Source organism: Kitasatospora sp. NPDC042419 (assembly GCF_056437345.1).
The window spans coordinates 398,034-513,376 of record NZ_JBWKAW010000005.1 but is presented as its reverse complement, the minus strand read 5'-3'; the positions used below and the strand labels follow the sequence as shown (position 1 = coordinate 513,376).

Genomic DNA, 115,343 nt, shown 5'->3' with positions numbered 1-115,343 from the left:
GGCCTTGCCCTGGCCCGCGATGTCCGGCGCCGAGCCGTGCACCGGCTCGAACATCGACGGGAAGTCGCCGCTCGGGTTGATGTTGCCGCTGGCGGCCAGGCCGATCCCGCCGGTGACGGCGGCGGCCAGGTCGGTCAGGATGTCGCCGAACAGGTTGTCGGTCACGATGACGTCGAACCGCTCGGGCTGGGTGACGAAGAAGATGGTCGCCGCGTCGACGTGCAGGTACTCGGTGGTGACCCCGGGGTACTCCCGGCCGACCTGCTCGAAGATCCGGGTCCACAGGTGGCCGGCGTGCACCAGCACGTTGTTCTTGTGGACGAGGGTCAGCTTCTTGCGCGGCCGGGCGTCGGCGCGCCGGTAGGCGTCCCGGACGACCCGCTCGATGCCGAACGCGGTGTTCAGGCTGACCTCGGTGGCCACCTCGTGCTCGGTCCCGGTGCGCAGCGAGCCGCCGTTGCCGACGTACGGGCCCTCGGTGCCCTCGCGGACGACCACGAAGTCGATGTCCGGCTCGCCGGCCAGCGGGGACTTCACGCCGGGGAAGAGCCGGCCCGGGCGGAGGTTGATGTGGTGGTCGAAGGCGAACCGCAGCTTCAGCAGCAGCCCGCGCTCCAGCACGCCCGAGGGGACGCTCGGGTCGCCGATGGCGCCGAGCAGGATGGCGTCGTGCGCCTTGAGCTCCGCCAGGACGCTGTCCGGCAGCGTCTCGCCGGTGCGGTGGTAGCGCCGGGCGCCGAGGTCGAACTCGGTGGTCTCCAGCTTCACGTCGGCGGGGAGTACCGCGCCAAGGACCTTGAGGCCTTCGGCCACCACTTCCTGGCCGATGCCGTCACCGGGGACAACTGCGAGACGAATCGTGCGAGACATGCTCGGAGGCTACTCCGGTGTCCCAGAGCCTGACATCTGGCGTCCACTATCCGGACGCGCAGAGGAGCCCGGCAGCGCGATGTCGACCGGGAACGGGTACTGCACGGTCAGCCGGTCGTGGAAGATCCCGGTCGGCACGTAGGCGCGGGTAGCCGGGTCGCGCTCGTATGTGTAGACGACCGGCCGCCCCTCGTCGTTCTCCACCCGCCAGAAGTACCGGATGCCTGCGGCGGCGTACTTCCGGGGCTTGACCTCCCGGTCGCGCTCCCTGGATTCCTCCGACACCACCTCGACGGCCAACAGCACGTCCTCCCCCGAGCAGAAGGTCTGGGTCAGCCCAGTGTCCGAGTCCGCGTCGACCACCAGCAGGTCGGGCTCCGGCCGGTTGCGCTTGTTCAACCTGATGGTCATCTCGCGCCACAGCTCCCAGCCGTCGGGCAGGGCGTCGTCCAACGCCCGTTCCAGCGCCTTGAGCATCCGCATGTGGAACTTCGTCTGCGGACTCACGAAGATCAGGCTCCCGTCGAGCAGCTCGGTGTGCGGCGGGAGATCCTGCAGCCGGTCGAGGTCCTCGGCGGTGTAACCACCGACGGGGGGCCGAATCCAGTCGGGGTAGGGCGCGACGCTCATGGTTCCTCCCATGGGGGCATCCTCGTGGCTGGTCTCAGGCTACTCGGGTCGCCCTCCGGAGACTTCGCCCTCGCGAGGGAGCGCCCGCCGTTCGGTGGGCGCTCCCTCGGGGCGGTCACGGCAGGGTCAGCACCTGCCCGCGGGCGCCGTCCGGGTTGAAGTGGTGGAGCAGGAGCAGGCGGGACCGGTCGCCCTCGGTGCGGCGGATGTCGAGGACGGTGCCGGGCCCGGCCGGGGCGGCGACGGCGGCGGGCCCGCCCTGGCCGGCCCGGACGTCGACGGCCGGCTGCAGGACGTCGACCGCCAGGGTGGGCCGGGTGCCGCGCAGCCCGATCGCCGAGAAGGCCCCGGCCGGGTCCGGCTTGCCCGAGGTGGCCACGCCGGTCCAGAGCGCGTAGCGGACGGTGCTCTGCCCCGCCCGGACGCCAGGCAGGGCGCTCAGCCGGACCGGGAGGACCACCGCGTCGCTGTCCAGCAGCGCGGTGTCGGTGTCGCCCCAGCGGGCGTTGAGCGGCTGGACGTCCAGCTCGGCGCCGGTGCGGGCGTCCAGGGCGCGGGCCACCAGGACGTCGCTGCCGCGCTGCCGGTCGGCCTTGACGATGACGTCCGTGACACCGTCCCCGTCGGTGTCCAGCGAGGCCCGGACGGCGAAGAGGCCCACCGGGGTGGCGGCGGGCGCCCAGACCTGGGCGCCGAGGTAGAGCGTGCCCTCGGCCAGCGGGTCGCCGCCGACCGCGGGGGCGTCGGTCGCGGCTCCGGCCGCCCGCAGGTTGGCGGCCCGGTCGCCGGGGCGCTCGACGCAGACGTCCTGGATCGCGGCGGCCTCGTCGGTGCTGTCCTCGGGCACGATGCCCGCGCCGGGGCCGACCGCCGCGCCGCTGTCCGGCGGGCAGTCGGGCCAGCGGGCGGCCTCTCCGCCGAGGGCGAAGGCGCTGAGCAGGCCCGGGCGCTCGCCGGGTGCGGCGGTGCCGGTGAGGGCGGCCAGGGCGTCGGCCCGGGTGGTGCGGACGGGGGTGGTGGCGGTGAGGTCGGAGACCGCGCGCGGCGCGGCGAGGACGGGCACCCGCAGTTCGGGGACGGCCGGGTCGTCCGGGGTGAGCAGCAGCCGGCCGGAGAGCTCGCCCCGGTAGGTGCGGGCCTTTCCGCCCTGGAGGGTGGCGATGGTGGGGTCCGGGACGCGGCCGAGCTCCCCGGGTACGGCCAGGGTGACCCGGACCCGGGCGCTGCCGCCGGCCGGGACGTCGATCCGGTCGGGTGCGATGTCGAAGCGGGCCCCGGGCAGTTCGGTGGCGGCCGCGTACCCGGTGCGGTAGGTGAGCGGGGAGCCGGAGAGGTTGCGCACCTCGACCTCGCGGTCGAGGGTGAGCGGCCCGCCGACCGCCACCGGGCCGAAGGAGACGCCGACGGCGCCCTCCACGGCGCCCGCGCCGGCCGCGTGGGCGACGGCGGGGGTGCGGACGGCGCGGTCCACCGCAGCGCGTCCGGCGCCGGTGCGCCCGGGACCGTAGGCCGGGCCGGTGGAGCCGTCGCCGAGCCAGGTGTCGCCGGCGGTGTTCATCAGCGCGGCCTTGACCTGTTCGGCGGTCCAGTCGGGGTGGGCGGAGCGGACCAGGGCGGCCAGGCCCGCGGTGTGCGGGGTGGCCATCGAGGTGCCGTCCTCGCGCTGGCCCCCGGTGCCGCTGCCGACCTTGGCGGACCAGATGGTCTCGCCGGGGGCGGCCAGGTCGGGCTTGACCACGCCGGGCACCCCGATGCCGCGGGAGGTGAAGTCGGTGAGGGTGTCGAGGCGCTGCGGCTGGTCCTGGGGTACGACGCCGTGCAGCGGGTTGCCGGGGGCGGCGAGCCGGACCTGGACGGGGCCCGCGGCGGCGCCCTCGCGGAGGCGTTCGCCGTCGGCGCGGGCGAGCAGGGCGAGCGGGACGCGGTCGTTGCCGGCGATCTCGGCCAGGTGGTCGTCGTCGGCGGCGAGCAGGGCGCCGATCGCGCCGGCTTCGGCGACGTGGTCGGCGCGCGGGCCGGAGCCGCAGGCGCGCTCGGACTCGCGGGTGCGCCAGGCGAGGACGGCGATCCTCCCGGTGATCCGCTGCCGGTCGGCCTCGGTGAACGCCGTGCAGCCGTCGGACTGGTCGGCGGGGAGGGCGAGCGTGCCGCTCACGTCGGCGGTGGACCAGTCCTGGTAGCGGGCGCTCCAGTGGGCGGGGACGATGCCGGCGAGCGGCTCGGGGGCGAGCACGGTGAGGCCGTCGGCGTCGCTGTGCGGGTCGACGGAGGCGGCGACGGCGACGGCCCGGGCGGCGGTGCCGGGGCTGCCGCCGATGCCGTAGACGTCGCCCTCGTTGCCGGCGGCGGCGACCACGACGGTGCCGAGTTCGGCCAGCCGGTCGACGGCGAGGGAGTCGGCGTCGTCGGTGGAGCCGAACCGGCTGCCGAGCGAGAGGTTGAGGACGTCGAGCCGGTCGCCGAGGTCGCCGTCGCCGTCGGGGTCGGCGGCCAGGTCGAGGGCCTGGGTGAGCTGGTCGGTGGAGCCGTCGCAGCCGAACACCCGGATCGCGTACAGCTGGGCGCCGGGTGCGGCGCCGGGGCCGACCTCGAAGCCGGCCGGGTCGAGGCCGGGCCGGTACGGGCCGGGGTAGGGGCGGCCGTCCTTGGTGACGCCGAGGCCGGCGGCGGTGCCGGCGACGTGGGTGCCGTGGCCGTTGCGGGCGCAGTCGATCGGGTTGTCGTCGGGGCGGGGTTCGGGCTGGTAGTGCGGCGAGGCCGGGTCGGGGTTGTAGTCGTCGCCGACGAGGTCGCGGCCGCCGACCACCTTGGCGTTGGGGAAGAGTCCGGCGGGGGCGGGCTTCGCGCCGTCCACCGCCGTGAAGGCCTCCGCGGTGCCGGGGCCGCCGAAGTCGGCGTGGGTGTAGTCGATGCCGCTGTCGGCGATGCCGATCCGGACGCCCTGGCCGGTGTTCCCGCCGGTCCCCGGGGAGGTGTCGGCGGAGGTGCCGGACCAGACCTCGGGCGCGCCGGTGACCGGCACGGAGTGGCCGTTGGCGCGCTGCTTGCGGACGATCGGGTGGACGGCGGCGACCCCGGGGAGGGCGCGCAGCGCGGGCAGCCGGTCGGCGGGCACGGTGACGGCGAGGCCGGTGAGCAGGGTGCGGGTGCGGTAGAGCTCCCGGGCGGTGGGCGCGGCGCGGCGGACGGCACCGGCGAGCCGGTCGAGGGCCTCGGAGGCCCGGGCCCGCTGCCCGGCCCCGGCCCGGGCGGCCTCGCGCCGGGCGGCTTCCGGGGAGCGCTGGGCCCGCCGGGCCTCGGCACCGGCCCGGCGCCAGGCGGGGGCGGCGGGTTCGGTGCCGAGTTCCAGCAGGACGGAGGCCGGGGTGCCGGCCGCGGCCGGCCGGCCCGGCGGGGCGCCCGGCGGGCTGCCGGCCGCCGGGGCGGCGGTGAGCAGGATCGGCCCGGCCAGGAGGGCCAGGGTGAGGCCGATCCGGGCGAGCGGTCGGCGGACGGTCGGCTGTCGCATGGGGCCCTCTCCCCCGGCCGGGGGAGCTGATCCGCAAGCCGTGCCGCTGACGCCCGCCGGTGCGGCCGTCGATCGCCCTTCCGGGGGCCCCAAATTAGGAATATCGCGCCGGTCAGGGCGAGCAACATCCCCCGAACGGTGGCAACTTGCACTCTACGGGGTGACATCCCGTCAGCCCGGTCGGCCCATTCGGAGGATGAACGCCGGGCCGGTGGATCCGGCCTCCTGCGAGGTGGGCCCCGGGGCGGCGGGTGTCAGATGCGACCGGCGGTCCCGCCGTTGTCACGGCGGTCCAGCGCCCGCTGGAGCGCGGCGGCGGCGAAGGGGTTCCGCTCGGCCGCCCGGCGGCGGCGCGGGGCGCGGGTCTGGGTGGCGGCGGGGACGGAAGCGGCGTGGCGGTCTGCGGTCGGGGACATGCCGGGCTCCTTGGTTCGTTGCGCGCCGGGGAGGGTCGCGACAGGAGGGTGTGGAACGGGAGGATCCGTGCGATGCGCGGCCGCGCGGGGCGGCGGCGGATCACGGGGCGGCACGCCGGGCGGGGATCACCCGCCCATCGGGCATGCGGGTCCACACGGGCCGAACGCCCTGGCTACAGGGGCGGCACACCGTATGACTCTTCCACGGTACGACCGGGGCGCAGCTGTGTCTGCACGAATACTTGGATTTCCTACTATCTGAGACGGGCGTCACCCGGACGCAAGCAGCAGGGCCCGGACCACCGTGCGAACGGTGGTCCGGGCCCTGCCGGCGGGGTGTCCCGGGGCTCAGGCGCCCAGGTCGACCGAGCGGGCGAAGCGGGCGCCGATCTCGCCGGCGATGGCGGTCAGGACGTCCTGCGGGATCTGGCTGTCCACCGTGATGGAGGCCAGCGCGCCGGCACCGTCGCGGGCCACCTGCATGCCGGCGATGTTGACGCCGGCGTCGCCGAGGTGGCGGCCGAGGACGCCGACCACGCCCGGGCGGTCCTCGTACTTGAAGAAGGCCATGTGGTCGGTGAGCGCCACGTCCACGTCGAAGGCGTCGACGCCGACGATCTTCTGGGTCTGCTTCGGGCCGGACAGCGTGCCGGAGATGGCGATCTCCTCGCCGTTCGCCAGGGTGCCGCGCACGGTGATCACGTTGCGGTGCTCGGGGCTCTCGCTGGAGGTGGTCAGGCGCACCTCGACACCGCGCTCCTGCGCGAACAGCGGGGCGTTGACGTAGGACACCGTCTCCGCCACGACGTCCTCGAACACGCCCTTGAGCGCGGAGAGTTCGAGCACCTTGACGTCGTGCTGGGTGATCTCGCCGCGGACCTCGACGTCGAGCCGGACGGCCACCTCGCCGGCCAGCGCGGTGAAGATCCGGCCGAGCTTCTCGGCGAGCGGCAGGCCCGGGCGGACGTCCTCGGCGATCACGCCGCCCTGGACGTTGACCGCGTCCGGCACCAGCTCGCCGGCCAGCGCCAGCCGGACCGACCTGGCGACGGCGATGCCGGCCTTCTCCTGCGCCTCGTCGGTGGAGGCGCCCAGGTGCGGGGTGGCCACCACGTTGTCGAAGGCGAACAGCGGCGAGTCGGTGCACGGCTCCTTGGCGTACACGTCGAGGCCGGCGCCGGCCACCCGGCCGTCGCGCAGCGCGGAGGCGAGCGCCTCCTCGTCGACGATGCCGCCGCGGGCGGCGTTGACGATCCGGACGCTCGGCTTGACCTTGTGCAGGGCCTCGTCGCCGATCAGGCCGATGGTCTCCGGGGTCTTCGGGAGGTGGACGGTGATGAAGTCCGAGACCTCCAGCAGCTCCTCCAGGGAGACCAGCTTGACGCCCATCTGCGCGGCGCGGGCGGCCTGGATGTAGGGGTCGTACGCGACGATCTTCATCCCGAACGCGGACATCCGCTGGGCGACCAGGACGCCGATCCGGCCGAGGCCGACGACGCCGAGCACCTTCTCGCTCAGCTCGACGCCGGTGTACTTGTTGCGCTTCCACTCGCCCTGCTTGAGCGCGGCGTTGGCCGGCGCGATGTTGCGGGCGACCGAGATCAGCAGGCCGCAGGCGAGCTCGGCGGCGGTGACGATGTTGGAGGTCGGCGCGTTGACGACCATCACGCCGGCCTTGGTGGCGGCGGAGACGTCCACGTTGTCCAGGCCGACGCCGGCCCGGGCGACCACCTTGAGCTTGCGCGCGGCGGCCAGTGCCTCGGCGTCGATCTTGGTGGCGGAGCGGATCAGGACGGCGTCGACGTCGGCGATCGCGGTCAGCAGCTCGGTGCGGTCCGCGCCGTTGCAGTGGCGGATCTCGAAGTCGGGACCGAGGGCGTCGACGGTGGCGGGCGACAGCTCCTCGGCGATCAGTACGACGCCGGTTTTCACAGTGTTAGCAGTGCTCACGACAGTGTTGTCCTTAACTGTCCGGTTCTCCCCGGCACGAAGGTGGCGTGGAAGGCGGGGGGAAGGTGGCATGCCGCGTGGATAGACGCACGACGCTGTGGGCCTGACGCGCACTCGGAGTGTATCGACGGGCTGGGTGCCAGGCTGCTCCCGTCCGGCGAAATCACCCGGACGAGAGCAGCCTAGTTGTACAAGGGCGTTACAAAACCGGTGAGGCTCAGGCCTCTTCCTTCACCCAGCTCATCAGCTTCCGGAGCTTCTTGCCGGTGGTCTCCAGCAGGTGGTCCTCGTCGGCCTTCTTGTACTCGTTGTACTTGGGCAGGCCGGCCTTGTACTCGGCGATCCAGGTGTTGGCGAAGGTGCCGTCCTGGATCTCGGTGAGGACCTTCTTCATCTCGGCCTTGGTGGCGTCGGTGATGATGCGGGGGCCGGTGACGTAGTCGCCCCACTCGGCGGTCTCGGAGACCGACCAGCGCATCTTCTCCAGGCCGCCCTCGTACATCAGGTCGACGATGAGCTTCAGCTCGTGCAGGCACTCGAAGTAGGCGATCTCCGGCTGGTAGCCGGCCTCGACCAGGGTCTCGAACCCGGCCTTCACCAGGGCGGCGGTGCCACCGCAGAGGACGGCCTGCTCACCGAACAGGTCGGTCTCGGTCTCCTCGGTGAAGGTGGTCTTGATGACGCCGGCCTTGGTGGCGCCCAGGCCCTTGGCGTAGGACAGCGCCAGGGCGAACGCGTTGCCGGTGGCGTCCTGCTCGACGGCGACGATCGCGGGGACGCCGCGGCCCTCCTCGTACTGGCGGCGGACCAGGTGGCCCGGGCCCTTCGGGGCGACCATGCAGACGTCGACGTCGGTCGGCGGCTTGATGAAGCCGAAGCGGATGTTCAGACCGTGGCCGAAGAACAGGGCGTCGCCGGCCTTCAGGTGCGGCGCGATGTCCGCCTCGTACACGTCGGCCTGGATCGGGTCCGGGACGAGGATCATGATGACGTCGGCCTCGGCCGCCGCCTCGGCGGGGGTGACCACGCGCAGCCCGGCCTCCTCGGCCTTCTGGCGCGACTTGGACTCCGGCTTCAGGCCGACCCGGACGTCCGCGCCCGAGTCGCGCAGGGACAGCGCGTGGGCGTGGCCCTGGCTGCCGTAGCCGATGACCGCGACCTTGCGGCCCTGGATGATGGACAGGTCGGCGTCGTCTTCGTAGAACAGCTCGGCCACGGGGGCACATCTCCTTGCGTGGTGGTGTTGCCGGGTACTGCGGTTCCAACCGTACGTGGACCCGGCGATGCGGTGGTTCGGTGCTTCAGGGTGTGAGACGGGCGGCGGTGCCGCACGCCGGCGCGCCGCCGGAGGGGGTGGTGGCGGGCGCCCTGCGGGCGGTCACGCGCTGCGGTCGAGGGCGCGCAGCGAACGGTCGGTGATCGAACGGGCGCCGCGCCCGATGGCGACCAGGCCGGACTGGACGAGTTCCTTGACGCCGTAGGGCTCCAGCATCCGGAGCATGGCCTCCAGCTTGTCCGAGCTGCCGGTGGCCTCGATGGTCACCGCGTCCGGGGACACGTCGACCGTCTTGGCGCGGAAGAGCTGGACGATCTCGACGATCTGCGACCGGGTCTCGTTGTCGGCGCGGACCTTCACCAGGACCAGTTCCCGCTGGATCGCAGCGGCCTGGTCGAGTTCGACGATCTTTATCACGTTGACGAGCTTGTTGAGCTGCTTGGTGACCTGCTCCAGCGGGAGGTCCTCGACGTTGACCACGATGGTCATCCGGGAGACGTCCGGGTGCTCGGTGGGGCCGACGGCGAGGGAGTCGATGTTGAAGCCCCGACGGGAGAACAGCGAGGCGATGCGGGCGAGCACGCCGGGCTTGTTCTCGACCAGGACGGAGAGGGTGTGCTTGGACATGGGTCTCTGTATCCCTAGGTCGTTCTGGAAGTGGGGCTTCAGTCGAGGTCGTCGCCGAAGTCGGGGCGGACGCCCCGGGCGAACTGGATCTCGTCGTTGCTGGTCCCGGCCGCGACCATCGGCCAGACCATGGCGTCCTGGTGGACGATGAAGTCGATGACCACCGGGCGGTCGTTGATCTCCATCGCCTGCTTGATCACGGCGTCCAGGTCCTCGGGGCGCTCGCAGCGCAGACCGACGCAGCCCATCGCCTCGGAGAGCAGGACGAAGTCGGGGATCCGGGTGCCCTGGGCCGGCGGCTCGATGCCGTCGTGGTCCGGGCCGGAGTGCAGCACCGTGTTGGAGTAGCGCTGGTTGTAGAACAGGGTCTGCCACTGGCGGACCATGCCCAGCGAGCCGTTGTTGATGACCGCGACCTTGATCGGGATGTCGTTCAGGGCGCAGGTGACCAGCTCCTGGTTGGTCATCTGGAAGCAGCCGTCGCCGTCGATCGCCCAGACCGAGGTCTCCGGACGGCCCGCCTTGGCGCCCATCGCGGCCGGCACCGCGTAGCCCATGGTCCCGGCGCCGCCGGAGTTGAGCCAGGTGCCCGGCTTCTCGAACCGGATGAACTGCGAGCTCCACATCTGGTGCTGGCCGACGCCCGCCGCGTAGATCGCGTCCGGGCCGACCAGCCGGCCGATCCGCTCGATGACCTGCTGCGGGGAGAGCAGACCGCCCGGGGCGGGCTCGTGGCCCAGCGGGTAGGTCTTCTTCCACTCGTCGAGCTTCTCCCACCAGTCCGCGTAGTCGCCCTTGTGGCCGGCGTCGAACTCGGCCTGCACGGCGACGATCAGGTCGGCCAGCACCTCGCGGGCGTCGCCGACGATCGGCACGTCGGCGGGGCGGTTCTTGCCGATCTCGGCCGGGTCGATGTCCGCGTGGACGACCTTGGCGTACGGCGCGAAGCTGTCCAGCTTGCCGGTGACCCGGTCGTCGAAGCGGGCGCCGAGGGTGAAGAGCAGGTCGGACTTCTGCAGCGCGGTGACGGCCGGGACGGAGCCGTGCATGCCGGGCATGCCCAGGTGCTGCGGGTGGCTGTCCGGGAAGGCGCCGAGCGCCATCAGGGTGGTGACCACGGGGGCGCCGGTCAGCTCGGCCAGGATGCGCAGCTCGGCCGTGGCTCCGGCCTTGATGACGCCGCCGCCGACGTAGAGGACCGGGCGCTTGGCGGAGACCAGCAGCTTCGCGGCCTCGCGGATCTGCTTGGCGTGCGGCTTGGTCACCGGGCGGTAGCCGGGCAGCGAGGTCTCGACCGGCCAGCGGAAGGTGGTGGTGGCCTGCAGGGCGTCCTTGGCGATGTCGACCAGGACGGGGCCGGGGCGGCCGGTCGCGGCGATGTGGAACGCCTCGGCGATCACCCGGGGGATCTCGGCCGGATCGGTGACCAGGTAGTTGTGCTTGGTGATCGGCATGGTGATGCCGCAGATGTCCGCCTCCTGGAAGGCGTCCGTGCCGATCGCCTTGGAGGCGACCTGGCCGGTGATCGCGACGATCGGCACCGAGTCCATGTAGGCGTCGGCGATCGGGGTCACCAGGTTGGTCGCGCCCGGGCCGGAGGTGGCCATGCAGACCCCGACCCGGCCGGTGGCCTGGGCGTAGCCGGTCGCGGCGTGGCCGGCGCCCTGCTCGTGGCGGACCAGGATGTGGCGCACCTTGGCCGAGTCCATCAGCGGGTCGTACGCGGGAAGGATGGCCCCGCCCGGGATGCCGAAGACGGTGTCCGCGCCCACGGCCTCCAGCGAGCGGATGAGCGACTGGGCGCCGGTCATGGTCTCGACGACGTGCTGGGGAGCGGGAGCGTGGGCGGCCGGGGTGTCCCCGCGGCGGGGGGATGCGGCGTGCTCAGTCATCTGCCTGTCTCTTCTCGGTTCTTGCCGGCCCGGTGGTTCCGGGCCCCGGTGGGTAGAGGGTGGGGTCCCGCTTGCGGGCCGATCGCCGGCTCTGCCCCAATCGTCCCTATTCGAGGGGCTCGGGGCCAGGGGTACTGCGGTGGTGGAACAGCGTCAGTGCAACAAAAAACCCCTCGTGCCAAGGGCATGCGAGGGGTGGCGCGTCGGTCTGTCACGAACGGGTCGTGGCCCGCTCAGCCGACGCGCCCGCCAAGTACGAGAATTCGGGTGCGCATGGCAACGACCTTCCTCCCGTCAAGGGTCGACTGTCAAGCAGGTGGGACGACAGTCTCGCCATGCGGACCTGCTCCCGGACCTGCGACGGCCCGGTGTTCCGGCAGGTCGGAGGCACCGTGGTGAGGTACGACACGTCCCGGCCCGGCCTCGCCACGGCCACTCGTACGGGCGTCCGCGGCGAGGTACGCGCGCCGTGCCGACAGGGTGCCGAGCGGTCTCGGCAGCGGGTAGGCGCGGCGGGCCAGCGCGCGCCGCAGCCGGGTCTCGTCGAGCGGCGGGGCGAAGGCCGAGCCCTGGCCCTGCCGGCAGCCCAGCTCCTGCAGCACGGCCACCTGGCGGGGCAGGTCGACGCCCTCGGCCGCGGTGACCAGGCCGAGGTCGCGGCCGAGCCGCAGGGCGTGCCCGGCGAGGGTCCGGCTGAGCGGGGACTCCCCCAGGCCCTGGACGAGCGAGCGGTCCAGCTTGAGGCCGTCGAACGGCAGCCGGGCCAGCGCGCCGAGCGAGCCGTTGCCGGCCCCGAAACCGGCCAGTGCGGTGGAGACGCCCAGCATGCGCAGGGCGCCGAGTCTGCGGCCGAGCTCGTCCGCCAGCGCGTCCGGCCCCATCCGGGCCACCTCGATGACCAGTTGGCCGCCGGGCAGCCCGCTGTCGCGCAGCGCCGCGACCACCGCCTCGTACAGGCCGGGTGCGCAGAGCCGCTCGGCGGAGAGCCGGATCGAGACCGGGACGGGCGGCGGCGCGGGGCGGCCGCGGAGCGGTACGCCGCGGCGCAGCGCGGCGGCGGTGACCGCCTCGCGGATCAGCCAGCGGGAGAACCGGGTGGCGGCGTCGCCGTGCTCGGTGGAGCGCAGGAACTCGGCGGGGGTGAGCAGCAGGCCCTGGGCGGAGCGCCAGCGGGCCTGCGCCTCGACGGCGGTGACCACGCCGCTGGCGAGGTCCACCACCGGCTGGTGGAGCAGGGTGAAGCCGCCCTCCCGGACGGCCGCCCGGAGCCGCTCGTCCAGTTCGGTGCGGCGCTCCAGGTCGGCCCGCATGGCCGGGGTGTACAGCACCACCCGGCCCTTGCCCTCGGACTTCGCCCGGTACATCGCGAGGTCGGCGTTGCGCATCAGCTCGTCGGTGGCGGCGCGCGGGTCGGCGGCCGGGCCGCGTTCGGGGGTGCCGAAGGCGATGCCGATGCTGGCGGCGACGCTGAGTTCGGCGCCGCCGATCCAGTAGGGCTCGGAGAGCGCGGTCCGCAGCCGGTCGGCGAGCTCCTGCACCTGGAGGCGGCCGAGCGGGCCGCAGACCAGTGCCGCGAACTCGTCGCCGCCGAACCGGGCGACGGTGTCGCCGCAGCGGACGGCGGACTGCAGCCGGCGGGCGGCCTGGACGAGCAGCTCGTCGCCGACCTGGTGGCCGGCGGTGTCGTTGACGGCCTTGAAGCCGTCCAGGTCGAGGAAGAGCACGGCGACGCCGGCGCCCGCCCCGTCCTGCTGGCTGCGGGTGGCCAGGGCGGCGCGCAGCCGCTGGGTGAACAGCGCCCGGTTGGGCAGGTCGGTGAGCGGGTCGTGGAAGGCGTTGTGCTGCAACTGGGCCTGGAGTATCACGCGTTCGGTGACGTCCCGGCTGTTCAGGATGAGGCCGTCGCGGTACCGGTCGACGGTCGACTCGACGTGCAGCCACTCGCCGCCGCCGGAGCTGATCCGGCACTCCACCCGGGCGGCGGCCGGTTCGGCGCCGCCCGGGTCGCGGTGGGCGGCGAGCCGGCCGCGGGCCAGGAAGCGGCGGACCTCCAGCAGCACCCGGTCGACGTCCTCGGGGTGGATCAGGTCGAGCAGGTTGCCGCCGACCAGTTCCTCGGGGTCGCGGCCGTAGACGCCGAGCGCGGCCGGGGAGACGTAGGAGAGCACACCGTTGGCACCGGCGATCATGATGACGTCGCTGGAGCCCTGCACCAGGGACCGGAAGTGCGCCTCCTTGTGGGCGAGCTCCTGGGCCAGCGAGAGGTTGTCGAGCAGCATGATGCCCTGCCGCAGGATCAGCGCCAGGCCGACCGTGCAGGCGGCCGAGGCCACCACCCGGTCCAGCGACCGTCCACCGAGGGCGTTGTAGAGGATGCCGGCGGTGCAGACGGCGGCCGCCGCGTACGGCGTGAGCGCGCTGAAGGTGGTGGCGACCCGGCGTCTGGGCAGGCCGCCGAGGGCCGGGTGCTCGCGCAGCGGGCGGCGCCAGCGCGGGGACCACGGCGCCCAGGCGAGCAGCAGGCTGCCGGCGAACCAGCCGGCGTCCAGCAGTTCGCCGGAGTGGTAGCTGCTGCGCAGCTCGGGCGAGGTGAACAGGGCGTCGCAGAGCACCGTGACGGCGAGGCCGACCATGGCGGTGTGGACGGCCGCCCGGTTGCCGTCCCGGCCGCCGAAGCGCAGCCCGACCACCAGGGAGACCAGCAGGATGTCCAGGACGGGGTAGGCCAGGTTGAGGGCCAGCCGGAGCGGGGAGCCGGCCTCGCCCGCGGCGGTGCGGCCGAGCGCGAGGCTCCAGCTGAGGGTGAACAGCGAGCCGGCCACCAGCCAGCCGTCCAGCAGCAGGCAGAGCCAGCCGGCGGCGGTGCGGGGGCGCTGCGCGAGCACCAGGACGCCGGTGATGGCGAGCGGGGCGAACAGCAGGAAGGCGTACTCGGCGAGCGAGTTCTGCGGCAGCTGGGTCCGTTCGACGAGCTCGTACCAGCCCCAGGTGCCGTTGCCGAAGGCCACCATGAGCGAGGAGAGGCCGAACAGCAGCCAGGCCGGGCGGGCGTGGCCGCCGACCGTGCAGCCGTACGCGAGACAGGAGAGCGCGGCGGCGAGGGCCGCCGCAGCCAGGCCGAAGTCGCCCATGAAGACGGCGATCTGGTGCGAGCCCCAGCCGAGCGCCGCGCCCAGGGTGTAGGCGAGGCAGAGCACGCCGAGGGCGGCGCCGGGCAGGTTGCGGCTGTAGAGCACGCGGCGGACCGGCCGGAGGCGGTCGGGCCCGCCCGGGGCCGCGGGCCGGTCGGCCGCGGAGCGGTCGGCTGCCGACCGGTCGACTGCCGACCGGCCCGGGGCGGGTGGGGCGGCCGTGGGCGGGGCGGCCGCGGGCAGGGCGGTGTCCGGCGCCTCCGGGCGTCCGGCTCCGGGCAGCACCGCGTCGGTGGAGCTCACTCGGCCTCTCCCCCTCCGGCCCGGGGCCTGGCGCCCCGGCCACGGACCACCGGCCGCGCGCCTGGTGGCCGTACGCGGCGACCTGGCGCCCCGTCAGGGCGGTGGCCCAGGGGGCGGGCGGCCTGCCGGCCGTCCCACCGCACCGATGTTCCCGCTCGGGACCCTACACCACTTCGGTCACTCAATGACACGCACACTCAACTTAGAGTAATGGCGCAGGCTTGGGGAAATGCCCCCGATTCCGGCGAAACCGGCCGGTTGGCGGGGGCGTGCGGGCGGGGGCACACGCGGCGCGCACGGGAGCACATGACAGCGCCCGACAGATCACCGCCGGGTGGCGGCGGTGACCGGTCGGGCGTCGGGCGGGGCGGGGGGTCAGCGGCCGGCCGGGAGCAGCTCCTCCGGGAAGAGCCGCAACCGGTGGGCCAGCGCGGCCGCTTCACCCCGGCCGGTCACCGCGAGCTTGCCGAGGATGTTGGAGACGTGCACGCTCGCGGTCTTCGGCGAGATGTACAGCTCCTCGGCGATCTGCCGGTTGGTGCGGCCCCGGGCGAGCAACCGGAGCACGTCCCGCTCACGGGGGGTGAGGCCGAAGGAGTCGCCGACCGGGGCCACCGGGGCCGGACCGGGGCGGCGCACGGTGAGCGCCAGACCGGCCCGCTCGGCCAGCGCGTCGATCTCGGCGCCGAGCGCGATGTCGGACCGGGCGATCGCCAGTTCCCGTGCCTCGCGCAGCAGTTCGACGCCGGCGTCGCGGCGGCCGGCCAGCACCTCGGCCTCGCCGGCCCGCAGCAGCGCGAGCGCCAGCGGGTACGGCAGACCGGTCGGGCGCAGCGCCTCGATCGCGGCGGCCCAGTGCGCCGGGGTGTCCGCCCCCTCGGCGCGGGCCAGCTCGCCCTCCAGCAGCCGGGCCCAGCCGTGGTGCAGCGGCGCGGTCGGGACCAGTCCGGCGGCGATGGAGGCGATCCGGGCCAGCACCGCGGCCCGGCCCGGGTCGGCCTCCGGCAGGCCCCGGCTGTCCGCCTCGGCGGCGGCGCCGTCGGCCAGCAGCGGGTAGAGGTCGGCGACGTAGCCGCACCGGAGGTCCTCGTCCAGGGAGGCGAGCAGTTCGGCGCGGGCGTCCAGCGGGCGGCCGGCCCCGGCGGCGATCCGCAGCGCCAGCCGCGCGATCGGGACGGAGTGCTGGAGCTGGCCGACCCGGTTGGCCGCCCGGGCCTGCGTCAGCATGGCGGCGGCGCCGGACAGGTCGCCGCGGAGCAGGGCGAGTTCGCCGCGCATCCGGTCCAGGAACTCCGCGTGGGTGCCGGTCGAGCCGGTCGGGTCGCTCTCGGAGAGCACCCGCTCGGCCTCGTCGATCCGCCCGAGGTCCATCAGCGCCTCGACGAGGTTGCCGGCCAGGATGGTGCCGATGTTGCGCTGCAGCCCGTTGCCGCGCGCCGACTCCAGGCCCTCGCGGGCCAGCGCCGCCGCCTCCTCGGCCCGGCCGAGCCCGCGCTGCATGGAGGACAGGTTGTTGATGCCGCGCAGCAGGACGTCCGTCGCGCCGATCCGCCGGGTGGCCTCCACCGCCGCGGTGAGCTGGGCGACCGCGGTGTCCGGGTCGGAGTCGAGGTCGTTGCGCAGCCCGCCGAGCGTCATCAGGGCGTGCTGCTCGACGGCGTGCGCACCCACCTCGCGCGCGATCCGGACGGCCCGCTCGGCGAGCTCGACCAGCTCGGGCCGGGGGTTGGAGAGCATCCCGCTGCCGGCGCCGAGCGCGAACACCTCGGCCTGCACGGCGGACGGCGGCAGGTGCTCGACCAGCCGGTGCGCGTACGCGATCTCCGCCTCGTCACCGGAGCGGCGCAGGTGGCCGAGCATCCGGGCCCGGTTGATCCGGAACCAGGCGGCGCGGGCCGGGTGCTCGGCCTCGTCGACCAGCTTGATGGCCCGCTTGGCCAGGCTCAGGCCGCGCTCGCGGTCGCCGGTGCGGCGGGCCGCGACCACCGCCTCGGCGAGCACGTCGATCAGGTTCAGCCGGTCGCAGCTCTCGTCGTGGGCGTCGGCGTCGCAGGAGCAGGGCGGGTAGGTCTCGGCCCAGTCGTACGGGCGCAGGGTGCCGGCGAGCACCTCCTCGGAGACCTCGTCCCAGAGCTCCAGGGCCCGCTCCAGCATGCGCAGCTGCTCGGCGAAGGCGTTGCGGCGCCGGGCGGCCCGGGCGGCGTCCAGGGCGGTCGGCAGGGCCCGGGCCGGATCGTGCGCGTGGTACCAGTAGTTGGCCAGCCGGGCCGGCCGGGTGTCGCTGCCGACCAGCTGCGGATCGGCCTCCAGGGCCTCGGCGAAGCGGCGGTTGATCCGGTGCCGTTCACCGGGCAGCAGGTCGTCCGAGACGGCCTCGCGGACCAGCGCGTGCCGGAACCGGTAGCCGTCGCCGTCGGTGTCCGGGCGCAGGATGTTGGCGCCGACCGCCTCGCGGAGCGAGGCGATCAGCTCCTCCTCGTCGTCCAGGACGGCGGCGAGCAGGGCGTGTTCGACGTAGGAGCCGCCCTCGGCGGCGATCCGCAGCACCCGCTGGGTCTGCTCGTCCAGCGCCTCGACCCGGACCAGCAGGATGTCCCGCAGGGAGTCGGTGAGCCCGGCCGAGCAGCCCTCCCGGAGGGCGGTGGCCAGCTCCTCGACGAAGAACGGGTTGCCCTCGGAGCGGCGGTGGATCCGGTCGACCAGCTGCCGGTCGGGCGCGGCGGTGCCGAGGATGCCGGCCAGCTGCGCGGCCACCTCGCCCGGCCCGAACCGCTCCAGCTCCATCCGCTGCACGGTGCGCAGCCGCTCCAGCTCGGCCAGGAAGGGCCGCAGCGGGTGGCGGCGGTGCAGGTCGTCGCTGCGGTAGGTGGCGACGAGCAGGACGCGGGCCCGGTGCAGGGTGCGGACCAGGTAGGCGAACAGCTCCCGGGTGGACCGGTCGGACCAGTGCAGGTCCTCGATGGCGAGCACGAGGGTACGGTCCGTGCCGAGTCGTTCGAACAGTCTCGCGGTGTGCTCGAACAGCCGGGCCCGGCCGTACTCGTCGTTGGGTTCGCCGTCGGCCTCGCCGAAGTCGGGCAGCAGCCGGGCGAGGTGGCCCTCCATGCCGGAGGCGGCGTCCTCCAGTTCGGTGCCCAGGCCGCGGTGCAGCCGGCGCAGCGCGGTGGCCAGCGGTGCGTACGGCAGCCCCTCGGCGCCGACCTCCAGGCAGCCGCCGACGGTGGTCAGCACCCCCTCGTGGCAGGCCCGGCGGAGGAACTCCTCCAGCAGCCGGGTCTTGCCGACGCCGGCCTCGCCGCCGATCAGCACGGCCTGCGGCTGCCCGGAGCCGGCCCGCCGCAGCGCGTCCGTCAGGGCGGTGAGTTCCGGATCGCGGCCGACGAAGACGGGACTCACCGATATCTGCTGCATGGATGCGAGCATGCCATAGACGTCCTGCGCCGGCCGAGCGGTTATCCCGCCCTCCGGACGCCCGGAAGGGGAGGCGCTCCCCCGTGGCGCCTCCCCTTCCGGATTCCCTGCGGCACCGGGCTGGTGCCGGTCCGTCAGCATTCGCTCGGACGCACTGCGCGCCGCCCGGTGCGGAAGGCGACGTTCGGCCGCCAGCCGGTGCGCTTGGCGGTCTTGGCCTCGCGTACCAGGCGCTGGTGCTCGGCCAGGGCGTGCAGTTCCTGCTCGTGCTGCTTGATGAGCTCGTACTCGATCACGGTGTTTCCCCTTGTGGGTTTCGGTGTGTCCCTCGTTCTGGGGTAAACACTCCTCCCCCAGGGGGGTGGGCCGCATCGGCAGCCTGCCGGATCTTGCGGGCCGCCGGAGCCTTAGGCGTCCGGCCCCGGGTACGGCAAAGGCCCGGTCCCACCCCTTATGAGGGGTAAGACCGGGCCTAAGGCGCCTAAGTAGGCCTTAGAAGGCCTTATATGCCTTAGAAACTCAGGCGGAAGCGCCCAGCTTCTCAAGGATCAGGTCCTTCACCCGGGCCGCGTCGGCCTGGCCGCGGGTGGCCTTCATGACCGCACCGACCAGCGCGCCGACGGCCGCGACCTTGCCGTCGCGGATCTTGGCGGCGATCGCCTCGTTCTCGGCGATGGCCTGGTCGACGGCGGCGCCGAGCGCCGAGTCGTCCGAGACGACGGCCAGGCCGCGCTTCTCGACGACCTCGTCCGGCTCGCCCTCGCCGGCCAGCACGGCCTCGATGACCTGGCGGGCCAGCTTGTCGTTCAGCTTGCCCTCGGCGACCAGCGCGGTGACCCGGGCGACCTGCGCCGGGGTGATCGGCTGCTCGCTCAGCTCGGTGCCGGTCTCGTTGGCGCGGCGGGCCAGCTCGCCCATCCACCACTTGCGGGCCTGGTCGGCCGGGGCGCCCGCGGCGATGGTCTCCTGGATCGGCTCGACGGCGCCCGCGTTCAGCACCGACTGCATGTCCTTGTCGGTCAGGCCCCACTCGGCCTGGAGACGGGCCCGGCGCACCCGCGGCAGCTCGGGCAGCGCGGCGCGCAGCTCCTCGACCCACTCGCGCGAGGGCGCGATCGGGACCAGGTCCGGCTCCGGGAAGTAGCGGTAGTCCTCGGCGTTGTCCTTGATCCGGCCGGCCGTGGTGCTGCCGTCCTCCTCGTGGAAGTGCCGGGTCTCCTGGACGATCGTGCCGCCGTCGCCGAGCACGGTGGCGTGCCGCTGGATCTCGAACCGGGCGGCCCGCTCGACGCTGCGCAGCGAGTTGACGTTCTTGGTCTCGGAGCGGGTGCCGAAGGTCTCGGTGCCGTTCGGGCGCAGCGACAGGTTGACGTCGCAGCGCATCTGGCCCTTGTCCATCCGGGCCTCGGAGACGCCCAGCGCCTTGATCAGCTCGCGCAGCTCGGCGACGTACGCCTTGGCGACCTCGGGGGCGCGCTCGCCCGCTCCCTCGATCGGCTTGGTGACGATCTCGATCAGCGGGATGCCGGCCCGGTTGTAGTCGAGCAGCGAGTGCGTGGCGCCGTGGATGCGGCCGGTCGCGCCACCGACGTGGCTGGACTTGCCGGTGTCCTCCTCCATGTGGGCGCGCTCGATCTCCACGCGGAAGGTCGTGCCGTCCTCCAGCTGCACGTCGAGGTAGCCGTTGAAGGCGATCGGCTCGTCGTACTGCGAGGTCTGGAAGTTCTTCGGCATGTCCGGGTAGAAGTAGTTCTTCCGCGCGAACCGGCACCACTCGGCGATCTCGCAGTTCAGCGCCAGGCCGATCTTGACGGCCGACTCCACGCCGACCGCGTTGACCACCGGCAGCGAGCCCGGCAGGCCCAGACAGGTCGGGCAGACCTGGCTGTTCGGCTCGGCACCCAGCTCGGTCGAGCAACCGCAGAACATCTTGGTCTTGGTGCCCAGCTCGACGTGGACCTCAAGGCCCATGACCGGGTCGTACGACGCGAGAGCGTCCTCGTAGGAGACCAGGTTCTTGACGCTCACAGCGTCCCCTTCACTAAAAGTCTTGGAGGTGCCGGCCCGGCCTGTACGGCGGGTACAGGCCGGGCCTCGCGGGCTCGGTCAGCCCAGCAGGACGTCGTCGTCGCCCAGCCGGCGCAGCTCGCGCACCAGCAGGGCGGTGCCGGTGACCAGCGCGGCGGCACCGACCAGGGCGTTGACCAGCTTGAGGGTGTCGTTCTCGCCCCGGGCCTTGCGGACGTCCTTCACGACGGTGATCACGCTGAACGCGCTCGTACCGATGGACAGCCACAGGCCTGGCTTCGAGTGCTTGAAGCCCTTGGCCTTCTCGATCTTGCTCACAGTGCCGGTGCCTCCTCCAGCAGGGGGTGCCCCCACTTGTCGTTGAGTGCGGCCTCCACGGCGCCGCCCACGCGGTACAGGCGGTCGTCCGCCATCGCGGGTGCGATGATCTGCAGGCCGACCGGGAGATTGTCCTCCGGGGCCAGCCCGCACGGCAGCGACATGGCCGCATTGCCCGCCAGGTTGGACGGAATCGTGCACAGGTCGGCCAGATACATCGCCATCGGGTCGTCGGCGCGCTCGCCGATCGGGAAGGCGGTGGTCGGGGTGGTCGGCGAGACCAGGACGTCCACGCCGGCGAACGCGGCGTCGAAGTCGCGGGAGATCAGCGTGCGCACCTTCTGGGCCGAGCCGTAGTAGGCGTCGTAGTAGCCCGAGGAGAGCGCGTAGGTGCCGAGGATGATGCGGCGCTTGACCTCGGGGCCGAAACCGGCCTCGCGGGTGAGCGCGGTGACGTCCTCGGCGGAGCGGGTGCCGTCGTCGCCGACCCGCAGGCCGTAGCGCATCGCGTCGAAGCGGGCCAGGTTGGACGAGGCCTCGCTGGGCGCGATCAGGTAGTACGCGGGCAGCGCCAGGGTGAAGGACGGGCAGGAGACCTCGACGACCTCCGCGCCCAGCTCGCGCAGCAGCTCCACCGACTCGTTGAAGCGCTGCATGACGCCGGCCTGGTAGCCCTCGCCGGCGAACTCCTTCACGACGCCGATCCGCATGCCGCGGACGTCGCGCCGCCTGGCGGCCTCGACCACGGCCGGGACCGGCGCGTCGATCGAGGTGGAGTCCAGCGGGTCGTGGCCGGCGATGGCCTCGTGCAGCAGCGCCGCGTCCAGCACGGTGCGGGCGCACGGGCCGCCCTGGTCCAGCGAGGACGAGAACGCGACCAGGCCGTAGCGGGAGACCGAGCCGTAGGTGGGCTTCACGCCGACGGTGCCGGTGACGGCGCCGGGCTGGCGGATCGAGCCGCCGGTGTCGGTGCCGATCGCCAGCGGGGCCTGGAACGCGGCCAGCGCGGCGGCCGAACCGCCGCCGGAGCCGCCGGGGATCCGGGAGAGGTCCCACGGGTTGCCGGTCGCGCCGTAGGCGGAGTTCTCGGTGGAGGAGCCCATCGCGAACTCGTCCATGTTGGTCTTGCCGAGGATCACCACGCCGGCGTCCTTGAGACGCGTGGTCAGGGTGGCGTCGTACGGCGGGATCCAGCCTTCGAGGATCTTGGAGCCGCAGGTGGTCGGCACGCCCTTGGTGGTGAAGACGTCCTTCAGCGCCAGCGGGACGCCGGCCAGCGGGCCCAGCTCCTCGCCCTTGGCGCGCTTCTCGTCGACGGCCCGGGCGGCGCTCAGCGCGCCCTCGGTGTCGACGTGCAGGAAGGCGTTGACCTTCTTGTCGACGGCGTCGATGCGGTCCAGGTGCGCCTGGGCGACCTCGACGGCGGAGACCTCGCCGGTGGAGATCGCGGCGGCCGTCTCGGCGGCGGTGTAACGGATCAGGTCGGTCATCTCGGTCAGTCCTCCCCGAGGATCTGCGGCACACGGAAACGCTGCTCCTCGGCGGCGGGGGCGCCGGCCAGCGCCTGCTCCGGGGTGAGCGACGGCCGCACCTCGTCCGCGCGCATGACGTTGGTCAGCGGCAGCGGGTGGGAGGTCGGCGGGACGTCCTGTCCGGCGACCTCGGAAACGCGGGCGACCGCGCCGATGATCACGTCGAGCTGCTCGGCGAAGTGGTCCAGCTCTTCGGCCTGCAACTCAAGACGCGACAGCCGAGCGAGGTGGGCGACCTCCTCGCGCGTGATGCCAGGCATGCAGCGATCCTCAGGGTGAGTTCTGGTGAGGCCCGGTACCGCCTTCCGGCGGAGCCGGGCCCGGGCAGGAGCGGCCTGTCCGGCGCTCCCGTCCTCTTGGTCTGTGGTCCCCATCCTATGGGGCGCGGCCCGGCCACCGGCCAACGAGTGAGGGCGGGCCCAGGTCACCCCGGGCGCGCGGCGCGCCTCACTGGGGGCGGGTCGGCGCCCAACTCTGCGTCCCGGGCGCCTGGATCTCCATCTTCGCGGCCTGCAGCGCCTCGATCACCGGCGGCAGGACGGGCGGCAGGACCGGCTGGATCACCGGCGGCAGCACGGGCTGGATCACCGACGGCAGCTGGACGACGGGGGCCGCGGAGAGCCGCTCCACCGGCGGGGCGCCGGTGCGGTGCACCCGCAGCCAGGCGGTCGCCTGCTCGGCCGGCAGCGCCGCCGAGACCAGCCAGCCCTGCACGGCGTCCACGCCCATGCGGTTCAGCCGCTCCCAGGTCTCGTCGTCCTCGACGCCCTCGGCGACCACGGTCAGGCCGAGCGAGTGCGCCAGCTCCACCGAGCAGCGGACCACCGCCGCGTCGTGGTCGTCGGCGACCATCCGGGAGACGAAGGAACGGTCGATCTTCAGCTCGCCGACCGGCAGGCTGCGCAGCCGCACCAGCGAGGAGTGGCCGGTGCCGAAGTCGTCCAGGGACATCCCGACGCCGTAGCCGCGCAGCTCCGCGAGGGTGTCGGCGGCCCGCCGCGAGTCGTCCAGCAGCAGCCGTTCGGTGATCTCCAGCTGGAGCGCGTGGGCCGGCACCTGGTGGCGGACCAGGTGGCCGGCGACCCGCTGGGCGAAGCCGGGGTTGAGCACGTCGCGCGGCGAGACGTTCACCGCGACCTGGACCTGGAGGCCCTGCTCGCGCCAGGTGGCGAGCTGGCCGACGGCGGCCTCCAGCACGTAGTCGGTCAGCCGGGGCATCAGGCCGCTGGACTCGGCCAGGCCGACGAACTCGTCCGGCGAGACCTTGCCCTGGCCGGGCCGCTCCCAGCGGAGCAGCGCCTCCAGCCCGACCACCCGGCCGTCGAAGGCGACCTTGGGCTGGTAGTGCAGCTGCACCTCGCCGGTCTCCAGGGCCCGCCGCAGGTCGCCCAGCAGCCCGATCCGGTAGGGCGTGTCGGCGTCCTGCGCCTCGTCGTACTGCTCGACCGAGGTGCGGCCCTGCTGGGCGTGGCCCATCGCGACGTCGGCCCGGCGCAGAAGCGATTCGGCGTCCTGGGCGTGCTGCGGGTAGACGCACACGCCGGCGCTGGCCTCCAGGACGAGCAGCAGGCCGTCCAGGCGGATGGGTGCGGCGAGTTCGGCGATCAGCGCCTTGGCCACCTTCTCCAGCGAGTCCGGGCAGCCGATGCCGGGCAGCAGGACGGCGAACTCGTCGCCGCCCATCCGGGCCACCATCGGGCGGCCGCGGTAGTGCCGGGGCAGGCCGGCGAAGACGTCGTCGATCGACTCGCGGGTGGCGCTGCCGGCCGCCCCGCCGGAGCGCAGCGCCCGGTGCAGGCGGCGGGCGATGTGCACCAGCAGCCGGTCGCCGGCGGTATGGCCGAGGGTGTCGTTGAGCGACCGGAAACGGTCGAGGTCGAGCAGGATCAGACCGACGCTGTACCCCTCGGCGTGCTCGGCGATCGCCTCCTGGGCGGCGAGCAATAACGCCTGGCGGTTGGGCAGGTCGGTCAGCGGGTCGGTGAGCTGGTCCCGGGCGCGGTCCCGGGCGATCCGCCAGGCGGCGACCAGCACGGCCAGCGGAACCGCGAACAGCGGCAGCAGCTCGGGTTCGTAGCGGTAGACCAGCACGGCCAGCGGAATGAGCGGTGCGGCGCCGGCCAGCAGGACGCCGAGCAGCAGGACCGCACCTGCCACCCCCTGCGGCGGGCGTGTGGGCGCACCGCCGGTCGTACGATCCATAAGCCCTGTCCTCCGTCGGGCCCGCCCCGTCAGGCCGCCTAGCGGTGGGGCACCGTACCGGTGCCGGCAGCCTGCCGGGCATGGAGCGGCCCCGCGGAGTCCGGCTCAGCCGGTACCCCCACCCCTGCTGACACTCTGTTGCGCTCCAGGGTATGCGCGGGTCCACCCGACGGGCAGACTTTCGGACAACCGGAAATGCGCCACCGCGCTCCGGTGCCGCACAGTGACACGATTCCCGCTATCACTGTGCGACACCCGATGACGTTGCATCAGGACGATAACAAGACGGATCCCGGGCTTCCGCGCGCGGGTCAGCCCTCGGCGGGCTCCTCGGTGGGCTCCTCGGCGGCGCCCTCCTCGGCCGTCCCCTCGGGCGTCTCCTCGGGCGTCTCCGCTGCGGCCTTCGCGGCGCGCTTCTTCGCGGGCGCCTTCTTCACCGGCTCCTCGACCACCGGCTCCGGCGGCAGCCCCAGGTGGACCCGGGCCGCCGCGGAACCCTGCTCCAGCAGGACGGCGAAGCCCGCGTCGTCGAGGACCGGCAGCCCGAGCTGAACGGCCTTGTCGTACTTGGACCCCGGATTGTCCCCGGCGACCACGAAGTGGGTCTTCTTCGAGACCGACCCGGTCACCTTCGCGCCGCGCGAGGTCAGCGCCTCCTTGGCGCCGTCCCGGGTGTGCCCGGCCAGCGTGCCCGTGACGACGACGGTCAGGCCCTCCAGCGGACGCTCGGCCTCCTCCTCGGGGGCCTCCTCGGTGAAGCGGACACCGGCCGCGCGCCACTTCTCGACGATCTCCCGGTGCCAGTCCACCTGGTACCACTCGATGATCGACCGCGCGGTGCCCGTGCCGACGCCGTCGGTGGCGGCCAGCCGCTCCTCGCTCGCCGCGAAGATCGCGTCCAGGTCGCGGAACTCCCGGGCCAGGTCCTGCGCCGCGACCGGGCCCACGTGCCGGATCGAGAGGCCGTTGAGGAAGCGCCAGAGCGGGCGGTCCTTGGCCTTCTCGATGTTGTCGAGCATCAGCCCGGTGTTCTTCTTCGGCGCCCCGGTGGTGGTGGCGAAGAAGAACACCTCCTTCTCCTCGCCGGTCTCGTCGTCGAGCTTGGGCATGCCGGTCTTCTGGTCGCGCACCAGCACCTTGATCGGCAGCAACTGCTCCACCGTCAGGCCGAAGATGTCGCCCTCGTTCCCCACCGGCGCGGCGGCGGGCGCCAGCGGCTGGGTCAGCGCGGTGGCCGCGACGTAGCCCAGGCCCTCGATGTCCAGCGCCGAGCGCCCCCCGAGGAAGGCGATCCGCTCGCGGATCTGGGCCGGGCAGAACTGCGCGTTCGGACAGCGCAGGTCGATGTCCCCCTCCGCCATCGGCCGGAGCTCCGCACCGCACTCGGGGCAGTGCGAGGGCATCACGAACGGCACCTCGCTGCCGTCCCGCAGGGTGTAGACCGGGCCGAGGATCTCCGGAATGACGTCCCCGGCCTTGCGCAGCACCACGGTGTCGCCCAGCAGGACGTCCTTGGCCTTCACCACGTCCTGGTTGTGCAGCGTCGCGTACTGGACCATCGAACCGGCCACCTTGACCGGCTCGGCCAGCACCGCGTACGGGGTGGCCCGGCCGGTGCGCCCGATGCCGATCTTGATCTCGGCCAGCTTGCCGGTGACCTCCTCCGGCGGGTACTTCCAGGCGATCGCCCAGCGCGGGGACTTGGAAGTGGAGCCGAGCCGGCCCTGCAGGGCGATCTCGTCCACCTTGACGACCACGCCGTCGATCTCGTGCTCGACCGAGTGCCGCTGCTCGCCGAAGTGCCTGATGAAGGCGCGGACCTCGTCGAGGGTCCCCACCACCTTGTTGTGCCGGGCGGTGGGCAGGCCCCAGTCGTGCAGCAGCCGGTAGGCGTGCGACTGGTTGTCGATGTCGAAGCCGACCCGCGCGCCGATGCCGTGCACCACCATCTGCAGCGGGCGGGAGGCGGTGACCAGCGGGTCCTTCTGGCGGAGCGAACCGGCGGCGGCGTTCCGCGGGTTCATGAACAGCCGGATCATCGCCCGGGGGCGCTTGCCCTCCTTGGCGCGCTCCTCGTTCTCCAGCCGGCGGCGCTCGTTCTCCTCGGCGAAGGAGGCGTTGAGCGCCTCGAAGGCGTCGGTCGGGAAGTAGACCTCACCGCGGATCTCGACCAGCTCGGGGACGTCCTCCCCCTTCAACCGGTGCGGGATCTCCTTGATGGTGCGGACGTTGGCGGTGATGTCCTCGCCGACCCGGCCGTCGCCGCGGGTCGCCGCCTGCACCAACTGACCGTTCTCGTAGGTGAGGTTGACGGCCAGGCCGTCCACCTTGAGCTCGCAGAGGTAGTGGTAGTCGATGCCGGCCAGCTCGGCGGCGACGCGCTCGGCCCAGGCCGCCAGCTCGTCGTCGTCCATCGCGTTGTCCAGGCTGAGCAGCCGCTCCCGGTGCTCGACGGGGGCGAACAGCGCGGTCGGCGCGCCGCCGACCCGCTGGGTCGGCGACTCCGGCGTGACCAGCGCCGGGTGCTCGGCCTCCAGTCCCTCCAACTCGCGCATCAGCGTGTCGAACTCGGCGTCGCTGACGACCGGAGCGTCCTGCTCGTAGTAGCGGGCCCGGTGGTCCTCGATCTCGGCCGCCAGCTCGGCGTGCCGCCTGCGCACCTCCGCCGGGACGTCCTCCCAGCCCTCGACAGCCACCACCGCAAGCCCTCCGTTAACTTCTCATTCCGGGTTGTCCACCAGGCTCTGGCCCGCCTTCACGCTGTGTGACAGAGCAGTGCGCGCATACGCCGGGGAAGCCCCGGCCAGCCCGCAGGTGGGCGTCACCAGCACACGGCGGCCCAGCAGCTCCGGGGCGAACCCGAGCCTGCGCCACAACGTCCTGACACCCTGGACACTACCGGCCGGGTCCGACACTGCCCTTGATTGAGCGGGAGCCTGGTCAGTGGAGGGGACGACACCGGCGAGGATCATCGTGCCCGCCTCGACCGCCTCGCCCAGCTCGTCGTCCTCACGCTCGGTCAGCAAGGAGAAGTCCAGCGAGACCCCCGCCACCCCCGCCCGGCGCAGCAGCGGGAGCGGCACCTGCGGTGCGCAGCAGTGCACCACCACGGGCGCGTCCAGCCCCCGGACCACCTCGCGCAGCACCTCCTCGGCCACCTGCCGGTCGACCGCGCGCAGCCGCTGGAAACCGCTCGCGGTCTTCACCGACCCGGCCAGCACGGCAGGCAGCGAGGGCTCGTCGAGTTGGAGTACGACCTCGGCGCCGGGGATCCGCCTGCGGACGTCGGCGAGGTGGCGGCGGAGCCCCTCGGTGAGCGAGGCGGCGATGTCACGGCAGGCCCCGTGGTCGGCGAGCGCCTTCTCGCCGTGCTTGAGCTCGACCGCCGCGGCCAGCGTCCACGGCCCGACCGCCTGGACCTTCAGCGGCCCCCGGTAGCCCTGGGTGTACTCCTCCAGCGCGTCCAGGTCCTCGCCGAGCCAGGAGTGGGAGCGCCGGGTGTCCCGGCCGGGGCGGTCGGTGAAGCGCCAGCCGCTCGGCTCGGTCTGCGCGAAAAGCTCGACCAGCAGGCCGGCGGAGCGGCCGATCATGTCGGCGCCCGGCCCGCGGGCGGGCAGCTCGGGGAGGAACGGCAGGTGCTCCAGCGCACCGGTGGAGGTCCGGGCCGCCTCGCGGGCGTCGGTGCCGGGCAGCGATCCGACGCCGGTGGCGGCGCCGACCAGGTCGGGGAAGGGGTGTCCGTTGCTCACCCGCCCGAGCCTAGTGCGCGCCGGGCGGGAGGCCGGACCGGCCGGCCTCCCGCCCGGCGCGGCGGCCGGGGGCCGGCGCCCCGGGCCTCAGCGGCCGGGGCGGACGGTGATGTCGGTGATCTCCGCGTCCCGGGAGGCGTCCAGCGCCGCCAGGATCGCCTTCACCACCGACTCCGGCTCGATCCACTGGCCGGCGTCGTACTCCTTGCCCTCCTGCTGGTGCACCTTGACCTGCATCGCGGTCGCGGTGCGGCCCGGGTAGACCGAGGTGACCCGGACGCCGTGCCCGTGCTCCTCGTGCCGCAGCGAGTCGGCCAGCGCCCGCAGGCCGTGCTTGCTGGCCGCGTACGCCGACCACTCCGCGCTCGCCCGCAGGCCCGCGCCGGAGTTCACGAAGACGACGTGGCCCTTGGCCAGCCGCAGCGAGGGCAGCAGCAGCCGGGTCAGCTCGGCGGGGGCGACCAGGTTGACGTTCAGGGTGTCCTGCCAGGCCTTCACCGGCAGTTCGCCGACCGGGCCCAGCTCGACGACGCCCGCGACGTGCAGCAGCGAGTCGAGCTCGACCGGGGGCGCCTGGTGGCCGAGGGCCCAGGAGAGCTTGGCCGGGGTGGCGAGGTCGCCGACCAGGGTCTGCGCGCCGGGGAAGCGTTCGCGCAGCTCGGCGGCGCGGCGGGCGTCGCGGGCCAGCAGCCAGAGGTCGTCGCCGCGCTCGGCGAGGCGTTTGGCGAGGACGGCGCCGATGCCGGAGCCGGCGCCGGTGATCAGATGAGCAGCCATGCCCGTGATCCTCTCAGGCCTTCAGCTGCTCGAAGACCCGGGCCGGGGTGTCGGCGAAGGTGATCAGCTCGCCCAGCGGGCGGGGCAGGAAGCCCTCGGTGTCCATCCGCTCCAGCTGGGTGCGCAGGCCCGCGTAGAAGCCCTCGGTATCCAGGACGACCACCGGCTTGTCGTGCAGCGCGTGCTTCTTCAGCTCCAGCACCTCGGTGACCTCGTCCAGCGTGCCGAGACCGCCGACGAGGACGACCACGGCGTCGGCCCGCGCCAGCAGCTGCGCCTTGCGCTCGGCGAGGTCCGCGGTGGTGACCAGCTCGTCGGCCCCGTCGTACGCCTTGTGCTTCAGGAACTCGACGGAGACCCCGACCAGCCGGCCCCCCGCGGCCTTCACCCCGTCGGCGAGCAGGCCCATCAGCCCGGCGTTCGACCCGCCCCAGACCAGCGTGTGCCCACCCTCCCCCAGCAGCCGGGCGAACTCGGCGGCCGGAGCCGAGTAGCGGTCGTCGAGCGAGTACGCGGAGCAGAAGACGGTGATGTTCATAGTGCGTCCGGTCTATCACGCCCCGCCCCGGCCCCTCACCGCCTTTTCCCGCCCGGGTCGGTCCTTGTACGTCGACGGTGCGGCACCGCCCCGAGCACGTCTCGTCAGCCCGGGCCACAAGCTGGTCGCCCTCCAGGTGTGAGAGGTGCTCACCGACCGCGGCGCGGTCGCAACGGCCTGGAGGCCTCCACGGGTCTCGCGGCCCCGGCCGGCCCCGGCCGAGGCCGGCCGGGTGAGCACCCGCCGGGGCACCCGTGGAGTTCGGGTCAGACGCAGATGTTGGGATCGGACCACGTCACGTACACGCCTCCGGGGCGGGGCTGGAAGTGCGCCACCGTGCACTGGAAGTTCTGGCGGATCTCGTCGCCCACCGTGTACTCGAACGAGGTCGGGTAGCCCGCCGGGCCCGTTTCGTACCCCTGCCCGGCCCACCACTCACGGAGCGCCCCCCACACCGGGAAGGCCCCGGTGCGCGGAGACCAGTAGATCATCCCCCGCTCGAACTCCGACCGCCGTCCGACCTGGTCCGGGTTGGTGAGCTCGTCGGAGACCGGGCAGCCGAGCACGCCGCCCGGGCCGCCCAGGGACGTGACGTACGTGTGCTCGATGGCACCCACGACCTCGAAGCCCTGGTCGCAGTAGCGCGTGGCCTGCGCGGGCGTCGCCGCCGACACGGCCAGCGCGCCCGCCGTCAGGGCCAGCACGCTCGACGCCGAGGCGATACGGCCCCGGATCTTCCTTCGGACAGCTGCACCGGTGGTCATCCCGAGCCCACCTTCCTTCCGTCAGGGACTGCTGGGCCCGGCGGGAACCTGCGGCCCTGCGGCCCGGGCCGCCTCCGCTCGCGTCGAGGACCCGGCCCGCCCACTGACTCAGCCGCTTGCACCGCGGGTGCGCGGTCCGCTTGATCGAGGTCAGGATCCCCACCCGGCCCGGACGACAGCCAACGCCATACCAACGACGCCGGGCCGGGCAGGTGACGGCTTCACCGGCGGCGATCTCGCCGCGCCTTCCCGCGCCCGAGTGTTCCGCGCCGGAACCCGCGTACCGGACACCGGGTTCAGCCGGACACCCCACGCCAGGGGGCCAGGGCCACATCGGTCGCGGTCCGGACGGCGGCATGCAGGACCACGGGGGTGGCGGGCTCGTCGGAGCCGTCGAGGACGACCTGGAGGGCGCCGGCGATCGCGCCGATGAACGCACCGGTGAGGGCCGCCGCGCCCACCGGGTCGAGCCGATCCGGGAACGCCTCGGCCAACTGTCGCGCGATCTCCTGTTGGGCGTCGAGCTGGATCTGCAGGGCGCGACCGCGCACGGCCGGGACGGTCCGGACCAGCCGCAGGCGCAGCGCCGCCAGCGGGCTCACGAGGTCGTCGCCGGTGTCCGGCACCGCACCCAGCGCGCGCAACAGGACCTCGGCCGGGCCTTCGTCCGGCCCATGAGACGCGATGGCGTCGGTGACGGCCTGGACGCGGGCGTCGGAGTCCGGGAACAGCAGCTCCTCCTTGCTGGCGAAGTAGCTGAAGAACGTACGGGTGCCGATCTCGGCCGCGGCGGCGATGTCGGCGACCGTGGTCTCGTCGTAGCCCTGGCGCTCGAACAACTCCGTCGCCGCGTCGATCAGGGTCTGGCGGGTGCGGGCCCGCTTGCGGTCGCGAAGAGACATGCGGCGAGCCTACCGCACTCGACGCAGTTCGGCATTGAGTGCATATTTGCTTTCATTGCAAAACTGCATCGAGTGCAATTATGGTCGAGGCATGACTCCACGAAGTGCGACTCCCCGAAGCGTGCTCATCTCCGGGGCCGGCGTGGCCGGCCCGACCCTCGCCCACTGGCTGGCCCGCCAGGGCTGGCGCCCCACCGTCGTGGAGAAGTTCCAGGGCCTGCGCTCCAGCGGCAACCCGGTCGACGTCCGCGGGCCGGCCCTTCCCGTGGTCGACGCCATGGGCGTCCTGCCGCAACTGCGCGCGGCCGCCACCCGGGCGGTCGCGATGCGGCTGCTGAACGCCTCGGGGCGCGAGGTCGCCCGGGTGCGCATGCCCGCGAGCCGCGGCGGCGCGGGCGAACGGGGATTCGAGGTGCCGCGCGGCGACCTGGCCGCCGTCCTGTACGAAGCGGCCCGCGACCAGGCCGAGTTCCTCTTCGACGACACCGTCACCTCACTGCACCGGGACGAGCACGGCGTGGACGTCACGTTCGAGCGGACGGCGCCGCGCCGCTTCGACCTGGTGATCGGCGCGGACGGGCTGCACTCCACCATGCGGCGTCTCGTCTTCGGCCCGGAGCGCGACTTCGTCCGACCCACCGGCCTCCTCGTCGCCACCCTGCCGCTCGACGAACCGGTGGACCACCCGCAGGAGGTGGTCATCCACAGCACGCCGGGCCGGATGGTCTCCGTGCACCCCTCCCGGGACCGGGCCCTGGTCGCCTTCGTCTTCCGCCGGCCGGACATCACCAACTTCGACCGCCACGACACCGACCTGCACAAGCGGATCGTGACGGAGTCCCACGCGGATCTCGGCTGGCGCGTCCCCCGACTGCTCGACCGGCTACGCGACACCGACGACCTCTACTTCGACGCCGTCAGCGTCGTCGACCTCCCCTCGTGGTCGCGGGGCCGCGTCGCCCTGCTCGGCGACGCCGCCTCCTGCGTCTCACTCCTGGGGGACGGCTCCAGCCTCGCCATCGCCGGGGCGCACACCTTGGCCGAGGCGCTCGCCGCACACCCGGCCGACCCTGCCGCCGCATTCGACCGCTACGAGACGGTCCACCGCGCACGCGTGACCCCCAAGCAGCGTGGCATCAAGCGCGCGACAGCCCTGCTGGTACCCGAGACCCGCCTCGGCCTCACCGCCCGCAACCTCGCCGCCCGGCTCTGGCCCGGGGGGATGTGAGATCCGGTCCGGGGCCGCGAGACGGGGCCTGCGGCCCCGAACAACGCGCACACCGTTCGGCGTTCACCACGCGTCGCCCTCGCCGAGCAACCGCCGTCCGTCATGGGTGCGGACAGCCGGTGCGTCGCCGCCGCGCAGGGCGTCCAGGACACGTACGGCATACACCTCGGCCATCCGGTCGGACACCTCGGCCGGAGTGAACCAGCCGACGGCGGTCGACTCGTCCGAGAGCCGCTCGGTCCCGCCCTCGGGGTGGCAACGGAACACCAACGCGACCACTCCACGGCTCACGTTCTTGTACACGCCGGTCAGCCGCACCACGCCGGCCCGGATGCCCGTCTCCTCGAAGACCTCCCGCCGCACCCCGTCCTCGACGGCCTCCGCAAGCTCCAGCACCCCGCCCGGCGGCTCCCAGCTCCCGTTGTCCGCCCGACGGATCGCCAACACCCGCCCGCCCTCCCGCACCACCACCCCGGCGACGGACACGGAGTGGAGGGGCGGCGGACCGGTCTCCTCGCCGCTCGTCATGTCATCGGATCCGAGGAGGAACGAGGCAGGTCGCGGATCATCACCTCATGATGATCCGCGCCCTCCCAGGGAATCGCCGATCCCACCCGCCGGTAGCCCCAGGAGAGGTAGGCCGCCTGAGCGGCGGTCGCCTCAGGTCGGCTGTTCAGCATCACCCGGGTGTCGTCGAGGCCTTCGACGAGCAGGCCGTGCATGCGGGTGGCGATGCCCCGGCGGCGCCACTGCGGCCGGGCCGCCAGTTCGGTGCCCTCCGCGAGGTAGGCGTTCCAGGCATCGGCGTCGGTGGGTAGAGGCCTCACGTCGAACCTCCCCGGGGCAACGGGATGTTGTCGGCGCGCAGATGCTGCGGCCGCCGTTCTTCCGGACCGGAGCCGAGCCGGGATCCCTTTCCCGCACCAGGCCGAACGGGCCATCATCTCTGAGAGGTCAAAGGTGGCGCACTGCTCGGGAGGAGTGGGATCGGCTTCTCGCCGAGGGCGTGGCGGAGCCAGTCGAGCGAGTCGGTCGCCAGGATGGCGTCAGCAAGGTCGTTGGCGGTCTTGGTGGTCAACCGCCCACGGCTGTTGTCGATCCACCGCTGGGCGTTCACGTACCCCTGAGCCAGGTACTCGACCCCTTGGAGCAGGCACTCCAACTTGTCGGCGTCCCGCGCGCAGACGGCTTCGGGTGATTCCTTGTCCTCGTACTCGGCGACGAGTTCCCGCACGGTCGAGGCCAGGGCCTCGGGCATGCCGGCGACCTGGTCGGCCGTGACCGCCTCGGGGTCGGCGCCGGTCGAGTACTTCTTGCCGACATAGTTGACGTCGCCGGTCCGCGTCTCCGCGACGTCGTGCCAGGTGGCGAGGAACGCCGCCCGCGCGGGGTCCGCGCCTTCGAGCTTGGCGATGACCGACGCGAGGAGCGAAGTCCGCCAGGAATGCTCGGCGACCGACTCGGGATCACGGACGCCCGCCATCCACCACCCGCTGCGCTTGGTGTGCTTGAGCGTCCCGGCCTCGAACAGGAACCGCGCCACCGAAGACAGATCATCGGACACCTTCGGACTCCTCTCACGCCTCGGCGAGGCGGATTGCGTAGCGAATGCTTTCGAGCTCACGCCGCCCACGCGTCGAGACCTCGGCGCTATCCAACATCACGGGGAGCCTGTCACGGAGGGCGGTTACCGCCGTTCCCGGGCGCAGCAGGTTCGGCCGCGCCTGGAGCAGGGACCACACTGTGTGGATGTTCAGATCAAGGTAGCCGTGGCTGGTATTGAGACCGTCGGCCAGGTGTCTGAGCAGTTTGTGCCCAGGCCAGGAAGCCGACATCGTGTCTGCGATGAACTCGTCGGAGAACTCAAGTGGAAGCTCACCTATCCAGTACGCCCAGTAGTTGAGATTCGCGGCCGCGCCGGCATCATCGGCCAGCGCGGTGTCGATGAAGTAGGCCAAGTGGTCCTGATCGCCGTGCCGAGCGGAAACCATCGCGACGGACCGGAAGTTGAGCCAGTCACTCAACCAGTCACTCGGCCCTTCCATTCGCTGCTGGTGAGCGAGCCACGAGGCGGTGTCGTCGTGGTCGTCGAGACCGGCGAGGTAGAGCGCCTGGCGACGGAGCAGGAGCTGATCTCTTCCACGAGCCTCCTCCGCAGTGCGCCGCATGTTGGCGAAGAAGCGGGCGCGTTCGGATCCGGAGAGTTCCGGTCCGACCGGTGCGGGCCCTCGCCGAGAGCGCGCAGGTGCCGGAAGTTCACGAATGCCCCGAGGAACTCGGCCATTGAGTGGCCACGCCAAGACCTCGATGAGGTCACGCTGCATCACCATCGACCCGAGTGGACTTGCCGTCACGGACACATCGCCTTCGAGCGCACCAGCGAGCAGCACGTCGGCCTCAAGAGCGTGTTCGAAGACATGGAGAAGGGCGGATGTAGCACCCAGTCGCATGAGCCGGTGGCGGGTCGTGAGCATCTGCCCGACAGGCACAGCAGTGAGCGGCCGGCGGCCGCTCTCCCATCCCGCGATGGTGTCCGCCGAGACTCCGAGCACCTCGGCGAATCCCTCCTGGGTTCGGCCCTGTTGCTCTCGTATCACCCGCAGGACGTACCCCGAGACAACGCCTGAACGTGGTCGACACAAGCTTCCTTGACTGACAGTCAGGATTTGGCTCGGCCTGGATCGCACAAGAGCCCCCATCTTCGGGAGTTCACACCGTCTACTCGTACTCGCAGTCACTGCACGTTCTGATCTCGAACTTCTACTGTCGTAGTCGACCCGGTCAAGGCTAGCCGGAGGCCCCCTGACGAGCCTCCTTCTTCCCTGAACGGGTGACGGAAGAGCCGTGGTTCGTTCTGTTCGGAGGTACCGCGATGGGCCCAGCTCCCCTCCCTGGGGCAAGTACGCAGGATTTCGAAGAACCGGTCAACGCCAACGCCATCCGATCCGCAGCCGCCTCCCGACTGGCGCAAACGCACCGAACAGAGGCAGTGGGGCAGTGACGATCAAGACCAAGTCGCAGACCTACCCTCAAGCCCTGATCAGCGCGAAGCGTGCCGCATGGGCGGTCGACCGGGCACCCAGTACCGTCTCCGTCCTCCGTGCGAACGTCGGCAGAGTCCTCCGTTCATGGCAGCTCGACCCGGACGGCGCCCAGGTATTCGCCACGCTCCTGGTCCTCACCGAGCTGGTGACCAACGCGAGCCGGCACGGTCAGCCCATCCTCGGGTTGATCGACACCGAATTGTGGCTGGACGGCAGCCGCATCATCGTCGTGGTCACGGATGGCGCGACCGAGGTTCCAGTCACACGCAAAGCTGGCGCCGATGACGAGTCCGGGCGGGGCCTTGAGCTGATCAGTGCCTACGCCGAATCGACCGGCTACGAGCCCCTTCCCACCGGCAAGCGCGTGTGGGCCGTGATCGGCCCACACCCGGCCCCCGAGAGCGGAGCCCTTCTCGTGGCCCCGGATCCCCTTCAGTACGCCGTGTGACCCGTTCTCCCGCCCTTTCCGGGCGGGAGAACGGGCTGCTCCTCACCAAGGACAAAACGATCCGTGATCAAGAGCTCCGTTTCAGCTCCCGGAAGGTCAGGGCTTGGCACGGACGAATCCTCGCCACCGACTGACGCGTCACGGACGCGCGGTCTGCCTCCGGCCGACAGTTCCGGGGATGGCTCGTCTCAGGACTTCATTCCCGACACCGATCCCGTCCGGGTCTGGGCTGCCTATGGGGTGTCAGTCGCGGCCGTGTTCCACCTCGCTGCCGGTGCCCTGGTCCTGATCAACCGATCCAGCTGAGCCCGAGCGGCGTCGTCAATCTCTCTTTCCCTCAAGCCGATTGGAGTCCCCCATGCCCACACCCGAACCGAAGCCGCCGCGGCCGAAGCCGGCGAATCCGCCCACGCCCCGGCCTCCGGAGCGGTAGCCACAACCCGACCACCACAACCACGAGGAGGACCCATGACTTGGGGAACCGACAAGGACAGCGGCGGGAAGCACGGCGGCAAGAAGGACCCCGGCACGGCAAAGCCGTCCCCCGACGGCGCGCGGCCGGCGCCCGAGCCCAAGCACCGGAAGGACGACGACAAGAAGTGACCGACTCCCCTCACCACCCGGAGCAGGCCGCCGTCCGCGGCCTGCTCCGGGCCGTCGGCGAAGCGCTCGGCGGCCCCGTCCCCGGCGAGTGGCGGGAGGCGATCACGGCCGTCCCCCGGCACCGCTTCCTCCCGGAGCGCATCTGGCTGGACGACGGCCACGGCGGCTACGAGCCGTGCGACCTCCCGACCGACCACGACCGCTGGTTCGAATCCGCCTACGCGGACCTGCCAGTCGTCACCCAGGTCAACGACGGCGCCGAACCGCCCGATCCCACCGATGCCTGGCCCTCCTCCTCGGCCTCCGCCCCCTCGGTCGTGGTCCGGATGCTCCGCGACCTCGACGTCCGCCCCGGCATGAACGTCCTGGAGATCGGCACCGGCACCGGCTGGAACGCCGCGCTCCTCGCCCACCGCCTCGGCCCCGGACACGTCGCCTCGGTCGAGATCGACGCCGAGGTCGCCCGGCAGGCGCAGGCCTCCCTGAACGCCTCCGGCCTGACCGTCGACGTCGTCTGCGGGGACGGTTCCCTCGGCTGGCACCGCCGGCTGCCGTACGACCGCATCATCTCGACCTGCTCGGTCCGGCGGATCCCGTGGGCCTGGATCGAGCAGACCAGGCCCGGCGGCATCGTCCTCACCCCCTGGGACAACCCCATGCTCTGCTGGGGACTGCTCAGGCTCACCGTCGAAGGGGACCAGGCGCGGGGCCGGTTCAGCCCGCACTCCGCGTTCATGCTGATGCGCACCCAGCGGCAGGACCTGAGGATCTTCCGCGACGTCGTCCGCGACGAGCACGTTCCCGACGAGAGCCGGACGGTGCTGTCCCCGCGGCGAGTAACGGGAGACGAGTGGGAGGCTCGCTTCGCTCTCGGGCTGCGTCTGGGCGACGTGTGGACCGCCCGGGACGAGGACGGCGCCCGGCTCTGGGTGGCCACCACCGACGCCCGTTCCTGGGCCGCCGTCGAGGACGGCACCGTGTGGCAGTACGGCCCCCGCCGCCTCTGGGACGAGGTCGAGGAGGCCTACCGCTGGTGGGAGGACCAGGACCGCCCGGCCCCCGACCGGTTCGGGCTGACGGTCACCGAGGCGGAGCAGTGGGCCTGGCTGGACCGGCCCGCCCGCCCCGTCCTCAGGCGTTGACGGCCGGGCGCTCCGTCGTCGCGATGGTGGCCGAGCCGACGACCCTGGTGCCGTCGTACAGCACGACCGCCTGCCCCGGGGCGATGCCGCGCACGGCGGTGTCCAGCCGGACGTGCAGCTCCCCGTCGACGACCGACGCCGTGACCGGCACCTCCTCGCCGTGGGCGCGCAGCTGGGCGGTGTAGCGGCCGTCCGACGCCGGGGAGTCGCCGCACCAGCGCGGCCGAATCGCGGTCAGCGCGGTGACGTCCAGCCCCTCGACCGGGCCGACCGTCACGGTGTTGTTCACCGGCGAGATGTCGAGGACGTAGCGCGGCTTGCCGTCCGCCGCCGGGCGGCCGATCCGTAGGCCCTTGCGCTGCCCGATGGTGAAGCCGTACGCGCCGTCGTGCTCGCCGAGCTTGGTGCCGTCGGTGTCGAGGATGTCGCCGGTCGCGGTGCCGAGGTGCTTGGCCAGGAAGCCCTGGGTGTCGCCGTCGGCGATGAAGCAGATGTCGTGGCTGTCGGGCTTCTTGGCGACGGCGAGGCCGCGCCGTTCGGCCTCCTCGCGGATGACGTCCTTGGTGGTGTCGCCGAGCGGGAAGAGCGAGTGGGCGAGCTGGTCGGCGTCGAGCACGCCGAGCACGTAGGACTGGTCCTTGGCGCCGTCGACGGCGCGGTGGAGCTGGCGCTCGCCGCCCGGCAGGTCGACGATCCGGGCGTAGTGGCCGGTGCAGACGGCGTCGAAGCCGAGCGCGACCGCCTTGTCGAGCAGCGCGGCGAACTTGATCTTCTCGTTGCAGCGCAGGCACGGGTTGGGGGTGCGGCCGGCCGCGTACTCGGCGACGAAGTCGTCGATGACGTCCTCGCGGAACCGCTCGGCGAGGTCCCAGACGTAGAACGGGATGCCGATGACGTCGGCGGCCCGGCGGGCGTCCCGGGAGTCCTCGATGGTGCAGCAGCCGCGGGCGCCGGTGCGGAAGGACTGCGGGTTGCTGGACAGCGCCAGGTGCACGCCGGTCACCTCGTGCCCGGCTTCGGCGGCGCGGGCGGCGGCGACGGCGGAGTCGACCCCGCCGGACATCGCCGCGAGCACGCGGAGGCGGCCGGTGGACGGAGCGGTCGGGGCACCCGGGAAGTCAGTCATGATGCATCCAAGCGTACGTGGTGCGGTCGGGCATTCCGCCGGGGTTTCCTCAGCGCCGGACGGACGCGAGACCGGCGTTGCGGGCGCGGTGGACGGCCGGGCCGATGGCCTCCGTGAGGGCGGCGACGTCGTCCCGGGTGGAGGTGTGGCCGAGCGAGAAGCGGAGCGAGGCGCGGGCGAGCAGCGGGTCGACGCCCATCGCCAGCAGGACGTGGCTGGGCTGCGGCACGCCGGCCGAGCAGGCCGAGCCGGTGGAGCACTCGATGCCCTGGGCGTCGAGCAGCATCAGCAGCGCGTCGCCCTCGCAGCCGGGGAAGGAGAAGTGGGCGTTGGCGGGCAGCCGCCCGTCCGCCGCCGGGTCGCCGTTGAGCACCGCGTCCGGGACGCCGGCCAGCACCGCGGCGACGAGTTCGTCGCGCAGCGCGCCGAGGGTGACGGCGTGCTCCGCGCGCCGTTCGACGGCGATCGCCGCGGCGGCCGCGAAGCCGGCGGCGGCGGGCGCGTCGAGGGTGCCGGAGCGGACGTCGCGCTCCTGGCCGCCGCCGTGCAGCAGCGGGACGGGCGTCGCGCCGCGGGAGAGCAGCAGCGCGCCGATGCCGAACGGCCCGCCGATCTTGTGCCCGGTGACGGTGAGCGCGGTGAGTCCGGAGTCGGCGAAGGAGACCGGGACCTGACCGAGCGCCTGGACCGCGTCGGCGTGCATCGGGATGCCGTACTCGGCGGCGACGGCGGCGAGTTCGGCGACCGGCTGGACGGTGCCGACCTCGTTGTTGGCCCACATGACGGTGACCAGCGCGACCGAGGCCGGGTCGCGTTCGACCGCCTCGCGCAGCGCCGCCGGGTGGACCCGGCCGAGGCCGTCCACCGGCAGGTACTCGACGGTGGCACCCTCGTGCTCGGCGAGCCAGTGCACCGCGTCGAGCACCGCGTGGTGCTCGACCGGGCTGCAGAGCACCCGGGTGCGGGCCGGGTCGGCGCCGCGGCGGGCCCAGTACAGGCCCTTGACGGCCAGGTTGTCGGACTCGGTGCCGCCGCCGGTGAGGACGATCTCGCTGGGCCGGGCGCCGAGCGAGTCGGCGAGCGACTCGCGGGCCTCCTCGACGACACGGCGGGCCCGGCGGCCGGCCGCGTGCAGGGAGGAGGCGTTGCCGACGACCCCCAGGTGCGCCGACATCGCGGCGATCGCCTCGGGCAGCATCGGCGTGGTCGCCGCATGGTCCAGGTATGGCATAACCATCCGATTGTAGAGGGCCCTCGGCTTGCGGTCCGGCGCCCGATCCGCCCACCGTACCGATCCGGCCACCGGCCGCCCTGCCCGGGCGGGCCACGGGCGGCGCTGCCCGGGCGGGCAGCCGGACGGACCGGCCCGCCGGCGCCCGCTCGGGCAGACCCGGGCCGCGGCGGGGCCGGGGCGCGTCCCGGCAGCCGGGCCCGGTACGGGGAGCGCGCCCCGAGCGGTTAGCCTGACGGCCACCGCAATGCGGCCGGACCGGAACCAGGACGGGGGGCGGAATGTCGCAGTCTGTCGATCGCGCGCTGACCCTCCTGGGGTCGCTCGGCGACGGCCCGGTCTCCCTCGAACAGGCCGCCACCTCGATCGGTGTGCACAAGTCCACGGCGCTGCGGCTGCTGCGCACGCTGGAGGAGCACGGCTTCGTGCACCGGCAGTCGGACCGGCGTTACCGGCTCGGCGGCAAGGTGCTGTCGCTGGCGAACCGGGCGCTGGAGGAGATCGACGTCCGCCAGGTCGCCGCGCCGTACCTGGCCGCCCTCGGCGAGCGCTGCGGCTGCACGGTGCAGCTGGCGGTGCTGCAGGACGACGAGGTGCTGTACCTGGACGAGCTGGCGGGCCGGTGGGAGAGCGGGTCGGCCGGGCGGCCGACCCGGATCGGGCGGCGCGCCCCGGCGGCCGGGACGGCGATCGGGCGGGTGCTGCTGGCGGGGCTGCCCGGGGACGGCCGGCCGGAGGAGGAGCTCTCCGCCGACCTGGCCGCGGTCCGTCGCCGGGGCTGGGCCGCCGAGTCCGCCGAGCACCGGGAGGCGGTCACCTGCGTGGCCGCGCCGGTGGCCGGCAGCGACCGGCGGGCCGTGGCGGCCTGCGCGATCTCGGCGCCGACCGACCGGGTGTCGCCCGCCGAGCTGGTGCGGCTGGTGCCGGAGCTGCTGTGCACGGCGGAGGCGATCTCGCTGGCGTACGGCGGCTCGCCTACTCCTCGCTGGTGCGAGAACCGTTGCGGTGCCAGGCCCGCGGTGCGCGCCAGCCGTACTTGAGGGCGAGCATCCGGAGCACGAAGGCGGTCAGCGCGGCGGCGGTTCCGGTGGCGGCGGTCAGGTGGTCGAGGGCGATCAGCACGACGACCATGGCGGAGCCGACCAGGGCGGGCACGGCGTAGATCTCGCGGTCCCAGCGGAGCAGTGAGGGGATCTCCCCGGCGAGCACGTCGCGCATCACGCCGCCGCCGGCCGCGGTCACCATGCCGAGGGCGACGGAGGAGACGGCGCCGAGCCCGTAGTCGTGCGCCTTGGCGGTGCCGGTCACGCAGAACAGGCCGAGGCCGAGCGCGTCGAGGGTCTGCACGGCGCGGTTGATCCGTTCGACCTCGGGGTGCAGGAAGAAGACCACCAGTCCGGCGACGAGCGGGGTGGTGAAGTAGCCGAGGTTGCTGAAGGCGGCGACCGGGGTGGCGCCGATGACGAGGTCGCGCATCACCCCGCCGCCCAGTGCGGTGACCTCGGCGAGCACACAGATGCCGAAGATGTCCATGTTCTTGCGGACGGCGAGCAGCCCTCCGGAGAGGGCGAAGACGAAGATGCCGACGAGGTCCAGCGACTGCTGCACGTCGGAGGGGAAGATCTGCGAGGTCACCGGACCACTATGGACCCGATTGTCGGGACCACCCCAAACCGTCCACCCCGGACCGACCGCCCGGCACCGACCACCCCCGACCGGGGACGCCCCCGGACGCCGGGAGGCCGCCCGCCCGGAGCCGTGGGGCCCGGGGCGGACGGCCTCCGCCGTTCCGCGGGTGCGCGGGTGCGCAGGTACGCGGGTGGCACGAGTGGGGCGCGGACCTCACACGGCGGCGGGCGTCCGGTCGTCCCCGGAGGCGCCCTCGGCGGCGTTCTCCGGGAAGTGGCAGGCCACCTGGTGCCCGGTCTTGAGCGCGACGAGCGGCGGCTCCTGGCTCGCGCAGACGTCCTGGGCCTTCCAGCAGCGGGTGCGGAACCGGCAGCCGCTGGGCGGGTTGATCGGGGAGGGCACGTCGCCCTTGAGCAGGATCCGCTCGCGGCCGCCGCGCTGCTTGCGGCGCGGGTCGGGCACCGGCACCGCGGACATCAGGGCGTTGGTGTACGGGTGCATCGGGCTGCGGTAGAGCGAGTCCCGGTCGGCGATCTCGACGATCTTGCCGAGGTACATGACGGCGACCCGGTCGGAGACGTGCCGGACCACCGAGAGGTCGTGCGCGATGATCAGGTAGGTCAGGCCGAGCTCCCGCTGGAGGTCGTCCAGCAGGTTGACCACCTGCGCCTGGATGGAGACGTCGAGGGCGGAGACCGGCTCGTCCGCGACGATCATCTTGGGCCGCAGGGCGAGCGCCCGGGCGATGCCGATGCGCTGGCGCTGGCCGCCGGAGAACTCGTGCGGGTAGCGGTTGTAGTGCTCGGGGCTGAGCCCGCAGAGCTCCAGCAGGTCCTGGACGGCCTTCTTCACCCCGCCGGGCGGATCGGCCTTCTGCAGCCGGAACGGCGCGCCGACGATGGTGCCGACGGTGTGCCGGGGGTTCAGCGAGGAGTACGGGTCCTGGAAGATCATCTGGATGTCGCGGCGCAGCGGCCGCATCGCGCCGACGCCCAGGTGGGTGATGTCGGTGCCCTCGAACTCGATCGTCCCGGCGGTGGGTTCGTCGAGCCGGGTGACCAGCCGCCCCATCGTGGACTTGCCGCAGCCGGACTCGCCGACGACGCCCAGGGTCTCGCCGGCGTTGACGGTGAAGTCGATGCCGTCGACCGCCCGGACGGCACCGGTCTGGCGCCGCAGCAGGCCGCCGTGGATCGGGAAGTGCCGGGTCAGGCCGGCCACCCGGAGCAGCGGCTCCCGGTCGGAGGCGGGTGCGGGAGAAGGGATGGCCGCCGCCTGAGTGTCCGTCATCGGTTCTCTCCAGAAAGGTGGTACGGGGCGGGGCTCACCCTCGGGTCGGGGCGCACGGCCGGGGCGGTCCTCGCAGCCAGGGCGGGCCTCACAGCCGGGGCGCGATCTCTTCGGCGAAGATGCGGTGCCGGTCGGCGGCCGCGAGGTGGCAGGCGGCGTGGTGTCCGGCCGCGGCCTCGGTGAGCACCGGGACCTCGCCGGTCGAGCGCCCGCCGGTCAGCTCGGCGTACGGGCAGCGCGGGTGGAAGGCGCAGCCGGACGGCACGTTGATCAGGCTGGGCGGGGTGCCCTTGACCGGGACGAGCCGGTCCTGAAGCTCCCGGTCGAGGCGCGGCATCGAGCCCAGCAGCCCCCAGGTGTAGGGGTGTTCGGGCGCGTCGAAGAGGGTCTCGGCCGGGCCGCGCTCGACGCACTTGCCGCCGTACATGACGAGGATGTCGTCGGCGAGCTCGGCGACCACCCCGAGGTCGTGGGTGATGATGATGACGGCCGAGCCGAACTCCTCCTGGAGGTCGCGGATGAGGTCCAGGATCTGCGCCTGGACGGTGACGTCCAGGGCGGTGGTGGGCTCGTCGGCGATCAGCAGCGAGGGGTCGTTGACCAGCGCCATGGCGATCATGGCGCGCTGGCGCATGCCGCCGGAGAACTGGTGCGGGTAGTCGTCGACCCGCCGGTCGGGCTGCGGGATGCCGACCCGGTCGAGCATCTCGACCGCGCGGGCCCGGGCCTGCTTCTTGGTGGCCTGCGGGTGGTGCACGCGGTAGGCCTCGACGATCTGCTGGCCGACCGTGTAGTACGGGTGCATCGCGGTGAGCGGGTCCTGGAAGATCATCGCCATCTGCCGGCCGCGCAGCTGCCGGACCCGGTCCGGGCCGGCCGCGACCAGCTCCTCGCCGTCCAGCCAGATCTCGCCGGCGATCCGGGCCCGCTTGGAGCGGTGCAGGCCCATGATGCCGAGCGAGGTGACGGACTTGCCGGAGCCGGACTCGCCGACGATGCCGAGGGTCTTCCCCTTGCTCAGGTCGAAGCTGACCCCGTCGACCGAGCGGACCAGGCCGTCGTCGGTGTCGAAGTGGATCCGCAGGTCCCGGACGGAGAGGAAGGCGTCCCCGGTCGGGGCGGCTCCGCTCGGGGCGGCCACGGGTGCCGTGGTCTTCTGGAGCTCGGTCACGACAGCCTCACCCGGGGGTCGACAAGGGCGTACAGGAGGTCAACCACGAGGTTGCACAGGACGATGAAGAACGCGGCGAGCAGGGTGACGCCGAGGATCTTCGGCAGGTCGTTGTCCTTGATCGCGGAGACCGCGAAGAAGCCGACGCCCTGGAGCGAGAAGACCTGTTCGGTGATGAGCGCGCCGCCGAGCAGCAGCCCGAGGTCCATGCCGAAGATGGTGACGACCGGGGTGAGCGCGGCGCGCAGGCCGTGCCGGACGACGACCTTCCGCTCGGCCAGGCCCTTGGCCCGGGCGGTGCGGATGTAGTCCTCGCTCATCGTCTCCAGCATGCCCGCGCGGGTGAGCCGGGCGTAGAGCGCGGAGTACAGGAAGGCCAGCGAGATCCACGGCAGGATCAGGTTGCGCGCCCACATCAGCGGGTCGTCGGTGAAGTTGGTGTACTGGAGGTTGTCCAGGATCGGCCACTCGTAGCTGAAGAGCGTGAGCAGCAGGGCGCCGGTGAAGAAGACCGGCAGCGAGACGCCGGCCAGCGCGATGCCCATGGAGAGCCGGTCGAAGATCGACTTCGGCTTGAGCGCGGAGATCACGCCGGTGGTGACGCCGGAGACCAGCCAGACGACGGCGGCGCCGATGGCCAGGGAGATGGTGACCGGGATGCGCTTGGTGAGCTCCGGCCAGACCTCCAGGTGGTTCTTGAACGAGTAGCCGAAGCAGGGCACGTGGCAGGTGGCCGGGTCGGGGCCGAACTGGTACTCGGCACCGGAGACCAGTGCCTTCAGGAAGTTCCAGTACTGGGTGTACAGCGGCTGGTCGAAGCCGAGGTTCTTCTTGACCGCCGCGATCGCCTCGGGGGAGGGGTTCTTCCCGATGTACTGGGCGGCCAGCTGGTCGGTGGTCTCGCCGGCCAGGCGCGGGAGCAGGAAGAAGATCGCGAAGGTGACCGCGCTGACCACCAGCAGCAGCACCGCGGCGGCCAGCGTCCTGCGGATGATGTAGGCAAACACAGTTGGGCGGCTCCGGCGGCCCGCCGTCGTCCGGGATCCTCCGGACGACGGCGGGCGCCGCTGCCTTCACCTGCCTTCAGGGATGCGGAGCCAGGCTCTTACTTGGTGGTGCCGATGTTCAGGTAGTCGTACTCACCCGAGAAGGCCGGCGTGGAGACGAGGTTGGTCGCGCTGTCCGGGCGGTACAGGAAGACCTTGAAGTAGGTCAGCGGCACGTAGACGGCCGCGTCCATGACCTTCTTGTCGATCTGGGCGTAGATCTTCTCGCGGGCCGCCTTGTCGGTGTTGACCGCGGCGTCGTCGATCAGCTTGTTGACCTCGGGGTCGTTCAGCTCGGCGAGGTTGCTGTTGCCGGAGGCCTTGATCGAGCGGCCGTCGACGATCTGCTGCAGGAAGCCGTAGCCGGTCGGCCAGTCGGCGCCCCACTGCATCATCATCAGGCCGACGTTCTTCTCCTTGTTGAACGCCGGGACACCGACGTGGTCGGAGAGGTACTTGCCCTGCGGGTACTGCTGGATCTCGGCGTTGATGCCGACCTTCTTCAGCGCGGCCTGGATCGAGGTGGCGGCGGCGATCTCCGGGCCGCGCTCGGTGCGGGCGGTGAGGACGGTGCTGAAGCCCTCGGGCTTGCCGCAGGCCTTCAGGGCCTCCTTGGCCTTGGCCTCGTCGCCCTTGTTGTCCTTGGTCTGGTAGGTGTTGAAGTCCTCGTGGCCCGGGATGTCCGGCGGCAGCACGGTGTTGGCGACGGCGCCGCGGATCGGACCGCCGATCGCGGTCTGCACCGAGACCTTGTCGATGGCGTACTGGACGGCCTTGCGGCACTCGACGTTGTCGAACGGCGCGACCTTGGAGTTGATCGCGGTGTAGACCAGGCGGCCGCCGTAGGCGTTGTCGGTGTTGGCCTTGAGCTTCGGGTCCTGGAGGATCTTCGCCTGGGTCTGCTGGTCGACGCCGGCGCCGACCAGGTCGACCTGGGCGTTCCCGGCCAGCAGGTCCTTGTCGATCGTGGACTGCTCGATGTTCATCTTGAGCACGATCTTGTCCGGCAGCTGCTTGCGGATCGGGTCGGTGCTCTTGTCCCAGTTGGTGTTCGGGACCAGGACCGCCTGCTTGCCGTCCTCGTAGCTCTCGAACTTGTAGGTGCCCGAGGAGATGACGTGCTTCACGTAGTTGGAGCCGGTGTCCTTGTCCTTCGGGACCGGGACCGTCTGCGGGGCGGAGACCAGGTAGTCGAAGTCCGCGAAGGCGTGCTTCAGGTGGAAGACGATGGTCTGGTCGTCCGGGGTCTCGATGGACTTGAGGTCGCCCTCCTTGTCCTTGTACGGACCCTGGTACGGGGTCTCGTTGTCGACCAGCATCTCCTTGAAGTACGTCGGGCCGTTGGAGTTGACCTCCGGCGCGTAGTTGGAGCGCAGGACCGCGTACTTGACGTCCTTGGACGTGATCGGCGTGCCGTCCTCGTACTTCAGGCCCGCGCGCAGCTTGTACGTCCAGGACAGGCCGTCCGCGCTCGGCGTGCCGAGCGACTCCGCCAGGTCCGGGACGAGCTTCTGGCCGTCCGGCTGGAAGGTGGTGAGCGGACGCCCGTACAGGCGGGAGAAGTTGTAGATGTACGCGTAGTACGTGTTGCCCGGGTCCAGGGAGTCCGGCGTACCGCGCATCTCGTACGTGACGGTGCCGCCCTTCTTGTCCGAGGCGTTGACGATGCCCTTGGTGCCCGCGTCGGCGCCGGCGGCACCGCCGGCCGCGGAGCTGCCGGTGGCGGTGGACTTGGCGTCGTCGCTCTTGGAGCTCGACGAACAGCCGGTGACGACCAGGACCGCGGCGGCAGCCGTGGCGGTCAGTGCGACGGTACGGGACCTACGCATGGGTGGGATCAACCCCTTGAGGAAGTGGTGGCCGAACGGAGGGTCCTGACGCTGGGTCAGTTGCTCTTGGGATCGAGGGCGTCACGGAGCCCGTCGCCGAGCAGGTTGAAGGCGAGCACCGTCAGGAAGATCGCCATACCGGGGACCACCATGTACTGGGGGTCCACCTGGTAGTACTGGATGGCGTCGTTGAGCATCCCGCCCCAGGAGGCCTGGGGTGCCTGGATGCCGACACCGAGGAAGCTGAGGCCCGCCTCGAAGAGGATGTTGGTCGGGATCAGCAGGGTCGAGTAGACCAGGATCGGACCGACCAGGTTCGGCAGCAGCTCCTTGAACAGGATGAACGGCCCCCGTGCGCCGAGGCTCCGGGCCGCGTAGACGAACTCGCGCTCGCGCAGCGAGAGGGTCTGACCGCGCACGATCCGGCCCATGTAGGGCCAGTTGAAGAAGCCGATCACGAAGATCAGCACCGCGATGTGCAGCGGGAGGCCGTGCAGGCCGAACGCGCCGCCCTGGAGCGAGGCGGAGATCGCGATGGCGAAGAGCAGCAGCGGGAAGGCGAGGAAGACGTCCATCACCCGGCTGATCAGGGTGTCCACCCAGCCGCCGTAATAGCCGGCCATCACGCCGAGCACGACGCCGATGGTGTTGGACAACAGGGTCGCGCCGAAGGCGACCAGCAGGGAGACCCAGGAGCCCTCGATGACGCGGGAGAGCAGGTCACGGCCCTGCAGGGGGTCGACACCGAGGGGGTGGTCCCAGCTCATCCCGCCCCAGTCGCCCAGCGGCAGGCCGCCGAGGTTGGCGTCCAGCAGGTCCTGGTTGAGCGCGTCGGGGTCGAGGCCGAACACCGATTCGATCGGCTTGGCCAGCACGGCGAGCAGGATCAGCAGGATCACCACGGCGCCGCCGGCGACGGCGGCCTTGTCCCGCTTGAAGCGGGTCCAGGCGATCCGGCCGAGCGAGCGGCCCTCGATCTTCTTGGCCGGGCTCGCGGCGGCGTCTGCCTCCGGAGCGTTCCCGGCGGTCTTGATGGGTGCGGTCATGGTCAGTTCGGTCCCCTCGCCGACGGTGGCCGGCCCACGGGTGCCGGACGCCGGGATCGGCGGTACGGCTGGTGCGGACGTGCGGACATGCAGAGGTACGGGTTGCGGTGTTCCCAGCGGTACGACGTGCTCAGTACTGCTGCCACGCGGCATGGGCATCACGTGGATCATGCGGTCCGTCTGCGCGTTCGCCTTTGTGAGGCGCCAACCACGCGCGGCGGCTGTTGCAGAACTCTCTGCCATCCGAACTGGCTTGCGCCAGCCCTGCCAACCGAGAGATGCCCAACTGTGATCTGCGCCCATGCACCTCTCGAATCTCCGGCATATCCCTCTTCACACAGCTGTAGCAGCCATGTCAAGATGACTTCCACCGACTTCGGGAAGTTCGTCCGGAAATCGTCGAGGCCGGTCTGACTTTTCGTCAGACCGGCCTCGGTAAAGGGCAGTTAATGTGCTGTTCGGCGGCTCAGCGCCCGGGGTAGCCGGGCCACGGCTGCTGGGGCGGCGGCTGCTGCCCCGGCCAGCCCGGCGCGGGCGGGTGCGTTCCGTAGCCGTACCCGGGCCCCTGCTGCGAGGCGTACGGCGGCGGCACCGGCGGGTACGGCGCCTGCGGCCTCCCCTGCCCGGCCGCCTCGCGGTCGTAGAACGGGCGCGCGTTGGCCCGCATCCAGAGCGCCACCGGGTCGAACTCGTCCGCCATCGCCACCGTCGAGACGGCCAGGCCCTCCGGTGCCACCGCGATCGCCCGCTGCATCAGCGCCCGCACGGCCTCCACCGTGGGCGGGGAACTCTCGTACAGGTCCAGGCCGATGGCCAGGTACGGCTCACCCACCGTCGGGCGCACCCAGGCCCGGCGCAGCGCCCGCACCGCCCGCACCTCGACCGCCTGCCGCTCCAGCAGCGCGAAGAACTGCTGCGCCGGCACCTGCGGCTCACTCAGCTTCAGCGGTCCGGCCGGCAGCCGGTCCAGCCCCGCCGCGACCCGCCGCAGGTCCGCCCAGGGCACCCCGACACCGCCGCCCGGCGCGTGCGGGTTCAGCCAGAGCCCCCAGCGGGTCCGGTACAGCGAGGCCGCGATCTCCCGTCCGGAGATCACCTCGTGCGCCCGCGCCCAGCCGGACGCCGCCAGCTGCTCGGGCGAGGTGACGGCCGGCGCGTAGCCGTGCCCGCTGATCTCCATGTTCCCGTACTGGGCGTCCGCGCTGCCCGGCGTCCCGTGCCAGAGCAGCATCCAGACCTGCCCCTCGGCCAGCGCGTGCAGCAGCGTCTCGTACGCGTCGTAGCGCTCCGGCGCCACCTCGCGCAGGGCACGCTCCAGCGCGCCCGGATCCGGACGCCCGGTGGGTGCCTGGCCCCAGGGCCCCGGTGCACCGCCAGCTACCGCTCCCGCACTCATGCGCCCACCTCGCTGCGCCTCTTCGTTCCTCGTCTGCCACCGGCGGCCCGGCGGCCGTCAGCACGCACCCTATGGGGCGCCGCCGACCACCGCCACGCCGACGTGCCAGGGTCCGTCCCGCTCGCCCGCCCGACGGCGGCCGGGGACCGGATCAACCCCGCGTGTAGAAGGGGGCGACCCGGTTCAGCAACCAGTCGACCACCGGATCGTCCGCGAGGTCGAGCAGTACGAGGTGGACGCCGCCGGGCAGCGGCGCGGTTCCCAGTGCGCGCCCCAGTGCCTCGTTCACCGCCCCCGGATCGGCCGGGGCCAGCGGGTCGAGCTGGACACCCACGAACATCACGGTGGGCTCGCCCTCCACACTGGCCAGTGCCCGGCGTGCGGTCAACACCCCCGGCAGGGCGGACAGTTCGCCCCGGCAGGCGGTCAGGAAGAGCTCCGGGTCCTCGCCCGGCACCGGCTCGCGCAGCGCCACCCGGCCGCCGGACGGCCCGTCCTGGACCTCCCAGCGGTCCTCGCGCGGCCCGCGGCGCAGCTCGGCCACGCCCTCCGGCGGCACCGGGATGCCCACCGCGGCCCCTGGGTTGACCGCGACCCCGATGCCCAGCGGCAGGCCGCGGGCGAACTCCCACACCGGCGCGACCGCGAAGGCCATCCCCGGCGCCTGCTGGAGGAAGACCTCCTGGGAGGAGAACACCGGCACGTACGGCTCGCCGGCCAGCTCGGTCGTCGGCAGGTCCAGCGACTCGCCCTGCGGGTCGCCGCCGGCCGGCAGCGGGATCCACACCTGGCTGCGGGCCAGCACCTCGATCACCCGGGGGGTCGCGCCCGGGTCGCCGAGCGCCGCGGTCAGCACCTGCTCCAGCTCGTTGGCCGGCCATCCGCCGCCCGGCGGCACCGGCTCCTGGCCGCCCCACCCCTGCTGCTGCTCCACCGGGTTCCCCATGCGCCGCTGTACCGCCCTCTGCTGCTCGCCGACGCCCCGCAGCCTATCGGGCGGCGCCCCGGCCCTGCTCCGAGGCGCCCCGTTCCCCCGGGCCCGGCCCCTCCCCCTCTCCCCTCATCCGGACGGACGTGCCATGATGTCCGCGTCTCGGTGTCTTCGCCGCCGGGGCCGCTAACTCCATACCGGCCGCTCGAACCCGCGCGGGAGAGTCCGGAGTGCCCCGTTCTGGCGGCACAGCCGGCGCCGAAGGAGCAAGTCCTCCCCGGAATCTCTCAGGCACCCCTACCGCACGGGTTAGGCACATCTGGAAAGCGGCGCACGGCCCTGCCGTCCGCCCACCCACGGTGCAAGCCGCCATGCTGTTCCCGTAGGACAGCGCGCGGTGAAGCTCTCAGGTCCGACGACAGATGGGGAGGCCCAGCCGCCGCATGCCCGCGCGCAGGGCCGGTCCCGAGCAGGGCCGGTTTCCGGCGCGCGTGCACCCCTGAGTGCCCCGACCGAGGAGTTCCTGGCCATGTCGTCCCTCCGCCTGACCGCGCTCGACACGCTGCACCGCGCCCTCGGCGCGACCATGACCGACTTCGCCGGCTGGGACATGCCCCTGCGCTACGGCAGCGAGCGCGAGGAGCACCTCGCCGTCCGCACCAAGGCCGGCCTCTTCGACCTCTCCCACATGGGCGAGATCACCGTCACCGGCCCCCAGGCCGGCGAGATGCTGGACCACGCGCTGGTCGGCTTCGTCTCCGCGCTCGGCGTGCTGCGCGCCCGCTACACCATGATCTGTGCCGAGGACGGCGGCATCCTGGACGACCTGATCGTCTACCGCCTGCGCGAGGACGCCTTCCTGGTCGTCGCCAACGCCTCCAACGCCCAGCTGGTGCTGGACGAGCTGATCGCCCGCGCCAAGGGCTTCGACGCCGTCGTGACCGACGACCGCGACACCTACGCGCTGATCGCCGTGCAGGGCCCGGAGGCCACCGCGATCCTGGCCGACACCACCGACGCCGACCTGCCCGGCCTGAAGTACTACGCGATCCTCCCGGCCCAGGTGGCCGGCCGCGACGTGCTGCTCGCCCGCACCGGCTACACCGGCGAGGACGGCTTCGAGGTCTTCTGCAACCCGGGCGACGCCGAGCAGATCTGGCAGGCGCTGACCGAGGCCGGCTCCGGCCGCGGCCTGGTCCCGTGCGGCCTCTCCTGCCGCGACACGCTGCGCCTGGAGGCGGGCATGCCGCTGTACGGCCACGAGCTGTCCACCGAGCTGACCCCGTTCGACGCCGGCCTGGGCCGGGTCGTCCGCTTCGACAAGACCACCAACGAGGGTGCGTTCATCGGCCGCAAGGCGCTGGAGAAGGCCGCCGCCGAGGCCGAGGCCAACCCGCCGCGGGTGCTGGTCGGCCTGGTGTCCGAGGGCAAGCGCGTCCCGCGCGCCGAGTACAGCGTGGTCTCCGCCGACGGCGAGCCGATCGGCCGGATCACCTCCGGCGCCCCCTCCCCCACCCTGGGCAAGCCGATCGCGATCGCCTACGTGGACGCGGCGCACGCCGCCCCCGGCACCACCGTCGCGGTGGACGTGCGCGGCAAGCACGAGCCGGTCCAGGTCGTGGCGCTGCCGTTCTACAAGCGCGCCCGCTGACCCTTCCCCCTCCCGAGGCATGCCCGCCCACCGGGCCGCTTCGTCGTACCCGCTTCCCATCCTGGAGAATGACGTCATGAGCAACCCCCAGCACCTGCAGTACACCAAGGAGCACGAGTGGCTGACCGCCGCCGAGGACGGTGTCTCCACGGTCGGCATCACCAAGCACGCGGCCGACGCCCTCGGTGACATCGTCTACGTGCAGCTGCCCGAGGTCGGCGACACCGTGACCGCCGGTGAGACCTGCGGCGAGCTGGAGTCCACCAAGTCGGTGAGCGACCTGTACTCGCCCGTGACCGGCGAGATCACCGAGGTCAACCAGGCCGTCCTGGACGACAACGCGCTGGTCAACGGCGAGCCCTTCGAAGGCGGCTGGCTGTTCAAGGTGCGCGTCGAGTCCACCGACGAGCTGCTGAGCGCGGACGAGTACACCGCGCTCACCAACCCCTCGGCCTGAGCCCTCCGCCGGGGCGGCCGCAGCGCGGCGGCCGCCCCGCGCCCGCCGGCTTCGCCCTCCCGTCGCCCGCTGCCGCCCCCGCGGGGGCGCGGCGCGCGCGACTCCTCCTTCTCTCCTCCCGGGAAGACCCCACCATGACGGTTCTGAACCAGTCCCTGCACTCCCTCGACCCGGAGATCGCCGCCGCGGTCGACGCCGAGCTGCACCGCCAGCAGACCACCCTGGAGATGATCGCCTCCGAGAACTTCGCCCCGGTGGCGGTCATGGAGGCCCAGGGCTCGGTCCTGACCAACAAGTACGCCGAGGGCTACCCCGGCCGCCGCTACTACGGCGGCTGCGAGCACGTCGACGTGGTCGAGCAGATCGCGATCGACCGGATCAAGGCCCTGTTCGGCGCCGAGCACGCCAACGTCCAGCCGCACTCCGGCGCGCAGGCCAACGCCGCCGCGATGTTCGCGCTGATCCAGCCGGGCGACACCATCCTGGGCCTCTCGCTGGCCCACGGCGGTCACCTGACCCACGGCATGAAGATCAACTTCTCCGGCAAGCTCTACAACGTGGCCGCGTACCACGTCGACGACAAGACCGGCCAGGTCGACATGGCCGAGGTCGAGCGCCTCGCCAAGGAGCACCAGCCGAAGCTGATCATCGCCGGCTGGTCCGCCTACCCGCGCCAGCTCGACTTCGCCGCGTTCCGCCGGATCGCCGACGAGGTCGGCGCGCTGCTGATGGTCGACATGGCGCACTTCGCCGGCCTGGTCGCCGCCGGCCTGCACCCCAACCCGGTGCCGTACGCCGACGTGGTCACCACCACCACCCACAAGACCCTGGGCGGCCCGCGCGGCGGCGTCATCCTCTCCAAGGCCGAGTGGGCCAAGAAGATCAACTCCGCGGTCTTCCCCGGCCAGCAGGGCGGCCCGCTGGAGCACGTCATCGCCGGCAAGGCGGTCGCCTTCAAGGTCGCCGCCACGGAGGAGTTCAAGGAGCGCCAGCAGCGCACCCTCGACGGCGCCCGGATCCTCGCCGAGCGCCTGCTCCAGGTGGACGTCGCCGAGGCCGGTGCCTCCGTGCTCTCCGGCGGCACCGACGTCCACCTCGTCCTGGTCGACCTGCGCAACAGCCAGCTCGACGGCCAGCAGGCCGAGGACCGCCTGCACGAGGTCGGCATCACCGTCAACCGCAACGCCATCCCGAACGACCCGCGCCCGCCGATGGTCACCTCCGGCCTGCGGATCGGCACCCCGGCGCTCGCCACCCGCGGCTTCCAGGCCGAGGACTTCCGCGAGGTCGCCGACATCATCGCCGAGGCCCTCAAGCCGGCCTTCGACGAGACCGTCGCCGCCTCCCTCAAGGCCCGGGTCACCGCGCTGGCCGAGAAGTACCCGCTCTACCCGAACCTGTAATTCGGCTGCAGGTGACCGGCCTCACCCCGCCGGGCCACCTGGGATTCCGGGGCACCGCGCACACTGGAGAGTGCGCGCGGTGCCCCGTCCCGTGTCAGCACCCGCCCGCCCGCTCCTCCCACGAGACAGACAAGGACGTCCCTCCGTGGCCATCAGCGTCTTCGACCTCTTCTCCATCGGCATCGGCCCGTCCAGCTCCCACACGGTCGGCCCGATGCGCGCCGCCCGGATGTTCGCCCGCCGCCTGAAGTCGGAGGGCCTGCTGACCGAGGTGACGGCCGTCCGCGCCGAGCTGTACGGGTCGCTGGGCGCGACCGGTCACGGCCACGGCACCCCCAAGGCCGTCCTGCTCGGCCTGGAGAACAACTCGCCCCGCACGGTCGACGTCGACCAGGCGGACCTCGACGTCGAGCGGATCAAGGCCGAGAAGCGGCTCAACCTGCTCGGCACCCACCCCATCGACTTCGACCCCGACAGCCAGCTGGTGCTGCACCGCCGCCGCTCGTTGCCGTACCACGCCAACGGCATGACCGTCTGGGCCTTCCGGGCCGACGGCTCCACCGTGCTGGAGAAGACCTACTACTCGGTCGGCGGCGGCTTCGTCGTCGACGAGGACGCGATCGGCGCGGAGCGGGTCAAGCCCGACGACACCGTGCTGAAGTACCCCTTCCGCACCGGCGACGAACTGCTCCGGCTCAGCCGGGAGACCGGCCTGTCCATCTCCGGCCTGATGCTGGAGAACGAGAAGGCCTGGCGGACCGAGGAGGAGATCCGGTCCGGGCTGCTGGACATCTGGCGCGTCATGCAGGAGTGCGTCCGGGCCGGCATGTCCCGCGAGGGGATACTCCCCGGCGGCCTCAAGGTCCGCCGGCGTGCCGCGTCCGGCGCCCGGGCGCTGCGCGCCGAGGGCATCGGCCCGGCGAACGCGATGGAGTGGGTGACGCTCTACGCGATGGCGGTCAACGAGGAGAACGCCTCCGGCCGCCGCGTCGTCACCGCCCCCACCAACGGCGCGGCCGGCATCATCCCCGCCGTCCTGCACTACTACCTGAACTTCATCCCGGGCGCCGACGACGACGGCATCGTCCGCTTCCTGCTCGCCGCCGGCGCCATCGGCATGCTCTTCAAGGAGAACGCCTCCATCTCCGGCGCCGAGGTCGGCTGCCAGGGCGAGGTCGGCTCCGCCTGCTCGATGGCCGCGGGCGGCCTCGCCGAGGTCCTCGGCGGCTCCCCCGAGCAGGTCGAGAACGCCGCCGAGATCGGCATCGAGCACAACCTCGGGCTCACCTGCGACCCGGTCGGCGGCCTGGTCCAGATCCCCTGCATCGAGCGCAACGGCATGGCCTCGGTCAAGGCCGTCACCGCCGCGCGGATGGCGCTGCGCGGCGACGGCCGCCACCACGTCTCCCTCGACAAGGCGATCAAGACCATGAAGGAGACCGGTGCCGACATGAAGATCAAGTACAAGGAGACCTCGCGCGGCGGCCTCGCGGTCAACGTCATCGAGTGCTGACGGCCGACACCGGCCGGTGAAGCCCCGAGGCCCGGTGTCCCGGACGAAACCTTCGTCCGGGACACCGGGCCTCGCCGTTCACGGGCAGCCGAACCCGGCGGCACCTTCAGCGGGCCCGCCCGCCCGGGCGTCGGCTGCCGGGCGGGCGTCGTCGGCCGGGCGGGCGTCGCCGGCGGGGCGGTCAGCCGGTGCCCGCGGACTCCGGGGCAGGGGCCGGTGCCGGTGCCGGGGACGGGGCCTCGGCCGGCACCGCAGCCGGGCCCGGGGAGCGGAGGGCCAGGGCGGCGACGGCGACCGCGGCGGCGGCCACCGCGGCGGCACCGAGGAGGGTGCCGTGCAGGCCCTCGGTGACGGCGGCGCGGACGGCGTCCGCGGCCTGCCCGGGGAGGAGCTCCACGGCGGCCGGGGACAGTCCGCCGGCGGAGAGGCCCGCGGCGGCGTCCGGGCCGAGCGATCCGGCGAGGGAGGACGACAGCCGGGCCGTGTAGACCGCGCCGAGCGCTGCCATGCCCAGCGAGCCGCCGATCGTCCGGAACAGCATCACCGACCCCATCGCGGCCCCCATGTCGCGCGGCGGCACGGCCGCCATGGTGGCCAGCAGGGTGCTCTGCATGACCAGCCCGATCCCGGCCCCGGCGACGGCGGTCGACGCGGAGGCGAGCAGCCTCGGGGTGTCGGTGCCGAGGGTGAACAGCAGCAGCGTGCCGAGCAGCGCGACGGCGCTGCCGAGCAGCGGGTAGCGGCGCCCGGCGCCGCCCCCGGCCATCAGTCGGGCGGTGAGGAGCTGGCTGCCGATCATGCCGAGCATCAGCGGCACCAGGAGCAGCCCGCCGGTGGTCGGCGAGGCGCCCTGGACGAACTGCAGGTACTGCGGCAGGTAGCCGACCAGGGCGAGCATCAGCGCGCCGAGCAGGAAGCCGAGCGCCAGCGCCTCGGTGACCGCGCGGTGGCGGAACAGCGCGGGCGGGATCAGCGGTTCGGCGGCCCGCCGCTCAACCCGGACGAACCGGCCGAGCGCCACCGCGGCGACCGCGGCCGCGCCGAGCACCTGCGGCGAGGTCCAGCCGTACGCCGTACCGCCCCAGCTGCCGATCAGGGTGAGCGCCAGGACCCCGGTGGTGAGCAGTCCGGCGCCGGCCCAGTCGATCCGTGCCCCGGTCCGGGGGGCGTCCGGCAGCCGGACGCCGACGGCGACCGCCGCCAGGGCGAAGACCCCCACCGGCAGGTTGACGTAGAAGGCCCAGCGCCAGCTGAGGTGGTCGGTGAGGAACCCGCCGAGCAGCGGCCCGCCGACGAACGCGACCGGCATCAGCACGCCGATCACCGACTGCACCCGCCCCCGGTCCCCGGCCGGCACCAGCACCCCGACGACCGCGAGCGCGCCGACCATCAGCCCGCCGGCGCCGACCCCCTGCAGGGCCCGGAAGGCGATCAGCTGCTCCATCGACCGGGCGAGCCCGGCGAGCACCGAGCCCGCCAGGAACAGCACCACCGACCACTGGTAGGCACCCTTCCGCCCGTACAGGTCGCCGAGTTTGCCCCAGAGCGGGGTGGCGGCGGCCGAGGTGAGCAGGTAGGCGGTCACCGCCCAGGAGAGGTGCTCCAGCCCGCCGAGGTCGCCCACGATGGTGGGCAGCGCCGTCGAGACGATCTGGCCGTCGAGTGCGCCGAGGAAGATCCCGAGCATCAGCCCGATCACCCCGAGCCAGGGAAACCGCTTCATCGTTCCGTTCCCCTCCCCCGTCCCCGTCCCCGCGCTCAGCCGGTGAACGGACGGACGCGCTTGGCGTCGCGCAGCGCCTGGGCCCACCAGGTCAGCTGGTCGAGCAGGGTCTTGGCGGCGGCGTCGGCGGCCGGGTCGATCGCCTTGCCGTCGGAGTCGAACCGCTCCCAGGCACCGTGGAAGCTGACGGTGTTGCGGATGGTCACGGCGTTCAGCTCGGCCAGGACGATCCGCAGCGCCTCGACGGCGCGCAGCCCGCCGGAGATCCCGCCGTACGAGACGAAGGCGACCGGCTTGGCGTGGAACTCGTGGTTGTGCCAGTCGAGGGCGTTCTTCAGCGGCGCCGGGTAGCTGTGGTTGTACTCGGGCGTGACGATCACGAAGGCGTCGGCGGCCGCCAGGCGGGGCGAGACGGCGGCGAGCAGTTCCTCCGTGCCGGGCGCGGCCGGGTCGCCGAAGGACGGCAGCTCGGAGGGCAGCGGGGTCTCGACCGGGTCGACCACGTCGACCTCCAGGTCCCCCCGGGCGTCGAGGTGCTCGCGCAGCCAGCGGGTGACGACCGGCGCGAAGCGGCCGGCCCGGGTGGAGCCGACGATGACGGCGACGCGCAGCGGCTCGGCGGCGGTGGACGCGGCGGTGGCGGCGGACGTGTTCGCGGACATGGAGATCCCCCTCGATGTGTACAACGTATCTCTTGCGGATACAACGTACACACAGCCGCGTACGTCGTCCACTCCTGATACGTTGTACACATCGAGTGCCGGTCCCCAGGCGTCGGCCACCACCGGAAGGAGCCGCCCATGACCCCGCACGAGGACACCGCCGCGGAGCAGCCCCCCGCCTCCCTCTGGGAGCGCCTCGACCGACCCGCCCCCGCCCCGCGCACCGCGCTCACCCCGCAGCGGATCGCCGAGGCCGCGGTCGCCCTCGCCGACGCCGAGGGCCTGGAGGCCGTCACCATGCGCCGCCTCGCCACCGCGCTCGGCGTCGCCCCGATGGCCGCCTACCGGTACGTCTCCGGCAAGGACGAGCTCCTGGAGCTGATGGTCGACTCCGTCCACGCCGAGCTCCCGCTCGACCGCACCGGCGCCGACTGGCGCGCCACCATGCGCGCCCTCGCCCTCGCCCTGCGCGCGATGAACCTCGCCCACCCGTGGACCGTCCGGGCCGGCACCCTCGCCCTCACCCCGAACCAGCTCGCCGTCCCCGAGCACGCCTTCGCCGCCCTCGCGGGGCACGGCCTGGACGCCGACACCACGATGGCGGTCTTCCGCACCGTGACCGACTACGTGCGCGGCTCGGTCGCCACCGAGGTCGGCCTGCGGACCTGGCAGCTCGAACAGGGCTGGCCCGACGGCGACGCGACCCGCGCCGCCCTCGCCCCCCGGATGACCTGGCTGATGTCCACCGGCCGCTACCCCGCGTACGGCCGCTACCTCACCGAGGCCACCCGCAAGGACGACCCCGACTGGCAGTTCGAGACCGGCCTCGACTGCGTCCTCGACGGCATCGCCGCCCGCCTGGCCATCTGACGCCCCGACTGCGCGCCGCCGACGCCGAGCGCAAGCGCCGATCCCTGCGGCCACCCACCGCCCGAGGCCGTGGAGCCGCCACGTCCGGCACGCCTCAGCCCGAGGCGCCCAGCACGATCGCCTGTACACCCGGCAGGTCGTCGAAAACGGCCGCGGAGTCGGTGGTCACGATCGTCCGCGCGGTCGCCAACGCCGTGGCCGCAATGATCAGGTCATGGGCACCACGCGGACGGCCCTGACGACGGACGTGAGCCATCAGACGGGCATGGATGCGCGCGGTGTCGGAGGTGTAGTCCTCGACCGGAACCACCGCGAGCACCGCGTCGACGAAGCTCTGCCGTCTGATTCGACGCTCGTCGTCGGCCAGTTCGATGCCGAGGTGCAGCTCCGCCGCGGTGACGGCGGCGATCGCCACGTCGTCGTCCTGGCCGAACGGGCTCGCACTCGCACGGCGTTCGGCTCGGATCAGAACGCCGGTGTCGAGGATCAGTCGGCGGGCCACTCTGTCACCTTGTCTTCGAGCAGAGCGCGGGCGGACGAAACGTCCGCCGCGAAGTCGTCGTCCGGCCCGAAGCGCCGGATGACATCGTTGAGGGCTGCGCCATTGCCGACCGGCGCCGGCCCGATGACGGCAATCCTTCGACCCCCGCGGGTCACGACGATGGTCTCGCCGTGCTCGGCCGAGTCGAGCACGGCGGCGAAACTTCTGGAAGCCTCGGTGGCAGTCATCAGCCTCATGGAATCAGATTATCTGAGACACCCGGGCCATGTCGTGAGCCCAAGCACCTTTCGCTCGTCGGGGATGGCGGAGGCCGGAGCCTCGCCGGCCGCTCGCCGCTCCGGTCCGCTCCGATCACACTCCGGGGAGCGTGGCCGCCACGTAGTCGGCGACCAGACTGCCGGGCAGCCGGCCGGCAGCACTCACCCTGCGGCCGTTCGCAAGTGCCCAGGCCCGAACCTGTGCGGGGACCACCCCGCTCTCCCCCGGCCGCCCCCCGGCCCCGGCGCCTTCCACGGGTTCCGCCCCCGCCCGACCTTCACGGTCCGGCCTGCGGTGCGCCAGTCCCGCCTCCACGGCACCCGCGACCACTCTCAGCCTCGCCGCGACCTGGTGCGGCGGCGCAGTGGCGACGAAGTAGTCGCCACCGGGCCTTCCGAGCGCGCCGGCCACCAGCGGGGAGGTCAGGAAATCCAGGGCCTGCCCGATCTCGACCGGATCGAGCGGATCCGGATCCTCCTTGCCCATCCGCCAGATGTCACGGATGGTCAAGCCACCCTGGCTGTACTCGATGTCCCTTTCATCGTTTCCCCCCTCCCACAGCGCCCGCGCAACCCGGTTCACCGCATGAAGCTCCCGCTCCAGCGCGGACCACGGATCGGCCGCACCTTCGTCCCGGGCATCCGGAAAGACGGACAGGAAGACCTCACCCGGCAGCGGCTTGCTGTCGACGGAGCGAGCGATCAGGTCCACGACATCCAGGACCGTCAGTACGGCCACACCCTTGGCCGCGGCACGCTTCAGAGTGCGCCCGCCGAATGCAGGGCCGACAAGAACAATCCTTTCCGCCCCGAGCTGCTTCCGGTGCTCCTCCAGGGTGTCGAAGTCGATGCCCTGCTCCGCCACGATTCCGGAGCCGCTCGTCTTGGCCTCGACGATCACTCTTCTGCGCTCCGTGGGGGAGATCCAGAAGACCAGGCAGAGGTCCGTCGTCCCCCCTCCACCGTGCGACTCCACCAGGATCCCGAGCTCCCCGAAAGCAGCCCCCAGGGCCTGCTCGAATCTCGAAGGGTTCGCACTGTCGACGGCTGATTCAAGAAGCTCCACCGCACTGCCGGGGACCCCTCTCCTCGCCGTCGACCCCTCACCCGTCTCGGCGTCACCCTTCGGAAGCGTCACGGCACAGCCGGAGTCGGCATGCACGGGCTCCAGGTGCGGGGTCGACTCGACGAACTCGCTTCCCTGCGGCGTCACGAGATATCGCGTGTGACCGATCCGCTCCAGCATGCCCGTCTCGTGGAGCAGCGCGATACGCTTCGCCAATTCCGGCCGGCTCACCGCGCTGCCCGGATAGGCATGACAGATCCACCTGTGGACCTCGGATGATTCACTTGCCCGAGCGAATCCGAGCAGAACCTCACCGACCATTGCCGCACGGCAGTGGAAGATGCGCAGCAGGTCGACCGACCGACCCACGGAGCGCCACTCCTGAGCGGGCCCACTGGGGGCGAACTCGTCGACACCGGTCTGTTCCAGCAGCCCCAGCGAGACCAGCGTCTGCAGTGTCTGCTTGGCCGATGAGCGCCTCACGCCCAGCCGCTCGGCACAGCAGTCGATGAAGCGGGAGCGCTGCACCCTCGGCGACGCCATGTCCACCAGGCCGCCGATCGACTCGATCGACAGTCCGCCTGCGATGTAGCCGAACGCCCTCCGGCCCTTGAGGCTCTCCTGGTCCAGGGAATCGATGATCCCGGCGAGAATCGGTCCGGGCCGTTCCAGGGGAACCGCCTCCCGCACGGCAACCCCGACTCCTGGAATATCCTCGGGCCTGGCGATGACCAATCCGTCCAAGAACTCCCGGCCGCGATCCGTGACCACGATCCTGTTCTGCCCGACCCACAGCTCGGCCATACCCGCGGCCCGGAGCCACATCACCCTGCGACGGACCTGGTCCAGTGTCGCCCAGGCCAGCCCGTAGTCGGATCGAGCCCGCCGGTTGAGTTCCCCGTGCGTCATCGGATCACGAAGGACCGACAGGGACTCACCGATGAACCGGACGCGCGAATGGAAAAGGCCCATCAGGAATTCATTGGAATTCCCCTCAAGGAAAGTCTCCGCTTCACGGGTCAGAGCCGCCGCAGCACCTCCCTCTGCGCGGTCCACCAACCCGCACGCACCCAGGGCCTGCAGAGCCTCTCGAACAGTGACGACCGCTCCCGTCGAGGGCCACGTGAACGTGCGATCGGTCGCAGGATCCAGCTTGACGTTCTCCAGGAGGCCCCGAAGGCCCGGGATGATCGTCTCCACGCTCCCCGGAATCCAGGGGGCCGCCCCTGACCTCCGCGTCCAGTTCAGCACCATCGGATTGCCCTGCACACCGCCAAGCACGTAGCCCACCGAGCCCTCGGTCGATTTTCCATGTGAGGGCATTCAATATAGCGCATTCCACTCACTTGATGCGGCCATAAGTCGGATGGGAACCTCGCATCGAGGCACCGGAATTACCATAGGATCAATATACTTACAGCTTATGCGCTTCGATTTGAAGCGACTCGATCACCGGAAACGCTTGCCCGCCCATCGTCGCGCGGGCCCCGGCGTGGAACTCGACGTATTCGAGGACGGCGCCGCCGGGGTGGCGGGCGGTGAGGTTGCGGCCGGTGGGGACGGTGTTGGGGCCGTCGAGGACCTCGCCGCCGCGCGCGTCGACGAGCGCGAGGATCTCGTCGAGGGAGGTGACGACCAGGGTGGCGTGGGTGGCCCGGTAGGGGGCGAGGGCCTCGGGGGTGCCGGCGACGAGCAGGTGGCCGCCGATCGCGGCGAGTTCGAGGTCGCGGTAGGGGAAGCGCAACGACGGCTGCTCGCCGGTGAGTTCGGCGAAGGTGGGCAGGGCGGTGTCGAGGTCGTCGACGTAGACGCGGGTGTAGGTGCGGACGACGGGCATGCGGGACCCCTCCGAGATCATTTCGATTTTCCCGAAACGTTGAATCGAGCCGCATACTACGAGGAGTAGGAGAACGGACGGAAGGGAGGACCCGGTGGAGATGCCCGCGGTCCTGCACGCCCTCGGCGACCCCGTCCGGCTGGAACTGGTCCGGCGGATGGCCGCCGACGGCGAGTGCGCGTGCAGCCCGGAGGGCCTCGACGTGCCGCGCTCCACGCTCTCCAACCACTGGCGCATCCTGCGCGAGGCCGGTCTCACCGACACCCGCGCGGACGGCAAGGCCCGGATCATGTCCCTTCGGCGCGCTCCGGTCGAGGCCGAGTTCCCCGGTCTGCTGGCCGCCGTCCTCCGGGAAGGCCGAGAGCGGGAGGGCCGAGACCAGGAAGGCCGAGACCGGGCGGGGGCCTGAGGCCGCTCCGCCCGGCCACGTGCCGGGAGCCCGGCGGCTACTTCAGGATCGACCGGGGCACGTCGGTGGCCCGGGTGAACACCGAGACCGGGATCTGGGTGTCGCAGTACTTGTTGCCGGTCGAGACGACACCGATCACCACGCCGTCCACGACCAGCGGACCGCCGGAGTCGCCCTTGCAGATGCTGTCGGTCGTCCCGGGCCCGGGCATGCCGCAGACCTTCAGTAGCGGCGAGGCGTCCTCGTCGGCGTACGGGAAGCAGTCGGCCGGCGGCGCGAGCGTGAGCACCGCCTTCTTCAGGTGCGTGCCCGGGTTGCCGTCCCCGGTCCGCCCGAAGCCGTACACGGTGGCCGTGCGGCCGTACCCGTACAGCTTCTCGTCACCCTTGCCCGCCACCCGGACCGTCCGCTGCGGGAGCGGCCGGTCGAGGGTGAGCACCGCCGAGTCGTGGGCCAGGGCGGAGGTGAAGCGGGGGTCGACCTTGAAGCTCTTCACCCGCCGCTCCTGGCCGCCGGTGCCGGTGAGGTCGGTCCGGCCCGCGATCACCCGCAGCGTGGTCGGGTCGTCGGCCTCGGAGACGCAGTGACCGGCCGTGAGGACCTTGGTGGGGGCGATCAGGGCGCCGGTGCACCACTGCTGGCCGTCCGCCGTCTCCAGGGCGATCACGAAGGGGTTGGCCCTGGTCGTCGTGTCCGACCCGCCGTGGACGGCGGCGGCGGGCGTCGCGGCCACGGCCACCAGCCCGGCGGCGGCCAGCAGGACGGCGAGCGGGCCCCGCGCGGTGCGGTCGGTGCGGTGCGGGGCGGCGGTGCGGTTCGGACGTCGGTTCAGGATGCGCATGCCGGGTGCTCCTCTTTCCTTTGAGCTCTTCTGGGTTCTGCCGGGTTCTGCTGAGGTCTGCTGGGTTCTGCCGGGTTCGCTCGGCCGGTTCGCCCGGCCGGCCCGCTCCACGGTCGGGTCCGGCCGGTCACTGCCGGAGGGCTTCGGCCTCGGTCGGCCGCCACAGGCCGGACGAGGGAGCGTGGACGAAGGACGTGATGCGGACGGTCACCGTGGCGCCGCCGTCGAGCGCGACGGTGAGCGCCGACGCGGTGGCGCCGCTGCCCGGGGCGCCCCCACGGACCAGCGTGACCGCCTCGTAGCCGGCCTGTCCCGGCATCAGGACATTCGGACCGCCGCCGATCCCCCCGGGAACGGTCGCCTCGACCCCGCCCGCGAAGGTGACGACACCGACCAGCCCCAGGTCGCACGGGGCCGTCCCGGTGTTGCGCGCGGTCAGCAGCAGGCGCCCGGCCGGGTGGGACACGGGCTTCGCCGTGACGGCGAGCTGTCCGGGCGTGCAGGACGGTGCCCGATCGGGCACCGTCGCGGGGCCCGGGTGCCGGGCCGCCGGGGACGCGGGGCGCGGCGCGGCGGTGGCGGGCCTGCCCGGCGCAGAGGAGGCCGGGCGGGGCGCACCACCCACCGCACCCGCCCCTCCGGCACCTGCCGCAGCCGGTCCGGCGGGGACCGCGGGACGGGCTGCCGGTGCCGACGGAGCGCCGGGCGCCGAGGTGGTCGGGACCGGAGCGGCGGCGGGCGGCGGGGCCGTCCTGAACGGGGCGACGGCGGGCCCGCCGACGGCTCCGGCCGAGGTCGTGGCCACGGCGGCGGGCGTGACCACGGCGGCGGGCGGCGGCACCGCCCCGGTCGAGCCGCCGACCGCCGGGCTGCCGGAGCACCCGGTGAAGGCGGCGGCGCCGAGAACGAGGAGCGTGCCGGGGATCAGGATCCGGTGGATGGTCATGGGTGGGTCCTCTTCTCCGCTGGAGGGGCCCCGGCCGGTCGGGCGGCGCCCCGGCCGGGGTGCGGTCTGCCGCCGGACCGCAGACTCGCCCCGGTCCTGTCCCAGCCGCCAGACCCCTCGGCCGATTCGGGACGCTGGAACGCCTACAGGTACCGTGAGCTGCGGATTCGGCGGAGCCTGGAACGCCGCTGCGGGACGAGGGGGGCACCTGGATGAGTGTCGAGACGGAGAAGTTCGCCGAGCTGCTGCGCGAGCTGAAGGATCGTTCGGGGCGCAGCTACGGGACGCTCGCCGCGCGGCTGCACGTCAGCACCTCCACCCTGCACCGCTACTGCAACGGCGCGGCCGTCCCCAACGAGTACGCGCCGGTGGAGCGGCTGGCCCGGGTCTGCGGGGCGAGCGCCGACGAGCTGGTCGAGCTGCACCGCAGGTGGATCCTCGCGGACGCGGCCCGCCGCCGGGAGCCGAGCTCCCCGGCCGCCCGTCCCGAGGCCCCACCCGCCCCCGCGACCAAGCCCCGGCCCGTCGAGGCGGACAAGCCCGCCGGCGAGGCCCCGGCCGTCCGGGATTCCCTGCCCGTCGACGGGCCGCAGCCCCCGGCGGCCGGTCTGCCGTCCGCCCCGGTCCGGGAGGAGCCGGAGCAGCAGCCGGCCCGGGAGCCCCGCCCCGGGCGGCGCACCACCCGGATCCTGCTGAGCGCCGCCGCCGTGGCCGTGGTCGCCGCGCTGATCCCGGTGGTCGTGCTGTCCGGAAGGTCCGGAACCCCGGCGGCGGGCGCCGGACCGTCGGCCCCCGCCACCACGGCGGCGACCGCCCCCGACACGGCGGGCCGGCCCGCCCCTCCGGCCGACCCGACCACGCCCCCCGCCCTCACGCCCGCGCCCGCCTCGGCCTCGGCCTCGGCCGCGACCCCCACGCCGACTCCCACCCCCACCCCCACGCCCGCCGACGACGACGCGCCGTTCCACGTGAACGTCCTGACCGACAACTGGGGCAGCCCCTGCGGCCAGTGGTTCCTGTCCGCCCAGCCGCCCGGCACGACGCCCGCGCCTCCGGGCGGCCGGCGGACGGACTCCTGGGCGGCCGCCCGGCACGCCGTCCCCGGCGGCCACCTGCGGCTGCAGCTGACCGCGCAGGGCGCCGAGGACAAGCCCGTCGTGCTGCACGCCCTCTACGTACAGGTGGTCAGCACCCGCCCGGCGCCGAAGTGGAACGCCTACACGATGGGCTCGGGCTGCGGCGGCGGCCTCACCCCGGCGGCCTTCGCCGTCGACCTGGACGCGGCGGCGCCCCGGCCCGTGCCCGTCCCGGCGACGGAGGGTAACGCCAAGGGCAGGACCTCCGACTTCCCCTACCGGGTCTCGTCCACCGATCCGCAGGTGCTGAACGTCGACGCGGCGACGGCCGGCCAGGACGTCAGCTGGTACCTGGAGGTGGTGTGGAGCAGCGGCGACCGCCAGGGCACCCTCCGGGTCGACGACCACGGCAAGCCCTTCCGCACGGCCGGCCTGCGCGGCGCCCCCGGCTACTTCTGGGCGGACGACGCCCGCGGCTGGGCCCGCACCCCCACCGACGACTGAGCCCGCCTCCCGCCGGACCGACTGGAGGCGGGCTCGGGAAGTCGACCCGGCCGACGCGCCCCGCCTCCGCCTCCTCGCGTCGGACCTCCCCGCGAGAGCCGGCGCCGTCCCGGGGGGATCCGGCGGCCCGGCGCGCCCGGGGTGCCTGCGGCCGGAGCCCGCCGCGGACACCCCTCCCGGCTGTCAGGCGCCGAGCGTGCCGAAGAAGGCGCGGACGTCGGCGACGAAAGCCTCCGGCTGCTCCAGGGAGAGGAAGTTGCCGCCGCGCTCCAGCTCGGTCCAGTGGGTGACGTTGTGGTCCCGCTCGGCGAAGCGGCGGACGGCGATGTCGGTGTTCAGGGCGACGGCCACGCCGGTCGGAACGGTGCCGCGCGGCTTCGGGGCCCAGGCGCTCGGGTCGTGGCCCGACTCGTAGTAGAGGTTGGCGGAGGAGCCCGCCGTGCCGGTGAACCAGTAGACGCTGATGTTGGTCAGCAGCCGGTCACGGCCCACGGCGTCCTCGGGGAGCTCGGCGGCGGGGTCCGTCCACTCCTTGAACTTCTCGGCGATCCAGGCGAGCTGGCCGACCGGCGAGTCGTGCAGGCCGAAGGCGAGGGTCTGCGGGCGGGTCGACTGGATGGCGACGAAGCCCATCTTGTCCTGCTGGAAGTTCTCCAGCCGGGCCAGCCGCCCCTGCTCGGCCTCGGTCAGCCCCTCGAATTCGGCGGGGTCCCCGGAGGGGAAGGTGACCAGGCCGTTGACGTGGACGCCGACGACCCGGTCGGGCGCCTGACGCCCCATCTCGGCGGCGATCCAGGCGCCGCCGCCCGTTCCCTGGACTCCGTAGGAGTCGTATCCGAGCCGGCCCATCAGCTCGACGAACGCGCCCGCGATGCGGCCGGTGTTCCAGCCGGCCTCGCCGAGCGGACCGGAGAAGCCGGTGCCGGGCGTGGAGGTCACGACGACGTGGAAGTCCTCCGCCAGCGGCCGGACGACGTCGACGAACTGCACGAACGAGCAGGGCCAGTCGTGCATCAGGAGCAGCGGCACGGCATTCGGGTTCTGCGAACGGACGTGCAGGAAGTGGATGTTCTGGCCGTCGATCTCGGTGGTGAACTGCGGGAACTCGTTGAGCTCCGCCTCCGCCTTGCGCCAGTCGAACCCGTCGGCCCAGTACGCGGCCAGGTCCTTGAGGTACGCGGTGGGCACACCCCGGCTCCAGCCGGCGCCGGGGATCTCGGCACCCCAGCGGGTACGGGCCAGCCGCTCGCGCAGGTCGTCGAGCTCGCTCTGCGGGACGTCGATGCGGAAGGGGCGGATCCGGGCGTCGGTGCTGCTGCTGTTCTCCATGTGGACAACAGTATTCTCGATATAGGCACGATACGTTCCTAATCGCAGATCAAAGTGGTCCTCATGCTCGACACCTCCGCACGACTGCTGCGCCTCCTCTCCCTGCTGCAGACCCGGCGCGCCTGGCCGGGATCCGAACTGGCCGAACGCCTCGGCGTGAGCGGCCGCACCGTCCGCAACGACATCGAGCGGCTGCGCGAGCTCGGCTACCCCGTGGACGCCACGCGTGGAACCACCGGCGGCTACCGGCTGGGCGCCGGGGCGGCCATGCCCCCGCTGCTGCTCGACGACGAGGAGGCCGTCGCCGTGACGGTCGCGCTGCGCACCGCCGCACAGGGCGCCGTCCCCGGCGCCGAGGAGACCTCGCTGCAGGCGCTGGCCAAGCTGGAGCAGGTGCTGCCCTCGCGGCTGCGCCGGCGGGTGCGGGCCATCCAGGCGTACACCGTGGCCGTGCCGGCCGACCGACCGGCCCCGACCGTGGCCGCGGACGTGCTGACCGCCCTGGTGTCCGCCTGCCGCGACCGGGAGCGCCTGCGCTTCGACTACCTGGACCACTCCGGCGCGCCCACCCGCCGCGTCGTGGAGCCGTACCGGGCGGTGAACTGGGGGCGGCGCTGGTACCTGGTCGCGTGGGACGTCGAGCGCGAGGACTGGCGGACCTTCAGGGTCGACCGGATCCAGCCCCTCACCCCGACCGGACCGCGCTTCACCCCGCGCGAACCGCCCGGCGGCGACATCGCGGCGTACGTCTCCCGGCGGGTGTCGAGCGCGGCCTGGCGGTACCACGCGCGGGTGACCGTCCACGCCCCGGCGGCGACGGTGATCGAGCGGATCAACCCCGCGGTCGGCACGGTGGAGGCCCTCGACGCCGACACCTGCGTCCTGGTCACCGGCGCCGACACGGTGCAGACCCTCGCGGTCTACCTGGGCATGCTCGACCTAGACTTCGACGTCACCGAGCCCGCGGAACTCGTCGACCATCTGCGCCGGCTCGCCGACCGCTACGCCCGGTCCACCCCGCCCGCCGGCTGAGGCCCGCCCCCGGCCGGGGCCGGGGCCGGGGGCGGGGGCGGGCCCGGGGGCGTGACGACTACGCGGCGGCGGGCACGGGGCGCGGCTCGCGCCACATGCTCCACAGCGTCGGTCCGCCGCCCGGGAGTTCCAGCTCCTCCCGCACGGTGAAGCCGAAGTGCTCGTAGACGGGGAGGTTGGCCGCCTTGGAGGACTCCAGGTAGGCGGGCAGGCCGGCCGCGTCGGCCTTGGCCAGCCCCGAGCGGAGCAGGGCGGACCCCTGGCCCTGCCCCTGCGCGGCGGGATCGGCGCCGATCAGCGCGAGGGACCAGTGCGGCTCGCGGGGCGCGTGCTCGGCGGCCAGCCCGACGGCCTCCCCGAACAGCCCGGCGCGGTCGCCGAGGAGCTCCTGGAGCTGCCGGACGGTCTCCGCGTCGGGAACGGCCTTGTCCTGCGCCGCCGCCGGCACCCAGAAGGCCACCGCGGCCTCGGTGCGCTCGCACACCGCGTTGTGGAGGTACTGCCGGGTGAAGATCGTGCTGAAGTAGTCGGCCAGGGAGGCCCCGCGCGTGGCGTCGTCGGGGAAGAACCAGCGCATCATCGGGTCGTCGTCGAAGGCCAGGGCCAGGGAGCGGCCGATCTGCGCAGCGTCGTCGATCGTGGCCGGCCTCGGCGTGTTCGTTATCCGCATACGGACATTCTGCAGATGTTGATCTTTCCCGGAGGGGCGGGGTCCCGGGCGGGATCGGCGGCCGCCGAACGGGATTGACCGGGCATCAGCCGGTGGCGCCCGGGCGGAGGCCGGGGGCACCCGGGCGACGGCGGGGGTCGGGCGGAGACGGGGGGTGGGCGTCCCCGGGGGAACGGGTGGGTGAGCACCGGCCCAGGAACCGGGCGCCGGCCCCGAGACGTTGATCGATCGCCCGCCTAGACTGCCGAGAGGGCGGACGAGGGGGTGGGGCGGTGCCGGGGCAGCGGGAGTGGTCGCTCTACCAGGGCGCGGACGGATCCGCGCCCGTGCAGAAGGAACTGCAGAAGGCCGACCTCGCCCCGCACGAACGGGCCAAGCTGTACGTCCTGATGAACCGCGTCAAGGACCGCCAGACCCTCCCCGGCGACGTCAAGGACCTGGGCAGCGGCATCCTGGAGGTCCGGCTCACCGGCGACCACCGCACCTTCCGCCTCCTCTACGCGGAGGAATCGGGCGGACTGGTCCTGCTCGCCCTCTCCTTCTTCCAGAAGAAGTCCCAGAAGACCCCGTCGAACGAGCGCGGCGCCGCCTCCAAGCGGCTCAGGGAGTGGCGGAACAGAACACCGGACGTCTGAGTTCCCGGTTCTCGGTATCGGCCATGGGCGATACTGTGGGAAGACTCGGAGGGGAGGAGACCATGGCGTCCGCACTGCACGATCTTCTCGGCATCGATCTCGACGACCCCCGCACCGCCGCGGCGCTCGACGACGCGAAGGCCTACGCCGAACTCGTCGAGACCCTGGTGGTGGCCCGGCGGAAGTGCGGGCTCACCCAGCGCGAGGTGGCCGAACTGATGGGCACCTCGCAGTCGACCGTCTCCGAGTTCGAGCGGGTCGGCGGCGACGCCCGCTACTCGACGCTCCAGCGCTACGCCCGGGCGGTCGGCGCGCGGCTGCACACCCTGGTCGACCACACCGCCGCCGAGCTGACCCCGGTCTGGACCCCGGCGCCCGTCGCCCTCCAGGTGCAGGTCCGGGTGACGGCCCGCGAACGCGCGCAGCGGCCACGCACGACGGTCTGGACGGACGGCGACGCCCGGTCGGTGACCCTCGGATGACACCGCCCGCCACCCGCCGCCCGGTCCGGCGGTTCGGGAGCTTCCAGGAGCTCGCCGAGGCCGCCCAGCTGGACGACGTCGTGTTCCTGGAGGTCGGCGGGCGCCGGCTGTTCGACCGGCCGGAGCCCCGGCCCGAGGAGGAGCTGCGCACCGCGCTGTCGGTCTGGCTCCGGCAGGGCAACGACGGCACCACCCTGGAGGTGCGCTGCCGGCTGGAGCTGGCCGCCGCCCAGGCGGACTTCGTCGTCGACGCGGTGGCGGCGTTCTCGCTCGGCGACCCGTTCGAACTGGGGCCCGAGGCGCAGCAGTGGTTCGTCGACCAGATCGGCGTGACGGTGCTCTACCCGTACCTGCGGGAGTCGGTGCACAGCACGGCCGCCAAGCTGGGGATCGACACCCCGCTGCTCTCGGTGCGCAGCCCGTGGCCGTCGGCACACGCCGAGCACACCGCGCACACGGCGCAAACAGGCCCCGAATAGTGCCGATCATGAATAATCTCAGGCGTCAGCGTGAACCTATGCAAATTCCCAAGGTGAACTAAGTTACAAACCTTGCAATCGAAGCCACCCGGTTTGCCCACATGCTGAGATCCGTGCGATAGTCGAATCGTCCGACGGCGGGCGACAGCGACTCGCCGCGGGCACCCCGAGACTACGGCTGGCCCGACCTGGCGCAGCCGTCGCCCATCGCGCGGCACGCACCCCCTTGGCCGGCGCGATGACCTGCACGGGCCCCCAGCCACCGGACCACGGTGAATCGGGGGCCCTGCGTGTTTTCCGGACCCGCGCGAACGCCGGACCTCAGTGCCGTTCGCGCACCTTCAGCTCGAACCACACGCCCTTGCCGCGCGGCAGCAGGTCGGCGCCCCAGCGGTCCGCCAGGTCGTCGACCACCCTCAGCCCGCGCCCGCGCTCGTTGATCGGCAGCGGCTCGGCCAGGATCATGCACGGCAGCGCCCGTGAGGAGTCCCGTACCTCGACCCGCAGCCAGCCGGGCTTCCGTGACACCTGGAGCCCGATGGTCCGCCCGGCGGCGTGCCGCACCGCGTTGGCCACCAGCTCGCTGGTCAGTAACTCTCCGACCTCCAGCTGCTGGTGCAGGTCCCAGGTCTCCAGCACCGAGAGCACCAGCCGGCGCGCCACCGGGCCCGATTCCGGCCGTGAAGGCAACCGCACCTCACCGGACGCCGACTGGTCGCACAGCCTGCCGACGTACATCCGCTCCAGCTCCTCCGAGCTGAGCCGCTCCAGGGCCGCCAGCGCGTCCTGGAAGCACGCCCACGACGCGTCAGCAACCAAGCTGGACGCGAGAAGTGATGACTGATCTGTTTCGCCCCAACCCGCCATGCGGTCCATCATTGCGGAACGCAAGCGGCCGCGTACGGACAATGAGCAAACGATCACTACTCGCTCGGCATATGCCGCGAGCAACCCGGGTCTGCGAACCGTCAAGCCCGGGTTGCCGCGCACCGCCTCCTACCAGGCACTCCAGTCCAGGTTCCAGCCGCTGAGCCCGTTGTCCGGGGCTACCTGGCCGCGCGAGGAATTCTTCACCGACACGACGTCCCCGATCAGCGAGCCGTCGTAGAACTTGCCCGCCGAGGTGCCGGCGCCGCCGCCCTTGACGTCCTTCAGGCCCACGCAGCCGTGGCTGACGTTGTCCGCGCCGAAGGCGTTGCTCCAGTAGTTCCCGTGCACGTACGTGCCCGAGTCGGTGAGCCGCATGGAGTGCGGAACCTGGAGGTCGTAGGGGTCGCCGGTCATCCCGGGCATGGTGCTGGACTGCATCCGCACCACGCCCTCCTTGGACATGACGACCATGGTGCCGTTCCAGGTCGGGTGCTCGGGCGAGCCGGAGGTGATGTCGACGACCGAGCTCTGACCGTCCCGTACGACCGTCATCTCATGGGTCTTGGCGTCAACCGTCGAGACCTGGGATCGCCCGATAGTGAAGGGCTCGTCCCGCTCGACGCCGCCGTAGACGCCCGGGGCGATCTCCACGTTCTTCAGCCGGTACTGGACGGTGACCTTGGTGCCGGGCGTCCAGTACTTCTCCGGGCGGAAGTCCAGCCGGCGGTTGCCGAACCAGTGGCCCTTCACCACGGTGCCGTTGTCGGTCTTGAAGGAGATGCCCTTCGCGACCGCCTCCTTGTTCTTCACGTCCTTGTCGAAGGTCACCGAGACGATCATGCCGACCCCGTAGGTGGCGTTGTTCTCGACGTTGTCGCCGGCCTTCGCCTCGCGCTCCGGCGTCAGCGTGCTGAAGCTGCTGTCCGCCGTGGCGACCACACCGCCGGCGTCCGCCGCCATCGCGCTCACCTGGTAGGCGGTGCCGACCGCCAGCGGGCCGGACGGGGTCCAGCTCGACCCGTCGGCGGCGATCGCACCGGCCACCTCCTTGCCCGTCCTGTCGCTCACCTTCACGGTGGTGAGCTTCCCGCCGGCCACCGCCACCTTGAGCGTGCCGTCGGGGGCGACGTCCACCGAGCCGCTCTTCGGCTGGATGTCCACCACCGCCTGCGAGACCTTCGGCGCGGCCGCCGACGGCGCCGCGGCCCCCGTCGCGGCTCCGCTCCCGGCCCCCGTCCCGGTTCCTGCCGGAGCGGCGGCCGGGGCGGCGCCCGCGGCCGGCTCCCCCGAAGCCGGCGCGGCCGCCGACGAGGCCCCCGCGGCCCCGCCGGCGCCCAGCTCGGCCTTGGCCGCGCTCCCGTTCCCGCCGCCCCCGCCACAGGCACTGGTCAGCACCAGCGCGCCGCCGACCAGACCGGCCGCCACCATCCTGCGTATCGACCTCACGGTCGCCCCCTTCCTTGGTCCCGCGCTCGTCCCCGCCCTGGTGCCGGGGTGCGGGGGACCTGACAGATACACGCGGCAGCCCCCGGAAAGGTTGCGCCGTTCGGGGGGCAATCGGCCCCGGAAACGCGTCCGGCCCGACCCCAACGAGTGAGGGTCGGGCCGGACGCCGCCGAACCTGGACTGACCGGGTCTACCGGCGGGTAGGACCTACCAGTTGGGCCAGAGGATGTTCCAGCCGCTCAGACCGTTGTCGGGCGCGACGGTCTTCTCCTTCGAGTTCTTCACGGTGATCACGTCACCGATGATCGAGTCGTTGAAGAACTTGCCGGCCACCGAGGTGTCGCTGCCGCCCTTCTCGTCCTGCATCGAGATGCAGCCGTGGCTGGCGTTGCTCTTCCCGAACGGGTTGGCCCAGTAGTTGCCGTGCACGAAGGTGCCGGAGGTGGTCAGCCGCATCGCGTGCGGCACGTCCGGGATGTCGTACTCGCCGCCGAGGCCGACGGTCTGCGAGTTCATCCGGGTGACCTTCTCCTTGCTGGAGATCACCATGGTGCCGTTCCAGGACGGGTTCTTCTCGTCCCCGAGGGTCACCGGCACGGTGTGGGCCACGCCGTCCCGGGTCACCGTCATCTGGTGCGAGGCCGAGTCCGCGACGGAGACCTGCGAGCGGCCGATGACGAACGGCTCGTCCTTCTCCACGTCGCCGTAGACGCCCGGGGCCACCTCGACGTTCTTCAGCCGGTACTTGATGACCACCTTGGTGCCCGGGGTCCAGTACTTCTCCGGACGGAAGTCCACCCGGCGGTTGCCGAACCAGTGGCCCTTCACCTCGGTGCCGTTGTTGGTCTCGAAGGAGATGCCCTTGAGGACCTCGGCCTTGTTCTTGATGTCCTTGTTGAAGACCACCGAGACGATCATGCCGACGCCGTAGGTGGCGTTGTCGGCGATGTTGTCGTTGGTGGAGACCTTCTTGTCCGGCGTCAGCGTCGTGAACGAGGTGGTCGACGCGGCCACCAGGCCCTCGGCGTCCGCGGCCTGCGCGTTCACCTTGTACGCCATGCCGACGGCCAGCGCGGCGCTCGGCTTCCAGCCGAGGCCGTCCGCGGTGATCGCCCCCGCGACCGGCTTGCCCTCCTTGTCGGTCACCTCGACCGTGGTGAGCTTGCCGTTGGCCACCGACACCTGGAGCGCGTTGGTCGGCGCGACGTCCTGGGCGCCGTCCTTGGGCTCGACGGTCAGCACGGCCGCGGAGGTCTTCGGCGCCGTCGAGCTCTGGGCCGGCGCCGGCGTCCCCCCGCCGTTGCCCCCGCCTGCGGCGCCCGCCGTCGCGGCCGCGTCCCCGCCGCCGTCGGCCTTGTCGCCGCCCTTGTCGTCGTTGCAGGCCGCAGTGAGCAGCAGCACCCCGCCCATCGCCAGCGCCACCGCACTGCGACGCAGACGGCGGCTGGTGTTGGTGCGTATCGCGGCGTCGGCCGCCCTAACCGGCTTCACGGTCTCTCCCCTCCCGGTGTCCACCCTGATGGACGCGCTGTCGCCCGAGAGGGTTGCAGCGGACCGGTGATCTTCCGCGCCGGGCTTCGGCGCGGCAAGCAGGATAGCTGGGCCGAATGAGTGAATCTTGGGGAGGATCCCAGTGAATGTGCGTGAAGATCATCCGCACGGGACCGCCACGGGCCGGCGACCCTGCACGTGACGGCTGTGGTGACGGCTGTGGTGGCGGCCTGTGCGGTGGCCGTGGTGGCAGCCGCGGTGGCGGCCTAGCCGACGGCCCCGCTCCGGGACGGGGACGGGGACGGCCCGGCGGGCGGCGCCGCCGCACTTTCGGGGGTACCCGCGGCGGCGCCTGCCGAGGCGCCTGCGGGCCGGTTCGCCGACGGGCTCGCGGGGCGGCCGCCCGCGGGGAACGCGGCCGAGCCCGCCGTCGGTCCGGAGGCGGCCCCCGACGCCGGGCCGGACGCAGACCCGGACGCAGGCTTCGCCGGGACACCCGCCGTCCCGCCCCCCTCCGACACGCCCGGCGCGGGGGACGGCCCGGCGGTCGGGGCGGCCGGGGCACCGGACGGGCTCGCGGACGACTGTAGGGCGCTCCCGGCCACCCACTGCGCCCACGGCAGGTTCCAGCCGTTCAGACCGTTGTTCGGGGGAACCACGTCCCCCGCCGAGGCCTTCACCTCCAGCACGTCCCCCGGGACGGTGTGCTCGAACAGCCAGCCCGCCGGGCTCTCCTTGCTGGCCCCGCCCTTCACGTCCGCCAGCCCGATGCAGCCGTGGCTGGTGTTCGCGGTGCCGAACACCGCCGGATTCGCCCAGTAGTTGCCGTGCACGAACGTGCCCGAGTTGGTCAGCCGCATCGCGTGCGGCACGTCCTTGATGTCGTACTCGTCGCCCATCCCGACCGTCTGCGAGTTCATCCTCGTCACCCGGTACTTCTCCGACACCACCAGCACGCCGCGGTAGGTCGTGTGCTTGGCGTCCCCGCCGGACACCTTGAGCACCCGCACCACCCGGCCGCCCTGGCCGGCCCGGACGGTGAGGGTGTGGGCGTCCAGGTCCACGGTGGAGACCTGCGCCCGGCCGATCGTGAACCGGACGTCCTTCGCCTGGGTGCCGAACTCGCCCGGCGCACCCTGCACGTCCTTCAGCCGCAGCGCCACCGACACCTTGGTGCCCGCCGCCCAGTACGCCTTGGGCCGGAAGTCCAGGCGCTGGCCCCCGAACCAGTGCGCGGCCACCTCCACGGGCGGGTCGGCGGTCACCGTGACGGCGCGCTCCACCGCCGCCCGGTCGGTGATCGTCCGGCTGAACCGCAGCGACACGGGCATGCCGACGCCCACCGTCGAGCCGTCCTCGGGGGTGAAGAAGGCCACGAAGGTGTGCGCGCGGGCCATCGTCGAGAAGTCGGTGTGCTGGGCGGCCTTCTGGCCCTGGTCGTCCTCGGCGACGGCGTCCAGGGTGAAGGCGGTGCCCAACGGCAGCGGACCGGCCGGCGTCCAGCTCGTGCCGTCCCCGGAGACCGTCCCGGCCACCTCGTTGCCCTGGGTGTCGGCCAGCCGGACGGAGACCAGCCGGCCCTGGGCGACGGTCACCCGGACCGGGCCCTCCGGCGGGACGTTCTGGGCGTTGTCGGCGGGCAGCGCGGTGATCACCGCCCGGGAGGCGGGCGGCGGTGCCCCGGCGCCCGGCGGGGCCGCGTCGTCGCTCGGGGTCCTCGGTGCGCCGCCACCTCCTGAGCACCCGGCCAGCACCGCCAGACAGCACCCCAGCGCCGCCACCCGCCGCGCCCACATCAGTCCTCGGGGCCGCATACCGGGGCCTCCCGCCGTTTCCGTCCGATACCCCGCACAACGAGGGCAATCCCGGCAGGACACGCGGACACGCCCGGAAATCCCACCCCGGTGGCCGAGGCCCGCGAAGCGAGCCCGACCGCGACCGCGCAGCGCGACTATGTAGACCGGTCGACATATTCCACCCCCGCCCACCCGGCCCAGCGGGCCCGCTGCACAGAAAGTCGGACCCGCCGACTTTCTGTGCGCTCGCCCGCCATCCGCCGGTAAGACACCGTTCAGCCGCATCCACCCGGCGCGATCAGGGAAAGAGACCCCTCACGGGGTTCGGGACACCCCGGCCAGGGAGGGCACCGCCATGGCGTCAGGGCAGGAGCTGGATTCCGCCGTGCGCACGCACGGCACAGCGCACGGCGCGGCACACGGCGCAGCGCACACGGCGCGCGGTGCGGCGCACGCCGACGGGCCGCCCTGGCCCGGCAGCTGGCAACCGCTCGGCGCCCGCTTCCGCACCGAGCCGGACGGCCGCCACGGCACCAACTTCGCCCTCTGGGCAGCCGGCGCCGAGGCCGTCGATCTCTGCCTCTTCGACGAGGACGGCCTGGAGACCAGGCACCGCCTCACCGAGCAGGACTTCCAGGTCTGGCACGGCTTCGTCCCCGGCGTGCTCCCCGGCACCCGGTACGGCTTCCGCGTGCACGGCCGCTGGGATCCGTGGACCGGCGCCCGCTGGAATCCGGCCAAGCTGCTGCTCGACCCGTACGCCCGGGCGATCGACGGCTGTTACACCTCCCACGACGCGGCCTGCGCCGCCGTCCGCAACTGGCCCGAGGCGGACGTCGCCGACACCGTCCGGGACAACCGCGACTCGGCCCGGTTCGTGCCCAGATCCGTCGTCGTCCAGGACGACGACGACTGGTACGACGACCACCGCCCGAAGACCCCGTGGGCCGAGACCGTCCTCTACGAAGTGCACGTCCGCGGCTTCACCCTCCGCCACCCCGGGATCCCGCCCGAACTGCGCGGCACCTACGCCGGGTTGGCGCACCCGGCCGCGATCGACCACCTCACCGGGCTGGGCGTCACCGCGGTGGAGCTGCTGCCGGTCCACCAGCACGTCAGCGAGGACCACCTCCAGGCCCGCGGGCTCGTCAACTACTGGGGCTACAACACCGCCGGCTACTTCGCCCCGCACGCCGGCTACTCCGCCTCCGGCTCGCGCGGCGGCCAGGTTGGCGAGTTCAAGCGGATGGTCCACGCGCTCCACGCGGCCGGGATCGAGGTGATCCTCGACGTGGTCTACAACCACACCGCCGAGGGCGCCGAGCTGGGCCCCTCGCTCTCGCTGCGCGGCATCGACAACGCCGGCTACTACCGCCTGCCGCCCAACCGCCCGCGCGGCTACGCCGACTACACCGGCTGCGGCAACACCCTGGACACCCGTCGCCCCCAGGTGATCCGCCTGATCACCGACTCGCTGCGCTACTGGGTGACCGAGATGGGCGTGGACGGCTTCCGCTTCGACCTGGCCGCCGCGCTGGCGCGGGGCGGCGACGCCGTCGACATGGAGCACCCGTTCCTCGCCGCCGTCGCGCAGGACCCGGTCCTGAGCCGGGTGAAGCTGATCGCCGAGCCCTGGGACGTCGGCCCCGGCGGCTACCAGGTGGGCGGTTTCCCGCCGCTCTGGGCCGAGTGGAACGACCGCTACCGGGACACCGTGCGGGACTTCTGGCGCGGTGCGCGCCCGGACGTCCGGGAGCTGGGGTACCGGCTCTCGGGCTCCTCCGACCTCTACCAGCGCGGCGGCCGGCGGCCGTACGCCTCGGTCAACTACGTGACGGCGCACGACGGTTTCACCCTGCGCGACCTGGTCTCCTACGACCGCAAGCACAACGAGGCCAACGGCGAGGCCAACCGGGACGGCACCGACGACAACCGGTCCTGGAACCACGGCACCGAGGGCGAGACGACCGACCCGGCCGTCAACTCCCTGCGGCAGCGCCAGCTGCGCAACCTGACGGCCACCCTGCTGCTCTCCGCCGGCGTCCCGATGATCACCGCCGGGGACGAGTTCGGTCGCACCCAGGGCGGCAACAACAACGCCTACTGCCAGGACAGCGAGGTCAGTTGGCTGGACTGGTCGCTGCTCGCCGACCCGGGCTGGCGCGGGCTGTACGAGTTCACCGCGCGTCTCGTGCGGCTCCGCCGCGCCCACCCGGTGCTGCGGCAGCGGGCGTTCTTCTCCGGCCGCGCCCCCGCTCCCGGCGGGCAGCCGGACCTGGCCTGGTTCACCCCGCTCGGCAAGGAGATGACCGAGGCCGACTGGTTCGCCCGGACCGCCGGGCTGGGCATGCTGCTCTCCGGCACCGCGATGTCCGAACGGGACCGGTACGGCCGCCCGTTGCGCGACGACAGCTTCCTGCTGCTGCTCAACTCCGGGCCGGAACCGGTCGCGTTCACCCTGCCCGGCGAGCCCTGGGCGGCAGCCGGCGCACGGTACGAGACGGTGGTGGAGACGACGGCGGACGCCACCGGCACGCATCTCCCGCAGGACGTGGTCGTACTGGGCGGGCGTTCGCTGCGGCTGCTGCGGACACCGGACGGGGACCGGCGCGCGTCCGGCCCGCACGACAGCGCCTGACACCGGACACCCGAACGCCGGCCCCCACGCCCCATCCGAACACCTCGCCCCTCGCACCCCCGCCCCTCGCGCCCGTTCCACCCCGCCCCACCCCTGCCCCGACCGCCGGGCCGTGGCCGGTATTCGACGACAGGTCCGAAAAACCGGATGAGAAATGACGGCGGCCCGGCCTACCCTCACGGCGATGGCCGAGAACCAGACCCCCGACTCCGCGCCCGCCCACCGGTCGACGGTGCGCTCACTGCTGCGCCTGTGGCCGTACGTCCGCCCGATCCGCGCCCGGCTGGCCATCTCGGTCACCGCCGCGCTGCTCGCCGCGCTCAGCGTGCTGCTCGTTCCCCTCGTGCTCGGCCGGATCGTCGACGGACCGATCGCCGAGCACGACCTCGACGGACTCTGGCCGCTCGTCGGCCTGCTGCTCCTGCTCGGCCTCACGGAGGCCGCCCTCTTCTACACCCGCCGGGTGGTGCTGGCCAGACCGCTGGCCGGGGTCGAGACGGCGATGCGCGGCGACCTCTTCGCCAAGCTGCAGCGGTTGCCGGTCTCCTTCCACGACCGCTGGGGCTCCGGCCAGCTGCTGTCCCGCGCCACCTCCGACATGTACACCATGCGGCTGTTCCTGGCCTTCCCCCTGGTCTTCCTGATCGTCAACTCGGTGACCTTCCTGGCCGGCACCGCCCTGATGTTCACCCAGGAGTGGCGGCTCGCCCTGATCGCGCTCGTGCCCGTGGTGCCGCTGTTCCTGCTCACCCGCAGCTTCGAGGCCGGCTACTCCGGCGCCGCCCGCCTCGCCCAGGACCAGAACGGCGACCTCGCGACCGTCGTCGAGGAGTCCGTCCTCGGCATCCGCATCCTCAAGGCCTTCGGCCGCCACCGCTCGATGGCGGAACGGTTCCGCGAGCGCTCCCGGGACCTCCGCCGCACCGAGCTGAAGAAGGCCGGCCTGCTCGCCAACCTCTGGGCGCTCATCGTCGGATTGCCCGAGCTGGCCCTCGGTTGCTCCCTCGCGGCCGGCTCCTACCTGGTCGCCCACGACGAGCTGAGCGCCGGCACCCTGGTCGCGTTCCTCTCCACCGCGCTCGCGCTGCGCTGGCCGGTCGAGTCGCTGGGCTGGCTGCTCGCGTACGCCAACGAGGCCGCGACCGCCACCGACCGCTTCTTCGAGGTCCTGGACGAGCCCGAGGCCGAGGCCACCGCGGACCCGGCCGCACCCGCCACCGCCTCCGCGCCCACCACGCCCACCACGCCAGCCGAGCTCACCAAGGCCACCAACGCCACCAAGATCACCAAGACCACCGGACCCGACGGCATCCGGCTCACCGGCATCCGCTTCCGCTACCCCGACGCCCCCGCCGGCACCCCCGACCTGCTCCGCGGCATCGACCTGCACATCCGCAGCGGCGAGACGATGGCCCTGGTCGGCGCCACCGGCAGCGGCAAGACCACGCTCACCGCCCTGCTCCCCCGCCTGTACGAGGCCACCGGCGGCACCATCACCCTGGACGGCCGGGACATCCGCGAACTGGACCGGACCCGGCTGCGCGAGCTGGTCGCGGTGGCGTTCGAGGAGCCCACCCTGTTCTCCGCCACCGTGCGGGAGAACGTGCTGATGGGCGCCCCGGGCGCCGGGGACGACCGGCTGCACGCCGCGCTCGCCACCGCCCAGGCCGGCTTCGTCGAGAAGCTGCCGGAGGGCGTCGGCACCGAGGTCGGCGAGCAGGGCCTGAGCCTGTCCGGCGGCCAGCGCCAGCGGCTCGCCCTGGCCCGCGCGGTGGTCGGCGATCCGGCCTTCCTGGTCCTCGACGACCCGCTCTCCGCGCTGGACGTGCACACCGAGGCGCTGGTGGAGCGCGCCCTGCGGCAGGTCCTCGGCTCCGCGACGGCCCTCGTGGTCGCCCACCGGCCGAGCACCGTCATGCTCGCCGACCGGGTCGCGGTGCTCGCCGACGGCCGGATCGAAGCGGTCGGCACCCACCAGGAACTGCTCCACGGCTCCGCGCTCTACCGCGAACTGATGTCGGGCGAGGCCGCCCTCGTCCCCGAGGGGAGCACCGCCCGATGACCACCACCGTCGAACCCGCCGGCCGGAAGGCGGGCGGCACCGGAACGGCCGGCGCGGATCCCGCCGCCCCGACCACCACCGACCCGACCACCGACCCGACGACCACCGACCCGACCACCGACCCGACCACCACCGGTGCCACCGCCCTCGGCGCCCCGGACCCCGGCGGCCAGGCCGGCGACCGGACCGGTGCCCCGGCCGAGGAGGAGCTGCCGGCCCCGCCCGCCGACGAGGAGGACATCCCCGTCCCGCCCGGCGCGCCCGGGGCGCTGCTGCGCTCGCTGCTCGGCCCGCACCGGGGCCGGGTCGTCGTCGCGATGGCGGTGATCCTGCTCCAGCAGGCCGCGCTCCAGGCCGGGCCGCTGCTGGTCGCGTTCGCGATGGACCGCGGCATCCCCGCGCTGCGCGACGACGACTCCGGGCCGCTGATCGCGGTGATCACCGCGTACCTCGGCTGCGCGCTGCTGGGCACGGTGCTCCAGTGGACGTTCATCAAGATCAGCGCCCGGGTCAACCAGGACATCCTGCTGGAGCTGCGCGGCCGGATCTTCCGGCACGCCCAGCGGCTCAGCCTCGACTTCCACGAGCGGTACACCTCGGGCCGGATCATCTCCCGCGCCACCAGCGACGTGGACGCGCTGCGCGAGCTGCTCTCGGAGGGCCTCCAGGAGCTGCTGACCGTCTTCCTCTCGGTCTGCTCGATCTCGGTCATCCTGCTGGTCCTGGACTGGCGACTCGGACTGGTGTCGCTGGCCTCGTTCCTGCCGCTCTGGCTGATCGCCCGGTCGTTCCGGCGCCGCTCGCGCCGGGTGTACCGCCGCTCGCGCACCTCGGCGGCCTCGCTGATCGTCCGCTTCACCGAGACCATGAACGGCATCCGCCCGGTCAAGGCGTTCCGCCGCGAGCGGGCCAACGACGCGGCCTTCGGCGTGGTGAACCGGCAGTCGGCGACCGCCACCGCGGACGGCCTGCTGGAGATCGCCCGGTACGTCGGCCTCTCCCGCGGCACCGCCAACGTCTGGACCGCCGGGATGGTGCTGCTCGGCGCCTACCTGGTCACCGACGGCAGCCTCGCGCTGGGCGTGCTGACGGCGTTCGTGATCTACCTGCGCCGGCTGTACGACCCGATCGACCAGCTGGCGATGTTCCTCAACAGCTACCAGTCGGCGGCCGCCGCGCTGGAGAAGATCGCCGGACTGCTCGCCCACGAGCCGACCGTCGCCGAGCCGGCCGAGCCGAAGGAGCTGCCCGCGACGGCCGCCAAGGGCCGCGAGGTGCACTTCGAGAAGACGCGGTTCGCGTACCGCACCGGCAAGGAGGTGCTGCCGCCCTTCGACCTGGTGCTGCCCGCCGGGCAGACCGTCGCCGTGGTCGGCGCGACCGGGGCCGGCAAGTCCACGGTGGCCAAGCTGCTCGCCCGGTTCTACGACCCGACCGACGGCCGGATCACCCTGGACGGGGTGGACCTGCGCGACCTGGCCGGTCCCGAGCTGCGGCGCGGGGTGGTGATGGTGACCCAGGAGTCCTTCCTCTTCTCCGGCACCGTCGCCGAGAACATCGCGATCGGCCGGCCCGGTGCCACCCGGGAGGAGGTCGAGGAGGCCGCCCGGGCGATCGGCGCGCACGCGTTCATCGCCGAGTTGCCCGACGGCTACGACACCGACGTGCGCAAGCGCGGCGGGCGGATCTCGGCCGGCCAGCGCCAGCTGGTGGCCTTCGCCCGCGCCCTGCTCGCCGACCCGGCGGTGCTGATCCTGGACGAGGCGACCAGTTCGCTGGACGTGCCCGGCGAGCAGGCGGTGCAGCGGGCGATGCGCACCGTGCTGGCGGGGCGGACGGCCGTGATCATCGCCCACCGCCTCTCCACCGTGGAGATCGCCGACCGGGTCCTGGTGATGGACCAGGGCCGGATCGTCGAGGACGGCACGCCGGGCGAGCTGATCGACGGCGCCGGCCGCTTCGCCGAACTCCACCAGGCGTGGCGGGACAGCCTGGTCTGACCTCCGGTGCCCGGGCCCGCGGAACGGCCCTGCCGTCCGGGGCCCGGGCACGCATCGCGGGGGGGGGTGGGAGGAAGCACTCCCTCGAACTGACGCGCGGATGCCGCGAAGCAACGGGATCGAGGCCACCCGGCGACCGCCGGCCGACTCGGCCGATCCGCCGAACGCCCGGCCTCCGCCGTCCCGCCCTGCCCTCCCCGTCCATCCCGCCCCGGCTCCCAGCCCCGGACTCAGGCCCGCCATCCGTAAGAGACTCCAGGCCCTTTCGTCCATTACCGAAAGGGTCTAGAGTCGCTTCCGGGCCTTACCGATCCAGTCCAGGACCGAGGGAGCGACCATGGTCGACCGACACCACTGGGAGCAGTGGCAGCGCAGCTGGGACCGTCAGCAGGAGTGGTACCTGCCCGACCGCGAGGAGCGGTTCCGGGTGATGCTCGACCTCGTCGAGGCGGTGGCCGGCCCCCGGCCGCGCGTCCTCGACCTCGCCTGCGGCACCGGCAGCATCACCGAGCGGCTGCTCGCGCGGCTGCCCGGCTCCGTCAGCGTCGGCGTCGACCAGGACCCGGCGCTGATGACGATCGCCCGCGGCGTGCTCGGCGACGACGAGCGGTTCACCCTGGTGACCGCCGACCTCAAGGACCCGGAGTGGGCCCGGGCCCTGCCGCCCGGCCCGTTCGACGCGGTGGTGACGGCGACCGCCCTGCACTGGCTGCCCACCGACGACCTGGTCCGGCTCTACGGCGACCTCGCCGGACTGGTCCGGCCCGGCGGGGTCTTCCTCAACGCCGACCACGCCCCCGAGGCGTCGATCCCGCTGCTCAGCGCGGCCGACACGGCCTTCCGGAAGCGGCACCAGGAACGCGAGGTGGCCGAGGGCGTCCTCGACTGGGAGGGCTGGTGGGTCGCCGCCGCGGCCGACCCGCTGCTCGCCGAGCAGGTCGCCACCCGGAACGCGATGTACGGCTCGCACGCCGACGGCGAGTCCCACCCGGCCGGATGGCACACCGCCCGGCTGGTCGAGGCCGGGTTCAGCGAAGCCGGGGTGGCGTGGCGCTCCGTCAGTGACGCCCTGGTCGCGGCGGTCCGCTGACCTCACGCGGCACGGATCACGCACCACACCACACCACACCACACCGCGAGAACCGCACAGCAGGAACGACACCGCAGGAACCGCACGACAGGACCGCACACACCATGCCCCGCCACCCCCGCGGGCGACAGCGCGGGGGCGACGGGGCATGGAGCTTCGGCGCGGGCGGCACGGGCGAGCGGCGCCGGGCCGCCGCCGGCCACGGCCCCCGGACGGGGCAGGGGAACCGGGCCGCCCGGCTCCCCGCCCCGCCGTCAGGGCCGACAGCCCGCCGGCGGACTCAGCGCAGCAGCCCGGCGTCCATCCCGGTGGCCTCCGGAGGCAGTGCGACCAGGCCCAGCTCGGCCGGCGAGGCCAGCCTCGGATGGGCCGGCAGCACCCGGACGGTGTAGCCGAACGGACCGGTGCGGCAGAGCTCCAGGGAGCCCTCGTACCTGGTCCGCCCGTCGAGGTCCGGCCCGCCGACCGGCTTGAGGGCGAGCAGGCAGCCGTCCGAGATCCGGTCCGACTCGTCGACCCGGCCGGAGACGGCCTGCACCTCGACGTCCCCGGGCTCCAGCGGGCCGAGCGCGACCTGCACCCGCAGCGCCAGTGAACTGCCCAGCTCCTGCGCCTCGTCCGGGCAGTCCGCCTCGACGTGCTCCACCCGGACGGCCGGCCAGCCCTCCCGGACCCTGGCCTTCCAGGCGGCCAGTTCGCGCGCGCCGGCGTACGGGACGGCCTCCCGGCCCCCCAGCTCGACGGCCGCACCCGCGTCATCGAGCAGCCCCACTTCCCCGAGCAGCCCCGTCTCCCCGAGCGACCCCGCCTCGGCGAGCGCTCCGGCCGAACCGGTGACCCCCACCGACCCGGCCCCCGCCGACCCGGCCGCCGCCAGCTCCCGCTGCGCGACCGCCGCGGGCGCGTAGAGCCGCTCGACGTACTCGCGGACCATCCGCCCCGCCAGCACCTTGGGGCCGAGGGTGACCAGCGTGTGCCGGACCATCGCGATCCACCGGTGCGGCAGGCCGTCGCCGCCCCGGTCGTAGAAGCGGGCGGCCACCTGCTCCTCGATCAGGTCGTACAGCGCGGCGGCCTCGATGTCGTCGCGCCGCTCGGCCTCCCGGCTCTCCGGGTCGAGCACCCCGTTGCCGGTGTCGGCCGTGGGGATCGCCCAGCCGTTCTGGCCGTCGAACCACTCGTCCCACCAGCCGTCCAGCACGGACAGGTTGAGGCAGCCGTTGAGCGCGGCCTTCATCCCGGACGTGCCGCAGGCCTCCAGCGGGCGGAGCGGGTTGTTCAGCCAGACGTCGCAGCCCGGGTAGAGGTGCCGGGCCATCGCCATGTCGTAGTCGGGCAGGAAGACGATCCGGTGCCGGACGGCCGGGTCGTCGGCGAAGGCCACCATCTGCTGGATCAGCCGCTTGCCGCCGTCGTCGGCCGGGTGGGCCTTGCCGGCGACCACGATCTGGACCGGCCGGGTCGGGTGCAGCAGCAGGGCGCGCAGCCGCTCCGGGTCGCGGAGCATCAGGGTGAGCCGCTTGTACGACGGCACCCGGCGGGCGAAGCCGATGGTGAGGACGTCCGGGTCGAGCACCGAGGCGACCCAGCCGAGTTCCGCCTCGCCGGCCCCGCGCTGGCGCCAGGAGGCGCGCAGCCGCCGGCGGGCCTCGTCGACCAGCTGGGCGCGCAGGCTGCGGCGCAGCTCCCAGATCTCGGTGTTGCCGATCCGCTCCAGGCCGGTCCAGCGCTGGGTGTCGCCGGTGGTCATGGCGGCCTCGGCGCGGTCGGCGCCGATCTCGGCGGCGCCGAGCCGGACCACCGCCGGGTCGATCCAGGTCGCGGCGTGGACGCCGTTGGTGACGGAGGTGATCGGGACGTCCGCGGTGTCGAAGCCGGGCCAGAGGCCGCTGAACATGGACCGGCTGACCTCGCCGTGCAGCGTTGAGACGCCGTTCGCCCGCTGGGCGAGCCGCAGGCCCATGGCGGCCATGTTGAACAGCTTGGGGTCGCCGCCGCGCCAGCTCTCCGCACCGAGCACGAGGACCTGCTCGACCGGGACGCCGGGCAGGGCGGTGTCGCCGCCGAAGTGCCGGGCGACCAGGTCGCGGTCGAACCGGTCGATGCCGGCCGGGACGGGCGTGTGGGTGGTGAAGAGGGTGCCGGCCCGGACCGACTCCAGGGCGGCCGCGAAGTCGAGCCCGGTGTCGGCGACGAGTTCGCGGATCCGCTCGACGCCGAGGAAGCCGGCGTGGCCCTCGTTGGTGTGGAAGACCTCGGGGGCGGCGTGCCCGGTGAGCCGGCAGTAGGCGCGGACGGCCCTGACGCCGCCGATGCCGAGCAGCATCTCCTGCAGCAGCCGGTGCTCGCTGCCGCCGCCGTAGAGGCGGTCGGTGACGTCGCGCTCGGCGGGCGAGTTGGCCTCGATGTCGGAGTCGAGCAGCAGCAGCGGGACGCGCCCGACCTGGGCCTTCCAGACGTGCGCGGCGAGGGTGCGGCCGCCGGGCAGCGCGAGGTCGATCCGGCAGGGGGTGCCGTCGGTCTCGCGGAGCAGGGTGACGGCGAGTTCGTCCGGGTCGAGCAGCGGGTAGCGCTCCTGCTGCCAGCCGTCCCGGTCGAGGGACTGGCGGAAGTAGCCGTGCCGGTAGAAGAGCCCGACACCGATGATCGGGACCCCGAGGTCACTGGCGGCCTTGAGGTGGTCCCCGGCGAGGATGCCGAGGCCGCCGGAGTACTGGGGCAGCGCGGCGGCGATGCCGTACTCGGGCGAGAAGTAGGCGATGGCGGCGGGCAGCGGGACGTCGGCCCCCTGCCCGGCCGACTGGTACCAGCGCGGGCCGGCCAGGTACTCCCGCAGGTCGTCGGCGAGGTCGCCGAGTCTGCGCAGGAACCGCCGGTCGGCGGCGAGCGCGGCGAGCCGGGCGGCCGGGACCTCCCCGAGCAGTCGCACCGGGTCCTCGCCGGTCGCGGCCCAGACCTCCGGGTCCACGGACCGGAAGAGGTCCCTGGTCTCGGGGTGCCAGGACCAGCGCAGGTTGAGGGCCAGCTCGTGCAACGGCTGGAGTTGTTCGGGCAGGACGGTGCGGACGGTGAATCTGCGGATTGCCTTCACGGCGTGAAGCGTAGCCGCGGGGAGTGACATGATGGTGCGTCAGTCGAGCTATTCGGCATCCGTTCGGCCTATTGATGAGATCGCATTCGGCGCATTGGGCTGCACGGGGGGCGCACGAGGCGCACTTTTTCGGGGGCCGCGCCACCAATACGTGAACACTGCGGAACAGATCCATTTCCGGCGGCGGTTCCGACCCCGATCACACCCGAAACTACTGTCATACCGCTGCAAAAGTCGCGCGTCCGGTGCGACGATGAGCCGAGGTCGTTGATGCTGCGGGGCGTGCGGAGACGGGTGGCGCTCCCCCGAGAAGCAGCACGTCCGAATCCTTTTCGCGTTGACCGTTCCGCTTCCTCCTTGGTCCATTCGGCGCTCACGGCGCACCGATGCGTGTCCTCGGACTCGGCCCGCTCGTTCACGGGTGGGTTGGGTCGCCCAGGGGTGTGCCCCGAGAGGCGTGCGCCGGGACGCGCGCGGGCTCTCGGGCGCCCCGCCACGGGCTCGGCGGGAGCGGGGCAGGTTGCCGGGCACGGCGGCGCGGGCAGGCTTCCGGTCGCACGTCCTCCCCACCCAGCAGTCCTCCCGGTACTCCCCTGGCCCCGCCGGCCCGCGGGAGCTGCCGCCGATCTCGGGCAGGAGTTTGGCATGCACGGCGACACGCGGGACCAGTCCACACCGGTGGCCGACACCCTCGACGCAGCGGTCGCGGAATCCGCCGGACGGATGGATTCTGACATTCGGACAGACGCGCCGATGCCGGCCCCCCGGGGAGCCGGGGCTATCCGTACGGAGCGAGCGGACGAACCGGCCCGACAACCCGGGGCCGAGGAGAGCCGACCCGCGGCACCGCGCAAGCGCACCACCACCACCCGGCGCAGCGCGACCGCCGGCGGACCCGCCACCGCGAAGGCCGGGCCCGCGACCGGACCGGCCACCACCGGGGCCGGCGCCGAACCCACCTCCCGCACGACCGCCTCCCGCACGACCACCACCGGCGGACCCACCACCGGGGAAGCCGCCTCCCGCACGACCGCCACCGGCGGACCCGCCACCGGCAGGGCCGCCTCCGCCGAACCCGCCGCCCGCAAACCCCCGGCCCGCAAGACCGCCGCCCGCAAGACGACAGAGAGCGACACCGTGATCGGCCGCATCCCCGTCCTGGACGTCAGCCCCCTCGTAGACGCCGGCCGCCGCCCGGCCAAGGCCGTGGCCGGCGAGACCTTCCTGGTCACCGCGACCGTCTTCCGGGAGGGCCACGACGCGGTCAACGCCAACGTCGTCCTGCGCGACCCGCGCGGCCGCGGCGGCCCGTGGACGCCGATGCGCGAGCTGGCCGACGGCACCGACCGCTGGGGCGCGCACGTCACCCCGACCGCGCCGGGCCGCTGGTCGTACCTGGTGGAGGCGTGGTCCGACCCGGTCGCCACCTGGCGCCGGGCGGCGTCGATCAAGCTGCCGGCCGGGATCGACACCGCGCTGGTCCTGGAGGAGGGCGCCCAGCTGCTGGAGCGGGCCGCCGCCGGGGTCCCGAAGAAGGACGGCCGGGCCCAGGTGCTGGCCGCGGTCGACGCGCTGCGCGACCCGGGGCTGCCGCCGCTCTCCCGGCTGGCCGCCGCACTGGCCCCGGAGGTGCAGGAGCTGCTGGTCCGGTTCCCGCTGCGCGAACTGGTGAGCGCCTCCCGCCCACTGCCGCTCCAGGTGGACCGGGAGCGGGCGCTGTTCGGCTCCTGGTACGAGTTCTTCCCCCGTTCGGAGGGCGCGGTGGTCGACCCGTCGGGCGTCGAGCCGCCGCGGTCCGGGACCCTGCGGACCGCCGCCGAGCGGCTCCCGGCGGTCGCCGCGATGGGCTTCGACGTGGTCTACCTGCCGCCGGTCCACCCGATCGGGCGAGCCTTCCGCAAGGGCCCGGACAACACCCTGACGGCCGGTCCGCACGACGTCGGATCGCCGTGGGCGATCGGCTCGCCGGAGGGCGGCCACGACGCCGTCCACCCGGACCTCGGCACCATCGAGGACTTCGACCACTTCGTCGCCGAGGCCGCGGCGCTGCACCTGGAGGTGGCGCTGGACTTCGCGCTGCAGTGCTCGCCGGACCACCCGTGGGTGAACAAGCACCCGGAATGGTTCAGCCACCGCGCCGACGGCACCATCGCCCATGCCGAGAACCCGCCGAAAAAGTATCAGGACATTTATCCGATCAACTTCGACCAGGACATGGACGGAATCGTCAAGGAGACGATCCGGGTGCTCCGGTTCTGGATGGCCCACGGGGTGCGGATCTTCCGGGTCGACAACCCGCACACCAAGCCGGTGGTGTTCTGGGAGAAGGTGCTCGCCGACATCGCCCGCACCGACCCGGACGTGGTGTTCCTGGCCGAGGCGTTCACCCGCCCCGCGATGATGCACACCCTGGGGAAGATCGGTTTCCACCAGTCGTACACGTACTTCACCTGGCGCACCACCAAGCAGGAACTCATCGAGTACCTCACCGAGCTCTCCGGTGACGCCGCCGCCTACATGCGGCCCAACTTCTTCCCGAACACGCCGGACATCCTGCACGACTTCCTCCAGCACGGCGGCCCGGCCGCGTTCGCGATCCGCGCCGTGCTGGCCGCCACCCTCTCCCCCAGCTACGGCGTGTACGCCGGCTACGAGCTGTACGAGAACGAGCCGGCCCACCCGGGCTCCGAGGAGTACCTGCACTCGGAGAAGTACGAACTGCGCCCCCGCGACTGGAGCCGCACCGACACCCTCGCCCCGCTGCTCACCGTCCTGAACCGGCTGCGCCGCCGCCACCCGGCCCTCCAGCAGCTGCGTTCGCTGCGCTTCCACCCCACCGACAACGACCAGGTGCTCGCCTACTCCAAGACCGCCCTGACGCCCGACGGCCTCACCGACCACGTCATCACCGTGGTCAACCTGGACCCGCGCCACGTCCAGGAGGCCACCGTCACCCTCGACGGGGAGGGGCCGTACGCGGTCCACGACGAGCTCACCGGTGCCGCCTACACCTGGGGCCGGCACAACTACGTCCGGCTCGACCCCTCAGCCGAGCCGGCTCACCTCCTCACGGTTCGGAGGAACCCGGCGTGACAGTGAACGAGCCCGTTCCCGACACCTTCCCCGAGACCTCGAAGAAGAACCTGGACCCGGAGTGGTTCAAGCGTGCGGTCTTCTACGAGGTGCTGGTGCGGTCCTTCCAGGACAGCAACGGCGACGGGGTCGGGGACCTCAGGGGGCTCACGTCCAAACTCGACTACCTGCAGTGGCTCGGGGTCGACTGCCTCTGGCTGCCGCCCTTCTTCGCCTCGCCGCTGCGCGACGGCGGGTACGACGTCGCGGACTACAAGTCGGTCCTGCCCGAGTTCGGCGACCTCGCCGACTTCATGGAGTTCGTGGACGCCGCGCACCTGCGCGGCATGCGCGTGATCATCGACTTCGTCATGAACCACACCAGCGACCAGCACCCGTGGTTCCAGGCCTCCCGGGAGGACCCGGACGGCCCGTACGGCGACTTCTACATGTGGGCCGACGACGACAAGCAGTACCCCGAGGCCCGGATCATCTTCGTCGACACCGAGACCTCCAACTGGACCTACGACCCGGTGCGCAAGCAGTACTACTGGCACCGGTTCTTCTCGCACCAGCCGGACCTCAACTACGACAACCCGCGCGTCCAGGACGAGATGATCGCCGGGCTCCGCTTCTGGCTCGACCTCGGCATCGACGGCTTCCGGCTGGACGCGGTGCCCTACCTGTTCGCCCGCGAGGGGACCAACTGCGAGAACCTGCCGGAGACCCACGAGTTCCTCCAGCGGGTCCGCAAGGAGATCGACGCCGACTACCCGGACACCGTGCTGCTCGCCGAGGCCAACCAGTGGCCGGAGGACGTCGTCGACTACTTCGGCGACTTCGCCTCCGGCGGCGACGAGTGCCACATGGCGTTCCACTTCCCGGTGATGCCGCGGATCTTCATGGCGGTCCGCCGGGAGTCCCGGTACCCGGTCTCGGAGATCCTCGCCAAGACGCCGAGCATCCCGCACGGCTGCCAGTGGGGCATCTTCCTGCGCAACCACGACGAGCTGACCCTGGAGATGGTCACCGACGAGGAGCGCGACTACATGTACGCGGAGTACGCCAAGGACCCGCGGATGCGCGCCAACGTGGGCATCCGCCGCCGGCTGGCCCCGCTGCTGGAGAACGACCGCAACCAGATCGAGCTGTTCACCGCGCTGCTGCTCTCCCTGCCCGGCTCGCCGGTGCTCTACTACGGGGACGAGATCGGCATGGGGGACAACATCTGGCTCGGCGACCGGGACGGCGTCCGGACCCCGATGCAGTGGACCCCGGACCGCAACGCGGGTTTCTCCTCCGCCGACCCGGGCAGGCTCAGTCTGCCGCCCATCATGGATCCGGTGTACGGCTACCAGGTGACCAACGTCGAAGCGCAGCAAAGCAGTTCGAGTTCACTGCTGCACTGGACGCGTCGCATGATCGAGATCCGCAAGCTCAACCCGGCCTTCGGCCTCGGCACGTACACCGAACTGCCCTCCAGCAACCCCGCGGTGCTGGCCTTCGTCCGTGAGTACGAAGGGGACCTGGTCATGTGCGTGAACAACTTCTCGCGGTTCGCGCAGCCGACCGAACTGGACCTGAGGCAGTTCGGGGGCCGGTACCCGATCGAGCTGATCGGCGGGGTGCGCTTCCCCTCGATCGGCGAGTGGCCGTACCTGCTCACCCTCGCCGGCCACGGCTTCTACTGGTTCCAGCTCCGCCGGCCCCCCCGGCTGAGCGGAACCAGGCGACCGAAGTAACGATCCGGCAGCCGCCGGTCACCCACCGAACCCTCCGGGGGCGCGAGTTCGACCCCGCGCCCCCGGAGTTCTCTGCACCACCGCGTACGGAGAACAGCCCAACGGCCACCCACACGAAGGCGTGACACCCGGGCGCACCGCTCGCGTGCCGTCGCCGCCGCGCCGCCGCAATCCGGAAGACTGACGGACCCGGCCAGACCCGTCGGGCAGTCCGCCCGCCTCTTCCGGGGAAAGGGAGTCATGTCCGAAACCTCCCGTTCTCAAGCCCCACTGCACCGCGACACCCCCGCCGGCTCCGCCGTGCCGGTCGGCACGCGGGGCACCGGGGTCCGGAGAACCGCCCTGGGGGTCAGCGAACTCGTCCAGGCGGCCCTGCCGCTGATCGCCGAGTGGCTCCCCACCCAGCGCTGGTACGCCGGCAAGGGACGGCCGATCACCGGCCTCACCCCCCTCGTCGGCACCCCCCTCCAGGTCGGCGACCCGGCCCTGCTGCACCTGCTGCTCCGGGTCGAGCACGCCACCACGGCCGGCGCGCCGCACGGCGACCTGTACCAGTTGCTGCTCGGCATCCGCTCGCAGGGCCCGGCCGGCATCGAGCCGACCGCCGTCCTCGGCCGGCTCACCCAGGGCCCGTACGACGGCGCGGCGCTCTACGACGCCGTGCACGACCCCGAGCTCACCGGACGGCTGCTCGAACACCTCGCCACCGGCGACCGGTTCGGCTCGCTGTCCTTCCGCCGCACCCCCGGCTCCGGGCTCCCCACCAACCTCCCGGGCCGCGCCTCCACCGCCGAACAGTCCAACAGCTCGGTCATCTACGGGACCTCGTACATCCTGAAGCTGTTCCGCCGCATCCACCCCGGCACCAACCCCGACCTCGAACTCTCACTGGCGCTCTCCCGGGCCGGCTCGACCCGCATCCCCCGGGTCGCCGCCTGGTTCGAGAGCCGCCTGGAGCGCGCCGAGCCGGCCACCCTCGGGCTGCTCCAGCGCTACCTGCCCGAGGCCGAGGACGGCTGGGAACTCGCCCTCGACCAGGTCGGCCGCCTCAAGGGCGACCCCTCCCCCGGCAACTTCGCCATCGAGGCCCACCGGCTCGGCCGGGCCACCGCCGAGGTCCACCGGGTGCTGGCCCGGTCGATGCCCGTCGCCCGCCTCGACCGCGCGCAGACCCGCCAGCTGGCCTCCGCGATGGCCGACCGCCTCGACAGCGCGGTCGCCGCCGTCCCCGGACTGATGCGCTACCGGGCAGCGCTGCGCTCCGCCTTCCAGCAGATGGCCGACGCCCACCCCGACGGCCTGCCGGTCCAGCGGATCCACGGCGACCTGCACCTCGGCCAGGCCATGCGCACCCCGCACGGCTGGGTACTGCTCGACTTCGAGGGCGAACCCGCCAAGTCGGTGACCGAACGGCGCGAACCGCAGACCGCGCTGCGGGACGTCGCCGCGATGCTCCGCTCCTTCGACTACGCCGCCGCCCACCTGCTCGCCGGCGGGCCGTCCGACCCGGAACTGGCCCACCTCGCCGCCGCCTGGGCGCAGCGCAACCGCACCGCCTACAGCGCCGGCTACACGGCCGGCGGCGGCACCGACCCGGCCGCCTCCCCCGAGCTGATGCGCGCCCTGGAGATCGACAAGGCGGTGTACGAGGTGGTCTACGAGGCCCGGCACCGGCCGAGCTGGCTGCCGATCCCGCTCGCGGCGATCAACCGGCTGGCGCTCACCGTCTGACCCCGTCCGCACCCACCCGACCCGCCCTGCCCGCCGTCCCCGCCCGACCCGAGTCCATCCGCATCCGCCGGTACCAGCCGCCGGTGAGTTCGCCGACGCCCCTGCGAACCCGCCGGCCCCGATCCAGGAGGTCCTCGCAGTGACGCCGCTCGACCCGCCAGGCCGCACCACCCGCACCGTGCCGGCCACCTTCCTGGCCGGCCCGGACTCCCCGCAGCGCGAGCCCGCGACCGCCCGGCGGGCCGAGCCGCAGCCGTCGGCCGCCCCGGACCCGGCCGCCGTTCCGGACCCGGACCCGGAACCGACCCCGGCCGCGGCCGCCGACGTCCCCGAGGCCCACGACACCCGGGCCGACCGCGCGGGCGCCGCCGCCGAGGCCGCCGTCCCGTCCGGGGCGCTGCGGCTGCCCGAGGCGCCGCTGCCGCCCGCCGAGGTCGACCGGCTGGTCGGCGGGCAGCACCACGACCCGCACTCCCTGCTCGGCGCCCACCCCGTCCACGGCGGCACCGCCATCCGGGTGCTCCGCCCGTTCGCCGAGCGCGTCGTCGTCGAGACGCCGCACGGCCCGGCCGAACTCACCCATCAGCAGAGCGGCCTCTTCACCGGCCTGCTCCCCGGCACCGGGCCCGCCGGGCCGGGCCCGGCCGACTACCGACTGCTGGTCGGCTACCCCGGCAGCGAGCCGATCCGCCAGTACGACGGCTACCGCACCCCGCCCACCCTCGGCGAGCTCGACCTCCACCTCATCTCCGAGGGGCGGCACGAGCAGCTCTGGCAGGCCCTCGGCTCGCACGTGCGCACCGTCGACGGGGTGAGCGGCACCGCCTTCGCCGTCTGGGCGCCGAACGCCGCCGGCGTCCGCCTGATCGGCGACTTCAACCACTGGGACGGCTCCGGCCACCCGATGCGCTCGCTCGGCTCCTCCGGCGTCTGGGAGCTGTTCGTGCCCGGCCTGGGCGAGGGCACCCAGTACAAGTACGAGATCCGCACCCGGCAGGGCTGGGTCCTCGACAAGGCCGACCCGCTGGCCCGTGCCGCACAGATCCCGCCCGGCACCGCCTCGGTGGTCACCTCCTCCTCCTACCGCTGGCAGGACGGCGAGTGGATGGCCCGCCGCGCCCGCGCCGCGCACCACCGGGCCCCCATGTCGGTGTACGAGCTGCACCTGCCGTCCTGGCGCCCCGACCTCACCTCGTACCGGGCCATCGCCGAGGAACTCCCCGGCTACCTCAAGGAGTTGAACTTCACCCACGTGGAGTTCATGCCGGTCATGGAGCACCCCTTCGGCGGCTCCTGGGGCTACCAGGTGTCGGGCTACTACGCCCCCACCGCCCGGCTCGGCTCCCCCGACGACTTCCGCCACCTGGTCGACACCCTGCACCGGCACGGCATCGGCGTCATCGTCGACTGGGTGCCGGCGCACTTCCCCAAGGACGACTTCGCGCTCGCCCGGTTCGACGGCGAGCCGCTGTACGAGCCCGCCGACCCGCTGCGCGCCGAGCATCCCGACTGGGGCACCCTGGAGTTCGACTACGGCCGGGTCGAGGTCCGCAACTTCCTCGTCGCCAACGCGGTGTACTGGTGCGAGGAGTTCCACATCGACGGCCTGCGGGTCGACGCCGTCGCCTCCATGCTCTACCTCGACTACTCCCGCGAGGGCGGCGCCTGGACCCCCAACCGGTACGGCGGGCGGGAGAACCTCGACGCGGCCTCGTTCCTCCAGGAGATGAACGCCACCGTGTACCGCCGCTGCCCCGGCGTGGTCACCATCGCCGAGGAGTCCACCGCCTGGGACGGCGTCACCCGGCCCACCGACAGCGGGGGCCTGGGCTTCGGGCTGAAGTGGAACATGGGCTGGATGCACGACTCGCTGGTCTACATGTCCAAGGAGCCGGTGCACCGCAAGTTCCACCACAACGAGATCACCTTCTCGATGGTGTACGCCTACTCGGAGAACTACATCCTGCCGATCTCCCACGACGAGGTGGTGCACGGCAAGCAGGCCCTGGTCTCCAAGATGCCCGGCGACTGGTGGCAGCAGCGCGCCAACCACCGCGCCTACCTCGGCTTCATGTGGGCCCACCCCGGCAAGCAGCTCCTCTTCATGGGGCAGGAGTTCGCCCAGGGCGCCGAGTGGGACCACGAGCAGGGCCCGCAGTGGTGGGTGCTCGACGAGCAGTGGCCGGCCCACCAGGACCACCTCGGCGTGCGCCGCCTCGTCCGCGACCTCAACCGCCGCTACCTCGACGCCCCCGCCCTCTGGGAGCAGGACGCCACCCCCGCCGGCTTCCGCTGGCTCGACGGCGGCGCCGCCGAGGACAACCTGCTCTCCTTCGTCCGCCACGCCGCCGACGGGACCCCCCTGGTCGCCGTCTGCAACTTCTCGCCCGTCGTCCGCCACGGCCACCGCGTCGGCCTGCCCCGGCTCGACGGCCGCGACCAGCTCTGGGAAGAGGTCCTCAACACCGACGCCGAGACCTACGGCGGCAGCGGCATCGCCAACTCCCACCCCGTGAAGTCCGAGGCCGTCGAGTGGAACGGCCAGCCCCGCAGCGCCGAACTGGTCCTCCCCCCGCTCGCCACGCTCTGGTTCCGCCCCGCGCGGTAGCCGCCCGCGGGTGCCGGGCCCCGGTCCGGCACCCGCCCCGAGGGGGCGTTGTGCCCGGCGGCGGCGGGCCCCTAGGCTCCCCGGGCGGAACCGATCGTCGGCGGCTGGGGGGCCTCGCGCGTGGCACTGATCCTGGGGTGGGCCTACGTCCTGCTGCCGGCGGCCTGCTGGGCGGTGCTGGCGCGCACCCGGGCGGTCGGGGCGCCGGTCGCCGCCGTCCTCGCGGGACTGGCGGTCGTCCCGGTCGGGCTGGAGCACGGCTGGTTCCACAGCCGGGCCGCGGCCGAGTCCCAGTCCGGCTACCCGCTCGCCGCCGGTCTGGTCGTCCTCGCCGGCGCGCTGGCCGAACGGCGGCGGTGCGGCCCCCGGCCGCTCCGGGAGAGCGGCCGCCCGGTGACCGGGGCGACCTTCGCGGTCGCCGCCCACAGCCTGACCGGCCTCGTCATCGGCCTGCTCTACCAGCTGGCCGTCCACGAGCCGTACTCCCCCGCCCGGGCCGAGTTCCCGCTCCCGGCCGGCCTCACCGTCGAACGGGACTCCGGCGAGGACCCCAACTGCGCACTGCACTACTGCGTCCGCAGGCTCACCATCGGCAGCCCCGAGGGGCTGCCCGGCGCCGAGGTGGGGCGCCAGGTGCGGCAGCGGCTGGCCGCCGACGGCTGGCGGCCCGGCCCGAACGACACCCTCCGCCACCGGCACGGCTGGCTGCTGGACAAACGGGTGACCGTGCTGCGCCTCGACGAACTGGACCGGGGGGCCGTGGTCGAGCTGGTCGGCCCGGACCGCTACTCCCCGCTGTGACCTTCGCCCCTTGCCGGGGCGGGGCCACTCTGCTCGCGGACGTGCGTTCGAGGTGCGAAGGTATGGTCGATATGACCACCTTCTGAGACGACGGGACGGAGAGAGCCACGTGGCGCGCAGCGTGTACGTGACCGGGATCGACCGGGGGGACGGGCGGCAGGCGGTGGAGCTCGGCGTCATGGAGCTGCTCACCCGCCAGGTGGACCGGGTCGGGGTGTTCCGGCCGCTGGTGCACGCGCACGCGCCGGTGGGGGCACCTCCCGGCCGCCAGGCCGGGGGAGCGCCCGGGTCGGACCACGTGGTCGAGCTGCTGCGGGCCCGGTACCGGCTGGACCTGCCGGCCCACGAGCTGTACGGGCTGACGTACGAGGAGGCCGCCGCGCTGCAGGCGGCGCAGGGGCAGGACGAACTGGTCTCGGTCCTGGTGGACCGGTTCCGGGCGCTGGAGCGGCGCTGCCAGGCGGTGCTGGTGCTGGGGACCGACTTCGCGGACACCAACATCCCGGACGAGCTCGCCTTCAACGCCCGGCTCGCCAACGAGTTCGGCGCCGCGGTGCTGCCGGTGGTCGGCGGCCACGGCGAGGACGCCGGGACGGTGGTCGCCGAGGTCCGCAACGCCCACCGCGCCTACACCGACCTGGGCTGCGAGACCCTGGCGATGATCGCCAACCGGGTCGCGCCCGGCGCCAAGCAGCCGGTGCAGCGCAAGCTCACCGAGAAGCTGCCGATCCCCGCGTACGTCATCCCCGAGGAGCCGGCGCTGGCCGCGCCGACCGTCGCCCAGCTCGTCGAGGCGACCGGCGCCGAGGTGCTGATCGGGGACGCGGCCGGCCTGGCGCGGGACGTCCGCGGCTTCGTCTTCGGCGGCGCCATGCTGCCGACCTTCCTGGACGCGCTGACCGAGGGCGCCCTGGTGGTCACCCCCGGGGACCGCGCCGACCTGGTGATCGGCTCGCTGGCCGCGCACGCCGCCGGCGCCCCGCCGATCGCCGGGGTACTGCTCACCCTGGGCCAGCACCCCGGTCCGAACGTGATGGCGCTGGCCGCCCGGCTCGCCCCCGGCACCCCGGTCGCGGTCGTCCCGGAGGGCAGCTGGCTCACCGCCGCCGCCCTCACCCATCTGGAGGGCAAGCTCTCGGCGGCCAGCCCGCGGAAGGCCGAGATAGCCCTCGGCCTGTTCGAACTGCACGTGGACACCGCAGAGTTGACCAACCTGATCGAGGTCGGCCGGTCCGAGCGGGTGACCCCGATGATGTTCGAGCACGCGCTGCTGGAGCGCGCCCGGGGCGCCCGCCGGCGCGTCGTGCTGCCGGAGGGCACCGAGGAGCGGGTGCTGCGCGCCGCCGAGGTCCTGCTCCGCCGCAACATCTGCGACCTCACGCTGCTCGGCGAGGTCGACGCCGTCCGCCGCAAGGCCGCGAGCCTGAGCATCGACCTCCCGGCCGAGGACCCGTCCGCCGACCGCGCCCAGGTCCGGATCGTCGACCCGAGCACCAGCCCGCTGCGCCGCCAGTTCGCCGAGCTGTACGCGAAGCTGCGGGCGCACAAGGGGATGACCGTCGAACTGGCCCTGGACGTGGTCACCGACGTCTCCTACTTCGGCACCCTGATGGTGCAGGAGGGCATCGCCGACGGCATGGTCTCCGGCGCGGTGCACTCCACCGCCGCCACCATCCGGCCCGCCTTCGAGGTGATCAAGACCTCGCCGGGCGCGGCCATCGTGTCGAGCGTCTTCTTCATGTGCCTGGCCGACAAGGTGCTGGTGTACGGCGACTGCGCGGTCAACCCCGACCCGGACGCCCAGCAGCTGGCCGACATCGCCATTCAGTCGGCCGCCACCGCCGCCCAGTTCGGCGTCGAGCCGCGGGTCGCGATGCTGTCGTACTCGACCGGCACCTCCGGCTCCGGCGCGGACGTCGACAAGGTCCGCAAGGCCACCGAGCTGGTCCGCGAGCTGCGCCCGGACATCCTGGTCGAGGGCCCGATCCAGTACGACGCGGCGGTCGACCCGCACGTCGCGGCGACCAAGCTGCCCGGCTCGCCCGTGGCCGGCCGGGCCACCGTGCTGATCTTCCCGGACCTCAACACCGGCAACAACACCTACAAGGCCGTCCAGCGCTCGGCCGGCGCGGTCGCGGTCGGCCCGGTGCTCCAGGGGCTCCGCAAGCCGGTCAACGACCTGTCGCGCGGAGCGCTGGTGCAGGACATCGTCAACACGGTGGCGATCACCGCCATCCAGTCGCAGGAACGCAGTGAAGGGGCCGGCGCATGAGTGAGGGCACGCGGGTCCTGGTGCTGAACGCCGGCTCGTCGTCGGTCAAGTACCAGCTGATCGACATGCTCGACGGCACCCGGCTGGCGTCCGGGCTGGTCGAGCGGATCGGCGAGTCCGGCGGGCGGCTGGTGCACACCCCGCGCGGCGGCGCGGAGCGGGAGAGCGTCCAGGCCTTCCCCGACCACGGCGCCGGGCTGAAGGCGGTCGCCGAGGAGCTGGCCGCCGACGGGCTCGGGCTGGACTCCCCCGAGCTGGCCGCGATCGGCCACCGGGTGGTGCACGGCGGCCTGCGGTTCACCGAGCCGACCGTGATCACCGACGAGGTGCTCCAGGAGATCCGCCGGCTGATCCCGGTCGCCCCGCTGCACAATCCGGCCAACATCACCGGCATCGAGGTGGCCCGCGCACTGCGGCCCGACCTGCCGCAGGTGGCCGTCTTCGACACCGCCTTCCACGCCTCGATGCCGGAGTACGCGGCCCGGTACGCGGTGGACAAGGAGGTCGCCGACCGGCACCGGGTGCGCCGCTACGGCTTCCACGGCACCTCGCACCAGTACGTCTCGCGGGCCACCGCGCGGCTGCTCGGCAAGGATCCGGCCGAGGTGAACGTGATCGTGCTGCACCTGGGCAACGGCGCCTCGGCCTCGGCGGTCGCGGGCGGGCGGTGCGTGGACACCTCGATGGGCCTGACCCCGCTGGAGGGCCTGGTGATGGGCACTCGTTCGGGTGACATCGACGCGGGCGTGGTCTTCCACCTGCACCGGGTCGGCGGACTCTCGATCGACGAGATCGACGACCTGCTCAACCGGCGCAGCGGCCTGCTGGGCCTGTGCGGCGACAACGACATGCGCGAGATCATGCGCCGCGCCGAGGAGGGCGACGAGGACGCCCGGCTGGCGTTCGACGCGTACGTCCACCGGCTGCGCAAGTACATCGGCGGCTACTACGCGGTGCTCGGCCGGGTCGACGCGATCGCCTTCACGGCGGGCGTCGGGGAGAACGCGGCGCCGGTCCGGGCGGCCGCCACGGCCGGACTGGACGGCCTGGGCATCGCGGTCGACCCGGAGCTCAACTCGGTACGCTCGCGCGAGCCCCGGCTGATCTCCCCCGAGTACGCGCGGGTCGCGGTCGCCGTGGTGCCCACCGACGAGGAGTTGGAGATCGCCCGGCAGGCCTTCGCCCTGGTCCACCGGTCGGCCGAAAACTGACCCCCCGTCGTCTCGCTCCTCGGAATCCTTCGTCGGCGATTCCTCTCGATTCGGGCCGAATGCACCCATAACACGAACGGATAGACTGATCGATATGCGCCGAGCGAAAATTGTCTGCACCCTGGGTCCGGCGACGGACTCCTACGAACAGCTGAAGGCCATCGTCGAGGCGGGCATGAACGTCGCCCGACTGAACATGAGCCACGGCACCCACGCGGACCACGAGGAGCGGTACCGCAAGGTCCGCCAGGTCTCGGAGGACACCGGCAAGGCCATCGGCGTCCTGGCCGACCTCCAGGGTCCCAAGATCCGTCTGGCGACCTTCGCCAACGGCCCGGTGACCGTCGACAACGGCGACGAGTTCACCATCACCACCGAGGACGTCCCGGGTGACCAGCACATCTGCGGGACCACCTACAAGGGCCTGCCCGGCGACGTCAAGCCCGGCGACCCGATCCTGATCAACGACGGCGTCATCGCCCTGGAGGTCGTCAGCGTCGACGGCCCGCGGGTGAGGACCGTGGTCGTCGAGGGCGGCGTGCTCTCGAACAACAAGGGCATCAACCTGCCCGGTGCGGCCGTCAACGTGCCCGCCCTGTCCGAGAAGGACAAGGAGGACCTGCGCTTCGCGCTGGAGCTGGGCGTCGACATGGTCGCGCTCTCCTTCGTCCGCAACGCGGCCGACGTCAAGGACGTCCACGAGGTCATGGACGCGGTCGGCATCCGGGTGCCGGTCATCGCCAAGATCGAGAAGCCGCAGGCCGTCGAGGCCATGGAGGAGATCGTCCTCGCCTTCGACGCCATCATGGTCGCCCGCGGCGACCTGGCCGTCGAGTACCCGCTGGAGCGGGTGCCGCTGGTCCAGAAGCAGCTCATCACGCTGGCCCGCCGGAACGCCAAGCCCGTCATCGTCGCCACCCAGATGATGGAGTCGATGATCCACGCCTCGCGGCCGACCCGCGCCGAGGTGTCCGACGTCGCCAACGCCATCCTGGACGGCACCGACGCGGTCATGCTCTCCGCCGAGTCCAGCGTCGGCAAGTACCCGGTCGAGACCGTCCGCACCATGAGCCGGATCTGCGAGAAGGCCGAGGAGGAGCTGCTCTCCCAGGGCCTCCAGCCGCTCAACCCGGGCCGCAAGCCGCGCACCCAGGGCGGCTCGATCGCCCGCGCCGCGTGCGAGCTGGGCGACTTCCTCAACGGCAAGGCGCTGGTCGCGTTCACCAAGTCCGGCGACACCGCGCGCCGGCTCTCCCGGTACCGCTCGCCGATCCCGGTGATCGCGTTCACCCCGGACAACGCCACCCGCAACCAGCTCTCGCTGAGCTGGGGCGTCGAGGCCCACGTCACCGAGCAGGTCGGCTCGACCGACGCGATGGTGGCCCAGGTCGACGGCGAGCTGCTCCGCATCGGCCAGTTGACCGAGGGCGACACCGTCATCGTCACCGCCGGCTCCCCGCCCGGCATCCCCGGCAACACCAACATGGTCCAGGTGCACCACCTCGGCACCCGCGGCGACAAGTAGTCCGCACGCACGACGCCCGTGGGGCGGCCCTCCTCGCCGGAGGGCCGCCCCACGGGTGTTTCGGTGCCCGGCCTACCCGGGGTTGCCGGGGTAGGGCGCCTGGTCGTTGTAGAGCTTCATGCCGGGGATCGTCAGGGTGCCGCCGAACTGGCCGGCCTGCACGGCGGTGACGCCCGTCAGCTCCAGCCAGAGCGGCAGCTGGAGCTGGCCGATCAGGTCGTACAGCCACTGCGGCAGCGGCCCGTCCGGGGTGAGGGTCAGCTCCCCCAGGTCGATCGGGATCGGCAGGCCGAGCACCTTGGACAGGTGGCCGGAGAGCCGCTCCACGTACATGGTGACCGGGCCGTTGCGCATGGTCGAGACGGAGCCCGGCGCGCCCTTGACGTGGAAGGTCCGGTCGTTGCCCTCCAGCGTCGACATGTGGAGGTTCTCGATGTCGACGCTTCCGACCTCGAACTTCAGCACCCGCTTGGTGCCGGTCGGCGTCTGGACGTTGACCACGCCGAGCAGCACCGCGTGGTTCAGCGCCAGCCGGGTGGTCTGCAGGGTCCAGTTCTGGTCCGGGACGAGGATGGCGTTGTCCGCCGGCTTCCCGGCCGGGTTGAGGGCCTTGGTGTCGACCAGGCAGTTGGGGTCCTTGGTCGGCGTGGCCGAGGCCGAGCCGGAGGGCGTCGGGGTGCCCGGCGCGGTGGCCTTGGCGGAGGCCGACGGCGAGTTGCCCGCCTTGGGGCTCGCGGAGGGCTTGGCGGAAGCGGAGGGCTTGGCGGAGGGCTTGGCCGACGGCGTCCCGGAGGGCTCGGCCGTGGGCCCGGCGGACGGCGTGCCGGGCGAGGGGGCGGTGGTGCCCGGGGCGGTGGTCGTCGGCGCGGTGGTGACGGGCGGGGCGGTGACGGGCGCGGTGGTGGCGGGCGCCTGCGTGGCCGGGGCGGGTGTGGCCGACGAGGGTGCCGGGGCGGCCGGGGCCACCGCGTGGGCACCGGTGGACGGCGTCGCGGTCGGGCTCGGCGAACCACCCGGCCGGAACAGGCCGGCGATGCCCTCGACGAGGTCGTCGACCAGTCCGGTCCGGGAGGCCCCGGCGGCGGTGTCGCCGGCCGCGGCCTTGGCGGTGGGCGTCGCCGCGGGGGTCGAGGCCGGAGCGGTCGGAGCGGTCGGCGCGGTCGGCGCGGCCGGCGGCGTGGTGGCCGGCGCCGCACTCGTGGGCGGGGTCGTCGGCGCGGTCGTCGGTGCGGCGGCCGTGGGCGCGGCACCGGTCGGGGCGGCCGTCGGGGCCGGCTCCTCGGGGAGCGGGACGGACGGGCCGGGGATCGGCGGCGGCAGCTCGCTCTTCGGGACGGGCGTCTCGGCCACCTTCGGCGGCAGCGGAGCGACGTCCGGGGCGGTGGCGCACGGCTTGCTCGCCGAGGTCTCGGCGATCGCCGAACCGGGCGTGTAGGCGGCTGCCATCAGCAGGGCGGTCGGCACCGCGGCCATCGCCAGCGCGCGGCCGCGCAGGCGGATCCGGACCGGCGTCCGGGGCGCCGCGTGCCGGGCGGAGCGCGGCGCCGGACCGGCGTCCTGGGCGTTCCGCTGCTCGTCGGGCGCGGTCACCGCACCTCCTTGGGCTCACCGGCCTGCTGCGGGACGGTTCCCTCGGCGGCGGACGGGGTGGCGTCCTCGGCCGGGGGCTCGCCCTGGGCGGGGACGGCCGGGATCTGCGCGGTGGCGGCCTCGGCGGCGACCGTCCCGGCCGTGGCCGGGTCGGCGGTCGGCTCCGCTGCGACCGGGTCCGCGGCCGTGACGGCTTCGGCCGCCTCGACCGCCTGCGGCGCCCGCACCGGCGCCCAGGCCATCATCAGCCCGCCGCCGATGAGCCCGGGCAGCAGGGCCATGCCGAAGCCGGCCAGGTTCGAGACCGGGATCGAGACGAGGGTGAGCAGCGTGGTGGCGACGCCCGCGAAGATCCGCACGGCGGGCTGGAACCAGGCGGTGAACCCGAGCAGGATCAGCAGCACGCCGATGATCAGCGAACCGGCGCCCGCCGTGGTGGACATGGCGATGGTCACGCCGCCCAACGACAGGTGTGCGTAGGGGAAGTACAGGATCGGGCCGCCGGCGATCATGGCCAGCAGGCCGCCCCAGAAGGGCCTGGTGCGGCGGAATTCGCGGAAGCTCCGCCAGAGCCACCCGACCGGGTTCCGGTGTTCGGGCCGGGATCCGGCCGTTGCGCTGGACATGGTGCAGCTCCTCGATGTCTCTACGAGGGAGAACAAGTGGTGTCGGGCCGGGAACGGCGGCTGCCCGCCGTTCCCGGCCCCGGGAAGACCCGTCACTCGGGCGTGCCGACCGGCACGCCGTCAGGCGAGGCTCAGAAGCACTCGTTGTTCGGGCCGTCGCCGCCCTTGAGCTTGAGGCTCAGGCCGTTGAGCACGAAGGTGCCGGCCGAGGTGGCGCGCGCGGTCTGCTTGACGTCCGTCAGCACGGCCTCCTTCGCCGCCTGGGAGAAGCCGAGGGCGCCGGTCGGGAGCTTCGCGCCGGCCTCCTTCAGCGCCGGGTGGCCCTTCCAGCCCTGGGTCGCCGAACCGGTGAGGGTGGAGGCGTCCTGGCCGATGTTGATGTCGGTGAAGGTCGCGTCGGCGTCCAGCTGCTCCAGGTCGATCAGCAGGTTGTGCGCGGTGACCGGCTTCTTGTCGTTGTTGCCGGCGTTCAGCTGGAGGGTGATCTTGCCGAGGCCGAGCTTCGACAGGTCGGTCACCACCGACTGGCACAGGTTGTGGATCTCGGCATCGTCGAAGGCCGAGACCGCGACCGGGTGCGGGGTGCCGTTGGCCTCGATGTCGACCGCACCGAACTGGGCGAAGTTGCTGCCCTTCAGGTACGTGGTCTTCACCTTGAACTGCTGACCGGAGACGCTGAACGACGCCGCGAGCGCGCTGTTGGCAATCGAGACGCCGACCATCGCGGTGGCCGCGATGCTCGGCACCATCACCAGGGCGAAGCGCTTCCAGCGGGTCTTGCCGTGGGTCTGGGACATGCGTGTCCTCCTTCTGGACGTACATCTCCGGCTCCCCGGCGGTGCGTCCCGCACCGGTGGGGGGCCTGGGATGGGAGAGAGCTACGTCCTCGGTAGCGGAGAGCGCCGTGGCAACACGGGCGATCCCCCCGAGCGACAACCAGTGACCGCGCGGGCAGCGCGGCCTGACGAAGGACAGGAACCGCCGTGGGACCGCGGATACCCCCCTGCCCTCATGCCGGCGGCCGGGGCCGTCGGCTGCCCGGTGGGGATCCCCTGTTCCGTCCTCACCGGCCGGCTGCCGGGAGTTGGAGTGTGGGGACCGGGCGTGCCGATGCTGCTCGAATACCGGGCTGAGCACAAGAGGTTCATTACTGACGGGTAATCCAACATCCAATGGCGAGGATCATGAAATCGGTCACATGAACACGCAGCGTCACGAATTGAAGGAATCGTGACGGCGAAATCCCCCGGAAACGTCAGTGAAACACCCGTGGACGGTCACATGTCGTGACCGTCCACGGGCGTTGTCAAGATTTGGTAAACCTCAGACGCGATGACCGGATTGTCGCCAAATCACCAGCGACACAGCAGGCCGTCCGCGGTGCCGGTACCGGGCCCCGGGCCCGTCCGGCGAAGCCCGGCGGGGCTGGGCCTCAGAAGAGCACCCGGGCCAGCGCCTGGCGGGCCGCCGTGACCCGCGGGTCCTCGGTGCCGATCACCTCGAACAGCTCCAGCAGTCGCACCCGGACGGCGTTCCGGTCCTCGCCGAAGGTCTTGCCCACGGTCTCCACCAGCCGGCCGAAGGCGTCCTCGACGTGCCCGCCCACCAGGTCCAGGTCCGCGGCCTGCAGCTGCACCTCGACGTTCTTCGGGTCGGCGGCGGCCGCCGCCCGGACGGTCTGGAGGTCCAGCCCCTCCACCCGGCGGAGCAGCTCCGCCTGGGCGAGGCCGAGCTTGGCCTCGGTGTTGCCCGGCTCGTCGGCCAGCACGTTCTCGTACGCCTGGATGGCGCCGCCCAGGTCGCCCCGGTCCAGCGCGTCGTGGGCCGCGGCCAGCGCCGGGTCCTCGGGCCGGCGCGGCGCCTCGGCCGGCTCGCCGCCGGTGCCCGGCAGGCCCGCGCCGCCGACGATGCCGAAGCGCTGCTCGGCGACGAGGATCAGCTGGTCCAGCACCTTGCGGACGTTGGCCTCGTTCTCGGCGCCCTGGAAGAGCGGCACGAGCTGGCCGGCCACCACGGCCATCACGGCCGGGATGCCCTGGATGCCGAACTGCTGGGCGATCAGCTGGTTGCTGTCGACGTCGATCTTGGCGAGCACGATGCGGCCGGCGTACTCCTCGGCCAGGCGCTCCAGGATCGGGCTGAGCTGCTTGCAGGGCCCGCACCACTCGGCCCAGAAGTCGATGACGACCGGCACCTCGGTGGAGCGCTGGACGACCTCGGTCTCGAAGGTGTCCTCGGTGACGTCGATGACGAGCTGGTAGCCGGGCGAGACCGGGGCCGTGCCCGACTCCTCGGCGGCGGCCGCCTGGCGGGCCCGCTCGGCCCTGGCCTGCTCGGCCTTCTGGGCAGCCTCGCCGGCTGCCTTCACTGCGGCGAGATCGACCGCACCGCGCAGGGCGGAGCTGTTGAGACGCGAATTCCGTGGCTGCATGGCACCATCCTCCCCCGTCCGCGCTGCCTGCGGGCACCAACCTCCCGGAAAACCGACCCGCGCGGGCTGCGCGACCCCGATTCCCCGAGCGGAGAACCCACCCCCCGATAGCCTGAACCGTTGGCGCGGATCCCCATCCGCGCCCGCGCCGCCCCCGTCCCACGGGGTGCACGGCGCCTGGTTGTCACCAGCTTTCGCTACGAGTCGTAGCGTAACTGGACCGAGGGCACCCGCCGCAACCCCCACCGGCACTCCCGCAACGTGAGCTGCCCCACTTTCCGGTACGGCCCGGCTGACCTGGACACGGTGAAGTCGCTACCGTTACCAGCCCCACCCAAGTTACCAACCGGTAAATCGCAAGGAGGCCCGGTGCCGGCCCCCCAGCCCCCCGTGACCCCGGCGCACCAGGTCCGCCCGGCCGAGCCCCCTCAAGCCCCGGCCCCGCAAGCCCCGGAGAGCCCCGACGGCGCCACCGCCCGCGCCAAGGGCCGCCCGCGCAGCGCGGCCGCCGACCGCGCCATCCTGGACGCCACCCGCGAGACCCTCGCCGACCTCGGCTGGGGCGGGCTCACCATGGGCCACGTCGCCGCCCGCGCGGGCGTCGCCAAGACCACCCTGTACCGGCGCTGGCCGTCCAAGAACGAGCTGGTGGTGGACGCCGTCGCCAGCCTCTTCGACGAACTCGTGATGCCCGACCTGGGCAGCCTGCGCGCCGACATCGAGGCCGTCGTCGCCCAGTTCGCCGACCTGCTGGCCCGCCCGGAGACCCAGGCGGCGCTGCTCGCGCTGTTCGCCGAGGGCACCCGCGACCGGCAGCTGCGCCGGCGGATCCGGGAGGCGATCGTCGACCCCCAGAAGCGGCTGGTCCGGCAGGGCCGGGCCGCCGCCCAGGCGCGCGGCGAGCTGGCCCCGGACTGCGACGAGACCACCGCCGGCGAGGAGATCGACATCATCTTCGACACCATCGCCGGAACGGTCGAGCACCGGGTGCTGGTCAGCGGCGAACCGATCACCCGCGAGTGGACCAGACGGTTCACCAACCTGCTGCTCGGGCCCTTCCCGAGCCTGCTGGCGCCCTGACCGGACGCCCCGCCCGGACGGCGGAGAGCCGCCCCGCACGCGGAGGTGCGGGGCGGCTCGGCACGGCGGACCGGGGTCAGAACCGGGCGGTCTCCCGGTAGATGCCCCACTCCTCGCGCAGCGCGTTGCAGATCTCGCCCAGGGTCGCCTCGGCCCGCACCGCGTCCAGCATCGGCGGGATCATCGACTCGCCGGACCGCGCGGCGGCCAGCATCGCGTCCAGCCCGGCCCGGACCGCGGCGTCGTCGCGGGCCGCCTTGCGCTCGCGCAGCACCCGCACCTGCTCGCGCTCCACCTCGTGGCTGACCCGCAGGATCTCCAGCTCGGGGGTGACGCTGCGCGGGTGGCAGTTGACGCCGACGACGCGCTTCTCCCCCTTCTCCACGCCCTGCTGGTACTGGAAGGCCGCCTCGGCGATCTCGCCGGTGAACCAGCCGTCCTCGATCCCGCGCAGGATGCCGGAGGTGATCGGGCCGATCTCGTGGTCGTCCCGGCCCTTGTCGAGGATCTTCCGGAAGATCTCCTCGGCCTGCTGCTCGATCCGGTCGGTGAGCGCCTCGACGTACCAGGAGCCGCCCAGCGGGTCGGCCACGTTGGTGACGCCGGTCTCCTCCATCAGCACCTGCTGGGTGCGCAGGGCGATCTCGGCGGCCTGCTCGGAGGGCAGCGCCAGCGTCTCGTCCAGGGCGTTGGTGTGCAGCGAGTTGGTGCCGCCGAGCACCGCCGAGAGCGCCTCGACGGCGGTGCGGACCACGTTGTTGTACGGCTGCTGGGCGGTGAGCGAGACGCCGGCGGTCTGGGTGTGGAAGCGCAGCCACTGCGCCTTGTCGGTCTTCGCGCCGAACCGGTCGCGCATCCAGCGGGCCCAGATCCGCCGGGCGGCGCGGAACTTGGCGATCTCCTCGAAGAAGTCCAGGTGCGCGTCGAAGAAGAAGGAGAGGCCGGGCGCGAAGACGTCCACGTCCAGACCGCGGGAGAGGCCCAGCTCGACGTAGCCGAAGCCGTCGGCCAGGGTGTACGCCAGCTCCTGCGCGGCCGTCGCCCCGGCCTCGCGGATGTGGTAGCCGGAGACCGAGAGCGGCTTGTAGGCCGGGATGCCCTCGGCGCAGTACTCCATCAGGTCGCCGATCAGGCGCAGGTGCGGCTCGGGGGCGAAGAGCCACTCCTTCTGGGCGATGTACTCCTTGAAGATGTCGGTCTGCAGGGTGCCGTTGAGCACCGCCGGGTCGACGCCCTGGCGCTCGGCGGCGACGAGGTACATGCAGAAGACCGGGACGGCGGGGCCGCTGATCGTCATCGAGGTGGTGACCTCGCCCAACGGGATGCCGCCGAACAGCACCTCCATGTCGGCGGCCGAGTCGATGGCCACGCCGCAGTGGCCGACCTCGCCGAGCGACTTGGCGTCGTCGGAGTCGTAGCCCATCAGGGTCGGCATGTCGAAGGCGACCGAGAGGCCGCCGCCGCCGGAATCGAGGATCATCCGGTACCGCTCGTTGGTCTGCTGGGCGTTGCCGAAGCCGGCGAACTGGCGGATGGTCCAGGTCCGGCCGCGGTAGCCGGTCGGGTGCAGGCCCCGGGTGTACGGGTACTCGCCCGGCCAGCCGATCCGCTCGAACCCCTCGTAGGCCTGCCCGGGGGCCGGCCCGTAGACGGGCTCGACCTCGTCCCCGGAGAGGGTGGTGAAGTCCGCGTCCCGCTTGCGGGCGCGGTCGTACCGCTGCTGCCAGCGCTGACGTCCGCGCTCGATCTCCTCGGCGTCCATGACCCCGAACTCCGCTCCGTACGGCCGCCACACCAGCGGGCGGCACTGCTGTTAGGACGTCCTACTAATTTACTCGGACGTCCTAGTACTTGTCGACGGACGCCCGGGGCGACATGCGGCGGATCCGGCCACCCCGCGGGCGGGGCCCGGGCCGGACGGGTCCCGGTACGCGAAAGGGCGCCCTCCCCGACGGGAGAGGGCGCCCTGCGGAACACCTGGGGTCAGACGCCGGCGGGCTGGCGGGCGGCGTCGCCGGACGGCAGCTTCTCCGCGGCCTCGGCGACCACCCGGCGCTCGGCGACGAAGGAGGCGAACGGGATGCAGCCGGCGGCCAGCGTGAGGACCATCCGGCCCAGCGGCCACTTGAGCTTCTGGCCGAGCATGAAGGTCACCACGAAGTACCCGATGTAGAGGTAGCCGTGCAGCATCGCCACGTAGGTGGTCACGTCCTCGGCCGCGTGGAAGCCGTACTTCGCCACCATGAAGCCGCAGAACACCAGCAGCGCGACACCGGTCGCGATGGCCAGGGCCCGGTACCAGCCCACCAGGGGGGTCGCCTTCATAACTACAATCGCCTCGCTCGGCAGGATCGGGGGGTACGCCCGGTTCCGCGCACCGCTCCCACGAGGGTAACCGTCCTCACGCCCCGTCCCGCGCAGGCCCCTCGGCCTCCGGCTCGGTGAAGTCACCGGCCGCCACCCGCAGCGGCCGGAGCAGGTCGAACACCTCGCGGCACTGGTCGGCGTCGTACTCCTCCAGGCCGAACTCCACCGACATCAGCCCCCGGGTGGCCTCCTCGACGACCTCGCGGCCCCGGGCGGTGATCGCGGCGAGCACGCCGCGGCCGTCCAGCGGGTTGGGCCGGCGGGCGACCAGGCCGGCCCGCTCCAGGCGGTCGACGGTGTTGGTGACGCTGGTCGGGTGGACCATCAGCCGTTCGCCGATCTTGGAGAGCGAGAGCTCGCCGGTCCGGCTGAAGGTGAGCAGCACCAGCGCCTCGTAGCGGGCGAAGGTCAGCCCGTACGGCTTGAGGACCGCGTCCACCCGGGACAGCAGGATCTGGTGGGCGCGCATGATCGAGGTGATCGCCGCCATCGAGGGGACGGCGCCCCAGCGGCGGGCCCACAGCTCGTCGGCGCGGGCGATCGGGTCGAAGTCGAGTGCGAGGGGCTTTGCCACGTCCTTACCGTACCGGCGGGTGGGGCTGGTGCTACCAGGCGTCCTGATGGTGGACAAGTGCGACACGTGGCGGGATCCCGCCAGACGGTCAAGCAGGTACGGACCAGGACATTGCGCGGATGTGAACCACCGCCAACAGGGCATCGGGGGGCGAAGGTTGGCGCGCGAACCGGCGCCCGGCCCGGTATCAGGCCTCGGTTCGGACGGTAACCCGCTGCAAGGCCGGGCGATTCGCCCCTTTTGCCGCCCTGTTCACCATCCGCCGCACTGGCGGGACCTGGCCAATCCATGAAGCAGACCTGTCATTTCACTAGTTGGATTGTCATGCTTTCGGCCAGCCCCGTTCGACGATCACCGCCCCCACTCACCGGTGACCGCCGTGGACCGCACGGAGCAGCACGTCAGCGCCCGTTCCGCCCCTCAGGTGCCGCCCCGGCACCCCGGAGCGAGGCGCGCCCGCACACACGCGGTTTCTCCGGAAGGACCTGTACGTGAAGCGAAAGCTCGCAGCCGGCGCCGTACTCTCCGCCACCGCCCTCCTCACCGGCGTCATCCAGGTGAGCACCGCCGCCCAGGCCACCCCGACCCCGTCGGCCCAGGCGCAGGCCGCGCAGCAGCGCGCCGGCCTGATCGCACTGGCGGGCGGTCAGTCCGGCCCGCTGGCCAAGGCGCTCGCGCTGGGCGGCCAGGAGACGCTGGTCGCCAAGGACGCCGTGGTGGACGCCGACGGCACCCGCCACCTCCGCTTCGAGCGCACCTTCGCCGGCCTGCCCGTGCTCGGCGGCGACCTGGTGGTGCACCAGGCGTCCGACGGCGCGGTGAAGGCGGTCGACAAGGCCGTCACCGCGCAGATCTCGGTACCCAGCCTGACCCCGGCGATCCCCGCCGACAAGGCGGCCTCGCAGGCCTCCGGCGCGGTGCGGTCCACCGTCGGCATCGCCGCCGACAAGGACGAGTCCCCGCTGGCCGAGGTCCACCAGGCCGGCGCCGCCCAGCTGGTCGTCTGGGCCGCCGACGGCAACCCGCGGCTGGCCTACCGGACCACCGTCGAGGGCGTCCGCGCCGACGGCACCCCGAGCAGCCTGCTGCTGGTCACCGACGCCGCCTCCGGCGAGGTGCTCTCCAGCCACGAGCAGGTGCAGACCGCCACCGGCACCGGGACCGGCGTCTTCGTCGGCAGCGTCCCGCTGACCACCTCGACCGCGAGCGGCGGCTACTCGCTGAAGGACGCCTCCCGCGGCGGCCAGTCCACCAGCGACCTCAAGGGCAGGACCTCCGGCTCGGGCACGCTGTTCACCGACGCCGACAACAAGTGGGGCGACGGCACCGCCGCCAACCGCCAGTCGGCCGCGGTGGACGCGCAGTTCGGCGCGGCGGCCACCTGGGACTACTACAAGAACAGCTTCGGCCGCAACGGCATCAAGAACAACGGCGTCGGCGCCACCAGCCGGGTCCACTACGGCCGGAACTACGTCAACGCGTTCTGGAACGACTCCTGCTTCTGCATGACCTACGGCGACGGCGACGGCAACACCCACCCGCTGACCGAGCTCGACGTGGCCGGCCACGAGATGACCCACGGCGTCACCTCGGCCACCGCGGGCCTCAACTACTCGGGTGAGTCCGGCGGCCTCAACGAGGCCACCTCGGACATCTTCGGCACCATGGTCGAGTGGTCCGCCGACCTCCCCTCCGACAAGCCGGACTACCTGATCGGCGAGGAGATCGACATCAACGGCGACGGCACGCCGCTGCGCTACATGGACAAGCCCTCCAGGGACGGCGGCTCGGCCGACTCCTGGTCGTCGGGCGTCGGCAGCCTGGACGTGCACTACTCCTCGGGCGTCGGCAACCACTTCTTCTACCTGCTGGCCGAGGGCAGCGGCGCCAAGACCATCAACGGCGTCGGCTACGACAGCCCGACCTCGAACGGCTCGACGCTCACCGGCATCGGCCGCACCAAGGCCGCGGCGATCTGGTACCGCGCGCTGACGGTGTACTTCACCTCCACCACCGACTACAAGGCGGCCCGCACCGGCACCCTGAGCGCCGCCAAGGACCTGTACGGCGCCGGCAGCGCCGAGTACAACGCGGTGGCGGCCGCGTGGAGCGGCGTCAACGTCAACTGACGTCCGCGCGGCGGGCGCCCGGGGTCCTCACTGGGAGGGGAGGCCCCGGGCGTCCGGCGTTCCGGGGCCGCCGCCCCTCCGGGCGCGCGTAGCAACGGCGGGCGGGGTCGGCAAGGGTCGCCGATGGCGGGAACACGCCAAGGGGTCGAACCTCGCGAAACCGGACATCCGACACACCGTCACCAGCCCTACCGGCCACTGGCGAGACCTGGCCAATCACCTTCGGCACCCTGTCCTTTCACCACCTGCATTGTCATGCTTCTGACCACGCCCCGTCGGGCGGCCGTCGCCCCCACCCATCGACGGACCGCCAGGCCGCACGGGACAGCACGTCAGCGCCCTACCGCCCCACGGCGCCAACCCCGGCGCCCCGGTACGCGGCGTGACCGCGCACCCGCGGTTTCGTGGAAGGAACCCCGTACGTGAAGCGAAAGCTGACAGCCGGCGCCGTACTCTCCGCCACCGCCCTGCTGGCGGGCGCCATCCAGGTCGCCGCCGCCCCCGCCCAGGCCGCTCCGCCCGCGCCGCTCCAGCAGCGCGAGGCCCTGATCGCCCTGGCCGGCCAGCAGGCCGCGCCGGTGGCCCGGGCCCTCGACCTCGGCGGCCAGGAGCAGCTGGTGGCCAAGGACGTCATCGTCGACGCCAACGGCACCCGCCACCTGCGCTACGACCGGACGTTCGCCGGCCTGCCGGTGCTCGGCGGCGACCTGGTCGTGCACCAGAAGGCCAACGGCACCATCGCCTCGGTGGACCGGGCCTTCGAGGGCCGCCTCTCGCTGCCGAGCCTCACCCCCGCGCTCTCCGCCGGCACGGCCTCCACCCAGGCCGTCGACTCGGTCCGCGCCACCGTCGGCATCGCCGCCGACGCCGACGAGGTCCCGGTCAGCCGGGTCGACGGCGCGAGCGCGCCCACCCTGGTGGTCTGGGCGGGCGACGGCAGCCCGCGCCTGGCCTACCAGACGGTGGTCCACGGCGAGCGCGCCGACGGCACCCCGAGCAGCCAGCGGCTGATCACCGACGCCGCCAGCGGCAAGGTGCTCTCCACCCACGAGGAGGTGCAGACCGCGGTCGGCTCCGGCAAGGGCGTCCACGTCGGCTCGGTCACCCTGAACACCACCCAGAGCGGCTCCACCTACCAGCTCAAGGACCCCACCCGCGGCAACCAGTGGACCGGCAACGCCAAGAACGGCAACGCGATCTTCACCGACGCGGACAACGTCTGGGGCAACGGCCTGGCGTCCGACCCCCAGTCCGCCGCGGTGGACGCGCAGTTCGGCACCGGCGCGACCTGGGACTACTACAAGAACACCTTCAACCGCAACGGCATCAAGAACAACGGCGTCGGCGCGAGCAACCGGGTCCACTACGGCAACGCCTACGTCAACGCCTTCTGGCAGGACGCCTGCTTCTGCATGACCTACGGCGACGGCACCGGCAACAGCAACCCGCTGACCGCCATCGACGTGGCCGGCCACGAGATGACCCACGGCGTCACCTCGGCCACCGCCAACCTGACCTACTCCGGCGAGTCCGGCGGCCTCAACGAGGCCACCTCGGACATCTTCGGCACCATGGTCGAGTGGTACGCCAACCTGCCGGTGGACGTGCCGGACTACCTCATCGGCGAGAAGATCAACATCTTCGGCAACGGCAAGCCGCTGCGCTACATGGACAAGCCCTCCAAGGACGGCCAGTCCAAGGACACCTGGTACTCCGGGATCGGCGGCATCGACGTCCACTACTCGTCGGGCGTCGCCAACCACTTCTTCTACCTGCTGTCCGAGGGCAGCGGCGCGAAGACCATCAACGGCGTCAGCTACAACAGCCCGACGTCCAACGGCTCCACCATCGTCGGCATCGGCCGCAACAAGGCCGCGGCGATCTGGTACCGCGCGCTGACCACCTACTTCACCTCCAGCACCAACTACAAGGCGGCCCGCACCGGCACCCTGAACGCCGCGAAGGACCTGTACGGCGCCGGCAGCACCGAGTACAACACGGTGGCCGCCGCCTGGAGCGCGGTGGGCGTCAACTAACCGCCACCGGACCACTCCCGGAGAAGCGACAGGCTGCCGGGGCCCACTGGGAGAGGGGGCCCCGGCAGCCTGTCGGCGTTCACGGCGCCGGACGGCCCGTCCGGCCCGTCCGGCGCGTCCGGCGTCAGGCCGCGGCGTCCGCGGCGACCGGCTTCGCGGCCGGCGCGCCGTCCCGCTCCTCCTTGGCGAGCATCCGCTCGGCGACGAAGCCGCCGCCGGGCAGCACCGAGAGGACGAACAGCACCGCGCCGCGCTTGACGTCCCACTTCTGCGACTGCCAGGCCATGATCCAGAAGACCACGTACAGGATGAAGAGGATCCCGTGGACCATGCCCATCACCGGCACGCCGTTGAAGCTGGTGGTGCGCTTCAGCACCGAGCACAGCAGCAGCAGGAGGAAGGAGACCCCTTCGGGGCCGGAGACCAGGCGCAGGCGGTGGACGGCGCTGCTGTTCACGATGGGTACCTCGATACGGGTCGGAGATCGCTTGTGAACCGGCTCACAAGCATCCGGTCCATTATCACCGAGCACACGCCCGGGCCCGCGCCCGGGGGTGTCCGGAACGGAGCCCGGGCCGCCGGTTTGTCCCAGACGCGTACCAGAACACCCGCGCCCCCTCCCCGGGCCGGGCCGCCGACCGCTACATTGCGCCCGTGGCACAGTTTCGACTCCAGGGGTCCAAGGTGCTCGCCGTCGACATGACGGGCGACACCGTGAAGGCCAGAAACGGCTCTA

90 protein-coding genes, 1 pseudogene and 1 riboswitch (2 of these 92 cut by a window edge) are annotated in these 115,343 nt (G+C 72.7%); of the genes and pseudogenes, 32 read left to right on the top strand and 59 right to left on the bottom strand.

The annotated features are described in order from the left end of the window. From AC067J_RS14370 to AC067J_RS14265, 22 genes and pseudogenes are all read right to left on the bottom strand, one after another. Positions 1-870 carry the 5' portion of a 3-isopropylmalate dehydrogenase gene (locus AC067J_RS14370; protein WP_478298927.1) on the bottom strand. The gene continues 168 nt to the left of window position 1, outside the view, so 870 of the gene's 1,038 nt are visible here — the first part of the coding sequence; the start codon lies at positions 868-870; its stop codon lies beyond the left edge, outside the window. A gap of 9 nt (positions 871-879) precedes the next feature. Next, the gene (locus AC067J_RS14365) at positions 880-1,512 is read right to left on the bottom strand and encodes a Uma2 family endonuclease (RefSeq protein ID WP_478298925.1); all 633 of its coding nucleotides are present in this window, start codon (positions 1,510-1,512) and stop codon (positions 880-882) included. A gap of 103 nt (positions 1,513-1,615) precedes the next feature. After that, a complete protein-coding gene (locus AC067J_RS14360; protein ID WP_478298923.1) occupies positions 1,616-5,008 on the bottom strand; it encodes a S8 family serine peptidase in 3,393 nt (1,130 codons plus the stop codon). Between the two features lie 254 nt (positions 5,009-5,262). Then, a complete protein-coding gene (locus AC067J_RS14355) occupies positions 5,263-5,424 on the bottom strand; it encodes a hypothetical protein (RefSeq protein WP_478298921.1) in 162 nt (53 codons plus the stop codon). 348 nt (positions 5,425-5,772) lie between these two features. Then, positions 5,773-7,356, bottom strand: a complete 1,584-nt coding sequence (gene serA / locus AC067J_RS14350; RefSeq protein WP_478298990.1) for a phosphoglycerate dehydrogenase — start codon at positions 7,354-7,356, stop codon at positions 5,773-5,775. Between the two features lie 235 nt (positions 7,357-7,591). After that, positions 7,592-8,590, bottom strand: coding sequence for a ketol-acid reductoisomerase (gene ilvC, locus AC067J_RS14345; RefSeq protein ID WP_478298920.1), 999 nt, complete (start codon positions 8,588-8,590; stop codon positions 7,592-7,594). A gap of 162 nt (positions 8,591-8,752) precedes the next feature. Continuing rightward, complete coding sequence (gene ilvN, locus AC067J_RS14340) at positions 8,753-9,277, bottom strand: acetolactate synthase small subunit (protein WP_478298918.1); 525 nt, start codon at positions 9,275-9,277, stop codon at positions 8,753-8,755. 38 nt (positions 9,278-9,315) lie between these two features. Beyond that, entirely contained in the window at positions 9,316-11,169 is a 1,854-nt protein-coding gene (locus AC067J_RS14335; protein WP_478298916.1) for an acetolactate synthase large subunit, read from the bottom strand. Positions 11,170-11,477: 308 nt separating this feature from the next. Then, positions 11,478-14,405: a putative bifunctional diguanylate cyclase/phosphodiesterase gene (locus tag AC067J_RS14330; RefSeq protein ID WP_478298988.1), complete on the bottom strand. Its 2,928-nt coding sequence runs from the start codon at positions 14,403-14,405 to the stop codon at positions 11,478-11,480. A 573-nt stretch (positions 14,406-14,978) separates the two neighbouring features. Then, complete coding sequence (locus AC067J_RS14325; protein ID WP_478298914.1) at positions 14,979-18,014, bottom strand: helix-turn-helix transcriptional regulator; 3,036 nt, start codon at positions 18,012-18,014, stop codon at positions 14,979-14,981. Between the two features lie 134 nt (positions 18,015-18,148). Then, the gene (locus tag AC067J_RS14320) at positions 18,149-18,310 is read right to left on the bottom strand and encodes a hypothetical protein (RefSeq protein ID WP_478298912.1); all 162 of its coding nucleotides are present in this window, start codon (positions 18,308-18,310) and stop codon (positions 18,149-18,151) included. Between the two features lie 223 nt (positions 18,311-18,533). Next, positions 18,534-20,042 (bottom strand): Asp-tRNA(Asn)/Glu-tRNA(Gln) amidotransferase subunit GatB, encoded by a 1,509-nt coding sequence (gene gatB, locus AC067J_RS14315; RefSeq protein WP_478298910.1) that lies wholly within the window; start codon positions 20,040-20,042, stop codon positions 18,534-18,536. A gap of 78 nt (positions 20,043-20,120) precedes the next feature. After that, complete coding sequence (locus AC067J_RS14310; RefSeq protein ID WP_327680917.1) at positions 20,121-20,360, bottom strand: hypothetical protein; 240 nt, start codon at positions 20,358-20,360, stop codon at positions 20,121-20,123. After that, positions 20,357-21,850: an Asp-tRNA(Asn)/Glu-tRNA(Gln) amidotransferase subunit GatA gene (gene gatA / locus AC067J_RS14305; RefSeq protein ID WP_478298908.1), complete on the bottom strand. Its 1,494-nt coding sequence runs from the start codon at positions 21,848-21,850 to the stop codon at positions 20,357-20,359. The genes AC067J_RS14310 and gatA overlap by 4 nt, the downstream gene beginning before the upstream one ends. Before the next feature lie 5 nt (positions 21,851-21,855). Next, positions 21,856-22,152 (bottom strand): Asp-tRNA(Asn)/Glu-tRNA(Gln) amidotransferase subunit GatC, encoded by a 297-nt coding sequence (gene gatC / locus AC067J_RS14300; RefSeq protein WP_035845952.1) that lies wholly within the window; start codon positions 22,150-22,152, stop codon positions 21,856-21,858. Between the two features lie 187 nt (positions 22,153-22,339). Further along, positions 22,340-24,031 (bottom strand): annotated as a pseudogene (locus tag AC067J_RS14295) (putative bifunctional diguanylate cyclase/phosphodiesterase); the annotation flags it as partial. 374 nt (positions 24,032-24,405) lie between these two features. Next, positions 24,406-26,790: an NAD-dependent DNA ligase LigA gene (gene ligA, locus AC067J_RS14290; protein WP_478298986.1), complete on the bottom strand. Its 2,385-nt coding sequence runs from the start codon at positions 26,788-26,790 to the stop codon at positions 24,406-24,408. A 24-nt stretch (positions 26,791-26,814) separates the two neighbouring features. Beyond that, a complete protein-coding gene (locus tag AC067J_RS14285; RefSeq protein ID WP_478298906.1) occupies positions 26,815-27,843 on the bottom strand; it encodes a methionine synthase in 1,029 nt (342 codons plus the stop codon). Between the two features lie 87 nt (positions 27,844-27,930). After that, entirely contained in the window at positions 27,931-28,620 is a 690-nt protein-coding gene (locus AC067J_RS14280; RefSeq protein WP_478298904.1) for an SDR family oxidoreductase, read from the bottom strand. Positions 28,621-28,633: 13 nt separating this feature from the next. Next, the gene (locus AC067J_RS14275) at positions 28,634-29,158 is read right to left on the bottom strand and encodes an LOG family protein (RefSeq protein WP_478298902.1); all 525 of its coding nucleotides are present in this window, start codon (positions 29,156-29,158) and stop codon (positions 28,634-28,636) included. Positions 29,159-29,424: 266 nt separating this feature from the next. Continuing rightward, entirely contained in the window at positions 29,425-29,922 is a 498-nt protein-coding gene (locus AC067J_RS14270) for an LGFP repeat-containing protein (protein ID WP_478298900.1), read from the bottom strand. A gap of 296 nt (positions 29,923-30,218) precedes the next feature. Next, positions 30,219-30,824 carry a TetR/AcrR family transcriptional regulator gene (locus AC067J_RS14265; RefSeq protein WP_478298898.1) on the bottom strand — a complete coding sequence of 202 codons (606 nt, stop codon included), beginning with the start codon at positions 30,822-30,824 and terminating at the stop codon, positions 30,219-30,221. A 91-nt stretch (positions 30,825-30,915) separates the two neighbouring features. On the opposite strand from AC067J_RS14265, the gene AC067J_RS14260 reads away from it, so the two are divergent. Further along, positions 30,916-32,052: an FAD-dependent monooxygenase gene (locus AC067J_RS14260; RefSeq protein ID WP_478298896.1), complete on the top strand. Its 1,137-nt coding sequence runs from the start codon at positions 30,916-30,918 to the stop codon at positions 32,050-32,052. 63 nt (positions 32,053-32,115) lie between these two features. On the opposite strand, the gene AC067J_RS14255 is transcribed toward AC067J_RS14260, so the two are convergent. The 4 genes from AC067J_RS14255 to AC067J_RS14240 all read right to left on the bottom strand — a co-directional run bounded on the left by AC067J_RS14255 (position 32,116) and on the right by AC067J_RS14240 (position 34,751). Next, complete coding sequence (locus tag AC067J_RS14255) at positions 32,116-32,580, bottom strand: NUDIX hydrolase (RefSeq protein ID WP_478298895.1); 465 nt, start codon at positions 32,578-32,580, stop codon at positions 32,116-32,118. Continuing rightward, the gene (locus AC067J_RS14250; RefSeq protein WP_478298894.1) at positions 32,577-32,879 is read right to left on the bottom strand and encodes a GNAT family N-acetyltransferase; all 303 of its coding nucleotides are present in this window, start codon (positions 32,877-32,879) and stop codon (positions 32,577-32,579) included. The genes AC067J_RS14255 and AC067J_RS14250 overlap by 4 nt, the downstream gene beginning before the upstream one ends. Positions 32,880-32,992: 113 nt before the next feature. Next, positions 32,993-33,616, bottom strand: a complete 624-nt coding sequence (locus AC067J_RS14245) for an HD domain-containing protein (protein WP_478298892.1) — start codon at positions 33,614-33,616, stop codon at positions 32,993-32,995. A 13-nt stretch (positions 33,617-33,629) separates the two neighbouring features. Further along, positions 33,630-34,751, bottom strand: coding sequence for a helix-turn-helix domain-containing protein (locus AC067J_RS14240; RefSeq protein WP_478298890.1), 1,122 nt, complete (start codon positions 34,749-34,751; stop codon positions 33,630-33,632). Positions 34,752-35,049: 298 nt separating this feature from the next. Between AC067J_RS14240 and AC067J_RS14235 the strand changes: the two genes are divergently transcribed. The 3 genes from AC067J_RS14235 to AC067J_RS14225 all read left to right on the top strand — a co-directional run bounded on the left by AC067J_RS14235 (position 35,050) and on the right by AC067J_RS14225 (position 37,289). Beyond that, a complete protein-coding gene (locus AC067J_RS14235; RefSeq protein WP_478298888.1) occupies positions 35,050-35,544 on the top strand; it encodes an ATP-binding protein in 495 nt (164 codons plus the stop codon). Between the two features lie 468 nt (positions 35,545-36,012). Further along, positions 36,013-36,147, top strand: coding sequence for a hypothetical protein (locus AC067J_RS14230; protein WP_478298886.1), 135 nt, complete (start codon positions 36,013-36,015; stop codon positions 36,145-36,147). Beyond that, on the top strand, positions 36,144-37,289 hold the full coding sequence (locus AC067J_RS14225) for a methyltransferase domain-containing protein (RefSeq protein ID WP_478298884.1): 1,146 nt from the start codon (positions 36,144-36,146) through the stop codon (positions 37,287-37,289). Before AC067J_RS14230 ends, AC067J_RS14225 begins: the two co-directional genes overlap by 4 nt. Here AC067J_RS14225 and mnmA read toward each other — a convergent pair. After that, entirely contained in the window at positions 37,279-38,415 is a 1,137-nt protein-coding gene (gene mnmA, locus AC067J_RS14220) for a tRNA 2-thiouridine(34) synthase MnmA (protein WP_478298882.1), read from the bottom strand. The two genes, AC067J_RS14225 and mnmA, sit on opposite strands and share 11 nt — an antisense overlap. Positions 38,416-38,464: 49 nt before the next feature. Next, positions 38,465-39,646, bottom strand: coding sequence for a cysteine desulfurase family protein (locus AC067J_RS14215; RefSeq protein WP_478298881.1), 1,182 nt, complete (start codon positions 39,644-39,646; stop codon positions 38,465-38,467). Positions 39,647-39,927: 281 nt separating this feature from the next. On the opposite strand from AC067J_RS14215, the gene AC067J_RS14210 reads away from it, so the two are divergent. Then, on the top strand, positions 39,928-40,686 hold the full coding sequence (locus tag AC067J_RS14210) for an IclR family transcriptional regulator (protein ID WP_478298879.1): 759 nt from the start codon (positions 39,928-39,930) through the stop codon (positions 40,684-40,686). Here the strand turns inward: AC067J_RS14210 and AC067J_RS14205 are convergent. The 8 genes from AC067J_RS14205 to AC067J_RS14170 all read right to left on the bottom strand — a co-directional run bounded on the left by AC067J_RS14205 (position 40,622) and on the right by AC067J_RS14170 (position 49,999). Then, positions 40,622-41,281: a trimeric intracellular cation channel family protein gene (locus tag AC067J_RS14205; RefSeq protein ID WP_478298878.1), complete on the bottom strand. Its 660-nt coding sequence runs from the start codon at positions 41,279-41,281 to the stop codon at positions 40,622-40,624. The two genes, AC067J_RS14210 and AC067J_RS14205, sit on opposite strands and share 65 nt — an antisense overlap. A gap of 207 nt (positions 41,282-41,488) precedes the next feature. Continuing rightward, positions 41,489-42,565: an ABC transporter ATP-binding protein gene (locus AC067J_RS14200; RefSeq protein WP_478298876.1), complete on the bottom strand. Its 1,077-nt coding sequence runs from the start codon at positions 42,563-42,565 to the stop codon at positions 41,489-41,491. An 88-nt stretch (positions 42,566-42,653) separates the two neighbouring features. After that, the gene (locus AC067J_RS14195; protein WP_478298874.1) at positions 42,654-43,736 is read right to left on the bottom strand and encodes an ABC transporter ATP-binding protein; all 1,083 of its coding nucleotides are present in this window, start codon (positions 43,734-43,736) and stop codon (positions 42,654-42,656) included. Then, positions 43,733-44,743 carry an ABC transporter permease gene (locus AC067J_RS14190; protein ID WP_478298873.1) on the bottom strand — a complete coding sequence of 337 codons (1,011 nt, stop codon included), beginning with the start codon at positions 44,741-44,743 and terminating at the stop codon, positions 43,733-43,735. The genes AC067J_RS14195 and AC067J_RS14190 overlap by 4 nt, the downstream gene beginning before the upstream one ends. A gap of 98 nt (positions 44,744-44,841) precedes the next feature. Then, the gene (locus tag AC067J_RS14185; protein WP_478298872.1) at positions 44,842-46,611 is read right to left on the bottom strand and encodes an ABC transporter substrate-binding protein; all 1,770 of its coding nucleotides are present in this window, start codon (positions 46,609-46,611) and stop codon (positions 44,842-44,844) included. 56 nt (positions 46,612-46,667) lie between these two features. After that, positions 46,668-47,657 (bottom strand): ABC transporter permease, encoded by a 990-nt coding sequence (locus AC067J_RS14180; protein ID WP_478298870.1) that lies wholly within the window; start codon positions 47,655-47,657, stop codon positions 46,668-46,670. A gap of 466 nt (positions 47,658-48,123) precedes the next feature. Continuing rightward, the gene (locus tag AC067J_RS14175; protein ID WP_478298868.1) at positions 48,124-49,053 is read right to left on the bottom strand and encodes an enhanced serine sensitivity protein SseB C-terminal domain-containing protein; all 930 of its coding nucleotides are present in this window, start codon (positions 49,051-49,053) and stop codon (positions 48,124-48,126) included. A gap of 151 nt (positions 49,054-49,204) precedes the next feature. Then, positions 49,205-49,999, bottom strand: coding sequence for an enhanced serine sensitivity protein SseB (locus AC067J_RS14170; RefSeq protein WP_478298866.1), 795 nt, complete (start codon positions 49,997-49,999; stop codon positions 49,205-49,207). Between the two features lie 191 nt (positions 50,000-50,190). Further along, positions 50,191-50,297, top strand: a riboswitch (glycine riboswitch). 216 nt (positions 50,298-50,513) lie between these two features. On the opposite strand from AC067J_RS14170, the gene gcvT reads away from it, so the two are divergent. The 4 genes from gcvT to AC067J_RS14150 all read left to right on the top strand — a co-directional run bounded on the left by gcvT (position 50,514) and on the right by AC067J_RS14150 (position 55,008). Then, positions 50,514-51,635, top strand: coding sequence for a glycine cleavage system aminomethyltransferase GcvT (gene gcvT, locus AC067J_RS14165; RefSeq protein ID WP_478298865.1), 1,122 nt, complete (start codon positions 50,514-50,516; stop codon positions 51,633-51,635). A gap of 76 nt (positions 51,636-51,711) precedes the next feature. Continuing rightward, the gene (gene gcvH / locus AC067J_RS14160; protein WP_478298863.1) at positions 51,712-52,092 is read left to right on the top strand and encodes a glycine cleavage system protein GcvH; all 381 of its coding nucleotides are present in this window, start codon (positions 51,712-51,714) and stop codon (positions 52,090-52,092) included. Between the two features lie 134 nt (positions 52,093-52,226). Beyond that, positions 52,227-53,495: a serine hydroxymethyltransferase gene (glyA, locus tag AC067J_RS14155; protein ID WP_478298861.1), complete on the top strand. Its 1,269-nt coding sequence runs from the start codon at positions 52,227-52,229 to the stop codon at positions 53,493-53,495. Between the two features lie 145 nt (positions 53,496-53,640). Next, a complete protein-coding gene (locus AC067J_RS14150; protein ID WP_478298859.1) occupies positions 53,641-55,008 on the top strand; it encodes an L-serine ammonia-lyase in 1,368 nt (455 codons plus the stop codon). 181 nt (positions 55,009-55,189) lie between these two features. Here the strand turns inward: AC067J_RS14150 and AC067J_RS14145 are convergent, their stop codons facing one another. Both AC067J_RS14145 and AC067J_RS14140 read right to left on the bottom strand, forming a co-directional pair. After that, positions 55,190-56,731 carry an MDR family MFS transporter gene (locus tag AC067J_RS14145; protein ID WP_478298857.1) on the bottom strand — a complete coding sequence of 514 codons (1,542 nt, stop codon included), beginning with the start codon at positions 56,729-56,731 and terminating at the stop codon, positions 55,190-55,192. A 35-nt stretch (positions 56,732-56,766) separates the two neighbouring features. Further along, complete coding sequence (locus tag AC067J_RS14140; RefSeq protein ID WP_478298856.1) at positions 56,767-57,393, bottom strand: NADPH-dependent FMN reductase; 627 nt, start codon at positions 57,391-57,393, stop codon at positions 56,767-56,769. 138 nt (positions 57,394-57,531) lie between these two features. Between AC067J_RS14140 and AC067J_RS14135 the strand changes: the two genes are divergently transcribed. Continuing rightward, positions 57,532-58,263, top strand: a complete 732-nt coding sequence (locus tag AC067J_RS14135; protein WP_478298854.1) for a TetR/AcrR family transcriptional regulator — start codon at positions 57,532-57,534, stop codon at positions 58,261-58,263. 94 nt (positions 58,264-58,357) lie between these two features. On the opposite strand, the gene AC067J_RS14130 is transcribed toward AC067J_RS14135, so the two are convergent. The 4 genes from AC067J_RS14130 to AC067J_RS14115 form a co-directional block, all read right to left on the bottom strand. Continuing rightward, positions 58,358-58,765 carry a PIN domain-containing protein gene (locus AC067J_RS14130; protein ID WP_478298852.1) on the bottom strand — a complete coding sequence of 136 codons (408 nt, stop codon included), beginning with the start codon at positions 58,763-58,765 and terminating at the stop codon, positions 58,358-58,360. Next, on the bottom strand, positions 58,750-58,992 hold the full coding sequence (locus AC067J_RS14125; protein ID WP_478298850.1) for a type II toxin-antitoxin system Phd/YefM family antitoxin: 243 nt from the start codon (positions 58,990-58,992) through the stop codon (positions 58,750-58,752). The genes AC067J_RS14130 and AC067J_RS14125 overlap by 16 nt, the downstream gene beginning before the upstream one ends. 124 nt (positions 58,993-59,116) lie before the next feature. Beyond that, complete coding sequence (locus tag AC067J_RS14120) at positions 59,117-61,288, bottom strand: Lsr2 family DNA-binding protein (RefSeq protein WP_478298849.1); 2,172 nt, start codon at positions 61,286-61,288, stop codon at positions 59,117-59,119. Positions 61,289-61,502: 214 nt separating this feature from the next. Then, positions 61,503-61,925 carry a VOC family protein gene (locus AC067J_RS14115; RefSeq protein ID WP_478298847.1) on the bottom strand — a complete coding sequence of 141 codons (423 nt, stop codon included), beginning with the start codon at positions 61,923-61,925 and terminating at the stop codon, positions 61,503-61,505. Positions 61,926-62,025: 100 nt separating this feature from the next. On the opposite strand from AC067J_RS14115, the gene AC067J_RS14110 reads away from it, so the two are divergent. Further along, on the top strand, positions 62,026-62,334 hold the full coding sequence (locus tag AC067J_RS14110) for an ArsR/SmtB family transcription factor (RefSeq protein ID WP_478298984.1): 309 nt from the start codon (positions 62,026-62,028) through the stop codon (positions 62,332-62,334). Between the two features lie 37 nt (positions 62,335-62,371). On the opposite strand, the gene AC067J_RS14105 is transcribed toward AC067J_RS14110, so the two are convergent. Further along, positions 62,372-63,175, bottom strand: a complete 804-nt coding sequence (locus tag AC067J_RS14105; protein WP_478298845.1) for a S1 family peptidase — start codon at positions 63,173-63,175, stop codon at positions 62,372-62,374. Between the two features lie 127 nt (positions 63,176-63,302). Continuing rightward, positions 63,303-64,121 carry a hypothetical protein gene (locus AC067J_RS14100; protein ID WP_478298843.1) on the bottom strand — a complete coding sequence of 273 codons (819 nt, stop codon included), beginning with the start codon at positions 64,119-64,121 and terminating at the stop codon, positions 63,303-63,305. Between the two features lie 212 nt (positions 64,122-64,333). On the opposite strand from AC067J_RS14100, the gene AC067J_RS14095 reads away from it, so the two are divergent. Beyond that, a complete protein-coding gene (locus tag AC067J_RS14095; protein ID WP_478298841.1) occupies positions 64,334-65,701 on the top strand; it encodes a helix-turn-helix domain-containing protein in 1,368 nt (455 codons plus the stop codon). 183 nt (positions 65,702-65,884) lie between these two features. Here the strand turns inward: AC067J_RS14095 and AC067J_RS14090 are convergent, their stop codons facing one another. Beyond that, complete coding sequence (locus AC067J_RS14090) at positions 65,885-67,030, bottom strand: epoxide hydrolase family protein (protein WP_478298839.1); 1,146 nt, start codon at positions 67,028-67,030, stop codon at positions 65,885-65,887. A 63-nt stretch (positions 67,031-67,093) separates the two neighbouring features. On the opposite strand from AC067J_RS14090, the gene AC067J_RS14085 reads away from it, so the two are divergent. Continuing rightward, complete coding sequence (locus AC067J_RS14085; RefSeq protein WP_478298837.1) at positions 67,094-68,062, top strand: helix-turn-helix transcriptional regulator; 969 nt, start codon at positions 67,094-67,096, stop codon at positions 68,060-68,062. Between the two features lie 58 nt (positions 68,063-68,120). Here the strand turns inward: AC067J_RS14085 and AC067J_RS14080 are convergent, their stop codons facing one another. Further along, positions 68,121-68,732, bottom strand: coding sequence for a GNAT family N-acetyltransferase (locus AC067J_RS14080; protein ID WP_478298835.1), 612 nt, complete (start codon positions 68,730-68,732; stop codon positions 68,121-68,123). 272 nt (positions 68,733-69,004) lie between these two features. Here AC067J_RS14080 and AC067J_RS14075 point away from each other — a divergent pair, with 272 nt between their 5' ends. The 3 genes from AC067J_RS14075 to AC067J_RS14065 all read left to right on the top strand — a co-directional run bounded on the left by AC067J_RS14075 (position 69,005) and on the right by AC067J_RS14065 (position 70,328). Beyond that, positions 69,005-69,367, top strand: coding sequence for a type II toxin-antitoxin system RelE/ParE family toxin (locus AC067J_RS14075; RefSeq protein ID WP_478298833.1), 363 nt, complete (start codon positions 69,005-69,007; stop codon positions 69,365-69,367). 62 nt (positions 69,368-69,429) lie between these two features. Continuing rightward, positions 69,430-69,849, top strand: a complete 420-nt coding sequence (locus AC067J_RS14070) for a helix-turn-helix domain-containing protein (RefSeq protein WP_478298831.1) — start codon at positions 69,430-69,432, stop codon at positions 69,847-69,849. Beyond that, positions 69,846-70,328: a hypothetical protein gene (locus AC067J_RS14065; RefSeq protein WP_478298829.1), complete on the top strand. Its 483-nt coding sequence runs from the start codon at positions 69,846-69,848 to the stop codon at positions 70,326-70,328. The genes AC067J_RS14070 and AC067J_RS14065 overlap by 4 nt, the downstream gene beginning before the upstream one ends. Positions 70,329-70,649: 321 nt before the next feature. On the opposite strand, the gene AC067J_RS14060 is transcribed toward AC067J_RS14065, so the two are convergent. From AC067J_RS14060 to AC067J_RS14045, 4 genes are all read right to left on the bottom strand, one after another. Further along, on the bottom strand, positions 70,650-71,147 hold the full coding sequence (locus AC067J_RS14060) for an ATP-binding protein (RefSeq protein ID WP_478298827.1): 498 nt from the start codon (positions 71,145-71,147) through the stop codon (positions 70,650-70,652). A 177-nt stretch (positions 71,148-71,324) separates the two neighbouring features. Continuing rightward, on the bottom strand, positions 71,325-72,644 hold the full coding sequence (locus tag AC067J_RS14055) for a L,D-transpeptidase (RefSeq protein WP_478298825.1): 1,320 nt from the start codon (positions 72,642-72,644) through the stop codon (positions 71,325-71,327). Positions 72,645-72,851: 207 nt separating this feature from the next. Then, a complete protein-coding gene (locus AC067J_RS14050) occupies positions 72,852-74,135 on the bottom strand; it encodes a L,D-transpeptidase (RefSeq protein WP_478298823.1) in 1,284 nt (427 codons plus the stop codon). 266 nt (positions 74,136-74,401) lie between these two features. Further along, positions 74,402-75,949, bottom strand: a complete 1,548-nt coding sequence (locus AC067J_RS14045) for a L,D-transpeptidase (RefSeq protein ID WP_478298821.1) — start codon at positions 75,947-75,949, stop codon at positions 74,402-74,404. Between the two features lie 337 nt (positions 75,950-76,286). On the opposite strand from AC067J_RS14045, the gene glgX reads away from it, so the two are divergent. The 4 genes from glgX (at position 76,287) to AC067J_RS14025 (ending at position 83,721) form a co-directional block, all read left to right on the top strand. After that, on the top strand, positions 76,287-78,569 hold the full coding sequence (glgX, locus tag AC067J_RS14040) for a glycogen debranching protein GlgX (protein WP_478298819.1): 2,283 nt from the start codon (positions 76,287-76,289) through the stop codon (positions 78,567-78,569). Between the two features lie 184 nt (positions 78,570-78,753). Further along, the gene (locus AC067J_RS14035) at positions 78,754-80,631 is read left to right on the top strand and encodes an ABC transporter ATP-binding protein (protein ID WP_478298817.1); all 1,878 of its coding nucleotides are present in this window, start codon (positions 78,754-78,756) and stop codon (positions 80,629-80,631) included. Next, positions 80,628-82,631 carry an ABC transporter ATP-binding protein gene (locus tag AC067J_RS14030; protein WP_478298815.1) on the top strand — a complete coding sequence of 668 codons (2,004 nt, stop codon included), beginning with the start codon at positions 80,628-80,630 and terminating at the stop codon, positions 82,629-82,631. Before AC067J_RS14035 ends, AC067J_RS14030 begins: the two co-directional genes overlap by 4 nt. Positions 82,632-82,968: 337 nt before the next feature. After that, complete coding sequence (locus AC067J_RS14025) at positions 82,969-83,721, top strand: class I SAM-dependent methyltransferase (RefSeq protein ID WP_478298813.1); 753 nt, start codon at positions 82,969-82,971, stop codon at positions 83,719-83,721. Between the two features lie 280 nt (positions 83,722-84,001). Here the strand turns inward: AC067J_RS14025 and glgP are convergent, their stop codons facing one another. Beyond that, positions 84,002-86,812: an alpha-glucan family phosphorylase gene (gene glgP / locus AC067J_RS14020; protein ID WP_478298811.1), complete on the bottom strand. Its 2,811-nt coding sequence runs from the start codon at positions 86,810-86,812 to the stop codon at positions 84,002-84,004. 1,137 nt (positions 86,813-87,949) lie between these two features. Between glgP and AC067J_RS14015 the strand changes: the two genes are divergently transcribed. The 8 genes from AC067J_RS14015 (at position 87,950) to pyk (ending at position 101,774) form a co-directional block, all read left to right on the top strand. After that, positions 87,950-89,905 (top strand): alpha-1,4-glucan--maltose-1-phosphate maltosyltransferase, encoded by a 1,956-nt coding sequence (locus AC067J_RS14015; RefSeq protein ID WP_478298982.1) that lies wholly within the window; start codon positions 87,950-87,952, stop codon positions 89,903-89,905. Then, complete coding sequence (gene treS, locus AC067J_RS14010) at positions 89,902-91,626, top strand: maltose alpha-D-glucosyltransferase (RefSeq protein WP_478298809.1); 1,725 nt, start codon at positions 89,902-89,904, stop codon at positions 91,624-91,626. Before AC067J_RS14015 ends, treS begins: the two co-directional genes overlap by 4 nt. 240 nt (positions 91,627-91,866) lie before the next feature. Then, the gene (locus tag AC067J_RS14005) at positions 91,867-93,357 is read left to right on the top strand and encodes a maltokinase N-terminal cap-like domain-containing protein (protein WP_478298807.1); all 1,491 of its coding nucleotides are present in this window, start codon (positions 91,867-91,869) and stop codon (positions 93,355-93,357) included. Positions 93,358-93,496: 139 nt separating this feature from the next. Further along, on the top strand, positions 93,497-95,965 hold the full coding sequence (glgB, locus tag AC067J_RS14000; protein ID WP_478298805.1) for a 1,4-alpha-glucan branching protein GlgB: 2,469 nt from the start codon (positions 93,497-93,499) through the stop codon (positions 95,963-95,965). Between the two features lie 120 nt (positions 95,966-96,085). After that, on the top strand, positions 96,086-96,766 hold the full coding sequence (locus AC067J_RS13995; protein ID WP_478298803.1) for a hypothetical protein: 681 nt from the start codon (positions 96,086-96,088) through the stop codon (positions 96,764-96,766). 109 nt (positions 96,767-96,875) lie between these two features. Continuing rightward, the gene (pta, locus tag AC067J_RS13990) at positions 96,876-99,038 is read left to right on the top strand and encodes a phosphate acetyltransferase (protein ID WP_478298801.1); all 2,163 of its coding nucleotides are present in this window, start codon (positions 96,876-96,878) and stop codon (positions 99,036-99,038) included. Further along, positions 99,035-100,249 (top strand): acetate kinase, encoded by a 1,215-nt coding sequence (locus AC067J_RS13985; RefSeq protein WP_478298799.1) that lies wholly within the window; start codon positions 99,035-99,037, stop codon positions 100,247-100,249. The genes pta and AC067J_RS13985 overlap by 4 nt, the downstream gene beginning before the upstream one ends. Positions 100,250-100,343: 94 nt before the next feature. Further along, positions 100,344-101,774, top strand: coding sequence for a pyruvate kinase (pyk, locus tag AC067J_RS13980; RefSeq protein WP_478298798.1), 1,431 nt, complete (start codon positions 100,344-100,346; stop codon positions 101,772-101,774). 72 nt (positions 101,775-101,846) lie between these two features. Here the strand turns inward: pyk and AC067J_RS13975 are convergent, their stop codons facing one another. From AC067J_RS13975 to AC067J_RS13960, 4 genes are all read right to left on the bottom strand, one after another. Beyond that, positions 101,847-103,364 (bottom strand): hypothetical protein, encoded by a 1,518-nt coding sequence (locus AC067J_RS13975; protein ID WP_478298796.1) that lies wholly within the window; start codon positions 103,362-103,364, stop codon positions 101,847-101,849. Continuing rightward, positions 103,361-103,990 carry a DUF6114 domain-containing protein gene (locus tag AC067J_RS13970; RefSeq protein ID WP_478298794.1) on the bottom strand — a complete coding sequence of 210 codons (630 nt, stop codon included), beginning with the start codon at positions 103,988-103,990 and terminating at the stop codon, positions 103,361-103,363. Before AC067J_RS13970 ends, AC067J_RS13975 begins: the two co-directional genes overlap by 4 nt. Positions 103,991-104,121: 131 nt before the next feature. After that, on the bottom strand, positions 104,122-104,787 hold the full coding sequence (locus AC067J_RS13965; protein ID WP_478298793.1) for a DUF6230 family protein: 666 nt from the start codon (positions 104,785-104,787) through the stop codon (positions 104,122-104,124). 635 nt (positions 104,788-105,422) lie between these two features. Continuing rightward, positions 105,423-106,421, bottom strand: a complete 999-nt coding sequence (locus AC067J_RS13960) for a tetratricopeptide repeat protein (RefSeq protein ID WP_478298791.1) — start codon at positions 106,419-106,421, stop codon at positions 105,423-105,425. A gap of 369 nt (positions 106,422-106,790) precedes the next feature. Here AC067J_RS13960 and AC067J_RS13955 point away from each other — a divergent pair, with 369 nt between their 5' ends. Beyond that, entirely contained in the window at positions 106,791-107,501 is a 711-nt protein-coding gene (locus tag AC067J_RS13955; protein ID WP_478298789.1) for a TetR/AcrR family transcriptional regulator, read from the top strand. 76 nt (positions 107,502-107,577) lie between these two features. Here AC067J_RS13955 and AC067J_RS13950 read toward each other — a convergent pair whose 3' ends face one another. From AC067J_RS13950 to AC067J_RS13940, 3 genes are all read right to left on the bottom strand, one after another. Beyond that, entirely contained in the window at positions 107,578-109,263 is a 1,686-nt protein-coding gene (locus AC067J_RS13950) for an acyl-CoA mutase large subunit family protein (protein ID WP_478298788.1), read from the bottom strand. A gap of 221 nt (positions 109,264-109,484) precedes the next feature. Beyond that, positions 109,485-109,826 carry a DUF3817 domain-containing protein gene (locus AC067J_RS13945; protein WP_478298787.1) on the bottom strand — a complete coding sequence of 114 codons (342 nt, stop codon included), beginning with the start codon at positions 109,824-109,826 and terminating at the stop codon, positions 109,485-109,487. Between the two features lie 76 nt (positions 109,827-109,902). Next, complete coding sequence (locus AC067J_RS13940; protein WP_478298785.1) at positions 109,903-110,442, bottom strand: MarR family winged helix-turn-helix transcriptional regulator; 540 nt, start codon at positions 110,440-110,442, stop codon at positions 109,903-109,905. A 491-nt stretch (positions 110,443-110,933) separates the two neighbouring features. On the opposite strand from AC067J_RS13940, the gene AC067J_RS13935 reads away from it, so the two are divergent. Further along, positions 110,934-112,571: a M4 family metallopeptidase gene (locus AC067J_RS13935; protein WP_478298784.1), complete on the top strand. Its 1,638-nt coding sequence runs from the start codon at positions 110,934-110,936 to the stop codon at positions 112,569-112,571. Positions 112,572-112,993: 422 nt separating this feature from the next. Further along, positions 112,994-114,607: a M4 family metallopeptidase gene (locus AC067J_RS13930; RefSeq protein WP_478298783.1), complete on the top strand. Its 1,614-nt coding sequence runs from the start codon at positions 112,994-112,996 to the stop codon at positions 114,605-114,607. 124 nt (positions 114,608-114,731) lie between these two features. On the opposite strand, the gene AC067J_RS13925 is transcribed toward AC067J_RS13930, so the two are convergent. Then, entirely contained in the window at positions 114,732-115,067 is a 336-nt protein-coding gene (locus tag AC067J_RS13925) for a DUF3817 domain-containing protein (protein WP_478298980.1), read from the bottom strand. 194 nt (positions 115,068-115,261) lie between these two features. Here AC067J_RS13925 and AC067J_RS13920 point away from each other — a divergent pair, with 194 nt between their 5' ends. Then, positions 115,262-115,343, top strand: partial view of an AIM24 family protein gene (locus tag AC067J_RS13920; RefSeq protein ID WP_478298781.1) — the start only. 557 nt of this gene lie beyond the right edge of the window; the window shows 82 of its 639 coding nt (coding positions 1-82); it begins with the start codon at positions 115,262-115,264; its stop codon lies off the right edge, out of view.

What these genes read in the sequence shown, in the direction of transcription:
- AC067J_RS14135 (WP_478298854.1), top strand. Translation starts at nt 57,532, where the DNA reads ATGACCCCGCACGAGGACACCGCCGCGGAGCAGCCCCCCGCCTCCCTC.
- AC067J_RS13970 (WP_478298794.1), bottom strand. Translation starts at nt 103,990, where the DNA reads ATGTCCAGCGCAACGGCCGGATCCCGGCCCGAACACCGGAACCCGGTC.
- AC067J_RS14270 (WP_478298900.1), bottom strand. Translation starts at nt 29,922, where the DNA reads ATGACCACCGGTGCAGCTGTCCGAAGGAAGATCCGGGGCCGTATCGCC.
- AC067J_RS14025 (WP_478298813.1), top strand. Translation starts at nt 82,969, where the DNA reads ATGGTCGACCGACACCACTGGGAGCAGTGGCAGCGCAGCTGGGACCGT.
- AC067J_RS13950 (WP_478298788.1), bottom strand. Translation starts at nt 109,263, where the DNA reads ATGGACGCCGAGGAGATCGAGCGCGGACGTCAGCGCTGGCAGCAGCGG.
- AC067J_RS14180 (WP_478298870.1), bottom strand. Translation starts at nt 47,657, where the DNA reads ATGACCGCACCCATCAAGACCGCCGGGAACGCTCCGGAGGCAGACGCC.
- AC067J_RS14175 (WP_478298868.1), bottom strand. Translation starts at nt 49,053, where the DNA reads ATGAGTGCGGGAGCGGTAGCTGGCGGTGCACCGGGGCCCTGGGGCCAG.
- AC067J_RS14240 (WP_478298890.1), bottom strand. Translation starts at nt 34,751, where the DNA reads ATGGGGGCTCTTGTGCGATCCAGGCCGAGCCAAATCCTGACTGTCAGT.
- gatC (WP_035845952.1), bottom strand. Translation starts at nt 22,152, where the DNA reads ATGCCTGGCATCACGCGCGAGGAGGTCGCCCACCTCGCTCGGCTGTCG.
- AC067J_RS14145 (WP_478298857.1), bottom strand. Translation starts at nt 56,731, where the DNA reads ATGAAGCGGTTTCCCTGGCTCGGGGTGATCGGGCTGATGCTCGGGATC.
- ilvN (WP_478298918.1), bottom strand. Translation starts at nt 9,277, where the DNA reads ATGTCCAAGCACACCCTCTCCGTCCTGGTCGAGAACAAGCCCGGCGTG.
- AC067J_RS14355 (WP_478298921.1), bottom strand. Translation starts at nt 5,424, where the DNA reads ATGTCCCCGACCGCAGACCGCCACGCCGCTTCCGTCCCCGCCGCCACC.
- AC067J_RS14035 (WP_478298817.1), top strand. Translation starts at nt 78,754, where the DNA reads ATGGCCGAGAACCAGACCCCCGACTCCGCGCCCGCCCACCGGTCGACG.
- AC067J_RS13965 (WP_478298793.1), bottom strand. Translation starts at nt 104,787, where the DNA reads ATGTCCCAGACCCACGGCAAGACCCGCTGGAAGCGCTTCGCCCTGGTG.
- AC067J_RS14265 (WP_478298898.1), bottom strand. Translation starts at nt 30,824, where the DNA reads ATGTCTCTTCGCGACCGCAAGCGGGCCCGCACCCGCCAGACCCTGATC.
- AC067J_RS14100 (WP_478298843.1), bottom strand. Translation starts at nt 64,121, where the DNA reads ATGACCATCCACCGGATCCTGATCCCCGGCACGCTCCTCGTTCTCGGC.
- AC067J_RS14230 (WP_478298886.1), top strand. Translation starts at nt 36,013, where the DNA reads ATGACTTGGGGAACCGACAAGGACAGCGGCGGGAAGCACGGCGGCAAG.
- pyk (WP_478298798.1), top strand. Translation starts at nt 100,344, where the DNA reads ATGCGCCGAGCGAAAATTGTCTGCACCCTGGGTCCGGCGACGGACTCC.
- AC067J_RS14045 (WP_478298821.1), bottom strand. Translation starts at nt 75,949, where the DNA reads ATGCGGCCCCGAGGACTGATGTGGGCGCGGCGGGTGGCGGCGCTGGGG.
- glyA (WP_478298861.1), top strand. Translation starts at nt 52,227, where the DNA reads ATGACGGTTCTGAACCAGTCCCTGCACTCCCTCGACCCGGAGATCGCC.
- AC067J_RS14105 (WP_478298845.1), bottom strand. Translation starts at nt 63,175, where the DNA reads ATGCGCATCCTGAACCGACGTCCGAACCGCACCGCCGCCCCGCACCGC.
- AC067J_RS14215 (WP_478298881.1), bottom strand. Translation starts at nt 39,646, where the DNA reads ATGCCATACCTGGACCATGCGGCGACCACGCCGATGCTGCCCGAGGCG.
- AC067J_RS14335 (WP_478298916.1), bottom strand. Translation starts at nt 11,169, where the DNA reads ATGACTGAGCACGCCGCATCCCCCCGCCGCGGGGACACCCCGGCCGCC.
- AC067J_RS14090 (WP_478298839.1), bottom strand. Translation starts at nt 67,030, where the DNA reads ATGGAGAACAGCAGCAGCACCGACGCCCGGATCCGCCCCTTCCGCATC.
- AC067J_RS14200 (WP_478298876.1), bottom strand. Translation starts at nt 42,565, where the DNA reads ATGACGGACACTCAGGCGGCGGCCATCCCTTCTCCCGCACCCGCCTCC.
- AC067J_RS14095 (WP_478298841.1), top strand. Translation starts at nt 64,334, where the DNA reads ATGAGTGTCGAGACGGAGAAGTTCGCCGAGCTGCTGCGCGAGCTGAAG.
- AC067J_RS14085 (WP_478298837.1), top strand. Translation starts at nt 67,094, where the DNA reads ATGCTCGACACCTCCGCACGACTGCTGCGCCTCCTCTCCCTGCTGCAG.
- AC067J_RS14065 (WP_478298829.1), top strand. Translation starts at nt 69,846, where the DNA reads ATGACACCGCCCGCCACCCGCCGCCCGGTCCGGCGGTTCGGGAGCTTC.
- AC067J_RS14325 (WP_478298914.1), bottom strand. Translation starts at nt 18,014, where the DNA reads ATGCAGCAGATATCGGTGAGTCCCGTCTTCGTCGGCCGCGATCCGGAA.
- mnmA (WP_478298882.1), bottom strand. Translation starts at nt 38,415, where the DNA reads ATGACTGACTTCCCGGGTGCCCCGACCGCTCCGTCCACCGGCCGCCTC.
- gcvH (WP_478298863.1), top strand. Translation starts at nt 51,712, where the DNA reads ATGAGCAACCCCCAGCACCTGCAGTACACCAAGGAGCACGAGTGGCTG.
- AC067J_RS14280 (WP_478298904.1), bottom strand. Translation starts at nt 28,620, where the DNA reads ATGGCTGCTCATCTGATCACCGGCGCCGGCTCCGGCATCGGCGCCGTC.
- AC067J_RS14185 (WP_478298872.1), bottom strand. Translation starts at nt 46,611, where the DNA reads ATGCGTAGGTCCCGTACCGTCGCACTGACCGCCACGGCTGCCGCCGCG.
- gcvT (WP_478298865.1), top strand. Translation starts at nt 50,514, where the DNA reads ATGTCGTCCCTCCGCCTGACCGCGCTCGACACGCTGCACCGCGCCCTC.
- AC067J_RS14360 (WP_478298923.1), bottom strand. Translation starts at nt 5,008, where the DNA reads ATGCGACAGCCGACCGTCCGCCGACCGCTCGCCCGGATCGGCCTCACC.
- AC067J_RS13960 (WP_478298791.1), bottom strand. Translation starts at nt 106,421, where the DNA reads ATGCAGCCACGGAATTCGCGTCTCAACAGCTCCGCCCTGCGCGGTGCG.
- AC067J_RS14070 (WP_478298831.1), top strand. Translation starts at nt 69,430, where the DNA reads ATGGCGTCCGCACTGCACGATCTTCTCGGCATCGATCTCGACGACCCC.
- AC067J_RS14005 (WP_478298807.1), top strand. Translation starts at nt 91,867, where the DNA reads ATGTCCGAAACCTCCCGTTCTCAAGCCCCACTGCACCGCGACACCCCC.
- glgX (WP_478298819.1), top strand. Translation starts at nt 76,287, where the DNA reads ATGGCGTCAGGGCAGGAGCTGGATTCCGCCGTGCGCACGCACGGCACA.
- AC067J_RS14030 (WP_478298815.1), top strand. Translation starts at nt 80,628, where the DNA reads ATGACCACCACCGTCGAACCCGCCGGCCGGAAGGCGGGCGGCACCGGA.
- AC067J_RS14080 (WP_478298835.1), bottom strand. Translation starts at nt 68,732, where the DNA reads ATGCGGATAACGAACACGCCGAGGCCGGCCACGATCGACGACGCTGCG.
- AC067J_RS14255 (WP_478298895.1), bottom strand. Translation starts at nt 32,580, where the DNA reads ATGACGAGCGGCGAGGAGACCGGTCCGCCGCCCCTCCACTCCGTGTCC.
- AC067J_RS13945 (WP_478298787.1), bottom strand. Translation starts at nt 109,826, where the DNA reads ATGAAGGCGACCCCCCTGGTGGGCTGGTACCGGGCCCTGGCCATCGCG.
- AC067J_RS14115 (WP_478298847.1), bottom strand. Translation starts at nt 61,925, where the DNA reads ATGCCCGTCGTCCGCACCTACACCCGCGTCTACGTCGACGACCTCGAC.
- AC067J_RS14275 (WP_478298902.1), bottom strand. Translation starts at nt 29,158, where the DNA reads ATGAACATCACCGTCTTCTGCTCCGCGTACTCGCTCGACGACCGCTAC.
- AC067J_RS14260 (WP_478298896.1), top strand. Translation starts at nt 30,916, where the DNA reads ATGACTCCACGAAGTGCGACTCCCCGAAGCGTGCTCATCTCCGGGGCC.
- AC067J_RS14170 (WP_478298866.1), bottom strand. Translation starts at nt 49,999, where the DNA reads ATGGGGAACCCGGTGGAGCAGCAGCAGGGGTGGGGCGGCCAGGAGCCG.
- AC067J_RS14365 (WP_478298925.1), bottom strand. Translation starts at nt 1,512, where the DNA reads ATGGGAGGAACCATGAGCGTCGCGCCCTACCCCGACTGGATTCGGCCC.
- AC067J_RS14140 (WP_478298856.1), bottom strand. Translation starts at nt 57,393, where the DNA reads ATGTCCGCGAACACGTCCGCCGCCACCGCCGCGTCCACCGCCGCCGAG.
- gatA (WP_478298908.1), bottom strand. Translation starts at nt 21,850, where the DNA reads ATGACCGACCTGATCCGTTACACCGCCGCCGAGACGGCCGCCGCGATC.
- AC067J_RS14210 (WP_478298879.1), top strand. Translation starts at nt 39,928, where the DNA reads ATGTCGCAGTCTGTCGATCGCGCGCTGACCCTCCTGGGGTCGCTCGGC.
- AC067J_RS13985 (WP_478298799.1), top strand. Translation starts at nt 99,035, where the DNA reads ATGAGTGAGGGCACGCGGGTCCTGGTGCTGAACGCCGGCTCGTCGTCG.
- AC067J_RS14125 (WP_478298850.1), bottom strand. Translation starts at nt 58,992, where the DNA reads ATGACTGCCACCGAGGCTTCCAGAAGTTTCGCCGCCGTGCTCGACTCG.
- AC067J_RS14110 (WP_478298984.1), top strand. Translation starts at nt 62,026, where the DNA reads ATGCCCGCGGTCCTGCACGCCCTCGGCGACCCCGTCCGGCTGGAACTG.